The sequence below is a fragment of the Curtobacterium sp. S6 genome, from assembly GCF_000710345.2.
GTDB lineage: Bacteria > Actinomycetota > Actinomycetes > Actinomycetales > Micrococcaceae > Rothia.
In genome coordinates this window covers 1,372,878-1,488,220 of the sequence record NZ_JHEL01000015.1, presented here as the reverse complement: position 1 = coordinate 1,488,220, position 115,343 = coordinate 1,372,878, and the positions used below count along the sequence as shown (strand labels likewise).

The 115,343-nt window shown below is 64.8% G+C and carries 98 protein-coding genes and 1 pseudogene (2 of these 99 cut by a window edge); 56 read left to right on the top strand and 43 right to left on the bottom strand.

Features of this window, described 5'->3' with window-relative positions; genetic code table 11:
• On the top strand, positions 1–590 hold the 3' portion of the coding sequence (locus tag CURSPS6_RS08980) for an aldo/keto reductase (RefSeq protein ID WP_030015658.1). 406 nt of this gene lie to the left of the window's left edge; only the last 590 of its 996 coding nucleotides appear in the window; its start codon lies off the left edge, out of view; the stop codon is at positions 588–590.
• Positions 591–620: 30 nt separating this feature from the next.
• On the opposite strand, the gene CURSPS6_RS12545 is transcribed toward CURSPS6_RS08980, so the two are convergent.
• The 4 genes from CURSPS6_RS12545 to CURSPS6_RS08955 all read right to left on the bottom strand — a co-directional run bounded on the left by CURSPS6_RS12545 (position 621) and on the right by CURSPS6_RS08955 (position 3,772).
• The gene (locus CURSPS6_RS12545) at positions 621–1,469 is read right to left on the bottom strand and encodes a hypothetical protein (protein WP_152978098.1); all 849 of its coding nucleotides are present in this window, start codon (positions 1,467–1,469) and stop codon (positions 621–623) included.
• Positions 1,470–1,716: 247 nt separating this feature from the next.
• Positions 1,717–1,926, bottom strand: coding sequence for a hypothetical protein (locus CURSPS6_RS12540; RefSeq protein WP_152978097.1), 210 nt, complete (start codon positions 1,924–1,926; stop codon positions 1,717–1,719).
• Positions 1,927–2,106: 180 nt separating this feature from the next.
• Entirely contained in the window at positions 2,107–2,535 is a 429-nt protein-coding gene (locus tag CURSPS6_RS08960; protein ID WP_035810374.1) for a hypothetical protein, read from the bottom strand.
• Positions 2,536–2,758: 223 nt separating this feature from the next.
• Positions 2,759–3,772, bottom strand: a complete 1,014-nt coding sequence (locus CURSPS6_RS08955) for a sugar phosphate isomerase/epimerase family protein (protein WP_030015652.1) — start codon at positions 3,770–3,772, stop codon at positions 2,759–2,761.
• Between the two features lie 245 nt (positions 3,773–4,017).
• Between CURSPS6_RS08955 and iolC the strand changes: the two genes are divergently transcribed.
• From iolC to CURSPS6_RS08915, 8 genes are all read left to right on the top strand, one after another.
• Entirely contained in the window at positions 4,018–4,992 is a 975-nt protein-coding gene (gene iolC / locus CURSPS6_RS08950) for a 5-dehydro-2-deoxygluconokinase (protein WP_030015651.1), read from the top strand.
• Positions 4,989–5,939, top strand: coding sequence for a deoxyribose-phosphate aldolase (locus tag CURSPS6_RS08945; RefSeq protein WP_235503712.1), 951 nt, complete (start codon positions 4,989–4,991; stop codon positions 5,937–5,939). Before iolC ends, CURSPS6_RS08945 begins: the two co-directional genes overlap by 4 nt.
• 36 nt (positions 5,940–5,975) lie before the next feature.
• Positions 5,976–7,892: a 3D-(3,5/4)-trihydroxycyclohexane-1,2-dione acylhydrolase (decyclizing) gene (gene iolD / locus CURSPS6_RS08940; RefSeq protein WP_030015648.1), complete on the top strand. Its 1,917-nt coding sequence runs from the start codon at positions 5,976–5,978 to the stop codon at positions 7,890–7,892.
• Between the two features lie 63 nt (positions 7,893–7,955).
• The gene (locus tag CURSPS6_RS08935) at positions 7,956–9,461 is read left to right on the top strand and encodes a CoA-acylating methylmalonate-semialdehyde dehydrogenase (RefSeq protein WP_030015647.1); all 1,506 of its coding nucleotides are present in this window, start codon (positions 7,956–7,958) and stop codon (positions 9,459–9,461) included.
• Positions 9,462–9,602: 141 nt separating this feature from the next.
• A complete protein-coding gene (locus CURSPS6_RS08930; protein WP_030015646.1) occupies positions 9,603–10,529 on the top strand; it encodes a sugar phosphate isomerase/epimerase family protein in 927 nt (308 codons plus the stop codon).
• A gap of 45 nt (positions 10,530–10,574) precedes the next feature.
• Positions 10,575–11,552 carry a Gfo/Idh/MocA family protein gene (locus tag CURSPS6_RS08925; protein WP_030015644.1) on the top strand — a complete coding sequence of 326 codons (978 nt, stop codon included), beginning with the start codon at positions 10,575–10,577 and terminating at the stop codon, positions 11,550–11,552.
• Between the two features lie 202 nt (positions 11,553–11,754).
• Positions 11,755–12,633, top strand: coding sequence for a sugar phosphate isomerase/epimerase family protein (locus CURSPS6_RS08920; protein ID WP_030015643.1), 879 nt, complete (start codon positions 11,755–11,757; stop codon positions 12,631–12,633).
• A 78-nt stretch (positions 12,634–12,711) separates the two neighbouring features.
• Positions 12,712–14,157 (top strand): sugar porter family MFS transporter, encoded by a 1,446-nt coding sequence (locus tag CURSPS6_RS08915; RefSeq protein WP_030015642.1) that lies wholly within the window; start codon positions 12,712–12,714, stop codon positions 14,155–14,157.
• Positions 14,158–14,242: 85 nt separating this feature from the next.
• Here the strand turns inward: CURSPS6_RS08915 and CURSPS6_RS08910 are convergent, their stop codons facing one another.
• Positions 14,243–16,207: an ABC transporter ATP-binding protein gene (locus CURSPS6_RS08910; RefSeq protein WP_035810371.1), complete on the bottom strand. Its 1,965-nt coding sequence runs from the start codon at positions 16,205–16,207 to the stop codon at positions 14,243–14,245.
• On the bottom strand, positions 16,204–17,961 hold the full coding sequence (locus tag CURSPS6_RS08905; protein WP_030015639.1) for an ABC transporter ATP-binding protein: 1,758 nt from the start codon (positions 17,959–17,961) through the stop codon (positions 16,204–16,206). The genes CURSPS6_RS08910 and CURSPS6_RS08905 overlap by 4 nt, the downstream gene beginning before the upstream one ends.
• 187 nt (positions 17,962–18,148) lie before the next feature.
• Between CURSPS6_RS08905 and CURSPS6_RS08900 the strand changes: the two genes are divergently transcribed.
• Complete coding sequence (locus CURSPS6_RS08900; RefSeq protein WP_030015638.1) at positions 18,149–19,279, top strand: zinc-binding dehydrogenase; 1,131 nt, start codon at positions 18,149–18,151, stop codon at positions 19,277–19,279.
• Positions 19,280–19,818: 539 nt separating this feature from the next.
• On the opposite strand, the gene CURSPS6_RS08895 is transcribed toward CURSPS6_RS08900, so the two are convergent.
• A complete protein-coding gene (locus CURSPS6_RS08895) occupies positions 19,819–20,718 on the bottom strand; it encodes a LysR family transcriptional regulator (RefSeq protein ID WP_051687779.1) in 900 nt (299 codons plus the stop codon).
• 150 nt (positions 20,719–20,868) lie between these two features.
• Between CURSPS6_RS08895 and CURSPS6_RS08890 the strand changes: the two genes are divergently transcribed.
• Genes CURSPS6_RS08890 through ald form a run of 8 tightly spaced genes read left to right on the top strand, consistent with a single transcriptional unit; the run spans position 20,869 to position 30,791 of the window.
• Positions 20,869–22,089: a M24 family metallopeptidase gene (locus tag CURSPS6_RS08890; protein ID WP_235503711.1), complete on the top strand. Its 1,221-nt coding sequence runs from the start codon at positions 20,869–20,871 to the stop codon at positions 22,087–22,089.
• Positions 22,086–23,318: a PLP-dependent aminotransferase family protein gene (locus CURSPS6_RS08885; protein WP_030015634.1), complete on the top strand. Its 1,233-nt coding sequence runs from the start codon at positions 22,086–22,088 to the stop codon at positions 23,316–23,318. The genes CURSPS6_RS08890 and CURSPS6_RS08885 overlap by 4 nt, the downstream gene beginning before the upstream one ends.
• Positions 23,315–24,550 carry a M20 family metallopeptidase gene (locus CURSPS6_RS08880; protein WP_035810370.1) on the top strand — a complete coding sequence of 412 codons (1,236 nt, stop codon included), beginning with the start codon at positions 23,315–23,317 and terminating at the stop codon, positions 24,548–24,550. The genes CURSPS6_RS08885 and CURSPS6_RS08880 overlap by 4 nt, the downstream gene beginning before the upstream one ends.
• A 48-nt stretch (positions 24,551–24,598) precedes the next feature.
• On the top strand, positions 24,599–26,080 hold the full coding sequence (locus CURSPS6_RS08875) for an MFS transporter (RefSeq protein ID WP_152978096.1): 1,482 nt from the start codon (positions 24,599–24,601) through the stop codon (positions 26,078–26,080).
• Positions 26,077–26,832 (top strand): SDR family NAD(P)-dependent oxidoreductase, encoded by a 756-nt coding sequence (locus CURSPS6_RS08870; protein WP_030015630.1) that lies wholly within the window; start codon positions 26,077–26,079, stop codon positions 26,830–26,832. Before CURSPS6_RS08875 ends, CURSPS6_RS08870 begins: the two co-directional genes overlap by 4 nt.
• A gap of 29 nt (positions 26,833–26,861) precedes the next feature.
• A complete protein-coding gene (locus CURSPS6_RS08865) occupies positions 26,862–28,160 on the top strand; it encodes an aspartate aminotransferase family protein (RefSeq protein WP_082470390.1) in 1,299 nt (432 codons plus the stop codon).
• Entirely contained in the window at positions 28,157–29,638 is a 1,482-nt protein-coding gene (locus tag CURSPS6_RS08860) for an NAD-dependent succinate-semialdehyde dehydrogenase (RefSeq protein ID WP_030015627.1), read from the top strand. Before CURSPS6_RS08865 ends, CURSPS6_RS08860 begins: the two co-directional genes overlap by 4 nt.
• 34 nt (positions 29,639–29,672) lie before the next feature.
• Positions 29,673–30,791 (top strand): alanine dehydrogenase, encoded by a 1,119-nt coding sequence (gene ald / locus CURSPS6_RS08855; RefSeq protein ID WP_030015626.1) that lies wholly within the window; start codon positions 29,673–29,675, stop codon positions 30,789–30,791.
• Positions 30,792–30,858: 67 nt separating this feature from the next.
• Here ald and CURSPS6_RS08850 read toward each other — a convergent pair whose 3' ends face one another.
• Both CURSPS6_RS08850 and CURSPS6_RS08845 read right to left on the bottom strand, forming a co-directional pair.
• Positions 30,859–31,911 carry a Gfo/Idh/MocA family oxidoreductase gene (locus tag CURSPS6_RS08850; protein ID WP_082470275.1) on the bottom strand — a complete coding sequence of 351 codons (1,053 nt, stop codon included), beginning with the start codon at positions 31,909–31,911 and terminating at the stop codon, positions 30,859–30,861.
• Position 31,912: 1 nt separating this feature from the next.
• The gene (locus CURSPS6_RS08845; RefSeq protein WP_030015624.1) at positions 31,913–33,121 is read right to left on the bottom strand and encodes a Gfo/Idh/MocA family protein; all 1,209 of its coding nucleotides are present in this window, start codon (positions 33,119–33,121) and stop codon (positions 31,913–31,915) included.
• A 278-nt stretch (positions 33,122–33,399) separates the two neighbouring features.
• Between CURSPS6_RS08845 and CURSPS6_RS08840 the strand changes: the two genes are divergently transcribed.
• Positions 33,400–33,924 (top strand): DUF2087 domain-containing protein, encoded by a 525-nt coding sequence (locus CURSPS6_RS08840; protein WP_051687778.1) that lies wholly within the window; start codon positions 33,400–33,402, stop codon positions 33,922–33,924.
• A gap of 25 nt (positions 33,925–33,949) precedes the next feature.
• On the opposite strand, the gene CURSPS6_RS08835 is transcribed toward CURSPS6_RS08840, so the two are convergent.
• Positions 33,950–34,801 carry a siderophore-interacting protein gene (locus CURSPS6_RS08835; RefSeq protein ID WP_030015622.1) on the bottom strand — a complete coding sequence of 284 codons (852 nt, stop codon included), beginning with the start codon at positions 34,799–34,801 and terminating at the stop codon, positions 33,950–33,952.
• A gap of 289 nt (positions 34,802–35,090) precedes the next feature.
• Here CURSPS6_RS08835 and CURSPS6_RS08830 point away from each other — a divergent pair, with 289 nt between their 5' ends.
• A complete protein-coding gene (locus tag CURSPS6_RS08830; protein WP_152978095.1) occupies positions 35,091–36,263 on the top strand; it encodes a hypothetical protein in 1,173 nt (390 codons plus the stop codon).
• Positions 36,264–36,429: 166 nt separating this feature from the next.
• Positions 36,430–36,675, top strand: coding sequence for a DUF2087 domain-containing protein (locus CURSPS6_RS08825; RefSeq protein ID WP_030015619.1), 246 nt, complete (start codon positions 36,430–36,432; stop codon positions 36,673–36,675).
• An 89-nt stretch (positions 36,676–36,764) separates the two neighbouring features.
• On the opposite strand, the gene CURSPS6_RS12370 is transcribed toward CURSPS6_RS08825, so the two are convergent.
• From CURSPS6_RS12370 to CURSPS6_RS08795, 7 genes are all read right to left on the bottom strand, one after another.
• The gene (locus CURSPS6_RS12370) at positions 36,765–37,388 is read right to left on the bottom strand and encodes a DJ-1/PfpI family protein (protein ID WP_152978094.1); all 624 of its coding nucleotides are present in this window, start codon (positions 37,386–37,388) and stop codon (positions 36,765–36,767) included.
• Positions 37,389–37,459: 71 nt separating this feature from the next.
• Positions 37,460–38,083 carry a 3-hexulose-6-phosphate synthase gene (gene hxlA / locus CURSPS6_RS08820; protein ID WP_030015618.1) on the bottom strand — a complete coding sequence of 208 codons (624 nt, stop codon included), beginning with the start codon at positions 38,081–38,083 and terminating at the stop codon, positions 37,460–37,462.
• Positions 38,084–38,136: 53 nt separating this feature from the next.
• Entirely contained in the window at positions 38,137–38,715 is a 579-nt protein-coding gene (hxlB, locus tag CURSPS6_RS08815; protein WP_030015616.1) for a 6-phospho-3-hexuloisomerase, read from the bottom strand.
• A gap of 45 nt (positions 38,716–38,760) precedes the next feature.
• On the bottom strand, positions 38,761–39,513 hold the full coding sequence (locus CURSPS6_RS08810) for an SDR family NAD(P)-dependent oxidoreductase (RefSeq protein ID WP_051687776.1): 753 nt from the start codon (positions 39,511–39,513) through the stop codon (positions 38,761–38,763).
• 48 nt (positions 39,514–39,561) lie between these two features.
• A complete protein-coding gene (locus CURSPS6_RS08805) occupies positions 39,562–40,866 on the bottom strand; it encodes a flavin-containing monooxygenase (RefSeq protein WP_035810367.1) in 1,305 nt (434 codons plus the stop codon).
• Positions 40,867–40,911: 45 nt separating this feature from the next.
• Positions 40,912–41,613, bottom strand: coding sequence for an SDR family NAD(P)-dependent oxidoreductase (locus CURSPS6_RS08800; protein WP_030015612.1), 702 nt, complete (start codon positions 41,611–41,613; stop codon positions 40,912–40,914).
• Positions 41,610–43,547: an APC family permease gene (locus tag CURSPS6_RS08795; RefSeq protein ID WP_051687775.1), complete on the bottom strand. Its 1,938-nt coding sequence runs from the start codon at positions 43,545–43,547 to the stop codon at positions 41,610–41,612. Before CURSPS6_RS08795 ends, CURSPS6_RS08800 begins: the two co-directional genes overlap by 4 nt.
• A 156-nt stretch (positions 43,548–43,703) precedes the next feature.
• Here CURSPS6_RS08795 and CURSPS6_RS08790 point away from each other — a divergent pair, with 156 nt between their 5' ends.
• From CURSPS6_RS08790 to CURSPS6_RS08745, 10 genes are all read left to right on the top strand, one after another.
• Positions 43,704–44,663 carry a LysR family transcriptional regulator gene (locus CURSPS6_RS08790; RefSeq protein ID WP_051687774.1) on the top strand — a complete coding sequence of 320 codons (960 nt, stop codon included), beginning with the start codon at positions 43,704–43,706 and terminating at the stop codon, positions 44,661–44,663.
• A gap of 350 nt (positions 44,664–45,013) precedes the next feature.
• Positions 45,014–45,202 carry a hypothetical protein gene (locus tag CURSPS6_RS08785; RefSeq protein WP_030015608.1) on the top strand — a complete coding sequence of 63 codons (189 nt, stop codon included), beginning with the start codon at positions 45,014–45,016 and terminating at the stop codon, positions 45,200–45,202.
• A 196-nt stretch (positions 45,203–45,398) separates the two neighbouring features.
• A complete protein-coding gene (locus CURSPS6_RS08780) occupies positions 45,399–46,130 on the top strand; it encodes a GntR family transcriptional regulator (RefSeq protein ID WP_030015607.1) in 732 nt (243 codons plus the stop codon).
• A 148-nt stretch (positions 46,131–46,278) separates the two neighbouring features.
• Entirely contained in the window at positions 46,279–47,475 is a 1,197-nt protein-coding gene (locus CURSPS6_RS08775) for an NAD(P)/FAD-dependent oxidoreductase (RefSeq protein WP_030015606.1), read from the top strand.
• A gap of 36 nt (positions 47,476–47,511) precedes the next feature.
• On the top strand, positions 47,512–48,915 hold the full coding sequence (locus tag CURSPS6_RS08770) for an MBL fold metallo-hydrolase (RefSeq protein ID WP_030015604.1): 1,404 nt from the start codon (positions 47,512–47,514) through the stop codon (positions 48,913–48,915).
• Positions 48,912–49,664 carry a sulfite exporter TauE/SafE family protein gene (locus CURSPS6_RS08765; protein WP_030015603.1) on the top strand — a complete coding sequence of 251 codons (753 nt, stop codon included), beginning with the start codon at positions 48,912–48,914 and terminating at the stop codon, positions 49,662–49,664. Before CURSPS6_RS08770 ends, CURSPS6_RS08765 begins: the two co-directional genes overlap by 4 nt.
• Positions 49,665–49,894: 230 nt before the next feature.
• Complete coding sequence (locus CURSPS6_RS08760) at positions 49,895–50,590, top strand: helix-turn-helix transcriptional regulator (protein ID WP_051687772.1); 696 nt, start codon at positions 49,895–49,897, stop codon at positions 50,588–50,590.
• Complete coding sequence (locus tag CURSPS6_RS08755; RefSeq protein WP_030015600.1) at positions 50,587–51,705, top strand: PLP-dependent cysteine synthase family protein; 1,119 nt, start codon at positions 50,587–50,589, stop codon at positions 51,703–51,705. The genes CURSPS6_RS08760 and CURSPS6_RS08755 overlap by 4 nt, the downstream gene beginning before the upstream one ends.
• A gap of 36 nt (positions 51,706–51,741) precedes the next feature.
• Positions 51,742–52,785, top strand: coding sequence for a LacI family DNA-binding transcriptional regulator (locus CURSPS6_RS08750; RefSeq protein ID WP_030015599.1), 1,044 nt, complete (start codon positions 51,742–51,744; stop codon positions 52,783–52,785).
• 155 nt (positions 52,786–52,940) lie between these two features.
• Positions 52,941–54,161: a Gfo/Idh/MocA family protein gene (locus tag CURSPS6_RS08745; protein WP_030015597.1), complete on the top strand. Its 1,221-nt coding sequence runs from the start codon at positions 52,941–52,943 to the stop codon at positions 54,159–54,161.
• Between the two features lie 69 nt (positions 54,162–54,230).
• On the opposite strand, the gene xdhC is transcribed toward CURSPS6_RS08745, so the two are convergent.
• The 3 genes from xdhC to CURSPS6_RS08730 are packed head-to-tail and all read right to left on the bottom strand — an operon-like array spanning position 54,231 to position 58,929.
• Positions 54,231–55,028, bottom strand: a complete 798-nt coding sequence (xdhC, locus tag CURSPS6_RS08740; protein WP_030015596.1) for a xanthine dehydrogenase accessory protein XdhC — start codon at positions 55,026–55,028, stop codon at positions 54,231–54,233.
• Positions 55,028–57,463, bottom strand: coding sequence for a xanthine dehydrogenase molybdopterin binding subunit (xdhB, locus tag CURSPS6_RS08735; RefSeq protein ID WP_082470267.1), 2,436 nt, complete (start codon positions 57,461–57,463; stop codon positions 55,028–55,030). The genes xdhC and xdhB overlap by 1 nt, the downstream gene beginning before the upstream one ends.
• The gene (locus CURSPS6_RS08730; RefSeq protein ID WP_030015594.1) at positions 57,460–58,929 is read right to left on the bottom strand and encodes a xanthine dehydrogenase small subunit; all 1,470 of its coding nucleotides are present in this window, start codon (positions 58,927–58,929) and stop codon (positions 57,460–57,462) included. The genes xdhB and CURSPS6_RS08730 overlap by 4 nt, the downstream gene beginning before the upstream one ends.
• A gap of 747 nt (positions 58,930–59,676) precedes the next feature.
• Here CURSPS6_RS08730 and guaD point away from each other — a divergent pair.
• Positions 59,677–61,005, top strand: coding sequence for a guanine deaminase (gene guaD, locus CURSPS6_RS08720; protein WP_200910880.1), 1,329 nt, complete (start codon positions 59,677–59,679; stop codon positions 61,003–61,005).
• Positions 61,006–61,159: 154 nt separating this feature from the next.
• On the top strand, positions 61,160–62,623 hold the full coding sequence (locus tag CURSPS6_RS08715) for an NCS2 family permease (protein WP_030015592.1): 1,464 nt from the start codon (positions 61,160–61,162) through the stop codon (positions 62,621–62,623).
• Between the two features lie 51 nt (positions 62,624–62,674).
• Here CURSPS6_RS08715 and CURSPS6_RS08710 read toward each other — a convergent pair whose 3' ends face one another.
• From CURSPS6_RS08710 to CURSPS6_RS08690, 5 genes are all read right to left on the bottom strand, one after another.
• On the bottom strand, positions 62,675–63,442 hold the full coding sequence (locus CURSPS6_RS08710; RefSeq protein ID WP_035810358.1) for a sulfite exporter TauE/SafE family protein: 768 nt from the start codon (positions 63,440–63,442) through the stop codon (positions 62,675–62,677).
• 3 nt (positions 63,443–63,445) lie between these two features.
• The gene (iolB, locus tag CURSPS6_RS08705) at positions 63,446–64,336 is read right to left on the bottom strand and encodes a 5-deoxy-glucuronate isomerase (protein ID WP_030015589.1); all 891 of its coding nucleotides are present in this window, start codon (positions 64,334–64,336) and stop codon (positions 63,446–63,448) included.
• 59 nt (positions 64,337–64,395) lie between these two features.
• Positions 64,396–65,133 (bottom strand): GntR family transcriptional regulator, encoded by a 738-nt coding sequence (locus CURSPS6_RS08700; protein WP_030015587.1) that lies wholly within the window; start codon positions 65,131–65,133, stop codon positions 64,396–64,398.
• Between the two features lie 111 nt (positions 65,134–65,244).
• Positions 65,245–65,874 carry an RES family NAD+ phosphorylase gene (locus CURSPS6_RS12365; RefSeq protein WP_160319784.1) on the bottom strand — a complete coding sequence of 210 codons (630 nt, stop codon included), beginning with the start codon at positions 65,872–65,874 and terminating at the stop codon, positions 65,245–65,247.
• A complete protein-coding gene (locus tag CURSPS6_RS08690) occupies positions 65,871–66,401 on the bottom strand; it encodes a hypothetical protein (protein ID WP_030015585.1) in 531 nt (176 codons plus the stop codon). Before CURSPS6_RS08690 ends, CURSPS6_RS12365 begins: the two co-directional genes overlap by 4 nt.
• A gap of 276 nt (positions 66,402–66,677) precedes the next feature.
• Between CURSPS6_RS08690 and CURSPS6_RS08685 the strand changes: the two genes are divergently transcribed.
• From CURSPS6_RS08685 to CURSPS6_RS08665, 5 genes are all read left to right on the top strand, one after another.
• Positions 66,678–68,126 carry a sugar porter family MFS transporter gene (locus CURSPS6_RS08685; protein WP_235503710.1) on the top strand — a complete coding sequence of 483 codons (1,449 nt, stop codon included), beginning with the start codon at positions 66,678–66,680 and terminating at the stop codon, positions 68,124–68,126.
• Positions 68,127–68,225: 99 nt separating this feature from the next.
• On the top strand, positions 68,226–68,777 hold the full coding sequence (locus tag CURSPS6_RS08680) for a pyrimidine dimer DNA glycosylase/endonuclease V (RefSeq protein WP_030015582.1): 552 nt from the start codon (positions 68,226–68,228) through the stop codon (positions 68,775–68,777).
• Positions 68,774–70,222 (top strand): TIGR01777 family oxidoreductase, encoded by a 1,449-nt coding sequence (locus CURSPS6_RS08675; protein ID WP_030015581.1) that lies wholly within the window; start codon positions 68,774–68,776, stop codon positions 70,220–70,222. The genes CURSPS6_RS08680 and CURSPS6_RS08675 overlap by 4 nt, the downstream gene beginning before the upstream one ends.
• The gene (rarD, locus tag CURSPS6_RS08670; protein ID WP_235503709.1) at positions 70,219–71,304 is read left to right on the top strand and encodes an EamA family transporter RarD; all 1,086 of its coding nucleotides are present in this window, start codon (positions 70,219–70,221) and stop codon (positions 71,302–71,304) included. Before CURSPS6_RS08675 ends, rarD begins: the two co-directional genes overlap by 4 nt.
• A gap of 247 nt (positions 71,305–71,551) precedes the next feature.
• The gene (locus tag CURSPS6_RS08665) at positions 71,552–72,775 is read left to right on the top strand and encodes an NRAMP family divalent metal transporter (protein ID WP_030015579.1); all 1,224 of its coding nucleotides are present in this window, start codon (positions 71,552–71,554) and stop codon (positions 72,773–72,775) included.
• A gap of 423 nt (positions 72,776–73,198) precedes the next feature.
• Here CURSPS6_RS08665 and CURSPS6_RS08660 read toward each other — a convergent pair whose 3' ends face one another.
• From CURSPS6_RS08660 to CURSPS6_RS08640, 5 genes are all read right to left on the bottom strand, one after another.
• Complete coding sequence (locus tag CURSPS6_RS08660) at positions 73,199–74,479, bottom strand: MFS transporter (protein ID WP_160319783.1); 1,281 nt, start codon at positions 74,477–74,479, stop codon at positions 73,199–73,201.
• A gap of 1,046 nt (positions 74,480–75,525) precedes the next feature.
• Positions 75,526–76,824, bottom strand: a complete 1,299-nt coding sequence (locus CURSPS6_RS08655) for an MFS transporter (RefSeq protein ID WP_160319782.1) — start codon at positions 76,822–76,824, stop codon at positions 75,526–75,528.
• A 197-nt stretch (positions 76,825–77,021) separates the two neighbouring features.
• Positions 77,022–78,830: a biotin carboxylase N-terminal domain-containing protein gene (locus CURSPS6_RS08650; RefSeq protein WP_030015575.1), complete on the bottom strand. Its 1,809-nt coding sequence runs from the start codon at positions 78,828–78,830 to the stop codon at positions 77,022–77,024.
• Positions 78,815–80,491, bottom strand: a complete 1,677-nt coding sequence (locus CURSPS6_RS08645; RefSeq protein ID WP_051687769.1) for a carboxyltransferase domain-containing protein — start codon at positions 80,489–80,491, stop codon at positions 78,815–78,817. The genes CURSPS6_RS08650 and CURSPS6_RS08645 overlap by 16 nt, the downstream gene beginning before the upstream one ends.
• Positions 80,492–80,618: 127 nt before the next feature.
• Positions 80,619–82,088, bottom strand: a complete 1,470-nt coding sequence (locus CURSPS6_RS08640; RefSeq protein WP_030015572.1) for a hypothetical protein — start codon at positions 82,086–82,088, stop codon at positions 80,619–80,621.
• A gap of 208 nt (positions 82,089–82,296) precedes the next feature.
• Here CURSPS6_RS08640 and CURSPS6_RS08635 point away from each other — a divergent pair, with 208 nt between their 5' ends.
• Both CURSPS6_RS08635 and CURSPS6_RS08630 read left to right on the top strand, forming a co-directional pair.
• Complete coding sequence (locus CURSPS6_RS08635; protein WP_051687768.1) at positions 82,297–83,451, top strand: CPBP family intramembrane glutamic endopeptidase; 1,155 nt, start codon at positions 82,297–82,299, stop codon at positions 83,449–83,451.
• Entirely contained in the window at positions 83,448–84,770 is a 1,323-nt protein-coding gene (locus CURSPS6_RS08630) for a M18 family aminopeptidase (RefSeq protein ID WP_030015570.1), read from the top strand. Before CURSPS6_RS08635 ends, CURSPS6_RS08630 begins: the two co-directional genes overlap by 4 nt.
• A 103-nt stretch (positions 84,771–84,873) precedes the next feature.
• On the opposite strand, the gene CURSPS6_RS08625 is transcribed toward CURSPS6_RS08630, so the two are convergent.
• On the bottom strand, positions 84,874–86,259 hold the full coding sequence (locus CURSPS6_RS08625; RefSeq protein WP_051687860.1) for a glyceraldehyde-3-phosphate dehydrogenase: 1,386 nt from the start codon (positions 86,257–86,259) through the stop codon (positions 84,874–84,876).
• A 292-nt stretch (positions 86,260–86,551) separates the two neighbouring features.
• Here CURSPS6_RS08625 and CURSPS6_RS08620 point away from each other — a divergent pair, with 292 nt between their 5' ends.
• From CURSPS6_RS08620 to CURSPS6_RS08590, 8 genes and pseudogenes are all read left to right on the top strand, one after another.
• Entirely contained in the window at positions 86,552–87,517 is a 966-nt protein-coding gene (locus tag CURSPS6_RS08620; RefSeq protein ID WP_030015567.1) for a carbohydrate kinase family protein, read from the top strand.
• Positions 87,504–88,031: a YbhB/YbcL family Raf kinase inhibitor-like protein gene (locus CURSPS6_RS08615; RefSeq protein WP_030015566.1), complete on the top strand. Its 528-nt coding sequence runs from the start codon at positions 87,504–87,506 to the stop codon at positions 88,029–88,031. The genes CURSPS6_RS08620 and CURSPS6_RS08615 overlap by 14 nt, the downstream gene beginning before the upstream one ends.
• The gene (locus CURSPS6_RS08610) at positions 88,028–88,831 is read left to right on the top strand and encodes an HAD family hydrolase (protein ID WP_030015565.1); all 804 of its coding nucleotides are present in this window, start codon (positions 88,028–88,030) and stop codon (positions 88,829–88,831) included. Before CURSPS6_RS08615 ends, CURSPS6_RS08610 begins: the two co-directional genes overlap by 4 nt.
• Entirely contained in the window at positions 88,824–89,654 is an 831-nt protein-coding gene (locus tag CURSPS6_RS08605; protein ID WP_235503708.1) for a glycerophosphodiester phosphodiesterase family protein, read from the top strand. The genes CURSPS6_RS08610 and CURSPS6_RS08605 overlap by 8 nt, the downstream gene beginning before the upstream one ends.
• A gap of 37 nt (positions 89,655–89,691) precedes the next feature.
• On the top strand, positions 89,692–90,135 hold the full coding sequence (locus tag CURSPS6_RS12960) for a DUF2809 domain-containing protein (RefSeq protein ID WP_082470259.1): 444 nt from the start codon (positions 89,692–89,694) through the stop codon (positions 90,133–90,135).
• Positions 90,090–90,536 (top strand): annotated as a pseudogene (locus CURSPS6_RS12955) (peptidoglycan-binding domain-containing protein); the annotation flags it as partial. The gene CURSPS6_RS12960 and the pseudogene CURSPS6_RS12955, both read left to right, overlap by 46 nt.
• 25 nt (positions 90,537–90,561) lie before the next feature.
• A complete protein-coding gene (locus tag CURSPS6_RS08595; protein ID WP_235503707.1) occupies positions 90,562–92,466 on the top strand; it encodes a glycoside hydrolase domain-containing protein in 1,905 nt (634 codons plus the stop codon).
• A gap of 1,446 nt (positions 92,467–93,912) precedes the next feature.
• Positions 93,913–94,548 carry a hypothetical protein gene (locus CURSPS6_RS08590; protein ID WP_152978093.1) on the top strand — a complete coding sequence of 212 codons (636 nt, stop codon included), beginning with the start codon at positions 93,913–93,915 and terminating at the stop codon, positions 94,546–94,548.
• A gap of 45 nt (positions 94,549–94,593) precedes the next feature.
• Here CURSPS6_RS08590 and CURSPS6_RS08585 read toward each other — a convergent pair whose 3' ends face one another.
• The 7 genes from CURSPS6_RS08585 to CURSPS6_RS08555 form a co-directional block, all read right to left on the bottom strand.
• Positions 94,594–95,958: a uracil-xanthine permease family protein gene (locus CURSPS6_RS08585; RefSeq protein WP_035810347.1), complete on the bottom strand. Its 1,365-nt coding sequence runs from the start codon at positions 95,956–95,958 to the stop codon at positions 94,594–94,596.
• Between the two features lie 75 nt (positions 95,959–96,033).
• Complete coding sequence (locus tag CURSPS6_RS08580) at positions 96,034–96,915, bottom strand: ABC transporter permease (protein WP_235503706.1); 882 nt, start codon at positions 96,913–96,915, stop codon at positions 96,034–96,036.
• Complete coding sequence (locus tag CURSPS6_RS08575) at positions 96,912–98,117, bottom strand: ABC transporter substrate-binding protein (protein WP_082470257.1); 1,206 nt, start codon at positions 98,115–98,117, stop codon at positions 96,912–96,914. The genes CURSPS6_RS08580 and CURSPS6_RS08575 overlap by 4 nt, the downstream gene beginning before the upstream one ends.
• Entirely contained in the window at positions 98,114–98,857 is a 744-nt protein-coding gene (locus CURSPS6_RS08570) for an ABC transporter ATP-binding protein (RefSeq protein WP_035810344.1), read from the bottom strand. Before CURSPS6_RS08570 ends, CURSPS6_RS08575 begins: the two co-directional genes overlap by 4 nt.
• Positions 98,858–98,862: 5 nt before the next feature.
• Positions 98,863–99,948 carry an acyl-CoA dehydrogenase family protein gene (locus CURSPS6_RS08565; protein ID WP_235503705.1) on the bottom strand — a complete coding sequence of 362 codons (1,086 nt, stop codon included), beginning with the start codon at positions 99,946–99,948 and terminating at the stop codon, positions 98,863–98,865.
• Between the two features lie 206 nt (positions 99,949–100,154).
• Complete coding sequence (locus CURSPS6_RS08560) at positions 100,155–100,691, bottom strand: DUF4242 domain-containing protein (RefSeq protein ID WP_030015555.1); 537 nt, start codon at positions 100,689–100,691, stop codon at positions 100,155–100,157.
• Between the two features lie 257 nt (positions 100,692–100,948).
• Complete coding sequence (locus CURSPS6_RS08555; RefSeq protein WP_030015554.1) at positions 100,949–102,424, bottom strand: peptide MFS transporter; 1,476 nt, start codon at positions 102,422–102,424, stop codon at positions 100,949–100,951.
• Positions 102,425–102,616: 192 nt separating this feature from the next.
• Between CURSPS6_RS08555 and CURSPS6_RS08550 the strand changes: the two genes are divergently transcribed.
• On the top strand, positions 102,617–104,350 hold the full coding sequence (locus CURSPS6_RS08550) for an ATP-binding protein (RefSeq protein ID WP_160319781.1): 1,734 nt from the start codon (positions 102,617–102,619) through the stop codon (positions 104,348–104,350).
• A 28-nt stretch (positions 104,351–104,378) separates the two neighbouring features.
• Here CURSPS6_RS08550 and pgm read toward each other — a convergent pair whose 3' ends face one another.
• On the bottom strand, positions 104,379–106,013 hold the full coding sequence (gene pgm / locus CURSPS6_RS08545; protein WP_030015551.1) for a phosphoglucomutase (alpha-D-glucose-1,6-bisphosphate-dependent): 1,635 nt from the start codon (positions 106,011–106,013) through the stop codon (positions 104,379–104,381).
• Between the two features lie 155 nt (positions 106,014–106,168).
• On the bottom strand, positions 106,169–107,191 hold the full coding sequence (gene hutG / locus CURSPS6_RS08540) for a formimidoylglutamase (RefSeq protein WP_152978092.1): 1,023 nt from the start codon (positions 107,189–107,191) through the stop codon (positions 106,169–106,171).
• Positions 107,192–107,425: 234 nt separating this feature from the next.
• Between hutG and CURSPS6_RS08535 the strand changes: the two genes are divergently transcribed.
• From CURSPS6_RS08535 to CURSPS6_RS08525, 3 genes are all read left to right on the top strand, one after another.
• Complete coding sequence (locus CURSPS6_RS08535) at positions 107,426–107,755, top strand: rhodanese-like domain-containing protein (protein ID WP_030015547.1); 330 nt, start codon at positions 107,426–107,428, stop codon at positions 107,753–107,755.
• Positions 107,756–107,769: 14 nt separating this feature from the next.
• Positions 107,770–108,690 (top strand): prephenate dehydratase, encoded by a 921-nt coding sequence (gene pheA, locus CURSPS6_RS08530; RefSeq protein WP_030015546.1) that lies wholly within the window; start codon positions 107,770–107,772, stop codon positions 108,688–108,690.
• A gap of 107 nt (positions 108,691–108,797) precedes the next feature.
• Entirely contained in the window at positions 108,798–109,094 is a 297-nt protein-coding gene (locus tag CURSPS6_RS08525) for a hypothetical protein (RefSeq protein ID WP_152978091.1), read from the top strand.
• Positions 109,095–109,111: 17 nt separating this feature from the next.
• Here CURSPS6_RS08525 and CURSPS6_RS08520 read toward each other — a convergent pair whose 3' ends face one another.
• Together CURSPS6_RS08520 and CURSPS6_RS08515 are read right to left on the bottom strand one after the other, a co-directional pair.
• Positions 109,112–110,263, bottom strand: coding sequence for a diacylglycerol/lipid kinase family protein (locus CURSPS6_RS08520; protein WP_051687763.1), 1,152 nt, complete (start codon positions 110,261–110,263; stop codon positions 109,112–109,114).
• Positions 110,264–110,272: 9 nt separating this feature from the next.
• The gene (locus CURSPS6_RS08515) at positions 110,273–110,902 is read right to left on the bottom strand and encodes a GNAT family N-acetyltransferase (RefSeq protein WP_051687762.1); all 630 of its coding nucleotides are present in this window, start codon (positions 110,900–110,902) and stop codon (positions 110,273–110,275) included.
• A gap of 131 nt (positions 110,903–111,033) precedes the next feature.
• On the opposite strand from CURSPS6_RS08515, the gene serS reads away from it, so the two are divergent.
• The 4 genes from serS to CURSPS6_RS08495 all read left to right on the top strand — a co-directional run bounded on the left by serS (position 111,034) and on the right by CURSPS6_RS08495 (position 115,083).
• Positions 111,034–112,341, top strand: coding sequence for a serine--tRNA ligase (gene serS, locus CURSPS6_RS08510; protein WP_030015540.1), 1,308 nt, complete (start codon positions 111,034–111,036; stop codon positions 112,339–112,341).
• Between the two features lie 158 nt (positions 112,342–112,499).
• Entirely contained in the window at positions 112,500–113,348 is an 849-nt protein-coding gene (locus CURSPS6_RS08505; RefSeq protein ID WP_235503704.1) for an HAD family hydrolase, read from the top strand.
• 64 nt (positions 113,349–113,412) lie between these two features.
• Positions 113,413–114,213 (top strand): carbon-nitrogen hydrolase family protein, encoded by an 801-nt coding sequence (locus CURSPS6_RS08500; protein WP_030015537.1) that lies wholly within the window; start codon positions 113,413–113,415, stop codon positions 114,211–114,213.
• A 150-nt stretch (positions 114,214–114,363) separates the two neighbouring features.
• Positions 114,364–115,083, top strand: coding sequence for a hypothetical protein (locus CURSPS6_RS08495; RefSeq protein WP_030015536.1), 720 nt, complete (start codon positions 114,364–114,366; stop codon positions 115,081–115,083).
• A 99-nt stretch (positions 115,084–115,182) separates the two neighbouring features.
• On the opposite strand, the gene CURSPS6_RS08490 is transcribed toward CURSPS6_RS08495, so the two are convergent.
• Positions 115,183–115,343, bottom strand: partial view of a BCCT family transporter gene (locus CURSPS6_RS08490; protein WP_082470380.1) — the end only. The gene runs 1,579 nt beyond the window's last position; the window shows 161 of its 1,740 coding nt (coding positions 1,580–1,740); its start codon lies beyond the right edge, outside the window — the gene reads right to left on this strand; it ends in the stop codon at positions 115,183–115,185.

Here is a 115,343-nt window from a genome sequence, read left to right as displayed (position 1 = left end):
CCCCCGACGGAGTGACGCCGGCCGAGGAGACCTTGGCGGCCCTTGACGACGCCGTGAAGGCGGGCAAGGTTCGCTACATCGGCACGTCTAACCACTCCGGGTGGCAGATCGCGGATGCGGATCACCTGGCCCGATCCGGCGGTCGCACCCGATACGTCGCGGCGGAGAACCACTACAACCTGTTGGACCGCCGGGCCGAGCTCGAGGTCATCCCCGCGGCGCAGCGCTTCGGCGTCGGTATCCTGCCGTACTTTCCGCTCGCGAATGGCCTGCTCACGGGCAAGTACCGCAACGGTACGGCCCCGGATGGCTCACGCCTGTCCCACTCCAAGTCGGAGCTCCTGGAGAGCACCGACTGGGATCAAATCGAACGGTTCGTCGCCTTCGCGGCAGAACGCGACCTCACCCCGATCCAGGTGGCTTTCTCCTGGTTGGCCTCGCGTCCGCAGGTTGCCTCGGTCATCGCCGGCGCGACCACGCCGGATCAGGTGCGTAGTAACGCGGTCGCGGCCTCGTGGGTTCCGTCCGAGGATGACCTCGCGGAACTCGACCGCATCTTCCCGGCACCGGAGAAGATCGCGTTGTTCTAGGCCGTGGGTGGTGGGAGGAGATTCTCGTGTCTACTGGATTTCGGCCTTGAACGCGGCAAACACGGGGACGGTCGTACTACCGCCGATTTGAGTATCGTAGGTTTCGCTTCCTCCCACCATGACCCACAGCTTGACGTTGTCGTCTTGGACCAGCGGCTCAAGGGTAGGGCACTTGTCCTTACCGTCATCGCTTGAATCGAAGACTATGGAATTCGTCTCGTAGTAATACGTCTGGGGCTGATAGGTGGCCCCGATGTTGACGCGCATAGCGCATGGGCCCGTGGCTGAATCCAGCTGAGTAACGCTACCGTTGATGATGATTTTCTCGCCGACGTGAGTTTTTGGACTTTTGGCGATGAGTGCCAACTCGCGATCGTCTACCTCATGGAATGTACTGAGGTCCGCTTGCTTAGGTACGGGTGTCGCCGTTGCAGACGGAGAGACTGTCGGGGTGGAGGTCGGGGCAGACGAAGATGACTCAGCCGATGCAGATGACGAATACGATGAGGCCGAGGCGGTGGAGGGATCCGTTGTGGTGCTTGAGGAAGCATCGACTACGGAACGAACTAAGAATCCTCCGGTCACAAGGAGAGAGATCAAGGCAGCTACGGAAGCGACGCAAATGCCTGTAATGGACAGTGCTTTGAGCTGGCCCCGACCGAGGGCGATGCATGCGAAGGCCACGCCCGCGATGGCGAGAATAAGGCCCAGGAAGGGAATCCAGAAAAGAAGTAGTCCGAGCGATGCCAAGACGATGCCGACAATGGCGAGCACGTTTGAGTTCTTTGGGCCCTGCGGCTGCCCATAATAGGGGTTATTGGAGTAGTACGAAGACTGCTGCGAGTAACCCTGGCGAGGGTCTTGCGGATACATGCTCATCCGAACAACTTTCAGAACGGGAGCCACCCGAAAGGGGCTCTGACCTGAGATATCACCTCGACACCCCGGATTAGGAGTATATATCCAGGAAGTAGAAAGGTAATAGCCAGGTTATGAGATGTTGCTCTCTGGGAAGTTTCGGATATCAGAGTCTTTGTGTGCTCATGGGGTGACGTCAAGGCTCTTCCGAAGTCGAAAGTGCAGGGAGCGGTACGCCTTGGGGGTTATCGCCGATGGGATGTGCGGCTTAGGTGTATGTGGTGCCGACGCTAATGATCAGGGCGACCGACCAAAAGAGCCCGAGTAGCGCGCCCACCCCGCCAACGCAGATGCCCGCGATGGACAGGCCTTTAATCTCGTGCCGGGCTAAGGCGATGGAGGAGAGCACGACGCCCGCGGCCGCAAGGATGAAGTCGAATACCGGAATCCGCCACACCACGAGACCGAGTACGGCCAAGATGAACCCCAGAAGGCATAGGACATTATTGCTCTGGCGTTCCTGTGGAGGGCTTTGGTGTGGGTCGTTGGGGTGATACGGGGGCTGTTGATACGGCTGGCCTTGTTGCCAGCGCGGCGGTCCCTGGTGGGGGTCGTGGGGGTGCATGCTCTTCCGACTACCTTCCGCGTGGGAGCCGATTTAGATCGACGGGGCCTGCTCCGAAACTACCGAAGAAGAGACCGAAGCTGCGGCGTTGTATGACGTTGTCGACGAGTTGTGGCTCGCGACGCTGGCGATATAGAGGATGGTCCAGAGAATCGCGATGATAACCGCAACGCCGCCGACGCCCGCAATGGACAGCCCCTTCAGCTCGCGCCGGCTCAGGGCGATGCCCGAGAGCACCACTCCCGCGATGGCCATGAGGGCCCCAAAGAAGGGGATCCACCAGAAGACGATGCCGAGTATGGCGAAGATAAAGCCCAGAATGGACATGATGTTGTTCTTCTGGGGCGCAGGTGGCTGACCGTAGTACTGGTTGTTCGGGTAGTACGGCGACTGTTGATACGGCTGACCCTGGTATTGCTGGTATGACGGTCCCTGGTTGGGGTCCTGCGGGTACATGCTCATCCGGACAACTTTCACAACGAATGCACCGCGGGGTGCTCTTTGACTAGGTGTAACGCCCCTGAGGGCTTGCCCCGAGTATATGTCCAGGCACCGGCAAGGAAATACTCAGTGGCAATATCTTGCGCAAGATCTCGCCGCCGCGGTGAATCGTCGGGAAGGGGTGCCACCCGTCGCATTGGCGCATGGGGCGGCACCCCTTCCCCGGTGCGAAAGGCCGGTTGACCTACCGGACCCCCGCCTGCCGCGCGGCGTCGAAGAGTGTCGAGGTTGCGTACTCCAGCCCTTCGATCGGCCCCATCGAGGTGTCCTCGTGTTCGATGTTGACGCTGATGTCTTCGCCGGTCTGTTGCTCGACCTCGGCCAGCGCCCGCAGGAATTCGGCCCAGTACTCGGCGTCGTGGCCAATTCCGACGGCCACGAAGTCCCACGCGGAGTCCGTGGGCCAGGCGTTGACGTATTCGTCGCCGCCCATGTTGGTCCTCTGCTCATCTTCGCCCATCCGGCGGAACCGCTCGTCGAGCACGCCGTAGATTTCCGCGTTCTCGCGATTGATGCGCACGTCCTTCGCGGCGGCGTGGAACACGAGGGGGCCCAGCCACCGAACGCAGGCGATGGGATCCATCTGCTGCCAGAAGAGGTGCGAGGCATCTAGTTCGACGCCGACGTTCGTGGCCCCGATGCGTTCCACCAGGCGGCGGGCGGTCGGCGGATTGAAGACCAGGTTCTGTGGGTGCAGCTCCAGGGCGACCTTGACGTCGTGTTCCCTGGCCAACTGGTCGATCTCGGACCAAAATTCTGAGGCCTGGTCCCACTGCCATTCCAAAGAGTCGAGGGCGTGGGATCCCCACGTGTTGACGTTCCACGCGGGGTAGCGGCCCTGCGGGTCCGTGCCGGGCAGACCCGACATCGTCACCACGCGCTTCTGGCCGAGGGCCGCGGCGGCACGAATCGACTTGCGGATATCTTCCGCATCCTCGGGGCCGATGGCCGGATCCGGATTCAACGGATTCCCGTTGCAATTCAGCCCCAGAATGTCGAGGCCGTGGTCGGCGAAGCGGCGGCGATATGCGGTGGCGGCGGCATCGCTGGCAAGGATGTCGTCGATCGGGAGGTGCGTGGGCGGCAAGAAGCCGCCGGAGTTGACCTCGACGCCGTCGAGGCCCAGGCGGGAGACCTCCGCGAGGGCGTCGTCGAGGGGCAGGTGGTGCAAGATCGCGTTGTAAACGCCCAGCTTCATGGTGGACTCCTTGTGCTCTGGCTGATGGGAGGCGAGACCCTCTCGGCGGTCGAAAGGTATCCCCGGTCACAACAGGCTACCGACCAAAACATACTTTGTCAGTACAAAACATTGACAGGACAAAGTGTGGTGATGCACTCTTGGATACGTAAGACGGAACACACTGACGGCGAGTCCTACCCGGTAGAGAGGTGGGGCGCCGACGCTGTGACCGACCAGGAGCCACGGGAAGGACCGGCCAGCCAATGAGCTATGACCTGCTCACCATGGGAAGAATCAGCGTGGATATCTACCCCAACGACATCGGTGTCGGCCTGGAAGAGGTGACTTCCTTCGGCAAGTACTTGGGCGGGTCGCCTTCAAACGTCGCGGTGGCCGCCGCAAAGCACGGCAGAAAGTCCGCAGTCATCACCCGCACCGGCGATGACCCGTTCGGCGAGTACCTCCACCGAGAATTGAAGCGTTACGGCGTCGACGACGCCCATGTCAGCCCGGTAGCAGGCCTGCAGACCCCGGCGACCTTTTGCGCCATCATGCCCCCCGAAGACTTTCCCCTCTACTTCTACGGTCGATTCCCCACCGCGCCGGATCTCAACATCGAACCGGACGAGGTCGACACCCAGGCGGTCAAGGAAGCGACCGTCTTCTGGTCCACGGTGACGGGGCTCTGCCAGGATCCGAGTCGAACGGCCCAGCTGAAGGCTCACGAGGCACGCCCCCGCGAGGAGCTCGGCGAGGGTCAGCACACCATCTTGGACCTCGACTACCGGCCCATGTTCTGGGACTCCATCGAGGACGCGACCGCCCAGGTCACCGAGAACCTCAAGCACGTCACCATCGCGATCGGAAATCGCGAGGAGTGCGCCGTCGCGGTTGGCGACGGCTCACCGGAGGAGCAGGCGGATCGCCTGCTTGAGGCCGGCGTCAAGATCGCGGTCGTCAAGATGGGCTCGCAGGGCGTCATGGCCAAGACAGCGAACGAAACCGTGATCTCCGAACCCGTGGCCGTGGAGACCTTGAACGGCCTCGGAGCCGGCGACTCCTTCGGCGGCGCGTTCTGCCACGGGATCCTCTCTGGCTGGTCACTCCAGCACGTTCTCGACTTCGCCAACGCGGCCGGCGCGATCGTTGCCTCGCGCATCGCCTGCTCGGAAGACATGCCGACCACGGACGAGGTGCTCGGCCTTCTCAACGAACGCGGAAGGGGCTTCGACGCATGAGCAACCACCCAGCACAGGAGGGCAGCCTGCCCTCATTCGACCAGCCGGAGATCGGCTCGGGCGATCCCCGGCGTTACGAGCAGCTGACGCAGCTCCGCTTGGAAGACCCGGGTGCCGTCCAGCGCGCGGCCAACGCCCGCACCCGCCACCCCGGGGTGGTCTACGGACGGCAGAATTTCATCCTCGCCGCCGATCACCCGGCCCGAGGAGCGCTTAAGGTCAGGGGCGACGGCCAGGCCATGGCCGACCGGAAGGACCTGCTCGACCGGTTGCGCGTGGCCCTCCAGAATCCCGCGGTGGACGGCGTCTTGGCCTCGCCGGACGTCTTGGACGACCTCCTGTTGCTCGGCGCGCTGGACGGGAAGCTCGTGTTCGGTTCGATGAACCGCGGTGGGCTCTCCGGCCTGGTCAACGAGATCGACGACCGCTTCACGGCCCACAACGCCGAGGCGTTGCGTGCGGTGGGCGCGGACGGCGGCAAAATGCTGACCCGCATCCACTACGGGGACGAGAACACCACCGCGACCCTCGAAGCCACCGCCCGTGCTGTCGACGAGCTTGCCGCACGCGGCCTCTACGCGATGGTCGAGCCGTTCATCTCGACCACCCGCAACGGCACGATCGTCAACGATCTGAGCACCGATGCCGTGGTCAAGTCCGTCGGTATCGCCTCATCCCTGGGCGCCTCGAGCGCGTACACCTGGATGAAACTGCCCGTGGTGCCCCAAATGGAACGCGTCATTGCGGCGACCACCCTGCCCACCGTGCTGTTGGGAGGGGACCCCACCGCCGCGCCGGACGAGATCTTCTCGACGTGGCGGGATGCTTTGGCCCTTCCCGGGGTCCAGGGGCTCACCGTGGGGCGGACCCTGCTGTATCCCGAGGACGGCGACGTCGCCGGAGCCGTCGAAACCGCAGCATCGCTGCTGCGCGACGGCAGCAACTAACGAGGATCGAAAGAGGTTTTCATGACTACTCAGACCATGACCGTGGGACAGGCCCTCGTGAAGTTCCTGTCCCGGCAGTACACCGTCGATCGCGTTGGTTCGGAGGAATACCGGGAGCGGACGATTCCGGGGATGTTCGGCATCTTTGGGCACGGCAACGTCGCCGGCGTGGGCCAGGCCTTGCGTCAATTCCAAGGGCAGGACCCCAGCGTCATGCCGTACTTCCAGGGTCGCAACGAGCAGGCCATGGTGCATCAGGCCACCGGATATGCCCGCCACGTGCGTCGGCGGGCCACCTACGCCTCCACGACGTCGATCGGCCCGGGATCGACCAACCTGGTCACCGGCGCCGCCCTGGCGACCACCAACAGGCTTCCGGTTCTGCTGTTCCCCTCGGATGTCTTTGCGACGCGGGCGACCGACCCGGTCTTGCAACAGCTCGAACGCCCCGATTCGGGGGACATCACCGTCAACGACACGTTGCGTCCGGTCTCCCGATATTTCGATCGGGTATGGAGGCCGGAACAGCTCTATTCCTCGTTGCTCAACGGCATGCGTGTCCTCACCGACCCCGTGGAGACCGGCGCCGTGACCATCGCCCTCCCGCAGGACGTCCAGGCGGAGCGCATCGACGTTCCCGAAGAGTTCTTCGTCGAGAGGGAATGGCGTATCCGCCGGCCCGAGGCCGAGGAGGAGGACGTCCGCGCGGCGATGGAGGCCATCCGTTCCGCTGAGAAGCCGGTGATCATCGCCGGTGGCGGCGTGCACTACGCCTTCGCGACCGACGAGCTGCGAAAGTTTGCCGAAGCCACCGGCATTCCGGTGGCGTACACGCAGGCGGCCGTGGGCGTCATGGATTGGGATCACCCGCTGTGCCTCGGAGCGGTCGGCTCGACCGGTTCGACCGCATCCAATGCGATGGTCGCGGAGGCGGACCTGATCATCGGCATCGGCACGCGCTACGAGGACTTCACGACGGCCTCGCGCACGGCCTTCCAAAACCCCGACGTTTCCTTCGTCAACATCAACGTGGCTTCCTTCGACGCCTATAAGAATGGCACCCAGATCCCCGTGGTGGCGGACGCCCGCAAGGCCCTCGTGGCCATGAACCGGGCTGTCTCCGGGATCCAGGTCTCGGAGGCGGTCTCGGAGAAGGTCGCCGCGGAGAAGCGGCGGTGGGACGGCATCGCGGACGCCGCCTTCGCCGAGCGCTACCGCCCGGTGATGTCCCAGAACGAGATCATCGGCCGGGTCAACGGCGTCATGGACGACCGCGACGTCGTGATCTGCGCGGCCGGTTCGTTGCCCGGGGACCTCCACAAGCTGTGGCGGGTCAAGGACGAGTACGGCTACCACGTCGAGTACGCGTTCTCCTGCATGGGCTACGAAATCGCCGGAGGTTTGGGCGTCAAGCGCGCGAGCCTGCACCAGAAGGACGACCGCGACGTCGTCGTGATGGTCGGTGACGGCTCCTACCTGATGATGCACACCGAACTGGTCACGGCGGTGGCCGAGGGCATCAAGCTCATCGTGGTGTTGATCCAGAATCACGGTTACGCCTCGATCGGCGCGCTCTCGGAGTCGCTGGGCTCGCAGCGCTTCGGAACCAAATATCGGTATCACGACGACCAGACACAGTCCTTCGATTCCGGCGAGACCCTGCCCATCGACCTGGCGACCAATGCCGAGTCCCTCGGCGTCTCCGTGATTCGCGTGGCCCCCGGCGACTCGGTCGGGGAGGACCTCGAGGAAGCCGTCCGAAAGGCCAAGGCCGCCCCGGAGGGCTCTGGCCCCATCCTGATTCACGTGGATTCCGATCCCCTGATCGACGCGCCGGACTCGGAATCGTGGTGGGACGTTCCCGTCGCCTCCATCTCGGAGCTTTCGTCCACTCAGGAGGCCTACGCCGTGTACGAGGACAAGAAATCCACACAGAAGCCCCTTCTGGGATAAACGCAGACTGTTCACCAACCAGCCGGCGCAAGACTTGCGTCAGGACACCGTGAGGAGAAGAAATTGACCACAGATATCAAGCACTTCATCAATGGCCAGGAAGTCGACGGCTCGGGCGCACGTCGCCAGGACGTCTTCAACCCCGCGACGGGGCAGGCCACGGGAAGCCTGCACCTGGGGGACCAGTCCGACCTGGAGGCCGCGGTCAGCACCGCCAAGAAGGCCAGCGAAGCATGGGCTGACCTGTCCATCGCCAAGAAGACGGCCATCCTCTTCAAATTCCGAGAGCTCGTGCACGCCCACACGGACGAGCTGGCCCGGATCATCACAGCGGAGCACGGCAAGGTTCTCTCGGACGCCGCCGGCGAGGTCGCCCGCGGCCTCGAGGTCATCGAATTCGCGTGCGGCATTTCGGAGCACCTCAAGGGCGAGTACTCGGACCAGGTATCCACCGGCTTTGACGTTTTCTCCTTCCGCCAGCCGCTGGGTGTCGTCGCGGGTATTACCCCCTTCAACTTCCCGGTGATGGTCCCGCTGTGGATGTCTCCGGTGGCGATCGCGACCGGCAACGCCTTCATCCTCAAGCCCTCCGAGCGGGACCCCTCCGCTTCGTTGCTGCTCGCCAAGCTGTGGAAGGAAGCCGGCCTTCCCGACGGCGTCTTCAACGTGTTGCACGGCGACAAAGAGATGGTGGACGGACTGCTCACGCACCCCGACGTCGACGGCATCTCCTTCGTCGGCTCCACCCCGATCGCCAAGTACGTCTACGAAACCGGCACCCAGAACGGCAAGCGGGTCCAGGCTCTTGGCGGCGCCAAGAACCACGCCGTGATCATGCCCGACGCCGACATGAGCCTCGCGGCCGAGCACCTCAACGCCGCGGCCTTCGGTTCGGCCGGTGAACGTTGCATGGCCATTTCGGTGGCCGTCGCCGTGGGCGACGCCGCCGACGAGGTCGTTTCTCGCGTCAAAGACCTGGCCGCGGGCATCAAGGTCACCGAGGGTACCGACCCCGACGCCGATATGGGTCCGGTCATCACCCCGGCCGCCAAGGAGCGGATCACCCGGATCGTGGGCGAGGCCCAGGAGTCGGGCGCGGCCGTGGTTCTCGACGGGCGAGACCTCATCGTCAAGGACCACGAGGAGGGCTTCTTCGTGGGGCCGACCATTCTCGACAAGGTCAACCGCGAGATGAGCGCCTACGACGAGGAGATCTTCGGGCCGGTCCTCGTGGTGATTCGGGCCGAGTCCCTCGAGGAAGCCATCGACATCATCAACGCCAACCCGTACGGAAACGGAACCGCGGTGTTCACCTCCAACGGTGCCGTTGCGCGGACCTTCCAGCGCAAGGTCCAGGTCGGCATGATCGGCATCAACGTACCGTTGCCGGTCCCGGTGGCCTGGCACTCCTTCGGCGGTTGGAAGAACTCCCTGTTCGGGGACCTCCACATTTATGGGCCGGACGGAGTCAAGTTCTACACCCGCGGCAAGGTCGTGACCCAGCGGTGGCCCGAGCCGAAGTCGCTGTCCGGGGCGTCCTTCGCGTTCCCGTCGAGTTCCGACAGCTAGTCGAGAATCCGGGAATCACTTCCCGCACTCGCGGCCGGACAGGGCCGCACCACGGTGCTCGGGCGTCAGCGCGCCGACGCCCGAGCACCACGCACACAGCACTTTGTACCGAGACTTTCAACGGTGAAAGCGAGAGCACCAATGGCAGAGAACACGTCCGACCGCAACCTCATCATCGGCACCGCCCCCGATTCCTGGGGTGTCTGGTTCCCCGACGACGAGCGCCAGACCCCCTGGCAGCGATTCCTCGATGAGGTGGCCGAGGCCGGCTACCGGTGGATCGAGCTGGGCCCTTACGGGTATCTTCCGGCCGATCCGCAGACCCTTGCCCGTGAGCTGAAGGAGCGCGATCTGAAGATCAGCGCCGGTACCGTCTTCACGGCCTTCCACCGCGGAGCCGATCAGTGGGAGGAAGCGTGGAAGCCTGCCCGCCAGGTTGCCGAACTCACCGCCGAGATGGGGGCGCACCACGTCGTCGTGATTCCGGCACTGTGGCGTGACGACAAGACCGGAGAGGCCCTGGAGGACCGCACCCTCACGGACTGGCAGTGGGAGGCCCTCGGTAAGGGCCACGACAAGCTGGGGGAGCGGCTGCAACGCGAATTCGGGTTGTACCAGCAGTTCCATTCCCACGCGGATTCCCACGTGGAGACCATGGAACAGATCGAGAAGTTCCTAGCCATGACGGATCCCAAGCTCGTGACCCTCTGCTTGGATACCGGGCACGCCGAATATGGCGGCGCCTCATCGGTCGAACTGATCGAGAAATACCCCGAGCGGATCGGATATCTCCACCTCAAGCAGGTGCATCCGGACATCTTGGCCACGGTGCGTGCCGAGGACAAGACGTTCAAGGACGCGACGGCGGCCGGTGTGATGTGCGAGCCCCCGCAGGGATTGCCCGACCTCCGGGCCGTAATCGAGGCGGCCGAACGGCTGGAACGTCCCCTGTTCGGAATCGTCGAGCAAGACATGTATCCCGTGGAGAGCTTCGATGTCCCGCTGCCGATCGCCTCCCGAACCTGCAAGTATCTCCTCAGCTGCGGCGCTCGCACCACGGTCGCCTGAGCTTGATCGACCGTCAGCACCGCTGTACCGAAAGGACATCTCACCATGACTGAACAATTGCGCGTCGCCGTCGTCGGAGCCGGCCGCATGGGCTCCGACCACATCACACGCCTGCGTGACCGCATGAAGAACGTGCGCGTCACCGCCGTGATCGACATCGACGAGGCCAAAGCCCAAGCGGCGATCGAGGGGATCGACGGGGCCCAGGTGTTCACCGATTTCACCGAGGCCCTCGAGTCCGGAGAGGTCGACGCCGTGATGGTGGCGACTCCCGGATTCCTCCACGAACAGGTTCTGCTGCCGGCCCTGACCAAGGGCTTCAAGGTCTTCTGCGAGAAGCCTCTCACGCCGGACTCCGAGTCGGCGTGGCGCATCGTGGAGGCCGAGGAAAGCATCGGCCGCAAGCTCGTCCAGGTCGGGTTCATGCGGCGCTTCGACGAGGGGTATCGCCGGATCCGCGCGGCCGTGCGTTCCGGTGAACACGGCGAGCTGTTGGCCCTGGACTGCGAGCACATCAATCCCGAGGTCCCCGATTCCTATACCGGACGCAACCTCATCGACGACACCGTGGTGCACGAATTCGACATCGTGAGGTACCTGACCGGCGAGGAGGTGTCCACGGTCCAGGTGCGTACCGGGAAGAACTCCTCGGCCGCCAAGGAAGGTTTGGTGGATCCGGCCCAGATCCTCATGGACACCGACGGAGGGGTGCGGGTCTCCGTGAACACGCACGTGACTTCCGGCTATGGATACGCGGTGTCCACGCGGGCCTCGTTTGAGACCAGACATCTCGAAGAGGGCGTCGACCAGGTGACCCCGGGCTTCGAGGAACGGTTCGTCGACGCGTACGACACCGAGATCCAGGAATGGATCGACGACTGCCTCGCGGGCGAACTCAACGGTCCCGACGCCTGGGACGGCTACGCGGCCGCCGCGTGCTGCGAAGCCGGACTGCGGGCGATCGCCGAGCCGGGAACCTCCGTGAGGGTCGAACTCAACGAGAAGCCGGAGCTGTACCGCTGAGTCGCGGAGCCGTCACGACTCAAAAAAATCTCAACTACCTATAGGCACGACCCCAATTTGTGCATATGATAGGACAAATTGGAAAAGCCCCTGAATCGGGGCCTGTGCGGGAGACCGGCAGGCCCCATTTTCAGACCATATTTCCATTGCGATGCAAATCACATCGACCGAATTGCACGTAACGATCGAGCAAGGAGATCCCGTGAAATACGCCCTCGACCCCACCCCTTTCCATTCCACCCACTCGCTCCTCGAGTTCCCGGGCGTGGTCAAGGACCTGGGCTACGACTATCTCCAGATGACGCCACACCCGGATTTCATCCCGTTCTTTCGCCATCCCAAGGCGGACGACGATCTGGTGGCTCAGCTGAGCAAGGCCTGCCGCGATGCCGGGGTCGAGATCGCCTCGATCCTGCCGGTGATGCGCTGGTCCTCTCCGGATCCCGACGCGCGTGAAGCCGCCGTGCGGCACTGGAAGCGCATCATCCAGATCGCCGTGGATCTGGGAGTTCGGCAGCTCAACACCGAGTTCTCGGGCCGACCCGAGCTCGCCGAAGAATCCGAACGGGCGTTCTACCGTTCGATGGAAGAACTGCTGCCGCTCATCGAGCGCGAGGACCTGCACGTCGCCATCGACCCCCACCCCGACGATTTCGTCGAACGCGGGCTGGACGCCTGGCGGGTGATTCGCGGGGTCAACTCCAAGAACCTCGGGATGGTCTACGTGGCGTGCCATTCCTTCCACATGGAGGACGAGCCGCTCGAGATCATGCGCGCCGCCGGCGATCGCATCCGCGTCGCTCACGTGGCCGACACCATGGATCACCACCGCTCCAACGGTCTCCGGTACATCACCAACCCGCCCGGCAACCCAGCCCGCGTGCATCAGCACCTGAAGGTCGGTGACGGCGACGTCAATTGGGATGAATTCTTCGGCGGACTGAACGAGATCGGATTCTTGGATTCGCCGGATACCGTCATGGTCTCAAGCGTCTTCGCCGAGAACGAGGACGCCGCCGACGTCTCCCGCTATCAACTGGACGCCATGAAACAGCGCGTCGAAGCGGCCCGTCAGAGCTAAAACTTGCCCCTACCCACCACCTGATAGTTCATTGTGCGCGGGGCCTGCCGCCCCTCGCCTGTTGATAAAGGAGTCATCATGAGCGCCGTCACCCCGGAGAGGTCTTCGTCTCCTCTCCCGCCCTTAACCGACGGGCCACATAAGAAGAGATTGGGCGTCGTCGCCCTGGTCGCAACCTTCGGCGGCCTGCTGTTCGGTTACGACACCGGCGTGATCAACGGCGCCCTGGAACCGATGAGCGCAACCCTCGGCCTGACCGCCGATACGCAGGGTCTCGTTACGAGTACCCTGCTGGTCGGCGCCGCGATCGGCGCGGTGAGCATCGGTAAGCTCTCGGACGCGTGGGGACGTCGCAAGACGATCCTATTGCTGGCGGTGTTGTTCTTCCTCGGCACGCTGGTCTGCGTCTTCGCACCCGAGCTCATCACCCTGCTCGTCGGTCGCTTCCTCTTGGGTCTCGCCGTCGGTGGCGCGTCGGCCGTGGTGCCGGTGTTCCTCGCGGAGCTCGCACCGTACGAGATCCGCGGCTCGCTCTCGGGCCGCAACGAGATGATGATCGTGATCGGTCAGCTGGCGGCCTTCGTGGTCAACGCGATCCTCGGCAACACCCTCGGGCACATGGACCACGTCTGGCGCATCATGCTCGCGGTCTGTGCGATCCCGGCCATCTTCCTGTTCTTCGGAATGTTGCGGATGCCCGAATCGCCGCGCTGGTTGATCTCTAAGGGGCGTCAGGACGAGGCCCTTGCCGTGCTCAAGACGATCCGTTCCGAGGAGCGCGCGGTCGCCGAGATCGACGACGTCGAGCGCATCAACGCTCTCGAAGAGAAGAAGCACGAGGCCGGTCTGAAAGCGGTCTTCAAGAATAAGTGGTTGCTGCGGATTCTCCTGGTCGGCGTCGCGGTCGCGGTCTTCCAGCAGTTCACCGGGATCAACTCGATCATGTACTACGGATCGATCGTCCTGGAGGAGTCGGGATTCGCTTCGAACGCGGCCCTGATCGCCAATATCGCTCCGGGCGTGATCGCCGTGATCGGTGCCTTCATCGCCCTGTGGATGATGGAGAAGATCAACCGACGCACCACCGTGATCACCGGCTACTCGCTCGTGACCATCTTCCACGTGCTGATCGGCATCGCTTCCTTCACGGTCCCCGAGGACAGCGCGGCGCGGCCGTTCATCATCCTGATCCTGGTGGTCGGGTTCGTGGGATCCATGCAGACCTTCCTCAACGTCGCCACCTGGGTCCTTCTCTCGGAGATTTTCCCGCTGCACATGCGCGCCGTCGGCATGGGGTTCACCGTGTTCTGCCTGTGGATCGCCAACGCCTTTGTCAGCTACTTCTTCCCCGTGGCCCTGAACGCGGTGGGTCTGACCGGCTCCTTCTTCGGATTCGCCGTGATCAACGCGATCGCCGTCCTGGTGATGTACAAGTTCCTCCCCGAGACGCGCGGTCGCACGCTCGAATCGGTGGAAGAAGACGTCACCACCGGTGCGATCTTCCAGGTGCACCGGAAGAAGTAAGCACCGAGTCCCACCGGGCCGCCCGCGGGGCGTGAGTGCGGTGGAGGTCGCCGAGGCCGCTCGCTACCCAGCGAGCGGCCTCGGCCTATTCTGCGCCCGGACCCGGGGAGTTTTGGTCGGCGGGCTCGACGTCCGTGTCGGTAGCGGCCATCGCGAACTGGGTCTCGTACAGCTCGTAGTACGGGCCGCCGCGGGCCATGAGGGACGCGTGATCGCCCTGCTCGACGATCCGGCCGTCCTCCATGACCAGGATGGTGTCGGCGTCGCGAATGGTCGAGAGGCGGTGCGCAATCACGAACGACGTCCGGGAAGCCCGCAGCACCGACATGGCTTTCTGCACCAACACCTCGGTGCGGGTGTCCACGGAGGAGGTCGCCTCGTCCAGGATCAACACGGACGGGTCGGCGATGAAAGCGCGGGCGATGGTGATCAGCTGGCGCTCGCCCGCCGAGACCGTGCCACCCTCCTGGTCGATCACGGTGTCGTACCCCTCCGGGAGGGCGTGGACGAAGCGATCGACGTAGGTCGCCTTGGCGGCGTCGATCACCTCGTCGTCGGTCGCGTCGAGCCGACCGTAGCGGATGTTCTCCCGGATGGTCCCCTGGAACAGCACGGCATCCTGAAGGACCATGCCGGTCGCGGCGCGTAGCCGGTGGCGGTTCATCCGCCGAATGTCCATGCCGTCGAGGGTGATGGAGCCGGAGCCGATCTCGTAGAACCGCATGATGAGATTGACCAGCGTGGTCTTGCCGGCGCCCGTGGGGCCAACGATCGCGATGGTCTGCCCGGGGTCCGCGACCAGGCTCAAATCCTGGATCAGGGGCGAGTCGTGGACGTAGGAGAAATTCACGTGGGAGAACTCAATGCGACCGAGGGCGCGGCGTCCCGCCGACGGTTCGGCGTGCTCCGTGGCGGAATCGGGCTCCTGTTCGTCCTCGTCGAGCAACTCGTAGACGCGCTCGGCGCTGGCCACGCCCGACTGCAACATGTTGGCCATGCCGGCGATCTCCCCGAGGGGCTGATTGAACTCGCGCGAATATTGGATGAATGCCGTCGCCCCACCCAGACTCAGCTGTCCGCTGGCCACCTTGAGGCCACCCAGGACCGCGATGCCCACGTACCCGAGGTACGAGATGAACTGCATGATCGGCATCATCGTTCCCGAGAGGAATTGGGCGCGGAAAGACGCCTGGTACACGCGCTCGTTGTGTTCGCGGAAGGTCCGCCCCATTTCCTCCGACCGGCCGTAGACGGTCACGAGGTCGTGGCCGGTAAAAGACTCCTCGATGTGGCCGTTCAATTCGCCGGTGGACTTCCACTGGGCGGCGAAGAGCTTCTGGCTGCGCTTGCCGATCACGCCGACCACGACCGCCGAAATGGGGATGGCCACGAGGGCGACCAACGCCAGTTGCCAGGACAGGGCGAACATCATCACGGCCACACCGACCACCGTCAACGCCGAGGCGATCAGCGAGGCCAGGGCCTGCTGTAGTGCCTGCTGGACGTTGTCGACGTCGTTGGTCGTCCGGGAGAGCATGTCGCCGCGCTTGTGGGTATCGAAGTAGCTCAGCGGCAGGTCGTTGAGCTTCGCCTCGACGCGGCGGCGCATGTCGTAGACCACGTGCATCACGATGTCGTTGAGCATGCGGCCCTGTATCCAGAGGAAAACGCCCGAGAGCACGTACATGCCCAGCACCAGAGCGAGGCTTCCGCCCAGGTCGACGAAGTCGATGCCCTGACCGGGGACGAAGTTGACCCCGGTCAGCATGTCGGCCATGCGGTTCTCACCCTTGGCCCTCATGCCGGCGATCACCGCCTCGGGATCCGCGCCGGCGGGCATCTGAGAACCGATGACCCCGCCGAAGATGATGTCCATGCCGTGCCCCAGGATCCGCGGCGCGATGACGTTGAGGATCACCGAGGCGATCAACAGAATCGTCATGATGGTCATCTGCCAGGGGTGACGCCCGAGCTCGCGGGTGAGGCGGAAAGCGGTGGGCCAGAACGCCTTCGCCGAGCTGGGCTCGGACTCCAAGGGGACTTCGCTCATGACGCCTCCTCGGCCGAAAGCTGTGATTCCACGATTTCTTGGTAGGTCTCGGAGCTGGCGAGCAGTTCCCGGTGGGTTCCCCGGGCGACGATCCGGCCGGCGTCGAGCACCAGGATTTGGTCGGCACCGGTGATGGTCGAGACGCGTTGGGCCACGATGATCACGGTGGCATCGCGGGTGACCGGGGTCAGGGCGTCGCGCAGGCGGGCGTCGGTCGCGACGTCGAGGGCGGAAAAGGAATCGTCGAAAAGGTACACCGCCGGTCGGGAGACCACCGCCCGGGCGATGCAGAGCCGTTGCCGCTGGCCGCCGGAGACGTTCGTGCCTCCCTGAGAGATGCCGGATTCCAGATCAGTCGCGTGGTCTGGGCCCTCTCCCGTGCTGCGATGGCGGACGAAATCCTCCGCCTGGGAAATCCGCAATGCCTCCCACATCTCTTCGTCGGTGGCCTCGGACCGGCCGAAACGGAGGTTGGTGGCGACCGTTCCCGAGAACAGATACGGCTTCTGCGGCACGATGGCGACGCGATCCGTGATCTCGGCGGGGGCGAGCCGCCGCACGTCCACGCCGTCGAGGAGGACCTGACCGTGCGTCGCGTCGTGTAGGCGCGGAATCAGGTGAAGCGCGGTGGTCTTCCCGGCTCCGGTGGACCCGATGATCGCCGTCGTGGTCCCTGGCTCGGCGCGGAAGGACAGCCCGGTCAACACCGGATCCTCGGCACCGGGGTAGTGAAACTCGACGTCGCGGAATTCCACGATGCCGCGGCGGGCCTCCGGGGTCACGAGGTGCTCGGCGGGCCCGACGGCCGGAACCGTCTCGATGATCTGCCCGATGCGGCGCCCGCAGATGATGGCGCGCGGAAACATCATCGCCATGAAGGACCCCATCATCACGGCCAAGAGAATCTGCATGAGGTACTGGAGAAAGGCCGTCAGCGAGCCGACCTCCATCTGGCCGGCATCGACCCGGTGGCCTCCGAACCAGAGGACCGCGACCTCCGCGCCGTGCAGGATGATCGTCAAGATGGGTCCCATCAGCACGAAGATCCGGCCGATCTTGACCGAGATGCCGGTGATGCTGTGGTTCGCGTCGTCGAAGCGTTGGGTCTCGTGGGGCTCGCGCACAAAGGCCCGGATCACGCGGATTCCCATGATCTGCTCGCGGAGCACGCCGTTGATGGCGTCGACCTTGTCCTGCATGACGGTAAATAAGGGAATGAGCCAGCGCACGAGGATGGCCATGATGCCGACCACGAGCGGAGCGGCGACCACGACCAACCACGACAGGCCGACGTCCTCCTGGAGGGCCATGACGATCCCGCCGATGACCATGAGCGGCAACGTGACCATGAAGTTCATGATCATCACGAACAGCATTTGAACCTGTTGGACGTCGTTGGTTCCGCGAGTGATGAGGGTTGGCGGCCCATACTCGGAAATTTCTTGGGCGCCGAAGCGGTCCACGGAGGCGTAAACGGCCCCTCGAAGGTCGCGCCCGAGGGCCATCGCCGCCTGAGAACCGAAATACACCGCGATGACGGCGGAGACGATCTGGGCCAGGGCCACGAGAAGCATGACGCCGCCGGTGCGCCAGATGAAATCGGTGTCGCCGGTGGCCACGCCCTCGTCGATGATGCGCGCGTTGAGGCTCGGCAAGTACAGGATCGCCAGCACGGAGATGAGCTGGAGGACCACGACCGCGATGATGTGGCCGCGATACGGCTTGGTGTATCGGCGAAGCAGTGTGAAAAGCATGGGCCACCCTGGGTCCTGAGCTAGATGATCGTGTTCGGGATGAGAACACAGCGTGCTACCCAGAAGACCAGGATTAGCGGGCCAGGTCAACAGCTGGTTTGTCGATCATGGGGCCGTCGTGGGGTGGGCGCCATGAGCGAATGGCGCAACAGTTGATTTCAATAGCTTCACGATGAAGTATCGAACTATGACCCACGCCACCATTCCAGAGACCATGCGAGCGGCCGTGTGGAGCGGCGACTCGCCCCGGCTGACCGTCGAGACCATCCCCGTTCCCACGCCGAAGGCCGAGGAGGCCCTCGTGAAGATCGTTTCGTGCGGCGTGTGCCATACGGACCTCCACGTTCTCAAAGGCGATGTGGCCTTCCCTGGGCCGGGCGTCGTCGGGCACGAGATCAGCGGCGAGGTCGTGCGGATCGGCCAGGGTACTGCGAACGCCGGCGAGATCGGTGTGGGCACCCCGGTGGTCGGAGCCTTCATCATGCCCTGCACCGAGTGTGAACAGTGCCAAGCCGGCAGGGATGACCTGTGCGAAAAATTCTTCGGGGAAAACCGCTTGAAGGGCAACCTGTTCGACGGGACCTCCCGACTCGCCCGTGCCGACGGGCAGCGGCTGTCCATGTATTCGATGGCAGGCATGGCCGACTACGCCGTGGTGCCCCTTTCGGCCCTCACCGCCCGGCCGTCCGGAATTCCCGCGGAGGAGAGCGCGATCCTCGGCTGCGCGGCCTTCACCGCTTATGGCGCGGTGCGGAAGGCCGAGGTGGCCGAGGGGGAGACGGTCGCGGTCTTCGCGGTAGGGGGAGTGGGGGCCAGCCTGATTCAGATCGCGAAACACCGTGGGGCGGGGAAAATCATCGCGGTCGACGTGGCTGACGAGAAGCTCGACGCCGCCCGCGCGCTTGGAGCAGACGAGGTTGTCAATTCGGCCCAACGGGACCCGCGCGAGGCCATCCTGGAGATGACCGACGGTAAGGGTGTGCATGTCGCCTTCGAGGCCCTCGGCCTTCCGCAGACCTTCACCCAGGCCGCGTCGTGTTTGCGCGAAGGCGGGCGGATGGTCGCGATCGGCATCGCACCGACGGGGGTTGTGGGCGAGGTCGAGATCAGCCCGCTCGTGCGTCGGGGACAGACCGTGACGGGCTCCTTCGGGGCCGTGACCCGCAAGGACCTCCCCGAGGTCGTGGAGCTGGCCGCGGAGGGCGGCTACCTCCTGAAAGAGGCCGTGACGAGGAGGTATTCGCTCGACGACGTCGATGCGGCGTACCAGGCGCTGGACCGGGGTGAGATCACCGGCCGGGCCATCGTCGTGATGTGAGCCTCGGATGGCCTAAGGTCCCACGGTGATTGCCCGGCCGTGGTAGATGATCCCCTACATGCTGTCCTCGCTGAGTCGGTTATGATAGTAGTAATCGACCCCCTCCTAAGCCTCTCCTCAGGAAGCTCAAATGGGAGGGGTCTATGCCATTCCGAGAGCATCGGGGTGGCTAAAGCGGGGTTCGCCTACCGAGTACGGTCTCTGGTCTGTCTCCGGAATCGATGCGCTCATCTCCAGCGGCTGTGGCATCATTCGGTGCTGGATGCAGGACCGACGCCCAATAAAGTCCGGCATCGTGCTAAATGGCTGGTGGGGCAGTTCGGACCACGATCGGTCGTCGACGTCATTGCATCCATGGACGATAGCTCAGTACGAAGTGAAATCAGCGATCCTGTGCTGCCTCTGATGGCAGAAAAGTATCAGCGAGATGCGAGATTTTGGCAGGGGACGGTGAGGCCGCAGAGCCCCCCGGGACCACGAAGTCTGAACGCCTCGGAAGTAACAGTGAGCGAACTAGACGAGCCACCTGCTTGGGTCCGTCATTCGGCCGTCGCGGCGATCGTGTGGTCGAGCAGGGCCGCGATCGCGGGCCGGAGATGGCCGCCGCGGCGGGTCACCGCGTAGACGTCGCGGTACAGCTGCGAGGCGACGTCGTCGGCCCACTCGATGCGGTGCTTCGGCCGGTCCAGAGGGTTGACGCCGTTGTCGAAGACCATGTCCGGCAGAAAGGCGGCGGCCATCCCGGCCTGGACCAAATCGTGGTGAAACCGCAGGTCGGATGACTCGTAGGAGATCTTCGGCTCGAATCCCGCCCTCCGGCAGATGCCCTTGGCCCATTCGGAGGCCATGGTTCCGGAGGTCTCGAAGACCCACGGCACTTCTCCGAGTTCGCGCGGATCGGTGATCTCCCACGGCGCGTACGCGACCATGGGCTCCCGAAACAGGTGCACCGAATTCCGCTCGGTGTCCACGGGTTGGGGCCTGCCGGAAAACTCGTCCGTGATGGCGACGTCGGTGCGCCGGCCCAGCAGGCTGGTGATCGCGGCGTCGGGTTCCAGCAGGGTGAATTCGACCGTCACTTCCGGATGCGAGGTTTTCATGCGCCGGAGGATGTCGGCGAAGTAGGACACGGCGAAGGACCCGAAGGAGCACAGGCGCACGGTGCCGTGGACCTGGACCCGGGCCGAATCGATCTCCGCCTCGGCGATCTCGAGGATCTCGATCACCTGATCCGCGCGCCGCGCGAGCCGCTTTCCCATGGGCGTCAGCAGGATGCGGCGGCCCACCCTTTCGGTGAGCGTCATGCCGACGTCTTTCTCCAGCTGGGACAGGTGCTGGGAGATCGCGGCCGGGCTGACGTCGTGTGCGCGCGCGACCGCGGCGAGGCTGCCCCGGGAATCCAATTCGCGGAGCAGGACGAGGCGATGGACGTTGAGCACGGGGATCCTTATCGACGACGCTGAAGAACTTAAGTACAACTTAATCCATCCAGCAAGTTCGCCCGCCTGTTTCCGCTTCCGGGACGCGAATAGCATCGATATTCACAGCGAATGAGATGTAGCCCACAGTGGCTTCGCGAAGGAGGGGAATTGTCCAGGCAAAATATTGACGGCACGCGAGAGGCCCCGTTCTCCGTCTCGGAATACGAGGCACGCCGGGCCGCGGTCCGCTCGCTGGCCACGGAGCGCGGATTCGACGCGCTGATCATCGCCGACCCGGCCAACATCTTTTATCTGACCGGTTACGACGCCTGGTCCTTCTACATGCCGCAGATCCTGTTCCTGCCCGTGGACGGCCAGCTGTACTTCATCTCCCGGGAGATGGATGCCCACGGCGCCCACCGGACGATCACCGCGGTCTCCCGTGACCAGATCCTGGCCTATCCGGAAAGCTACGTGGACCAAGCCGATGCGCATCCCGGCGACTGGATGGCCGAGACCCTTCGGGAGCTCGGCTACGGAGGCCCCATGCGCGTGGGCTACGAGGCGGATACCGCCTTTTTCACCGTCCGAACCTTCACCTCGCTGGCCGCGGGGTTGCCGGAATGGGAGCTCCGGGATTCCCAACACCTCGTCGGCAGGGTCCGCCTGGTCAAGTCCGACGCCGAGATCGACTACATGCGCAAGGCCGGCCGGGTCTGCGAAGGGGCCATGGAAGCGGCTTTCGACGGGTTCACCCTGGGCCGCCCGCAGAACGAGGTCGCCGCCGATGTCATGGCGGCCCAGGCCCGAGGAACCGATGGGATCGACGGGGATTACGCCTCGATCGTTCCGCTCTTCCCGATGGGCGCCGGCGCCGATACCCCGCATCTGACATGGGCTGACGTCCCGACGCCGGGCGATGTTCCGATCTCCGTGGAGCTTGCCGGCGCGCATCGCCGGTACCACGCGCCCCTCGCCCGGACCGCGATCATCGGCACCCCGGCGCCCGCCCTGGATCGCCTGGCGGGCGTGGCGGTCGAGGCCCTGGAGGCCGCCCTGGAGACCCTGCGCGACGGCGTGACGAGCAGCCAGGTCGCCACCGCCTTCAGCGATGTTCTGGCGCGCAACGGATACAGCAAGAACTCCCGGCTCGGGTACTCGATCGGCGTCGGATACCCGCCCGACTGGGGAGAACGGACCGTCAGCATCCGCGCCGGTGACGACACCGTGCTCCACAGCAACATGACTTTTCACCTGATCGCCGGCATGTGGCTGAGCGGAATGGGCTTTGAGGTTTCCGAGTCCATCCGCGTCACCGACACCGGCCACGAAACCTTCAGTTCGGTCCCGCGCGGGCTGATTTCCCTCGATTCACGGAGGCACTCATGATCACCCCGACGATTTCCACGACCAGGCTGGCCGACCGCGCCTCGGAGCTGAAGGGCTCCGTGATCGACGCGTCGACCGCGTTGCTGGCAAGCCAGACCCACGACATCGTGCGCTTCGCGATGGGCGCCCCGAACGACGAGCTGATTCCCACCGAAGACTTCGGACGCCTCCTCGGAGCCCCCACGGAAGGGCGTTTTGGCTACGGCGCGAGCGAGGGCGAGGACGCCCTCATCGAGCAGATCATCCGCCACCAGGCCGAACGCGGGATCCAGACGACCCCCGACCGCATCGTGGTGACCACCGGTGGAATGCAAGGGCTCGACATCTCCTTCAAAATGATCGTGGATCCCGGTGACACCGTGATCGTCGAGTGCCCGACTTACACCAACGGCATCGGTACCGCGCTGAGCTACCAGGCGAACATCCTGGAAGCCCCGATGGACGAGAACGGGTTGGTCGTCGAGGCGCTGCCGGATCTCGTCGCCGCCTCGGGACGCACGCCCAAGGCGATCTACACCATCCCGAATTTCCAGAATCCGAGCGGAACGACGCTGTCCCGCGAGCGGCGCGAGCGCCTCCTGGAGCTGGCCGAGCAATGGGACGCCTACATCATCGACGACGACCCCTACGGTCTGCTGCGATTCGAAGGCGAGGACATCCCGGGATTCCTGGCCCTCAGCCCCGGAAACCCGCGGGTCATCCAGGTGCGCACCTTCTCCAAGATCCTGGCCCCGGGCCTCCGCGTCGGATGGATGGACCTGGACCCCCACCTCCGCGAGATTGCCGTCAACGCCAAGCCCGCGATGGATACCTGCACCAGCGTTCCGATGCAGACGATGATCGCCGACTATCTGGCCGAGGGCGGCCTGGACGGGCACCTGAACCGGTTGCGATCGATCTACCGGGAACGCAAGGAAGCGATGGTCCACGCCCTCGAGGAAAGATTCGGCCAGAACGTGACCACGACCAACCCCGACGGCGGCTTCTTCCTGTGGGTCGACCTCACCGGTCGCTACGCGGACGTGGACGCCGAAGACCTCTTCCCGCTCGCCCTCCGACACGGGGTGGCCTACATTCCGGGCCCGGCCTTCACGGATTCCGCGACCCAGCGCCACGCGCTGCGCCTGTGCTTCGCAACCTCCTCGCCGGAGCGCATCCGCGAGGGCGTCGAACGCCTGGGCACGGCCCTCGACGAATACGTGGAAACCCGGGCGGGGGTCTCGTCATGACGCAGACGCGATCGGAGAACGCCGCCGCGACCGCCACCGAACGGGAGGTCCTGGACGGTATCCGGGTGGAGAAGATCGTCGCGCTCGCCGACGAGCTCATCCGCTCCCGCGGGGAGAATCCCGGAGAGACCGAGGACGCCACGGTGTTCTCGCTGTCGGCCGCGTTGGCGGCCATCGGGGCCCGAGTCGAGCTCGACGAGGTCGTCCCGGGCCGGTCCAATCTCATCGCCCACCTCGGCGGGGACGGGGCCGGGACGGGCGGCATCTTGTTCTTGGGGCACAGTGACGTCGTCCCCGCGGGCTCCGGGTGGACCGGGGACCCGTACGAGCCGCGCCACGTGGACGGTCGGCTCATCGGACGGGGCGCCGTGGACATGAAGGGCGGCCTGGCCGCGGTGATCGTAGCGATGTCCTCCGTGAACTGGGTGTGCCCGGAGCTGCCGATGACCCTCCTCGTGACCGTCGACGAGGAGCGCGATGCCGCGGGCGCCCGCCGGTACGTCGCGACCCAGCCCGAGGGCCGGTACCTGGGGTGCGTCGCGGCGGAGCCGACCGGGATGGACATCATCACGGCCTGCCGCGGGGCCACCAATTTCCGGCTCGAGGTCACCGGGGCCAGCGCCCACGCGGGCAACCCGGACGACGGCGCGAGCGCGATCCTCGCGGCGGGCGAGGTCCTGCGGGCGATCGAGCGGGACGACGTCCTGCTCCGCGAAACCCCCGACCCCCTGCTGGGGCGGGCGAGCTGGAACGTCGGGACCGTCGCCGGCGGTCACGGAACGTCGATCGTGGCGGACCGGTGCGAGCTGGCGGTGGATCGACGGACGCTTCCGGGCGAAGAGCCCGAGGTCATCCTGTCCCGCCTTTTGGCCAGCGCGAGCGAGGCCGTGACCGCCGCCGGCCGGCCCGGGACGGACCGCATCTCGCTCACGGGCGCCGTCGAGATGGTGATGCCCGGTTTCAAGACCGACGCCGAGGACCCCTTTGTGCTCAGGTGCCAGGATGCCGTGCGTCGGGCCGGCGGCAGCGGGCGAACCGGGGCATGGAGCGCGGCCTGCGAGGGCGGATTCATGTCCCAAGCCCATGCGATTCCCACGGTGGTTCTGGGCCCCGGGGACGTCAACACGCAGGCGCACCAGCCCGACGAACAGGTCGAGATCGACGAGTTGCTCTTGGCCGCCAGAACATACGCCGTACTTGCCCTTCGTTGCTCGGAACAACCGGGCGGCTAAATCCCCTATCACCGGGTGGCCCCACCACCCCGCACCTCTGGAGGACACATGTCCAACGTTGCAGTGTATGAACCCCCTCCCATCACCTCAGAGATCGACATGACGGTCGCCGAGAAGAAGACCGCGCGGAAGTCCGTGGCCGGGTCGGCGATCGGTAACGCGATCGAGTGGTTCGACTATGGCATCTACGGATACCTGCTCGTCTACATCTCCGACCTGTTCTTCACCTTCGACGACGGCAACGCGGCCCTGGCGCGCGTCATGGCCCTCGGAACCTTCGCGGTCTCCTTCCTGGTGCGGCCGCTCGGCGGATTCATCTTCGGCCCCCTCGGGGATCGCTTCGGTCGCCAAAAAGTCCTGGTCCTCACGATCATCCTGATCAGCGGTTCCACGGCGTGCATCGGCCTGTTGCCGACGTACGGTTCGATCGGCTTCATGGCGCCCGTTCTGTTGATCGCCCTGCGCGCGATCCAGGGCTTCTCCGCCGGCGGCGAGTACGCCGGGGCGGCCGTGTTCATGGCCGAGCACGCCCCGGATAATCGCCGCGGGATCTACGGTTGCTTTCTGGAGTTCGGGACGCTCGTGGGCTTCAGTGGCGCGGCGATCCTGTGCACCAGCCTGACCCTCGTGGTCGGCGAGGACGGCATGACGGCCGGTTGGTGGAGGCTTCCGTTCCTGCTGACCGCGTTGATGGGCGTCCTGGCCCTGTGGATGCGGCGTCACCTCCACGACCCCGAGGCGTTCACCGAGGACGTCGAGGAGGCCGTGGAGCACCCCTCGGCCCTGAAGGCCCTGGGCAACCTGCTGAAGAGTTACCCCACGCAGATCCTCAAGCTCATCGGGTTCGTGACGCTGCTGAACGTCGCCTTCTACCTGGTGCTGACCTACATGCCCAGCTACCTTTCGGCGACCCTCGGTCACAGCACCGCGCAGGCGAACTTCTCGCTGGTGCTCATCCAGCTGGTGATGATCGCGGTGATCGTTCCGTTCGGCGCGCTGAGCGACAAGATCGGGCGTCGGCCCCTGCTGATCACGGCGTCGATCGGGTTCATCGTGCTCTCGGTCCCGGCGATGATGCTGATTCAGCTCGGAACCTTCTGGTCCCAGCTCCTCGGCATCGGGATCCTGGGACTCTTCCTCGTCATGCTGATCTCCACGATCTCCGCGACGTTGCCCGCGCTGTTCCCCACGCGGGTCCGGTACTCGGGATTCGCGATCGGTTACAACATCTCCACGGCGCTGTTCGGCGGAACCGCGGGCATGTTCAACGAAATGCTCATCAACAAGACCGGCAACGTGCTCATGCCGGGCTGGTACCTGGCCATCGCCGGGGTCATCGGCCTGATATCGGTGCTGACCTTCCGCGAGACCGCCGGTCGCTCGCTGCGCGGCAACGTGGTTCCCGGCAGCGACGACGACCTGCGGATCGCTCGCGGCGAAGAACTCATCGGAACCAAAACCGGTTCGGTTCCCACCGTCGGGGCGGGAACCTCGACGAACACCACCATCGGAAAGGACGGCTCATCGTGACGAATCAACCCCGTGTGGCCCTCGTGACCGGGGCGAATTCCGGCATCGGAATCGAGATCGCCCGGCGCCTCATCGAGGACGGCTTTCGCGTGATCGTCAGCGGTCGCAACAACGAACGCGGCCAGGAGGTGGCCGATCGACTCGGCCCGGAGGCCTCCTGGGTTCGGGCGGACCTCTCGGACTCCTCGGCGGTGCAACTGCTGATCGACGAGGCCGTCCGCATCGGCGGGCGCCTCGACGTGCTGGTCAATAACGCGGGCGTGGACCTGGTCGGCCCCATTCTGGACGTTCCCGAGGAAGAGATCCGCGAGAACTTCGCGACGAACACCTTCGGCACGATCTTCGCGTTGCAGGCCGCGGGTCGCGTGATGCGCGACCAGGGGCAGGGCGGGGCCATCATCAACATCACCTCGCGCCTGGCGATGATCGGGGTGCCGACCATGAGCCTCTACAGCGCGGGCAAGGGCGCGGTCCAGGCCCTGACCACGGCGGCCGCCGTCGAGCTGGCCCCGCTGAACATCCGGGTCAACGCGGTGGCCCCGGGGATGGCCAAGACGCCGCTGTATGACACGTGGGTCTCCGAGCAGGAGGATCCCGAGGCCACCGAGCGCGAGGTCGCCAGCAAGATCCCTCTCGGGCGGATCGCGCTCCCGTCCGACGTCGCCGCGGCCGTCTCGTATCTGGCCAGCCCGGGCGCCGAGTACATCACCGGGACCACCATCCCGGTCGAGGGCGGATACCTCTCCCAGTGACCACCGCGAACACAGAAAAGGATCAGATCATGACTACCACCGTAGGAACCACCACCGACCCGACGACGCCCGTCGCTCAAGGATCCGCGCTGTGGCCCGCCCAGGCGCGCGCCTCGCAGGTCTTCGGGCGTCAGCTCGTGATCTCACGCGCCGAGGGCTCGTTCATCGAGACCGAAGACGGCCGTCGGCTCTTCGACGGAACCGCCGGCCTGTGGCACGCGAATATCGGTCATTCGCGGCCGGAACTCGCGCGGGCCGCGTACGAGCAGATGATGAACCTCGAGACCTACCACACGTTCGCGCGCTTCACGAACGATCGGGCCGCCGAGCTGGCGGAGATGCTGGCCGAGGTCTCACCGATCCCGGACCCCAAGCTGATCCTCAACAGCGGCGGCTCGGACGCGATCGACGTCGCGTGCAAGCTCGCGCGTCGTCACTGGCAGCGCGAGGGACGCGAGTCCAAGCAGATCATCCTGAGCCGCGAGTTCGCCTATCACGGCCTGCACGCCTACGGCACGAGCATCGCGGGCCTCGAATTCAACCGGGAGGGATACGGCACCGAGTCGCTCGTCCCCGAGACCGCGCGGGTTTCCTTCAACGATCCCGAGCAGGTGCGTCGCGCCGTCGCCGAGATCGGTGCGGAGAACATCGCGGCGATCGTCACGGAGCCCGTTCAGGGCACGGGCGGGGTCAACCCGCCGACCGAGGGCTACCTGGAGACCATCCAGGAGCTGTGCCGCGAGAACGATATTCTGCTGATTCTCGACGAGGTCATCACCGGCTTTGGCCGGCTCGGAACGATGTTCGCGACCGAACGCTACGGCCTGCAACCGGACCTGGTGACCTTCGCCAAGGGCGTGACCTCGGGGTACGCGCCGCTGGGCGGCATCTTTGTGAGCCGAAGGATCTGGGAGCCGTTCTTCGCCGATACCGACGACGCCCCGATCTTCCGCCACGGTTCGACCTACGCCGGGCACGCGACCGCGGCGGCCGTGGCGGTCGAGCACCTGAAGATCCTACGCGACGAAAAGCTCGTGGACCGCGTGCGCGAGTTGGAACCGACCTTCGTGAAGGACCTCGAGGACCTCGCCCGGAATAATCCGGAGGTCACCGAGGTCCGGTACGCCGGGCTGCTCGGCGGGGTGACCCTGCGCGAGGGGGTGGCCGTCGAGAAGGTGTGCGACCGCATGATCGACAAGGGTTTCATCTCCCGCCCGCTACGCGGAAACACGCTCCAGGTGAGCCCGCCGTTCATCGTGACCGAGCAGGAACTGACCGACTTCTTAGCCGCGATGAGCGAGGCCATCACCGAGGAGGCCGCGGCATGAGCCCGAACCAGACGAGCCCCACGCGCGTCGTGCTCACCGCCGGCGACGCCGAGCTGAGCCGCGCGGACGAGGCGATCGGGCGGCTGGGCATGCCCGCACGGGGCATCGAGGTCACGGACCCCGGGACGGAAGAGGTCATCGCCCGCGTCCCCGACGCGAGCCGAGAGGACATCACGGCGAGCATGGAATCGGCCGACCGGGCGGGAACCGCCTGGGCGCGCACCACCCCGCGGGAACGCTCGAACGTGCTGCACCGCTGGTGGGAACTCCTCGTGGAGCACGCCGAGGAACTGGCCCTCGTGATCACCCGCGAAATGGGCAAAACCTTGGCCGAGGCCAAGGGCGAGGTCAAGTACGGCAGCGACTTCGTGCGGTGGTACGCCGAGGAAGCCGTGCGCGCGGGAGGCAATTTCCAGGAGGCCCCGGACGGTGGATCGCGGATCCTGACCCGGCGAAGCCCGGTGGGCCTCGCGGTCTTGATTACCCCCTGGAACTTCCCGCTCGCCATGGCAACCCGGAAGATCGCCCCGGCCCTCGCGGCGGGATGCTCCGCGGTCCTCAAACCCGCGACGGCCACCCCGTTGACGGCCTATTACGCGGTTCAGCTCGCCCGTCAGGCCGGCGTTCCCGAGGATCTGGTCCAGGTCCTCACCACGTCGAGCTCCCGTGTGATGAGCGAGACCGCGCTCCGGGACCCGCACGCCCGGAAGGTCTCCTTCACCGGCTCCACGGAGGTCGGCCGGACCCTGTTGGGTCTCGCCTCGGAGCGGGTCCTGCGCACCTCGATGGAGCTGGGAGGCAACGCACCGGCGTTGGTCTTCGACGACGCCGACCTGGACCGGGCCGTCGAGGGCGTCATGGCCGCCAAGCTCCGCAACGGCGGCCAGTCCTGCATCGCGGCGAACCGCATCTACGTGCAGGACGGGATCGCCGACGCATTCGTCGAGGCCCTCGGGGAGAAGTTTGCGGGCGTGCGCCTCGGCCACGGCCTGGCCGCCGACGCCCAGCTGGGGCCTCTGATCAACGCCCAGGCCGTGAGCGACATGGAACGCCTCGTTGAGGGCGCGGTCACGGAGGGCGCCGAGTTGAGGGTCGGCGGCCGCACCGCGGGGGAGTCCGGAAACTACTTCGAGGCGACGGTGCTCGACCGGGTTCCGGCCGAGGCTGACATCGCCCGATCCGAAATCTTCGGACCGATCGCGGCGATCCAGCGGTTCTCGACCGAAGAGGAAGCGATCCGACGCGCCAACGACACCGAATTCGGCCTGGCCGGGTACGTCTTCACCGAAAGCCTGGACCGTGCCTTCCGGGTCGCCGACGCGATCCAGTGCGGGCTCGTCGGGATCAACCAGGGGGTTCCGTCCAACGCGGCCGCGCCCTTTGGCGGGGTCAAACAGTCGGGGGTGGGGCGCGAAGGTGGCGCCGAGGGCCTCGAGGAATATCAGAACATCCGCTTCTACAACATCGCGTCCCGCTAGGACGCACCCACAGCCGTTTCAAGGAGGAAACACGATGCGTATTTCGGTAGTTCGGGAAATCAAGCCGCAGGAAGAACGGGTCGGGCTGACCCCGGCCAACGTCGCGGAGCTGGTCCGGGCGGGGCACACGGTGCTCGTCGAGGCCGGCGCGGGAACGGCCGCGGGATTCGAGGACGAGTCCTACACCCAGGCCGGCGCCGAGCTGACGGATCAGGATCAGGCGTGGGCGCGTGCGGAACTGCTCATTAAGGTCAAGGAGCCCGTGGCGGCCGAGTATCGCTACCTGCGCCGCGATCTGGTGCTGTTCACGTACCTCCACCTCGCGGCCGACCGGCCGTTGACCGAGGCCCTTCTGGAAGCGGGCACGCTGGCCATCGCCTACGAGACCGTGCAGGACGAGACGGGTCTTCCGCTGCTGACACCGATGAGCGAGATCGCCGGGCGGCTGGCCATCCACGCGGCGGCCCGCCACCTGACCCGTGACGGTCAGGGCCCGGGGCGGCTGCTCGGCGGCGCGCCGGGGGTGGCCCCGGGGCGCGTGGTGATCATCGGTGGCGGCGCCGTGGGCGCCAACGCGGCCCTGCTCGCGATCGGTTTGCAGGCCGAGGTCACGGTCCTGGACATGTCGCCGCGCCGCGTCCGCGAGCTGGAGACCCTCCTGGACCGTCGCGCCCGCGTGCTGATGTCCAACCCGGTGGTGGTCGAGGAAGAGTTGGCGCACGCCGACGTCGTGATTGGGGCGGTTTTGGTGCCGGGCCGGGCCGCGCCGAAGGTCGTGCGGCACGAGCACCTGCAACTGTTGCGCAAGGATGCGCTGCTGATCGACGTCGCGATCGATCAGGGCGGCGCCTTCGAGACCTCGCACCCCACGACCTATGCCGAGCCGATTTTCGAGGTGGACGGCATTCGGCACTACTGCGTGGCCAATATGCCGGGGACCGTCCCGCAGACCGCGACGTACGCCCTGACCAACGCCACGATGCCGTACATCAAGAAGATCGCCGCCCTCGGCGCCGATCACGCGATCGACGCTGACCTCGCGATCGCGAAGGGCGTCAACACGTCGGACGGACGCCTGCTCCAGCCGGGGGTCGCGGCGGCCTTCCCGGATCTGGCGGCCCGCGCGTCGGAGGGGGCCTGGTCCGTGGCTTGATTCGCAGGGCGCGAGACGCGCGGGCACGAGCCGAACCGGCCCGTGCCCGCGCGTTGTCGACGGTCGATTAGTCGCCGCGTAGCTCACGCAACGGCCGCACCGCCTCCGGGCGTCCGCTGGCGAGGGAACGCTGGGCGGCGTCGAGCAACTCCACGCCGGGCACTCCCGAGGACGGGGTGGAGGCGTTGGTGCCCTGCCCGTCGATCATCGCGACGAAATCCTGCATCTCCCGGACGAAGGCCGAGGCGAACCGGTCCTGGTAGTCCTCGAACGTCGATTCGGGGACGTGGATCCCGCCTTCCCCGTCGATGCGGCTGATCGCGACCCCGTCGGCGCCGCCCACGGAATACGTGCGTTCCGTCCCGTGGACGACCGTCCGAACATCCTGGCCCTCGGCGTGACCTCGCATGACCGATATGGTCGCGCTCAGCCCCGAGGCGAAGGTTAGGTGGGCGCTCGCGGTGTCCAGCTGATCGTGTTCGCGGTAGGACTCGTGCGCGGCGACGGACCCGACCGCGTACACGGTGCTCGCCTGCTCCCCGACGAGCCACGGCACCAGATCGAAGTCGTGGGCCATCATGTCCGCGAAGATTCCTCCGGACCCGCCCAGGGCTTCCGGGTCCGCGGCGGATTTGTCGTGGTCGAAGGAGAAGACTGCCCGCAGGCTCCCGGCGCGCCCCGCGTCGAGCAGGCCCTTGAGGGTCTGGAACTCGCGGCTGTGGCGGCGGTGGAAGCCCACCATGACCTTCTGGTCCGCGCCGGCGGCCTCGATGCCTTCCAACAGGTCGCCGTATTCGCGTGCGGTCAGGGCCAGGGGCTTCTCCACGAAGACCGGCAACCCCATCCGTACGGCGTGGGCGACCATCGCCGGGTGAGCCGATCCCGGGGTCGTGATCACCACGCCGTCGGCGGCCTCTAGCGCGTCATCCAACCGGGTCGTGATGCTCAGGTGGACGCCGGCGGCCTCCTGGCCGACGCGCTCGGTCACCGCCTCGGCGTGCTCGGCGACCCGCGCTGCGTCGCGCCCCACGAGCTCCACGTGGGTGACGCCCTCCGTGGTCATCAGATGGGCTGCGTGCATTTGGCCGATCGATCCGGCCCCCACTACGGCGATTCTCATATCAGCCGACCCTCACCTCGGCGCCACCCTGTTGGGCAGAGTCCGCGATGGCCTGAATGATCTTGAGGGTGTGCAGACCGTCCGCAAAGTTGCCGCACGGGGCCAAGTCGCTGGAGACCCCGGCAACCTGTTCGAGGAAGGAGCGCGCCTGAATCGCGAAGTTGTCGTTGTAATTCCAGCCGACGCCGGGGGCGTCCATGGCGGTGGAGTTCGCGTACAGCGGTGTCTCGGAATTGATCAGGACGCGACGCTGGCCTCGGGATTCGGGGGAGGCCTGGGCGTCGTCGTACATGTACTCGCCCGGCTTGGTGATGTCGAAGGAGGCCTGCGCGCGAGGCCCGACCACGTGGTAGGTCTGTGAATTCGGGGTTCCGAAGGCGACGCGGGAGATCGTGTAGGTGCCCACCGCGCCATTGGCGAAACTACACGTGAAGGTCAGGAAGTCCTCGTTCTCGACGGGCTCGACCTCGTCGGACACCTCGACGTGGCCGTGGCCGACCACCGCGCCCAGGGGCAGGTGGCGTTCCTTGTAGATGGTGTCCATGACGGCGCCGCGGACCGCCGTGACCGGACCGTTGAGGTATTCGCCGGTGTCCAGGACGTGGGAGCCCAGGTCTCCGAGGGCGCCCGAACCGGGCCCGCCCTTGTAGCGCCAGGACATCGGGGCCTTCTCGTCGCAGGAGTAGTCGCACAGATACGTGGAGATGAAGTTGGTGACCGGCCCGAATTCGCCGGAATCGACCTTTTCTTTGATCGCGTTGACGGCGGGCATCCGGCGCACCGTGTAACCGACCGACGTGATGAGCGGCCGGCCGTAGCGGTCGGTCTTCTGGCCGTATTCTTTCTCCAGCTGGACCATCGCCTCGGCGTCCTCGAGCGTCCCGGCCAGCGGCTTCTCGCAGAGTACGTGCTTGCCAGCTTCGAGGAGACCGCGGGCGATGCGCAGGTGCAGGGCGTTGCCGACGACGATGCTGACGGCGTCGATCTCGGGATCATTCGCCACATCGGTCCAGTCCCCGTAGACCTTTTCGAATCCGTAGCGTCGGGCGGTGTCTTGCCCGAGTTCCTGGTTCATGTCCGCGACCGCCGCGAGACGGATCGCGGGGAAATCTGAGTCGAAGACGGAACCCGCCTGACGGTATCCGTAGGCGTGGGCACGACCTGCCATGCCGGCACCGATGACTGCGACGGAGAGCGTCTGCTCGCTCATGTTTCCTCCTTGGATTAATGACCGTATGTCAGGACAATTATTCTGAGTTGCAGATCACAAGGTCAAGGGGTTTGGTGCAAAAGATGCCGAGGCATGTTTTTGCGCGCGGAGATGAGGGGGAGGTCGAGCGGGCTGCGCCTCGGAGCTGGATGGCCAGGTGGAGGGGGCGACGGACGGGCGCTCCTATTTTTGCGGCCGGTGCGCACTGGTCGTCACAGGAATGGGTGGGGTCGTGGGTGTCTCGATCCTTGGGCACGTATAGTCAAGAATTGAACAATATGCGCGCGCATGAGGAGGAGTTCGTGGCATTTGAAGGTCGTCTGGCCCTGATCGGACCCGAGGATTACCTGGAGTCTCTTCGCGAGAGGCTGGCGGACGAACACGTTGAGTTTGCCTGCACGTCGGGCGGCATCGAAGTCGACCAGCGTGTTTTAGAGCAGGTGAAAGCGAACCACGACCAGTTGGTCGCGAGGTTCTGGCGGGACGATCGGTTGGTGGCCTATCCGGCGAAACGATCGTTTCGGTACCACATCCTGCTTGACCTCGTCGGTCGGTTTAGCCCTGGGGTCGTCTATACCGAAGTGAAGGTCAACGAGATCTTGAAGCGGTGCTGGCACGATTTTGCCTATCTCCGCAGGGAACTGGTCGATTACGGGTATCTGAGGCGCAATAATCTCGGAGAGTATTGGCTCGTCGACGGGGAGGAATGCTTCACCATCCTCCATCGGGACGCTCCGCTGTGGGAGCACCTGTGGCTACCGGCCTACCTCAACGGAAGGAAGGGTTTTCCGGAGGCGCAGTAGCGGCCGGCCCTTCCTCCCCGGCGGATCAGTCCTCGATCTTCCCGATCGGCTCGCGCTTTTCGGCCTGGAACTTGTCCTCGGTGCGTCCATAGGCCCAATACCCGGAGATCGAGATGTTTTCCTTGGGAATGTGGCGTTCCTTGAGGAGGCGTCGCACCTGCTTGATGGCTTCACGTTCACCGTGGGCGAAGACGCTGATCGAGCACTCGGGCCAGGTGTGTTCGGCGAGCGAGGCGGCCAGTACGTTCGGGTCGCCGCCGACGCCCGGGTGGATGACCCAGTCGATCTCGAGGCCGTCGGGAGCATGGATCTCCTGACGGTCTTCCTCGTGCTCGAGGGTGATGACGGCCAGTCCCTGAGCAGATGCCGGGAGCGCCTCGATGGATGCGGCGATCGCGGGAAGCGCAGAGGCGTCGCCGGCGAAAAGGTGCCAGTCAACATCCTCATTCGGGCGATATTTGCCTCCGGGGCCCATTAGCAGCAACTTGTCCCCGGGGGAGGCCTGAGCCGCCCAGGGGGCGGCAAGCCCTTCGGTCCCGTGGGTCACAAAGTCGATGGTGAGCGTCTTCGCCTCGTGATCGACCTCGCGGACCGTGTACGTGCGGGTCACCGGGACATCCTCGGGAGAGAGGGTCTGTTTGAGTTCGCGCATGTCGAACGGTGCGACCAGATCCAGCTCGGGCTTAGCGAACACGAGCTTGACGTATTGGTCGGTGCACCCGTTGTCCTGGAAGGAGCTGAAGCCGTCGCCGCCGAGGGTCAACCGAACCATATTCGGGGTAAATTGGCGCCGTTCCAGCACCTCAAGGAGGGTTTGTGGTTTGGCTGGCCTTCCCTGAGGGCGGTTCTGAGCTTCGGGCGGTGGGTTACTGGTCATGGTGGTTCTCCTCGACGCGACTAAGTAAGTGTAACCTCACCCTATCGTCGCTGGGAGGCGACCTTCCAGCGTGCGACGCCGAACGGAAGGCGGCGTCGCAAAACCTCGAGTGCGTTTTCCAGGAAGTGCGCGTTATTTCTGCGGCCCAGGACGGGGCAGAACCGTTGACGAGGTCTGAATCACGCGCTAAAATTCGTGTCATCTTATTAAATATTGAACTAGAGGTATTTCTCAAGAGTGTGTTGCTTGTTGATGCTTGCTGGTGGAAACTTTTATAAATTCGGTTGCTATGGGTCGACTGTTTTGTAGAAGAAACCTCACGGTTATTTACCTGGTTTGCGTGGCGGCCGGTGTTTCTGCATTTTCGGCGACCGACAATCTGTATTGGGAATTTTCCGGGTTCTCCCTATGGGAAATATCTCTGATGTCTGCCTTTTTCAATGCTGGGGTGTCGCTCGCTGAGTTGCCGTTTGCGATTGCTTTCGATAACTATTCGAATAAGCTATCGCTGCAATTGGGGAGCTTGTTGCGGCTGGTTGCGTTCGCCATTTTCTTCTTGGATGGGAATATCTACTGGATTCTCGTGGGCCAGGCTCTCGCGGGCGTTGGATTTGCTGCGTCCAGTGGGGCCTCTGAAGCGCTGATGCTCAATGACATACCGCAGGGTGGAGAGGGAGAGAACAAGGCAATGTTGCTCGGGTATTCCCGGATAACCTTCATTACCTCGGTGTCGGCCTTGGTGGTCGGCATTATTGGTATTTTCTCATTTGCGCTCATGCCGTCCAGCATCTGGCTGCTAGCTATATCGTTCTTTGCGTGTTCCGTGGTCAGTCTCGCCTTTTTGGAAAATAAGAAGGTGTGTGAGACGAAAATACCGCTCAAGGAATTTATTTTTGGGCTGCGACGAATATTTAAGGTCAAATCGGTGTACCTTACACTGTTGGCAAATTCTGCCGCAGTTGCACCATTTATCCTATGGCAAATTAAGATCGGGTCGCAATCGCTGGGCTATCTCTATGCTGGTTTCATTGCTATGAAGTTTTTTGCAGCCTTGGCCGCCCAGTTTCTTAAAAATATCACGGTGTCGCCCGTGCGGTTGTATGCGATTTGCCTCTACAATGTCATATGTATCTATCTATTCGCACAGACAGATAATGTAATATTGTCCGTTATATTCTTCGGGCTCCATATATTTGGTCAGGTTCTGTTGACAATCATCTGTTATGGAAAATTGCATTCGGAAATCGATAATTCAATCAGGGCCTCGGCAACGTCGATCGTCTCGCTGATGGACTCTCTGGTTGTCGTCGCCGTTGCGCCTCTGGCGGGATACCTGGCAACGCATTATTCGACGGGAACGTCGATGCTTCTGTCGGTGGCGTTCTATGTTCTGTTTTCGTTGTGCGTGGTGTTTCTGAGGCAAGAGTTCACCGGGGATGGGAAGGAACCGATTCGGTCGTGAAAGGCCCTGAGCACTATATGACCCTGCTCCAGGGAAGCTGTCGGCAGAGGAAATTGAGTCCGTGCGCACCGAGGGAGGTATGCGGGCCGACGCAGTAGCGGTAGAGTGCGTGCGTCGTTCGCACAAGTGCTTGCACTCACGGTTCATAATGGAGGGTCGCTTGGTGATGTACCCATCCAAGAAGTTGCACCGCTATCACGAACTGCTTCACCTCGTAGGTCTGTTGAACTCGCGGGCGGTTTACCGCGAGCGAGAGGTTAATGAGATCTTCCGGAACGTATGGGATGACTTCGCGTATTTGCGACGGGAGCTGGTCGATCACGGATACCTGCGTCGCAATTCGCGCGGAGAATACTGGCTGGTGGATGGATCGGAGTGCTTCGAGATCCTTCATGCCGATGCTCCGCTGTGAGAATTCTTGTGGTCGCCGGTATATCTGGGGTCCGTCGGTTCGTGAGGTACAGGTACCACTACCTTCGCCAGCTTCGTTGTCTCCGAGGGTTACGGTAGGCCGTATGGCTCCGCGAAGGGGTCCCAAGTGCTGTCTCGATGAGGTTCGTATTCCACCAAACGCGCGGCCGCTTCCGCAGGTTCATCACCGAGAAGCTCGCGCATCAGTGCACACGTCATGTCTATGCCGGCGGCGATTCCTGAAGAAGTCCAACGATTGCGGTCATGTACCCAACGTGCCCTTGGGGCCCAAGTGACTTTATCGCCATGGGTTCTGGCCCAAGAAAAGGCGGCTTTATTGCTGGTTGCTCGGTACCCTTCGAGCAATCCGGATGCTGCCAACAGGGCCGAGCCCGTGCACACTGACGTGACGATCCGACTCTTCGCTCCGATGCGGGCGAGGCGTTCCAGAAATTGATGGTCATTCACCAGGGAACGCGTGCCGCTACCTCCCGGGACGAGGAGTACGTCAGGATCATCCACTTCCTCGTATCGGAGAGTGGATTCAACCCTGATTCCTTGGGAGCTGGCGACGAGGCCTGGCTGGTCCGAGAAGTATGAGATATCTATTCGCGAGGATTTGCTCAGAAGCTCTACCGGGCCAAAGACATCCAAGAGCTCGAATTCCTCGAATAGCAAGACGTAGACGGTGAAAGAATCATGCTCTATGGCCATGTCGCGATGCTACCGCAGGCCGTCGGGGGAGATACGAACCCGACGGCCCGCGGTTAAGGTAGTGGAGGAAATCAGGCGAACCGAGCCCTGATCTGCCGTGCCGCTTCGCCCGGGTCTTCGGCCCCGTAGATAGCGCTACCTGCTACGGCGACGCTCGCGCCCGAAGCCTCGACGTCCTGCACCGACTCGGCGTTGATGCCGCCCGCCACCGAGAAGCTCACCCCGGATCGCCGGCCTGCGTCGAGCAATGTGCGGAAGTCGTATCCTTCCTCTGCCTGCTCGTCCAGACCCGCGTGCATCTCGACAAAACTGGCGCCGAGGTCGGTGACTTCCCGTGCCCGAGCCGGCTTGTCCTCGCTGCCAATCAGATCCACAACCACGCCCTTGTTGTGGCGCCGGGCGGCCTGCACGGCCCCCGCGATAGTGCTGTTTCCGGCGACCCCGAGAACCGTCACCAGATCGGCTCCGGCTTTGAACGCCTCGTCGGCCTCGAGCTCCCCGGCGTCCATGGTTTTCAGATCGGCGAAGACGATCTTGTCGGGGTGGGCGTCCTTGATGGCGCGAATGGCCGAAAAGCCTTCGCTCTTAATGAGGGGCGTCCCGAGTTCGAGAATGTCGACGTGCGAGGCGGTCGCCTGCGACAGGCGCAGGGCATCCTCGGTGGTCAAGGTATCCATCGCGAATTGAAGCTGCATTATTGATTCCCTTCGGTATCTGAGTATTTTTCGCTGTTTACGGTGAGTGTGGTTTATTCGAGATTGGCGTGCCGCGGCCAGATCTCGTCGGCGGTCTTCCCGCTCTGTTGCCAGAGGGTGTGGAAAATGGCGTCCCCGACCAGCTGAATGGACTGCTCGAAAAGACTTCCGGCGTATTGACGCTCGTATCCGTTGGGCCGTTCTTGTTTGGTGGCGGCCGGTATCGGAATGGAAATGTCGGACAGCTCGGCAAGCGGGGATTTGCCATTCGTGGTCAGCGAGATGACCGAAGCCCCGGCGCCTCGTGCGCCCTCTGCGGACCGGACGACGCTTCCCGTCGTCCCGGAACCGCTGGCCACCACCAGGACGTCGCCGGGGAGAATCGCCGGCGTCGTCGGCGAACCGACCACGTGGCATTCGTGCCCCAGGTGCATCAAACGCATGGCGGTCATTTTCAGGGCCAAGCCCGAACGACCCGCGCCAAAGAAGAAGATTCTCCGGGACCTCGCGAGAACCTCCGCGGCCTCAGAAATCACGCCCGTTTGGCGTTGAATCAGGTCGTTGAGCAAATTCGCGGTGTCATTTTTGATCAGCGCCATGGAGCTTTCGACCACGGTGGATGCTGGTTGCACAGGTGACTCCTTTTGTACTGAGAAGGTCATGGGGGACAGGAAGGTCTAATGCGCCATATACCCCCCATCGACGAAGACTTCGGTTCCCGTCATGAACGAGGCCTTGGCGCTGGCCAGGAACTCAATGACGTGGGAGATCTCGGTGGGTTCGGCCCGCCGTCCCAACGGCGTCTCCGAGACGACGCCACCGGAAGGTTCGAGGGCATTCATCGGCGAACTCACCCCGCCCGGACACACCGCATTGACGCGTATTCCCCGGGGCGCAAGCTCCAGGGCGACGCACTTGGTGAAGCCGAGCAGACCGGCCTTGCTGGCCGCGTACGCCGAATACCCCAGAGCCCCACCGGCGCCGAAGATCGAGGAAATATTGATGATCGATCCCCGGCTCGAGGCCTCCAACAGAGGTATCGCCGCCCGGGCGCCCAACATGGCTCCGGTCAGGTTGATGGATATTAGTTGATTCCACGCGTCCAACGACTCCTCGTGGACGGGCGTCACGTGCATGACGCCTGCATTATTGATGAGCGTGCTGAGGCAACCGTGGGCCTGGTTGATCAGCTCCATGCACTGGCCCCAGTCCTCCTCGGACGTGACGTCGAGGTGTTGGTAGGCGACGTCGAGCCCTTCGGACTGCATGCCACGCACGCAGTCGCGGCCGGCGGAGTCCAAGACGTCACACGCATATACGGAGTAGCCGCTTTCGGCGAGCGTTCTAACGTGCGCGGCGCCTTGGCCGCGGGCGCCGCCGGTGACAAGAGCGACGGGCGGATAGCTGCGGTTTTCTTGATGCGGAGGCATGAAAGATTCTCCTGAGTCGTTAGGCTGCGGGCGTGAGAGGATGCGCGATCAAAGGACCGCGGATTCGGCGTCGTCGCGTCGTGGCAGGTTGTTCTGCTCGAAAGCATCGAGCAAGCGCTCGGTATCGTTCATCTGGTCGAGCCAGATGTCCCGGACAATGTCGATGCGGTCTTCCGGATCCTGGAGCCCTTGGAAATACCGAGCCAGCGATGCTGACGCGTTGGGCTGTGACTCGTGGATCCGAATCATTCGCGCCGCAACCTTCGCCTGGACGCCGTAGATCGGAATCTGCGGGCCCCGCGGGGCGATCAACCCGATGAAGTAGAGCTTTTCCAACCCCTCGGGGATGATCCCTCCCGCATACCGGATCGGTGCCCCGGAGCTACGACGCAGCAGGGATTCGTCCAAGAACGACACGCTGGCATGAAAACCCGTGGCCCACAGGAGGGTGTCGTACTCCTTGGAGGTTCCGTCCGTGAAGGACACGGTTTTGCCCTCGAAACCGGTGATTCCTGGGACAAGCGCGATGCGGCCGTGGTGGACCCAATACAGCAGCAGATCGTTGACCACGGTGCGTCCCTCGGCCAGGGTCCGGTGCTGCGGAACCGGCAAACCGGGATACTTCTCGTTGGATCCGAGGGACACTCGCGAGAGGAGCCGAGAGACGAAGTCCTGTTCCTCGGGGCTGAATTCCTTGAGGAATCCGACTTCTTGCCGGGGCACCCCGAAATACGTCTTGGGCTGGAAATACACCCCCTCGCGAATCACCACATCGGTGTCGAAACGGTGCTGGGCGGCGTCGACGGCGAGATCGCAGCCCGAATTTCCGGCGCCTACCACGAGCACCCGTGTACCTTCGATATCCGACGGGTTGTTGTACTCGCTCGAATGCAGCTGCTTTCCGGTGAATTCTCCGGGGACGTGAGGCACCTTGGGGTCGTGAAGGTGTCCGTTGGCCACGAGCACGCCGTCGTAAGTTCCGGATCCCGCTTCCGTGGTGACGGTCCACCCGGCCGAGCCGGCATCGCCGTCGCATTCGACCGGGGAGACCGACTGAACCGATGTGTTGAATCGGATATTTCGGTAGAGGTCGAATTCCCGGGCGTAAGACTCGATGTATTCGCGGACCTGATCACGGCGGGGGAAATGTGGATAGTCCTTCGGCATCGGGAAATCCTCAAAATGGGTCATATCCCGGGACGTGATGAGGTGGAGGGCTTCGTAATCGGTGTGCCAGTGGCCTCCGGCGCGGTCGGTCTTTTCGAAACAGTCGACCTCGTGGCCGGCGGATCGCAGCTGATAGATCGCGGAGAGACCGGCGGCTCCGGCTCCGATGACGCAGTAACGAGACATGATGAACCTCCTGAAGGTGACGGAAATGGAATGAAGGAGAGGGAGCTACCGCAGGACGTCGCCGCCGGAGAGAACCACGGTCTCTCCGGTCATGAACGACGCCTCAGGGGAAGCGAGGATGCTGACCCATCGGGCGATTTCGGCTGGATCCGCCACACGCCCGACGGGAATGCTGTGGGCCGCGGCCTCCATACGACCGGTGGTCCTATTTCCGGGGGTATTGACCCACCCCGGGGCAATCGCATTGACGCGAATTCCTCGGACGGCCAGTTCTAGGGCCAAGGACTTGGTGAGCATGACGACCGCGGCTTTGGAAGCTCCATAAAGTAGCTGCCCGGGGGAGACGGTGAAGGCGTCCACCGATGCGAAATTCACGATGGTCGAATCGCGATGCATGAGAGGCACGGCCTCCGCGGCCACGTTGAGGATCCCCAAAACGTTGACGTCGAAAATTTTTCGGTAGGTGTCCTCGGTGAATGTGCTCAGGGTTGTCGGCGGGTAAATCCCGGCCACGTTGGCGAGCAGCCCGATGGTTGAGTCGAATTCCTCGGCGGCTTCGCCGAGCGCGTCGTGGAGGACAGACCTGTCGGTGACATCGACGCATCGTGTCGTGACGGTGCGTCCCGAGCTTTCGATGGTTGCCTCCACCCGGTCGATGCCGACCACATCCCACCCATCCGCGAGAAGGTTCTCGGCGACGGATAGGCCCATTCCGCTGGCGGCTCCGGTGACGACGGCGATGCTCATGATTGGTGCTCCTTTTCGGCGGTGACGGGGGATTCGATGACCGTGGTCGGCGAGTTGTCTTCGGTGTCGTTGAGGACGATCGCGCCGGTGATTGTGTCTTCTTCGAGGTCGCGCATTTCGGGAACCGCAAACCCGGTGACCAGGGACCAGAAATACGCAATGAACCCGACGAGGAGGGCCGCGACGCTGTCCCAGGGGAACCCGAGGATCGGCTCGGGCAGCGGGCCGTATTCGCTCAGGGACGAAACCGCGAGTTCTCCGAGAAGTAAGAAGACCACCCAGTGACCGCCCCGCAGGTGTGGTCGCCCTTCCTCTCTGGTGATCAGGTGCATGACCGCCAGGAAGACGAAGCAGAGCAACGCGGATCCCACCAGATATTCGACGAGCTGCCCGTTGCTCTCGACGCGATAACCGTCGGGGGCTAAGACGAAGTGGCTTCGGGCGGCGACGACGACCCACGCGGTGAGGAACAGGGCCGCGAGGATCGCGGACGGTACCCGGCGCGTCCACCCGTTGGCGGTCGAGAAACAGACCGCATAGACGGCCATGGCGCCGAGAAGAATGGTGATGAGGTTCGCCAGGGTCACGAAACCGCACCAAAAAACGATGAGGGACCCGGACGCGAAACCGATGGGCGTGAAGATCTTGGCGGCCGGGAGCCGGAAGGGCCGATGCATGTTCGGGGCCGTTCTCCTCATGACCATCAGCGCCGCGGGGGCCGCCATGGTACTCAGGACGAGAGCGGAACTGATGAATCCCACGAGGCGATACCAGCTGGGTGCCGGAAGGAAGAAGAGCAGACCGATCGCGAAATTGACGAGGATTGCGATCGAGGGAACGCCGTAACGACTGATGTGGGTTAAGGCCTGGGGGAAGAACTTATTGACGGCCAAACCGTACGCCACGCGGGAACCGCTGCCGAGATACAGGTACCCGGCGGCTCCGGGGGAGATCACGGCGCCGAGCAACAGCAAGGTGACGAAGGCGCCCAGAAGTGCGATCCCGGACGCGTGCAGGGCGGAACCCAACGGCCCGTCGGCCCAGGAGCTGGACATCAGCCCGGACCAGTCGCCTGGAGAGACCCCGGCATCGGCCCAGTCGATCGCGCCGATGAACGCGATCTGAAGCCCAACATAGATGGCCAGGGGGAGGACGATGCAGCCGAGCGTTCCCAAGGGGATATTCCGGTGCGGCTTGCGGACCTCGCCGGCGAAGTCGATGACTCCTCGGAAACCCATCAATGCGAACGCGATCCCGGAGACCGCCACGGCCTGGAGCATGGACCCCGAGCCGTGATGCCCTCCATTGCCGTTGCCGAAAAACCCGTGATCCGTGAAATTCGACGCCTTGAAGACGATGAACAGCAACAGGAAAGTTGCGGCTGGGACGATGATCTTCCACCAGGTGATCCAGCGATTCGCCTCGCTGAGGAACTTCACGCCGAAGATGTTGACCGCCAGGAAGAACACCATGAGGGCAATCCCCAGGAGGATCCCGTTGGGCCAGGAGAGCATCGAGACACCCTGCTTGGTTTCCAGAAGATTCAACTGGGGAAACACGCCGCCGACGTAGGTGATGGCGGCGATCGCTTCGATGGGCGGTAGGGCGATATTGGCCAGCCAATAAGACAGCCCCATCAACCACCCTGTCATTCCTCCGTGGGAGAGGTAGGGGTACCTGACGATGGCCCCGCTAAAGGGTAAGGCGCTACCCACCTCCATCCAGGAGAGCGCGATCAGGAGAACAAGAAAACCGCCGATGATCCACGACATGGTTGCCGCGGGGCCGGCGACTCCTGCCGCGGACAGAACCGCGAAGAGCCAGCCGGAACCGATCTGCCCGCCGATGCCGATAAACATTGCGGACTGCAATGTCATCTTTCGCTGGAATTGGATGTCGGTCGCGTAGGTGACCGATTCAGCCTCCGCTGACATGATTCTCCTTCGATGGTTCCGACGTTTCCGGGAAATCCCCGTTCACCAAAGTATGTTGTGGATCACCCAGACTGTGTAGAGTGAAAACGCTTCATCTGATCAAGGAAAAGGCTTGAGCTAAGGCGTGGTGTGCAACATTGGAGGAGGGGTGGGTTCGTGAGTGAAGGGCCCACGATCAGGCAACTCAGGTATTTTCTTTCCGCCGTCGATCACGGGTCGTTGAGTGCGGCGGCTGACTATGAACGGGTCGCGCAGCCGAGCCTTTCGGAGCAGGTCAGGCGCCTGGAGCGGGAGCTGGGGTCCGCGTTGTTCATTCGCACCAACAGGGATCTCAGGTTGACGGATCTGGGCCGCGCGATGATCCCGATGGCTCGTGAGGCGGTGCGGGCCACAGATGCCGTGGCCGAATCGGCCTCGGCGATGACCACGCTGTCCGGTGGCAGGGTTTCCTTCGGAACGTTTAGCAGCGCGCATCGATATTTGCTGAACGACCTCATTACCGAGTTCAACACCCTCTATCCGCAGGTTCGAATTCGGAATGTGGGCCTTAATTCTTCTGAGGTGGTTCAGGCCGTCCGAACCGGTGAACTGGAAGCCGGGCTGGTGCAATTGCCCGTCGATACCCGAGGGGTGCATTTGAGCGAAACGGTGTTAACGGACACCGTCGTGTGTGTGAGCTCAGATGTGAGCCAACTCCGGACGCCGGTGACCATTGACGACCTCGCGAAGACGCGGTTGATCCTTTCGGAATCCAGGTGGGAGAAAGAGGATCCTCTTCGCCGAGAGGTGACCCGTCTCTTCACGGAAGCCGGTTTATCTCTGTCCCCACTCGTCGAGGTTGAATTTCAAGATGCTGCCCTCGCGTTGGCCCTCAACGGGGTGGGGGACACCCTCGTCTCCTACTTGGTGACCTGTTTTCACGAACAGTCCTACCGGATTAAATGGGCGCCGCTGGAGCCAGTGTTCAAGGAACGGTACGCCTTCGTCAGTTCTCAGGCGGGGAGCCTGTCGCCGGCGACTCGTCGGTTCTTGGCCTTGGCGAGAAAACACGCTCAGCGATTGCAGGTTGTGGCCGATCGGTGGGAAGAGGCCTATTACGGAACGAATTATCGATAAGCCGGCCGGCCGCCGCTGTCACCTCAGTCGTGGGACCCGCTGCGGGCACAAGGTTCAGGACCCCGGCCCCCAGGCCCCGACGGCGCGCGTGTCAACGGCACTGCTCCGAAAGATCCGTTATGTTTGTCACCTTCCAGGGATCAATCATTCTGGACAAAACTGTGGATCTCATACTTTCCGAATCAAATATATTTCCGCAGTCATAGTGGGAGGGATCGGTGAGCGGGTGGCCGTAAGAAGAGGTGAAGGGTCTATCTGGGGTGGGCTTCCGCCCGCGAAAGGCCGTGTGGCGGGCTTAAGGGGATGGTAATCTTATGCACTCCAAATTATGACCAAACAGGAGTTGTGACATGAAAAATCAAAGGCAAAACGCTGCGGTCTGGTTGATGGCCGGCATTGCTCTGCTGGTTTTGGCCGGTGTCGCGATCGTGTCCATCGGTTGGTTTGCGCCCTTTGTGTTATTGATTGCGAGCATGGGCTGCCTGGCGGTCGGCACCCGGGCCTACGCTAAGGGGCGCTCGACGCACCGCCGCGCATAGTGCGAATTCATGGGGGCGCCCGGGTCGGGGCTCCTGAAGTGCGCGCCACGCCGCGGGGCGGGGGCCTCCGCGGTGTGGGGCCACCGTGCCTGCGCGAGTGTGACGATTCGTCTCGAATCGGCGACGGCGGGTGGATCCTTGCGCTCGGCAGGGCTCTATGATGGCAGTCCATCCACTGTGAGAGAGGCCGTCTTTGGTGAAGAGCCCACACCGCGCCGCGGAAGCACCACTGTGGAAGCGTGTTCAGGTCAATCTGCTCGAACGCATCAACCGCGGGGACTTCACTCACGGAATGCCGGGGGAGCTGGCCCTGTCCGAGGAATATGGAGTGAGTCGCGCGACGATCCGCGCGGCCCTGACCCCCCTGCGGCGCGAAGGGTTGGTCTCTTCGAGCCGCGGGCGTCCGTCCACGGTGGGCGCTCGGCCCGAGATTAACACCGGCGCCGGCGCTAACGCGCATAGCCCGGCCTACAGTCTGTTCGCCGCGGTGCGCAGTAGTGGGCTTGAGCAGACCAACACCATCCGGGCCGCCAAGATCGTGACCGACCCCGAAGTCGCCGGGATTCTCCGGCTCGAGCCCGACGCCGAACTCGTGTACGTCTCGCGCATCCGCTACGGAGACGACCTGCCCATCGCCATGGACGACGCCTGGTTCCCGGCGGCCGCCCAGGGTGTGCTTGAGGCAGATCTGGAACGGCTGGCTCTCTACGATGCCTTGGATCGATACAGCCACGTCTCGGTGGATCGCGCCGAAGAAACCATTCGGGCCATCGCGATGGACGCCTCGCAGGCGGAGTCTCTCGGTAGTCGCGAAGGTGATCCGGCCTTTTACCTCGAGCGGCTCGGCTTCCACCACGAAGCGCCCTTGGAGTGGCGGCAGACGGTCGCGCGCGGCGATCGTTTCAGCGTGACCACCACCTATCCCTGATCTGCCGACGTTCTGATCGGCCCGTCGCTTCCCTCATTCGTCGCTCAATCCGTCACCCGCCCGGGGTTCACAACCTCGCTAAATGTACGTACATTTAACCGTGACATCAGCCGAAAACGGCAATTGACGAGGGCGAAGGGAAATTCTCATGAGCATCCACCACCGCATCGTGATCATCGGCGGGGGCAACGCGGGATTGAGCGTCGCCGCCCGATTGCGTCGTGCCGGCCAGGACGACGTCGCCGTGATCGACCCCAGCGAAACGCACTACTACCAACCGCTGTGGACCTTGGTCGGAGGAGGACAGGCCTCCGCCTCGACGACCGCTCGGCCCCAGGCGGACGTCATGCCTCAAGGCGTCGCGTGGATCAAAGACGCCGCCACCGAGGTGGACCCCGAGGGGCGCTGGGTCGGCCTGTCCGGCGGTGAGCGCGTCGGCTACGACTATCTGGTCGCGTGCCCCGGAATTCAGTTGGATTGGGGCGGGATCCCCGGCCTCGAGGAAGCGCTGAGCACTTCCCGGGTCTCGAGCAATTACTCGGTCGATCTGGCTCCCAAGACCTGGCGCATGATCCAGGACCTGCGCAGCGGGACCGCCGTGTTTACGATGCCGAGCAACCCCATCAAATGCGGCGGCGCCCCGCAGAAGATCGCGTATTTGGCGGCCGACTACTGGCGGCAACAGGGCGTTCTGGACGACATTCACATCGTTCTGGTGCTGCCGTCACCCAAGATGTTTGGCGTGGAGGTTTTCTCCCGCGAGCTGGATAAGGTGGCCCGACGCTACGGCATCGATGTGCGGCTGAGCTCCGAGATGACCTCGGTGGACTCCACGGCGCAGACGGTGACCATCGAACCGGTGAGCGGAGGTCCCGCCGAAACCCTTCGCTACGACTTCCTTCACGCCGTTCCGCCGCAGTCGGCCCCCGACTGGGTCAAGGACAGTCCTCTAGCCGACGCGGATAACCCGCTGGGCTACATCTCCGTGGATCCGCAGACGCTGCGTCACACGACCTACGAGAACGTCTTTGCCTTGGGCGACGCCTGCTCGGCGCCGAACTCCAAGACCGGGGCCGCGATCCGCAAACAGGCCCCCGTGGTGGTCTCGAATCTCCTGGCCGTCATGGACTCGCGGCCCTTGCCCGCTGACTACCACGGCTACGCGTCCTGCCCGTTGGTCACCTCGCGGTCCACCATGCTGCTGGCCGAGTTCGACTACGACATGGAACCGGCACCGAGCATCCCCTTCATCGATACCACCCGGGAGCGCAAGGACATGTGGTACCTCAAGCGTTACGGGTTGCCCTTCCTCTATTGGAATTTCATTCTCAAGGGTCGGGCCTGAGGCCCTCCCGCCGCGCACCAGCAAAGGAAAGAACTTATGCTTCTGGAACGCATTTACGATCACGATCTCTCTCAGGCCAGCTACTTTGTCGGTTGCCAAGCGTCCGGCACCGCGCTGGTCATCGACCCTCGCCGCGACGTCCGGGTCTATCGGGACCTTGCGGCGGCCAACGGCATGAGGATCGTGGCCGTCACCGAGACCCACATCCACGCGGACTATCTTTCCGGGACCCGCGAACTCGCCCGGGCAACCGGTGCGGAGACCTACCTTTCGGGAGAAGGCGGAGAAGACTGGACCTACGGTTTTGAGGGGACCCGGCTGCGCGACGGCGACGTCGTGCGGATCGGCAACCTCACGCTCACGGCCATTCACACCCCGGGGCACACGCCCGAGCACCTGAGCTTTCTGCTCACCGACGGGGCCTTCGCCTCGGAACCGGGGTACATGTTCACCGGCGACTTCGTCTTCGCCGGCGACCTGGGGCGGCCCGATCTCCTCGACGAGGTTGCGGGAGGCCAGAACACTCGCTACCTCGGGGCGGGGCAGCTATTCCGAAGCCTGCGGGAGAAATTCGTGACCCTGCCGGATTACGTGCAGGTCTTTCCCGCGCACGGCGCCGGAAGCCCGTGCGGCAAGGCCCTCGGCTCTGTCCCTTCCTCGACCGTCGGCTACGAACGTCGTTTCGCGTGGTGGGGCGAGTATCTGAAGAACGACGACGAGCAGGGTTTCATCGACGAACTCCTCGACGGTCAGCCCGACGCCCACGCGTACTTTTCCCGGATGAAGCGGGAGAACCGCGACGGTCCGGCGATCCTGGGCGATCGGCCGGCACCCGTCGAGTACGACGCTGGGGCCGTTCGCCGCGGTCTCGGTCAGGGCGAGTTAGTCCTCGTGGACACCCGGTCGGTCGATCAGGTGCACGAGGGAACCGTGCGTGGAGCGTTGAATATCCCGCTCTCTCCGAGTCCCGCGGTTCACGCCGCGTGGTCCATCGATCCCGCCGCCGACTCGCGGGACATCGTCGTCATGGTTCCGGGCCCGGAGGAGGCGCAGGTCATGGCGGACCACCTGGTCCGCGTGGGGGTGGATCGCGTCGTCGGCTACGTCACCGATGGGGAGGGGCTGCCGATCTGGAAGCCCGAGACGGTGCGTGCCGAGGACCTCTCGGGCTTTGACCACGACCTGCTCCTGGATGTGCGTAGCGCCTCGGAATTCGCCGCGGGAACGATCCCGGGTGCTCATCAGCTCAATGCCGGGCGCGTTCTGTGGCACCGCGACGAATTGCCGACCGACGGCACGATCGTCAGTTTCTGCCAGAGCGGTCTGCGCAATTCCGTGGCGGCCAACGCCCTGCGAGATGCCGGATACCGCGTGGTCGAACTCGAGGGAAGTTACAACGCCTGGGAGGCGTTGCGGGCAGAGAGCGCGAGCGGGCGGTGACGGCCGGGCTCCTGCTGTCCGTCGTCTTGACGGCGGTTGTCGGGCTGACCATCGGGCTGTTGGGCGGTGGCGGCGCGATCCTCTTGGTGCCCATCCTGGTGTACGTCGCCGGGTGGAACGCCGGCATGGCTGTGGCCGCATCGCTCGTCGTGGTCGGGGGGACCTCCTTGGTCAGCACGATGATGCACGCGCGTCACGGTCGTGTCCTCTGGGGGATCGGGTTGGGATTCGGCGTGAGCGCGATGGCGGGCTCCTTCGCCGGTGGCATGTTGGCCAACCTGATTCCCGCCCGTGCGCTGATGATCGCGTTCAGCCTCGTCATGCTGATCGCGGGGATAGCGATGCTCCGGCCCCGTCCCGACCGAGGCGACGCGACCCAGCGGGCGCGGTGGTGGTTCATCGCGCTTCTGGGGATCGTGATCGGATTCGTCTCCGGGCTTGTGGGGGCCGGTGGAGGCTTCCTGATCGTCCCCGCCCTGGCTTTGGTGGCCGGTCTGCCCATGGGCCTGGCTGTGGGAACCTCGCTGTTGATCATCACCCTGCAGTCGGCCTCGGGACTCATCGGGCATCTCATGAGCGTGCGGCTCGACTGGCCCGCGGTGCTGGCCATGATCGCGATGGCGATCCTGGGTTCGCTCGGCGGAGCCGCCCTCTCGGGGCGTATCGGGGAAACCGTATTGCGTCGCTGCTTCGGGGCCTTCGTCGTGGTGATCGCGGTGGGAACCGGGGCGGGACAGCTGGTGGCTTAGTCCCCCCGTCGAAAGCCCCTGGTACCTCGACAGGCCGGCTGCTGCGTGCTTCCGGGGCAAGCCGGCCCGCGTGGTACCGCAGGCCGGCGGGTTGTCCAGGAGCAGTGCGCGGCCTCGCGACGGTCGAGGGCGCGTAGCGTGGTGACGAAGACAACATGCTCTCATCAAAAATCTGTGTAAGAATTCAACCAAGTGTTGAAATTACACGTTGACTGGGAGAAAGGACGGCCGTGAGCGACGTCGAGAGCGGGCAGAATCGCGAGATCCTGGATCTTCTGGCGGGCATCAGTGGCCCCCTCGCCCAGGCCTTGGGGAAGGGGTGTGAGGTCGTGGTCCACGACCTCACCAACCTCGAGAACTCCGTCTACGCGATCGCCGGCGGGGTGACCGGGCGTTCCGTGGGGGCGCCGCCGACCGACCTGCTGCTACGGCACGTCGTGGACGGCGCCGCCGAGCACGCCATCGGGTACCGGACCGAGCTTCCCGGAGGGCGCTCGGGCCGGTCCAGCACGATCATCATCCGCAATCCCCGCACCGACGAGGCCGTCGCCGCGCTGTGCCTGAACATCGACATCACCAACCTCGAGCAGGCGCAGGGCCTGTTGCGGTCCCTGCTCGATACGGGCATCGACGGTGCGTCGTCCGAGCCTCACGCCGAGGCGCGCCCACCCCGCGAGGCATTCCCGCACACGGTCAACGAGCTCACCACGCACCTCGTGACCGAGGTGATCGAGGCCGCGGGCGTCCCGGTGCATCTCATGAAGAAGGCCCACAAGGTCGAGGTCGTCGCCGAGCTCGATCGCCGCGGCGTCTTTCAGGTCAAAGAGGCCGTCGAAGAGGTCGCCAATTCGCTTCAGGTCACCCGATTCACGATTTACAACTATCTCAACGAGTTGCACGCGCGCTCGCAGGAAGGACTGTCATGATCCCCCAGAATTCCGGTGCACATCCCGTCGAAGACGACATCAACCGCTACGACGCCGAGACCCGTCGCTGGTTGTCCGAGGCGATCAAGGCCGTGCAGGCCGACGCCCAGCGTTCGGCCGACACCCACATGATCCGGGTGCCCCTCCCGACGGAATGGGGCGTGGATCTTTACCTCAAGGACGAGTCCAGCCACCCGACCGGATCGCTCAAGCATCGCCTGGCCAGGTCCCTGTTTCTCCATGCCCTGTGCAATGGATGGATCCGTCCGGGAAAGCCGGTGGTCGAGGCCTCCAGCGGTTCCACCGCGGTGTCCGAGGCGTACTTCTCCCGACTGATCGGCGTCCCGTTCATCGCCGTGATGTCCAAGACCACGAGCTCCCGCAAGGTCGAGCTCATCGAGTCCTACGGTGGCCGGTGCCACTTCGTCGACAGCCCGGACCAGGTCTACGCCGTCGCCGCGCAGCTGGCCCGCGAGGCCGACGGCCACTACATGGACCAGTTCACCTACGCCGAGCGGGCCACCGACTGGCGCGGCAACAACAACATCGCCGAGTCGATCTTCCAGCAGCTCCGGCTCGAAAAGCACCCGGAGCCCGCCTGGATCGTCGCGACCGCCGGAACCGGCGGAACCTCGGCCACGCTCGCGCGATACGTCCGGTACACGGGACGCTCGACCGGCATCTGCGTGGCCGACCCGGATAACTCGGCATTCTTTGCCGGGTGGCGCGACGAGAACCCGGACTCGACCACCGACACCGGCTCTCGCATCGAAGGCATCGGCCGCCAGCGCATGGAGGCCAGCTTCATGCCCGCGAGCATCGACCGGATGATGCACGTTCCCGACGCCGCGAGCGTCGCGGCCATCCGCCTGCTCGAACGGCTCATCGGCCGGAAGGCCGGCGGGTCCACGGGCACCGGGCTGTGGGCCGCCCTGAAGATCGTCTCGGACATGGTCGCGGCCGGGGAGCGCGGCAGCGTCGTGTCCCTGATCTGCGACGGCGGCGACCGCTACCTGGACAAGTACTACGACAGCCAGTGGCTGGCCCAGGCCGGTTTCGATGTCGAGGTGCATGCCGCCCGGCTTGACGAATTCATGCGCACCGGGCGCCTGTAGGGCGGTTCGGCGCGGGCCTGTGCCACGATGTGAACCATGAAGAAATCTCCCGAAGGGTCTTCGCGGCCGACGATCCGTGACGTCGCGGCGCTCGCCGGGGTGTCGAAGTCGCTGGTCTCCCTGGCCTTTCAGGACGGTTCGCGGGTGAGCCCCGAACGCCGGGACCGCATCATGGATGCCGCCCAGCGGTTGGGGTACCGCCCGAATCTCCTGGCTCGGTATCTGGCGGCGGAGGGTTCCCCGTTTGTGGGAATCCTGGTCGCGGACCTCAAGAACCCGGTCCTGACGGATATCGCAGAGTCCGTGAGGTCCGCGTTGCATCGGCAAGGGCACTACGGGCTCGTGGCAGGCGCCACGGACGTCGTGGATCGCTACCGAGGCGAGGACTACGGGACCATCGACGAACGCATCCTGGACATGTTCCGGGACCTTCGGCCCCGCGGTCTCGTGATCGTGGGGACCGCCGTGGACGAGAAATCTCTGCCCCCTGGCATGCCGGTGGTGTGCGCGAGCTCCGCGGTCGACGACGGCGCGACCACCCCCACCGTTCGGGTCGACGACGACGCCGGCATCCGCCTGGCCGTGGATCACCTTCGCGGGCTGGGCCACCGGCGGATCGGTTTCATCGGCGGTGCGGGCGGCGCCGTGGCCCGGGATCGATGGGCGGCCTATCTGCGCTGCATGGACGAATCAGGGGGCGAGGCGCGCGTCGAACAGGCCGGATTCACCGAGGCCGAGGGACGCGAGGCCGCGACGAGGCTGCTCGGGGTCCGGGATCGGCCCACGGCCGTGGTCGCCATGAGCGACCTGGTCGCGCTGGGCGCCCTCTCGGCGGCGGACGCCCTCGGGCTGGATGTACCGGGCGACGTCGCCCTGACCGGTTTCGACAACACCTCCATCGCGGCGATGCGGCGCATCGGCCTGACGTCCGTGGATCCGATGAACGACCACATCGGCCGGCGCGCGGCCGCGGTGGTCGCGGCCATGATGGAGCAACCCGGCCACCGGCCCGCGGACGCGACCGTGGCCCCCGCCTTGGCGGTGCGCCATTCCACGCAAGGGTCGGGCCGGGCGTCCTGAACGAGCGCGTGGTGCCGGGGCGAGGCCGAACCAATTCCTCCGACCTGCCACGAAGGCCCATTAAGTCTTGACATTAAAACAAGCTGAACCATAGTGTTTCAGGAAAATGGACCGGTCCAAAACTGGCGGTCGCAGCGTCTCAACGAGGAGAAATCATGGCAGATCAGCGCACCATCGGTGTGGGACTCATCAGCGTCGGGTGGATGGACAAGGTGCATTCCCGCGCCTACGCGAATCTCCCGGTCTTCTATCCCGAGCTGGGCATCAAGCCCCGCCTGGTCGCCGCCGCGGATACCGCGGAGGATCGCGTGGAGTACGCCGTCAACGTCCTGGGCTTCGAAACGGGGACCACCGACTACCACGAGGTCTTGAGCAATCCCGAGGTCGACGTCGTCTCGATCTGTGCCCCGAATTTCCTGCACGCCCAGATCGCCCGCGACGCCGCCGCCGCTGGCAAGGCGTTTTGGTTGGAAAAGCCGGCCGGTCGGTCGGCGGAAGAAACGCAGACCATCGCCGACGCCGCCGAGAAAGCCGGTGTGATCAGCGCCATCGGGTTCAACTACCGCAACGCTCCGGCGGTCGAATATGCCCGCAAGCTCGTCGCCGAGGGCAAGCTCGGGCGCATCACCAACGTTCGCGGCGCGTTCTTCGCGGACTATTCCGCGGACCCGCGCGGCGCCCTGTCCTGGAGATTCCGCCGGGACCTGGCCGGCTCGGGGGTCTTGGGGGACCTGATGGGCCACCTGATCGATCTGACGCACTATGTGGTCGGCCCCATCGGCGAGGTCACGGCGGCGACCTCCACGGTGTATACGGAACGGCCCGAGATGCCGATGGGCAGCGGAACCCACTTCGCGATCGTCGAGGACGGCGAGATGAAACCCGTGGAGAACGAGGACTACGCCGCGATGCTGGTTCGCTACGAGCAGCCCGCCGACGCCGCGGGCTCGCCCATCATCGGCTCGCTCGAGGCCTCCCGCGTGGCCAACGGTCCGCGCGCCGAATACGGCCTGGAGGTCTACGGCACGGAAGGGTCCCTGCGGTGGGACTTCGGCCGCATGAACGAATTGCAGCTGGCCCTGAACACCTCGTCGCACGTGGGATACACGACCATCATGGCCGGCGCGGACTTCGGAGACTTCTCGGTGTTCCAACCGGGCGCAGGAACACCCATGGGATACGACGACCTCAAGACCATCGAGGCGAAGAAGTTCCTGATGGCCTACCTCGGTGAGGATTCCCAACACGCCAGTATCCGCGACGGCCTCTTGGCGAATCGCGTGGTCTCGGCGGCCGAAGCCTCGGCGGAAAGCCGGGGCTGGGAACGGGTCTCCCCGGTCCCGGGCACCAGCGCCCAGGCGGGCTCGGCGCGCTGACCCGGCCGCGCGATCGCCCGGTGGGTCTTCGTGGGCCCGCCGGGGCGGGACCCGCCGGTCGGTGCGGCGTCAGGCCACGTCGAGCTCTTCCACCAGCGCCGCCGCGACGCTGATCGCGATGACCGCCGGGGACTTGCCCGTGATGCCGGGTATCCCGATGGGGCACGAGATCCGGTCGATGGCGACCTGGTCGTGGCCGAGGTCGCCGAGCTTCTTGCGAAAACGCGCCCACTTGGCGGAGGACCCGATCAGACCCACCATCCCCAGATCGTCGCGCCGCAGGGCCGTATCGCACATGATGAGGTCCTCGGAATGATCATGGGACATGATCAGCACGTGGCTGCCGGCCGGCAGGTCGTTGAGCGCGGCCTCCGGGGCCGGGGCGTGAATCACGCGCAGGGTGGCCGCGCCGTCCAGCTCGCCGACGGCGCGGGCGTCCGCCGTGGCCCCCGGTCGGCTGTCCACGAGGTGGAGGGCAACGGGCAGCCGGGAGAGCGAGCGCACGATCTCCAATCCCACGTGCCCGGCGCCGAAGATCGCCACGACCGGCGGGGCGGCGATCGGTTCGAGCAGAACCGTCACCTTCCCGCCACAGCACTGCTGACCGTAGCGGGTCGCGGCGTGCTCGTTGAGCGAGACCTCCTCGACCACGGGATCGGTCACGCGATCGGCGATCATCTGCCGGGCCCGATCCGTCAGGGTCGCCTCGAGGTTGCCGCCGCCGATCGTGTCCCACGCGTCCTCGGCCGTGACGACCATCTTGGCACCGGCACCGCGAGGCGAGTGGCCCCGCACGGAGGTCAGCGTCACCAGGACTCCAGCGGCGCCCTGATCGTGCAACCGCTGGAGCCCCGTCAACCACTGCATCAGACCGACTCGGCTTTTCGCGTGGGGCGTTCCGCGGCGTCGGCGGCCGGCACTGGGGTGGCCGTGGCCGCCGCGCGCTGGGGTCCGGCGTCGTCGGCCTCCCAGGAACGCTCGGCCTCCTGGATGGCCCAGTACACGGCCTCGGGGGTCGACGGGCAGCCGAGGTCGACCTCAACGCCTTCCGGACCGAAGGCCTCGACCGCGGTCCTCAGCGCCTCCCGGACGCTCATCGCGAGCATCAGTGGGGGCTCGCCGACGGCCTTGGACCCGTAGACGACGCCGCTCTCGGTGGCACGTTCGTACAGGTGCACGTTGAACTCGCCGGGCAGCTCGGAGAAGCTGGGCAACTTATACGTGCTCGCCGCCTGCGTGGCGAGCCGACCGCGTCGCTCCCCGTCGGAGGTGTCCCAGCGCAATTCTTCGAGGGTCAGCCATCCGGTACCTTGCACAAAGCCGCCCTCGATCTGGCCGACGTCCACGAGCGGGGAGAGGGAGTCTCCGACGTCGTGGACGATGTCCGTGCGCAAGACCCGGTACGCCCCCGTGAACGCGTCGACCTCGACCTCGGTCGCCGCGGCGCCGTACGCGAAGTACTTGAACGGGGAACCGTGCATGGTCGAGGAGTCCCAGTGGATTCCCTCGGTGCGGTAGTAACCGGCGGCGAAGAGCTGGACCCTCTGCATATAGGCATCCGAGACGACCTGCTCGAAGGGGACCGGGTCTTTGCCGAGAGCGGCGACGCCGTCGCCGTCGAACCGGACGTCGTGCGGGTTGGCCCCGAAGGTTCCGGCCGCGACTTGGGCGAGACGCTCGCGAATTTGCTCGCAGGCGTTCTTGACCGCACCGCCGTTGAGGTCGGCGCCCGAACTCGCCGCGGTCGCGGAGGTGTTCGGCACCTTATCCGTGCGGGTCGGGGCCAGGCGCACCCGATCGAGCCGAACACCGAGCGTGGTCGCCGCGACCTGCCGCATCTTGGTGTGCAGGCCCTGCCCCATCTCGGTTCCGCCGTGATTGATCAGGATCGAGCCGTCCTTGTAGACGTGCACCAGCGCCCCGGCCTGGTTGAAGGCCGCGAAGTTGAAGGAGATGCCGAACTTGACCGGGGTCATCGCCAGGGAACGTTTGGTGTGCGTGTGCCCGGCGTTGAACTCGGCGATCTCTGCCTTGCGGCGCACGACCTCGGCCCGCTCCGCGAGCGTCGACCAGATGTCGGGCATCCGCTCGGCGTGACGAACCGGCTGCCCGTACGGGGTCGTGTCGCCCGGCTGGTAGAAGTTGCGGCGTCGCAGCTCGCCCGCGTCGATGCCGAGCAGGGGAGCGCATCGGCCCAGTATATTTTCCAGAACCAGCATGCCCTGCGGCCCGCCGAATCCACGGAAGGCCGTCTGGGAGGTCTTATTCGTCTGGGCGATTCGCCCGTGAACCGTGACGTTGGGGATCATGTAGGCGTTGTCGATGTGGCACATCGCCCGGGAGAGCACCGGCTCCGAGAGGTCCATCGACCAGCCGCCGTCGCTCGTCAGCGTGGCCTCCAAGGCGGTGAGCTTGCCGGACTCGTCGAACCCGACCTCCCACTCGGCGTGGAAGGGGTGGCGTTTTCCGGTCATCGTGATGTCCTGGGTCCGCGTCAGGCGCAGGCTGACCGGCCGCCCGGTGCGCACCGCGGCCAAAGCGGCGACCGCGGCAAGACCGTGCGGTTGCATTTCCTTGCCGCCGAACGCGCCGCCCATGCGCAGAGACTGCACCGTGACCTCGTGGCTCGACAACCCCAGGACGTGGGCGACGATCTCTTGGGTCTCGGTCGGGTGCTGCGTCGAGGAATTCACCATGACTTGGCCGCCCTCGTCCACCCGGGCGAAGGAAGCATGGGTCTCGAGGTAGAAGTGCTCCTGACCGCCGAACTCGAAGCTCCCGCGGTATCGGTGCGCGGAGCCTTCCAGTGCGGGCGCGGAGTCCCCGCGTTCCATGAGGTGTTGCGGGCCCTGGAAGCTCTGCGCCTCGATCGCCTCCGTGAGGGTCACGATCGAGGAGAGCGGCTCGTAGTCGACCTCCACGGCCTCGGCGCCGATGCGGGCCGCCTCCGTGGATTCGCCGATCACCCAGCACACCGCATGGCCGAAGAACATGGCTTCGGAGGGGAACAACGGCTCGTCGTGCTTGACCCCGGCGTCGTTGAGTCCGGGGACGGCATCCGCGGTCAAGATGTCCACCACGCCGGGGACCTCCCACGCGGCGCCGAGGCGCATGTCGGTGATGCGGGCGTGCGCGTGGGGAGACTGCACCGGCCACGCGTGCAACGAGGCCTTGTCGCGGGTCGCGAGGTCGTGGGTGTACAGGGCCTCGCCGGTGACGTGCTGAGCCGCGGACTCGTGGGCGACGCGCGTTCCGACGCCGGCCGGATCCTGACTGGCGGGATCATGGATCAAGGCGGTCATGAGATCACTCCTGCAAATTCGGAGGGACGGTACTGGGCGAAGAAGCGCATCATGGACTGCTCGAGCATCGCCGAGCGGTAGCGCGAACTGGCCCGGTGGTCGTCCATCGGGGTGCTTTCGGCGGTCATCGCGGCGGAGGCCTCTCGGGCGGTCTCTTCCGTCCAGGGGCGGCCGAGCAACGTTTGCTCCGCGGCGAGGGCCCGGATTGGAGTGGCGGCGACGCCGCCCATCCCAATGCGGATCGAGGAGACCCGGCCGTCGTCGATGTGCATGGCAAAGGCCGTGGAGACCGACGAGATGTCGTCGAACCGTCGCTTGGCGACCTTATAAAAGGCCGTCGTTGAGGCGAGGGGCATCGGAATGCGGACGGCCCGAATCAGCTCACCCGGGCGGCGCACCGTCTGGCGGTAACCCGTGAAGTACTCCGAAATCGGGACCGTGCGCTCGCCCGCCGTGGAGTACAGCACCAAGGACGCGTCGAGGGCCAAGAGCACCGGGGCGGAGTCGCCGATGGGGGAGCCGGTGCCCAGGTTGCCGCCGAAGGTCGCACTGTTGCGGATCAGCCGCGAGGCGAATTGCGGAAAGAGCTGGCCCAGGAGGGGGATGCGGCCGTCCAGGCGCCGTTCGAGTTCGGACAGCGTCATGGCCGCGCCGAGTTCCGCGTGGTCTTCCTCGAAGCGGAAGGTTCGCAGGTCGTCGAGGTGGTCGACGGCCAGCACCGTCTCGGGCCGGGTGTGCCGAATGTTCGTCTCGACGCCGACGTCCGTGCCCCCGGCCAGGAGTACGGCGTCAGGCTGCTCGGCGTAGCGCTGCGCGAGTTCCGCGAGGCTGCTGGGGCGGATGAACGCCGAGGACTCTCCGCGCACCTCGGTGGGGCACGCCCGAGGGGCCGCGACGGACTGGCGCTCGAAGAGGGGGTCGTCGCCCTGGGGCGAACCGAGGGCATAAGCGGCGTCCTTGATGGGCCGGTATCCCGTGCAGCGGCAGAGATTGCCGCTGAGGGCGTGCAGATCGAAGCCGTTGGGGCCGGTTTCCTCGCCGACCTCCGCGGCCGAGACCGGCGTGCGCTCGGGGCGGTAATACTCGGCGGCCATCGAGCACACGAAACCGGGCGTGCAGAAGCCGCACTGGGAGCCACCGCGGTACGCCATTTCCTGCTGAACCGGGTGGAGGTCCTCGACGGACCCGGGCCCGGGGCTCGTCCCGAGGCCCTCGGAGGTCACGATCTCTTGGCCGTTGCAGGCGAGGGCGGGGGTGAGGCACGCGTTGATCGAGGTCCAGCGGGATCCGCCGGCGGCATCGGGGCGGGCGATCATGATGGCGCACGCGCCGCACTCGCCCTCGGCACAGCCTTCCTTGGCCCCGGTCAGGCCCGCGTCTCGGAGCCAGTCCAGCAGATTGAGGTGCACGGGAGGAGCGGCGCCCTCCCGTGACTGACCATTGACGGTGATGTGAAATGACCCCATCACGTCCTCCTTGATCGAGTCGTCGTGAGATTTCCGAGAACGACGCCCGCAGGATCTGACCCCAGGTGGATTTCGCCATTCTTCGCCGGAGGTGCTCCATCACACGGTGAGGTGTGCCGAGTAAATCCTTCCAAAATTTTGTATTGAGCACGATGCTAACACTTATCGTGGAATCGATTATCCGCATCGTGAAAGCCAGGGGCGATATCGAGGTGCGCGACGTGCGTTCACCCTTGATCTGCCGCGGTAGGGCCCGGAAAGTCATGATGTGATGTGGATTTCTTGTGAGCTGATCAGTGGGCGATGATGGTGATTCTCCTCCGAGGTGCTCGCGGTCACGATGGCGCTTATTGGTGTCGCGTCGACGGATTTCCCCCGAGCATGCCGCGTGCGGTGAGGCACGGGCAGATCTTTTCCCGCGGGGCTTGTCAAGATCTGAGTGAGTCAGGTTACACTGGGGTCCACAATGCGGATTTGCATTACCGCATTGCGGAATTATCCCTCGCACCACACATGGAGCGGAGAGGGCATGAGATCACCTCTCACCCCACCGCCGGAAGGTTCGCACGCGATGAGCAGCGACAAGATCCCCGAGCGATCGTCCCGTCGAACCCGCACGACCACGAGAGTGAGGGCCGCACGATGAACCGGCAGATCCCTGACCACGGTATCGGCGAGCCCCTCGTGGCGGATTCGCATCCCGCGTCGGCCTCACGGCCTGGACGCCAGACGAACGGAGAATCAGCGATGCTCAATACCCTAGAACGACGGCAGCCCCGCGCCTCGGACACCGTCACCTCGATGACCCGGATCATCACCGGACACGTGGTTACGCCTCTGGGCGGGGATTCGCGGGAGACCCTCGACCTCGAGCGCGGCGCGGTCGTGGTGCGCGACGGACAAATCCTTGCCGTGGGCGAGGCCCGCGACATGGTCTCCGAGCATCCTTCCGCATCCGTGGAATCCTACGGTGACCGGTTGATCGTGCCGGGATTCGTCGACTGCCACGCACACTATTCCCAGATGAACATGATCGCCTCGCCGGGTTTGCAGTTGCTGGAATGGCTCACGAACTTCACCTTCCCCGCGGAGGCGGAATTCGCCGACCCCGAACACTGCGCCTCGATGGCCGACTTCTTCACCAATCAGCTGATCGCCCACGGCGTCACCTCGGCGTGCGTCTACGCGACCGTCCACCCGGAGTCGGTGCGGGCGCTTTTCCGATCCGCTCGCGCCAAGAAACTTCGGATCATGACGGGCAAGGTCTGCATGGACCGCAACGCGCCGGAGTACCTGCTCGATACCCCGGAGCAGGCCTACGAACAGAGCCGGGAGCTGCTGGAGGAGTGGCACGGCGTCGATCGCCTCGAATACGCGATCACCCCGCGGTTTGCCCCCACCTCCTCGACGCGCCAGCTTGAGCTGCTGGGACAGCTGGCCCAGGAGCACCCGGAGGCGGTCATCCAGACGCACCTTTCCGAGAACCCCTCCGAGTGCGCGTGGGTCAAGGAGCTGTTCCCGGACGAATCGGACTACACGGCCGTCTACGAACGATTCGGCCTGGTCCGACGGCGGGCGGTCTTCGGCCACGCGACCCATGTTTCGGAGGATGAGCTCCGGCGCTTGGGCTCGGCCCGCGCCTCCCTGGCGCACTGCCCGACCTCCAATCTGTTCCTCGGCTCTGGACTCTTTACCCTCAAGAAGAACGGGCAGACCCCCGGGCTGCGGATCGGTCTCGGATCCGACGTCGGCGCAGGCACCAGCCTGTCGCCCCTGGCCTCGCTCAACGAGGCCTATAAGGTCAGCCGTTCCGTCGGCGGGCCGCTCGACTCCTTCGAGGCGTTGCGGTTGGCGACCCTGGACGGCGCCGAGGCGCTGGGCACCGACTCCTCCGTCGGGAGCCTGGAACCGGGCAAGGACGCGGATCTGGTGGTCCTGGACCCTGAGACCAACGCGGTGCTCCGGCGACGCGCGGCCCACGCCCAGACCACCTCCGAACTGCTGTTCGCGATGATGATGCTCGGTGACGATCGAACGGTGCACAGCGTCTACGTTGCCGGATCGAAATCGAGATGATGCTCCCCGGGTCCGGCAGCCTCCGGTTGCCCCGCCCGCGACGAACGGTGTTTTCCGCCTGAGGAAAGGCATCGAGGAATCCCCTTCACACCCGCCAGTCCCCACAACAATCTCCATTTCGGTTCCAGAAATGGCAGGGAAACAGAGGCACACCATGGCTGTAGACCAGATGACCGACGAAGAGCGGCCGACGAGGCGTCGCTCCGCGCTGGACCGCTTCTTCGAGATCACCTCCCGCGGCTCCACGATCAAACAAGAACTCCGCGGTGGGCTCGTCGCGTTCGTGGCCATGGCCTACATCGTGGTCCTGAACCCGCTGATCCTCGGCGCGGCCCAAGACGTCGATGGGAATAGTCTTAACTTCGCCCAGCTGACCGCCGTGACGGGGCTCGTGGCCGGAGGCGTGACGGTGCTCTTCGGCGTCGTCGCCCGCCTTCCGTTTGCGCTGGCCGCCGGCCTGGGGATGAACAGCTTCCTCGCGGTGTCGGTGGTGCAGGACGTTTCCTGGCCCGAAGCGATGGGGCTGGTCATCATCAACGGCATCATCATCGTGTTTCTCGGGGCCACCGGCATCCGAACCGCGATCTTCCACGCGGTGCCGGCCCAACTCAAAACGGCCATCACCGTGGGCATCGGCTTGTTCATCGCGTTCATCGGATTCGTGAACTCGGGATTCGTCACCAGGACCCCGGATGGTCCGCCGGTCCAGCTGGGCCAGGGCGGTTCGATCACCGCGTTGCCCACCGTGATCTTCATCTTCGCGCTGTTGCTGATCGGTGTGCTCGTGACCCGCAGGGTTCCCGGCGGAATCCTGATCGGCATGATCGTCGCGACCGTGGTCTCGATCATCGTGCAGGCCTTCGCGCACCTCGGGACCGTGGGCGACCCCAAAAACCCCGATCCCCAGGGATGGAACCTGAGTGCCCCCGAACTTCCGAGCCACGTGGTGGCCATGCCGGACTTCGGGCTCGTGGGCGCGTTCGACCTCTTCGGTTCCTTCGAGCGGATCGGCGCGCTGTCGGTGATCATGCTGGTGTTCACCTTGCTGTTCACCAACTTCTTCGACGCCATGGGAACCATGACGGGGCTCGCCGGGAACGCCGGGCTCGCCAAGGCGGACGGGACCTTCCCCCGAATTCGGCAGGCGTTCATCGTCGAGGGCATCGGCGCCGTCGCCGGCGGTGGCGCTTCGGCCTCGTCGAACACCGTGTTCGTGGACTCGGCCGCCGGCGTCGCCGAGGGGGCCCGCACCGGCCTGGCCGCGTGCGTGACCGGGGTGCTGTTCCTGGTCTCGATGTTCTTCACCCCGTTGATCGAGGTGATCCCCATGGAGGCCGGGGCCGCCGCGCTGGTGGTCGTGGGTTCCATGATGGTCGTGCAGATCCAGGAGATCGAGATGAAGGACTTCCGCGTTTCCTTGCCGGTGTTCCTGACGATCGTCTCGATGCCCCTGACCTATTCGATCGCCAACGGCATCGGCGTCGGGTTCATCTCCTGGGCCGTGATCCACGTGCTCACGGGTCGGGGCCGCCAGGTGCACTGGTTGATGTGGGTGGTCTCCGCCGGATTCCTGCTCTATTTCACCCGCGACGCGATCACCTCGGCCCTCGGCGCCTGAGGGTTGTCCCCGCCGCCTGACCGCTGATCTGACGCTCGGAGCTTCCGGGCGTCAGATCAGCAGGTAGAGGGCGCCGAGCACCGTCACGACGATCACGGCGACGTCGAAGACGCTCTGCCGGATGCGGCGGGCCGCCCACCGGCCCGCGAAGGCGCCGGCGACCACGGCCGGGACGAGCACCGCGTCCACGAGCAGCGATGGTGGTGTCACGAGCCCCAGGCCGATGGACACCGGGAGCTTGATGACGTTCATCGTCGCGAAGAACCAGGCGGCCGTCCCCAGAAATGCGTGCACCGGGAACCGGGCGGCCAGGAAGTACATCGACATGACCGGCCCGCCGGCATTCGCGACCATGGTCGTGAACCCGCCGAGGGACCCGTAGCCCGCGGTCGCGAACCGCGAGGCCTGCTCGTGGTGAGGTCGTTCGGAGGGACCGGGGGCGGTGGCGCGCCGGCGGCGCTGCCACAGGGTCAGGCCCATGAGCATGAGCAACAGGATGCCGATGACGCGACGCACCACGCCGTCGCCGGCGAAGGCCAGAAACAGGCCCCCGACGGCCAGGCCCACCAGAACGGCCGGGATCATCCGGATGAGGGTGGGCCAGTGCGCGCTACGGCGGTAGGTCCACAGGGCGAAGGCGTCCCCGACCATCAGCAAAATCAACAGCGCGCCGGTGGACGGCTTGGCGGGCAGGATCGCGGCGAAGAGGGCGACCGAGAGCGTGTTGATCCCGGGCAGGGCCGTTTTGGAGAAGCCCACCAGGGCCGCAGCAACCGCCAATCCCGTCCAGGCGAGCCAGCTCAGTTCGGAGAATGCCAAGGATCAGCGGCCAAACGGCAGGCGCGCGTCGATCTCCTGAGCGTCCCACTGCTGGCGAACCCACCCGTGATGCGGGTCGTCGCTGATGAGCCAGCTCCGGACGGGACCCGGGCCGGCCATGACATTGAGGTAGTACATGTCGTAGCCGGGAGGGGCCATGGCCGGACCGTGCCAGCCGTAGGGGACCAGCACGACGTCGCCCGTGCGGACCTCGGTGTTGACGTCGATCGGGCGCTCGTCGGAGGCGTAGACACGCTGGTACCCGATGGCGTCGGTGGCTTCGGCCGGGGCGTCCGGCGTGACGCGCGTTTCGAAGTAGTAGATCTCCTCGAGCCGGGTTTCCTGGCCTTCCTTCTCTTCGTCGTGCTTATGCGGCGGGTAGGAGGACCAGTTTCCGGCGGGGGTGAGCACCTCGCAGACGATGAACCGATCCGCCTCGAGCGCGGCGGGCGTGCCGAAATTGCGGACTTCGCGGGAGCAATTGCCCGCTCCGCGGAGTTCGAGGGGCGCCTCCTGCTTGGTGATCAGGCGGGTCGGGTAGGACTCGCGGGCGGGGGCGGAGGCCACGGCCAACCGGACTCCCGCGTCGCCGGAGATCTCGACCGCCTTCTCGACCCCCGTGTAGAGCACGTCGGTGGGTCCGGCGAAGACGGACTCGCGTCCCGAGAGGCGGTAGGTCTGGCCGTCGACCACGGCGGTCACGTCCCCGGACAGCGGGATGATGATGCGTTCTTCGGCCACGGCGTCCAGCGTGAGCGGACGGTCGGACAGCGTCGCGGTCTTCAGGCCGGTGTGTTCCCACCCGTCGACCGTGGTCGCGGAGTCGTAGGCGCCCAGGGAGAGATCCCACGGACCGTCGCTGGCGCTTCCGGCGGGGTATACCCAATTCGTCATGTTCGCATGTCCTTTCGTGATGCCGTGTATCGGGGGTTGCGGGGTTCGGCCCGCTCCGCTTAGGCGGAGAGGGTGACTTCGAAAGAGTAGGAATCGGCGCGGTAGACGTGCCGACCGGTCTCGGCGCGGCGCCCGACGTCGTCGGTCGCGGTGCGGGACATCGTGACCAAGGCGGATCCGGGAGTGGTGTGCAGCAGCTTGGCCTGATCGTTCGTCGCGACGGCCGCGCCGATTTTCTGCTGGGCGAGCCGGAAGTTGATGCCCTGCTGACGCAGGATCGTGTAGAGCCCGTGCTCTTCGAGGGCCTCGCGGCTCAGGTCGGCGATGTCCAGGGGGACCCAGTTCTCCATGACCGCCAGCGGGGTGCCGTTGCGGCTGCGGACTCGTCGGAAGTGATAGACCGTGGTACCGGGCGCGACCTTGAGCCGCTCGGCGACGTCCTCGGGGGCGGGGGACTGCTCGAAATCCAGCACCTCGGTGGTGGGTTGGGCCCGGTCCTGGCTGAGGTCCTCGTACAGCGAGGTCAGCCCCACCGAACGGCGGACCTCCGAGGCAACCACCTGGGTCCCGACGCCGCGCTTGCGCACCAGCAACCCGGAACGCACGAGCTCGTCCATGGCCTTGCGCACCGTGGGACGGGACAGGTGGAGATCCTTGGCCAGGGACAGCTCGTTGTCGAGCATGGTCCCGGGCGGGAGGTCGCCTTCCGAGATCGCCGTTTCGATGCCGTGCACAAGCTGGTGATACAGGGGGACCGGGGATGATCGGTCGATCGTGACGTTGAGGGATGTGGCCATGGGGTTCTCCAACGGTGGTTACTGAGAGATTGTCTCTTTGTAAGGACAATATGAGTTAACCGTAACATGTGGCGCCCGCCACGTGTCGAGAGGCCGCTCCTCGGCGCGTGGTCAGGGGTCGATGTTCAGGTCACGGTCTTTGGGTAGCGGGTCCACGGCCAGCCCCAGCTCTTCGGTGAGGATTCTCGTGAGCTCGCGCGCGGCCTCGGGAGTGTCCCCGACGGGGTGTTCGCCGGCCGGACCGAACAGGTAGAGGCAGGCATTGTGAGAGCCTGCGGCGAACCTGGATCTGGACGTCAAGCCGCCGAAACCGGCTTGGCGGAAAGCTTCAGCCCAGGCTCGGGTGAGTTTATAGGCATCGTGCATCGGCGCGGTGATATCGGCCAGGACGATTCCGAATTGTGGTGCGGTTTGGGCCGTGAGGTCAGCGACGACCGCCGGATTGAGGGCCAGCGGGGTGACCCTCATGTCCGCGACGTCGACGGCCGGTATGGCCCGGGATCCGACCAATCGGGGGCCTAGTGCTTCTCGGGCGGCCGTGGACGGGCTTTGGGCGAGATTGAGTGTCCCGTGAGGGGCATGGAGGTTGAAGCGTCCAGGGGTCGACGAGAACCACCACGGGCTGTGGTGAGAGCGGTGGACTCGCCACCACGTCGTGGCAGCCGTGATCTTCCGGGCCGGGAAGTCGACGTATAGCTCAGGGGCCCCTGGTGGTTTCAGGGTGCTGAGGTGACGGTTCACCGCGTGTGATCCCGCCACCGAGCGGCCTGATCGTCGGCTTCCGCGATGAGCCGCGACCGTTCCGTCGTGGTCCCGGAGTCAATGATCTCCAGAGGTGTTGCACTGTGGCCGGTAGCCGGAGAGGATGCGGTCAGCCAATAGGTCACCGTCCACGGGTCTATGCCCGCACCCAGCAGGGTCTTGATGATCCGTCGGAACAACGCGCTCGGACCCTGGGGCTCGGTGAATTGGAAAGCGGGGAACAGGTAGGTTCCGTCCGCGGTCCTGACCCGGAGCAGGGAGTCACGCTCGACGCGGGCGTTGAGTGCTTGGCGGCTGATGCCCAGCAGATCGCGAACCCGGGCGGTGGTATAGAAAGTTCCGACGCGGTGGCTGAGTCGCAAGCTGGTGCGTGCGGCCTCGGTGGCGGAGTGGACCACGCGGCGGATGTCTTCGGTGGAGGCGGCGACCAGTTGCCCTGAATCTTCGAGTTCGTGGGTGAACTTGTCGAAGAGTTCGAGCATGTCCTCCCGGGTTGTGGCGGCCATGGTTCCATCCTTCCTTGAGCGGTGCCTCCAGCATACGAAAACCGTCAATGGGTGACAACGTCTATTAGCCACGTCGTCAATCTCTGTCAATATTTAAGGGATCGGTGCGCGCGGATGCTCCGCGTGGTTCCCGGGCCCGGGTGCACCCAGAATCGCGGCCGCCGGGTTCTCGCGAGGGGCGCGCGTCACATGGGGCCCCGAGGATGCGGTTCGGCCACTACATTGTGAAGGTATGTAGTGACACATCTCGCACCACAGAAGAGGAGGGCCGTCATCGTGCCCCGCACGCCCAAGCCGCTGCCGCATCACTTTACGGAAACCACGCCGCAACCGATCCAGGAGACCAAGCTGACCGGGAAGATGAGGGTCGCCGCCTTCGTCCTGACCATCGGGGGGCTCCTCTTCGGCTACGACACGGGCGTCATCAACGGCGCGTTGCCCTCGATGGCCGTCGACTTCGACATGCCCACCAAGTACGAGGGCTTCGTGACCTCGGCCCTCCAATTTGGTGCGATCTTTGGCGCGATCTTCGGTGGCCGGTTCTCGGATCGCTACGGCCGACACCGGACCGTTCTCATCGTCGCGATGCTCTTCACGGTGGCCGCGGTCGGCTCCGTGCTGTCGCCCACCTGGTGGGTGCTCTCGCTCTTCCGCATCGTCCTGGGCCTCGCGGTCGGCGGCGCCTCGGTGACCGTCCCGGTGTACCTGGCCGAACTCGCCCCGACCCATCTCAGGGGGCGCGTGATCTCGCAGAACGAGTTCATGGTGGTCCTGGGGCAGCTTCTGGCCTTCGGCTTCAACGCGGGAATCGCGGGAGTGGCCGGCTCCGATCAGGCCGGAACCTGGCGGTGGATGCTCGCAATCTGCATCATCCCCGCGATCGTCTTGTGGGCCGGCATGATCGCCGTCCCCGAGTCCCCGCGCTGGCTTGCCCGCGGCGGGCGCATCGACGAGATGCTCTCGGTGCTTCGACAGGTGCGCGAGCACACCTTCACCCAGGCCGAGGTGGATGAGGTGCGCACGATGGCCGAACGCGACGAGCAGGCGGCCTCCGGGACCCTCAAGGACATCTTCGGTACCACCTGGATCCGCCGCATCCTGTTCATCGGCATCGGTATGGCGATCATCAACCAGATCTCCGGTATTAACGTGGTGCAGTACTACGGGGTGACGATCCTGACCGACGCGGGCTTCGTGGGCAATACGGCCTTCGTCGTGAATCTGCTGATCGGCCTGGCCGGGGTGATCGGCGTGGGCGTGGCCCTCGCGATCGTCCCGCACGTCCGACGGAAAATGATGCTCAGCGTCGGGCTCACGGGGACCATCGTGATGCTGTCCATCCTCGCGCTCTCCTCGATGCTCATCGACAACGACGTCGCCGCCAAGCGCTGGATCGTCCTGGCCTCGATCGTGATCTTCGTGGGCATCTCGCAGTGCGCGATCGGCACCATGACCTGGTTGTACATGTCCGAGATCTACCCCCTGCCGGTGCGCGGCATCGCGATGGGCGTCAGCACGGGCGTTCAGTGGAGCGTGAATTTCCTGGTCGCGCTGTTCTTCCCGTTGCTGTCCGCGGCGATCGGCTTCGGCGCGACCATCGGGATCTTCGTGGTCCTCCAGATCATCGCCCTGACATGGGTCCGGATCAAGGTCCCCGAGACCAAGGACAAGTCCCTCGAGATGATCGAGGAGGAGTTCCGCGGCCGCGTCCCGGCGGCCTCCTGACCTGCGGCAAGGCGATGCCCGGTGTGGCGCGGACGAGTAGTGTGGAGCACGCAACTCGGTACGCCGATCCGGGATCTGACGGAGTAAGAGAGGACGCCTGTGAGACTGTGGTCCTTGCACCCGACCTACCTGGACGCTAAGGGGCTCGTGGCGCTCTGGCGCGAGGCGCTGCTCGCCCAAAAGGTCTTGGCCGGTGCCACGCTGGGATACCGAAGGCATCCTCAATTGACGCGGTTCTCGGAGACGGAGCGTCCCCTCGACGCGATAGCCGCTTACCTGCGCGGGGTGCATCGGGAATCGACCGAGAGGGGCTACCGGTTCGACGCCGAGCGCATCGTTCGCGGACCCTTGCTGGCCGGTGAAGCCGAGGCGATGCAGCCCGGTCCCGACGCCGAGCCCGTGCTGATGCCGGACCCGGCCTCCGTGTCCGGCACCGAGGCGGGCACCGCCGGGCTTCCGCTTCTGCCCGTGCCCGACGGTCAGCTTCGTTACGAGGCCGAACTGCTCATTTTCAAGCTGCGCCTGCGTTCGCCCGGGCTCGTGGACCGACTCGAATCGGATCTACGCAATAACCGCTTGCTCACCCATCCGCTGTTTACCCCCGTTCCCGGGCCGATCGCGCCGTGGGAAAGGGTCAGGGAGGATCTATGACCACGTACAGACACCGCGCCCTGCTGGACCACTCGCGGTCCGAGGTGGCGAGCTGGTACGCACGACCCGGCGCCGTCGTGCGGCTCAGCCCTCCCTGGTCCACGCGGGTGATCAGCGGGCCGTCCGACGGGCTCGAGGTGGGCTCCCGCACCGAACTGCGTATGGGGCCGCAGTGGGCGGACGGCCTGCTGCCGGGCGCGCTTCCCGTACGGCCCGGGGCCCGCTGGCTGGCGGAGCACACGGACTTCCGGCCGGGGGAGAGCTTCACCGACGTCATGGTTCGAGGGCCGTTGCGCTCCTGGAAGCATCGCCACGACTTCCTCGACGCCGGGACCGACGGCGCGGAGGTCGCCGACACCGTGGACTATGAGCTGCCCTCGGCCCTGCGGGGCCGCTTCCTTCGGGGCGAGGACCGCCTGGAGGCCGAGCTCGACCGGGTGTTTGCCTACCGGACCGATCAAACTCGCGCGGATCTGGATTTCGCCGCGTCGTTGCGTCGGGTTCCAGGGGCGCCCTCCGGGCCCTTGAAGATCGCGGTGGCCGGTTCGTCGGGCCTGGTGGGGACGCAACTGACGGCCCTCCTGCGCGGGGCCGGCCATCAGGTCTTTCGCTTGGAGCGCCGTACCGGATACAGCGGAGAGCTCGGGGCGGGACGGATCGCCTGGGATCCCACGCAACACCGGCTCGACCCGGCCAAGCTCATCGGCATCGACGCGGTCATCAACCTCGCCGGAGAACCGATTTTTGGGGCCTTCACCGCGAAGCACCGCAGGGCCCTGCTCGAGTCGCGGCTCAACGCGACCGAGACCATCGTCGAGGCGATGCGCGAGGCGGCCGACCGCGGTGGCCCGGGCGCCCTGATCAACGCATCCGCCAGCGGCTACTACGGCCACGACGCCGGCGAGGTCGACGAGGATTCGGCCCCCGGTGAGGATTTCTTGGCCGGCCTGTGCTTCGAGTGGGAAAAGGCGGCGTTGCGCGCGGAGGAGTTTGGCACGCGCGTCGTGACCGTGCGAACCGGCCTGGTCCTGAGCGCCGCCGGTGGGCTCCTCGCGGCGCAACTGCCCCTGTATTTTGGCGGCGCCGGCGGCCCCCTGGGCGGTGGGAACCAGTGGCAACCGTGGATTTCGGTCGACGACATGGCCCAGATATATGCCCTTGCGGCGATATCTCCGCGACTGTCCGGACCCGTCAACGCCGCGGCCCCGAACCCCGTGCGCCAGCGAGACTTTGCCCGGTCGCTGGGCGAGGTCGTGCACCGGCCCAGCCGCCTGCCCACGCCTCGTCAGGCTCCCCGGCTTCTGTTGGGCCGCCAGGCCACGGAAGAGCTCGCGTTGAGCTCGGCGGCCATGGTGCCGCGCGTCTTAACCGATGCCGGATACGTTTTTCGATTCCCGGAGCTCGACGGCGCGCTCCGCCACACGTTAGGAAGGACGGTCGCATGACCAAGACCCCCGGATCCGCTTCGTTCATGGGGGATCACGCGGAAGGCGCGGAGGGTGCGGGGGCCGCATCGTCCTCCGCCGCGTCCGAGCCCGCGGCCGTCACCGGCGCACTGCCCGAGGTCATTGCCCCGGACGAACCGACGCGAGCTGTCCGCCCGGGAGGATCGCTCAGAACGGGCTTCATCCTCGCGTTCATTTCCTATGGGCTCTGGGGTTTCCTGCCGCTCTACTTTGCGGCGATCACGCCCACCGGTGCCTTCGAGATCCTGGGCTGGAGGATCATCTTCTCGTTGGTTCTCTGCCTGATCCTGGTGACGGTGACGCGCACCTGGAAGCGGATCCTCGCGACGTTCACCAATCGTCGGGTCGTGCTGACCCTGGGGTTGGCCGGCGGAATCGTGTCGATCAACTGGTTGGTGTACATCATCGCGACCACCACCGGACACGTCCTGGAGGCCTCCCTGGGGTACTTCATCAACCCGGTCGCGACGATCGTTTTGGGCGTTCTGGTCTTCCACGAGAAGCTACGCAAGCTGCAATGGCTGGCCGTGGGCGTGAGCCTGATCGCGATCATCTTCTTGTCGGTCGAGTACGGCTCGGTCCCGTGGATCTCGTTGATCATCGCGGGCACCTTCGCCCTCTACGGCCTGGTGAAGAAGAACGTGGGTGGACGCGTCGACTCGCTGACCGGACTCACCTTCGAGACGGCGTGGCTGTTCATCCCGGCGATCATCGTGCAGGTCTTGGTTCAGGTGATCGGTGGTGGGTTGGCCTTCGGTCACATTGGTGGCCTCAAGACGGCGTTGCTGGTCGGCACCGGCGTGATCACGCTGGTGCCCTTGCTGACCTTCGCCGGCGCCGCGTCTCGTCTGCCGCTGTCCTATGTCGGGATGGTGCAGTACTTCAACCCGATCATGCAGTTCCTGGTCGGGTTCCTGTTGCTCGGGGAGCACATGTCGACCGGCCGCTGGATCGGGTTCGGCATCGTCTGGGTCGCGATCCTGATCCTCATCGTGGACGCCGTCCGCGCGGCCCGTTCCTACCGTTTGGCGTTGCGTGCTTCCCGTCGGGCGGCCGGATAGCCGCCGGTCGCGGCGTCGTGCGCCGTCCCGCGCGGGCGACGCCGTTGTCCGCCGGCCCCTGCCCGGCCCGCGGTGTGCTCTGCGGCACTAACTCTCTGGTACGATTTCGTGCCTGGTGTACTCGCACCCTCGTCGCTACTCGCCCTGAGAGGCCCACATGACACAGCACAACGATTCCCTGGAAAACCCCAGGGTGCCCTGGAGCGACGCGGCCTCCGAGGCCGACGGCTCGCGGCCGCAGACCGCGATGGGTGACGTCGTCACCAAGCAGAAGTTGCCCAAGGTCGAGTCGAAACGATCGATCCTGCTGGGCGCGCTTTTCCTCATGGCCACCTCGGCCATTGGCCCGGGATTCATCACCCAGACCGCCACGTTTACCGTGCAGATGGGTGCGGCCTTCGCCTTCGCGATCTTCTTGTCGATCGTCGTCGACGTCGCGGTCCAGCTGAACGTGTGGCGCGTGATCGGCATCAGTGGCCTGCGCGCCGGGGAGCTCGGCAATAAGATCCTGCCCGGCGTCGGCGTGGTGTTGGGCATCTTTGTGGTGTTCGGTGGATTCGTCTTCAACGTCGGCAACGTGGCCGGCGGAGGCCTGGGAATCAACGCCATGACCGGTCTGGACGCCAAATGGGGCGGGATCCTGACCTCCGTGCTGGCGATCTTGGTCTTCCTGTCCAAGAAGGCCGGCGTGGCCCTGGACAAGATCGTGGTGGTTCTCGGTGTCCTCATGATCCTGATTACCGGGTACGTCGCGGTGGTCTCCGGGCCTCCGGTGATGGACGCCTTCCGCCAGACCGTCCTCCCCGACAACGTGGACATGGTGGTCGTGACCACGCTCATCGGCGGAACCGTCGGCGGGTACATCACCTACGCCGGCGCGCACCGCATGATCGACGCGGGCGTCTCCGGGGTCGACGACGTCAAGTCCATTTCCGGGGCCTCGATCACCTCGATCGTGGTGACCGGCGTGATGCGGTACCTGTTGTTCCTGGCGATCCTGGGCGTCGTCGCCGGGGGTGTGGCCCTGACGAGCTCGAACCTGGCCGCGGAGGCGTTCCAGCACGCGGCGGGAGACATCGGCTTGCGACTGTTCGGCGTGATCCTGTGGGCCGCGTCGATCTCCTCGGTGATCGGTGCCGCGTATACCTCGGTCTCGTTCATGACCACCCGCAACACCAAAACCTGGATCCGCAATCTGCTGACGATCATCATGATCGTGCTGTCGACCATCGTGTTCATGGGCCTGGGCAAGCCCCCGGCGACGCTGCTGGTCATCGCGGGAACCATCAACGGCCTGATCCTGCCGTTGGGCTTCACCGTGATTCTGATCGTCGCGATTTTCCGCCGGGATCTTCTGCAGGGGTACAAGTACCCGAAGTGGCTGATTGTCGCCGGCGTCTTCGTCTGGTTGCTGACGCTGTACTTCGGGGTGAATGCGATTCAGGGCCTCGCGAAGCTCTGGAACGGCTAATCGACGTCCCAAGACAGCCGTTGCGAGCTGCTTCACGTCAGGGGTTGTGGTGAAGAGTAACTACACATTGGTCGGTTTCATCGTGGGCCTTGCGGTCTCCGCCGCGTTGTTGATTCTTCTCATGCCGGCCGTGTTCGATGGTTCATCACCCGTGCAATCGTGGTTGCTGTGGGTTCTCGGGGGGATCGCGGTGGCTTCGGCCACCGGCCTGGTCCGGGTGCGCCGATCCCGAGGATCATAGCGACCCACCCGTGGGCGACAAAGCGTCGGTAGATCCTTGGCGGATCTGCCGACGCTTTGCGTTGTGATCGATGAAATCCCGCGGACGCGGATTAGCCCGCGCCCGTTAGCTCGCCGGCTCGATCCGGCCCAGCGACTGCCCGGTTGTCCGAGCGTGGACTGCAGGCGCATTCGTCATCCTGGTCAGGGGCGATGGTCTGGTGCAGTGATGTCTTGTAGACGGGGTAGTTCCCGAACCGGCGAGGCTGTTAGCACCCACGCCGCGGACGTGGCGACACCGATGGCGGCCACTGCAAGGACAGGCCCTGTGGGCAGGTAGAGCGCCAAGACGCCGGCCAGTGCGGCCCCTGCCGGGTCGATGCCCCAAGTAAGGATCCGGCTAGCTGAGGAAAAGCTACCGAGGTTTCGCTCGGGGACCAGAACCTGTTTGAGGGTTTCCGTACCCGTCATGTTGACCATGACGCAGGCTGCCCAAAAGCCGAGGGAGAGGCCGAGGAGCGCGACGTTGAGAAGGGGTTCCCGAGGCGCGACGAAGAGCATGCCTAAACCTGCGAGAGCAGGCAGGGTAAATGTAGTCGTGAGAACGGTGATCGGCCGGAACAGGCTCCACAATCTCGGTGCGACGCTCGTCGCAAGGAGCCCAATGGTGCCCCCGAGGGTACCCGCGGCCCCAATCTCTACCGGAGACATAGCTCCGGACCGGAGAGCGTGCGTGACGTATACGGCTTGGATCGCGGACGTGAAGAGGTTGAAATGGGCGATGGATAGGTTAACCGGCCACATGACGCGGTGACGGTAAAGCTGTTGGAACCCGACGCCGAGGGAACGGACGTACCCAACCACGGTGATCCGTTCGATGGGGGTGGGCGCCGGCTCACGAATACGCCACACCGCTATGGCGGAGGCAACGTAGGTGAAGGCGTCAGCAATAAATAGAGCGACGGGTGAGAGGACTTGAAGAATGATTCCTGCCGCCGCGCCTGCGCCAATATCTCCGGCCGAGCGAATGCCCGCGACCCAGGTATTCGCGGCGGAGAGCTTCGAACGGTGGACGATACCGGGCAATAGAGCCGAGAAGGCGCTGTCGTAGAGGCCGGTCATCCCGGAGACGAGGGCTACTGCGATAAGCAGAACATAAAGGGACAGGTTTTGCGTCATCAGCAACAGCGCCACACCCGTAAGTACGAGTGAGCGTATCAGGGACAGGGTGGACATGAACCAGGTCCGTCGGCCTCTGTCGGTCCACGGCCCGAGCAAGCCCAGAAAAACCAATGTGCCTACACCGGCTGCGGTATTGATCCAGGCCACCTCTGTTGCAGAAGCATGGAGGTATTCCAATGCCACGATGGGCGTGGCGAATAAGGTTAACTGGCTTCCGAAGAACGAGACGGTCTCGCTACACCATAGTCGCGTAAAGTCGCGGTCCCATAGCACCGCAGTTCGTCGGGGATTACCGTCGCTCACGCTGTTACCTCTGACTCCGCGTCCGATAATAATTTTCTAAGGATAAATAGTGAAGAGTTCGTTGATGTTTTAATTTCCGAATCTGCATCACGAGAAAAAGAGGCCTCGGTGAATAACTGTCGTACAACGACAGTAAAAACTTTGGTGGACACATAAGGTTACCCATGTTTGCTCAATGTTCTAAAGTCCAGCCAGCCAGTACGAGGTAGCTCGATGGGTATGTTGGAACGGAAGCGTGGCCGTACTCGCCCAATAACCAGTCTCCGAAGAGTTTGGTCAAGCCATTGTGTCTGTGCGCCAAATGCTGCATCTGTCTGACTTTTGATGAGGATGGTGAGATCGCTGTAGGCGATAGAACACCCCGATAGGTGACTGTGTCGCTTAAGCCATTTAATTCATGGTTCGTTTCGGATGGCCAACAATGAAGTAGATCCGCTACCTGTGCTAATTGGGAATATGGTGCCGTTATGGCGAGATTAGACTTCTCTGAGGTGAGGGCGAATGGTCCATGGCTAGTGATTGCCCGCGCCGGATTGAGCGAAAGTGTCATGTCTTCCTTCCAATGGATCGTGTGCTTCATTGCGCACTGTCAACCAGAGGATGGCGATCTCGGGGCCAGACCGCCAAAGGAGATAATACAGATCTGAATTAAACTCCACAAGAGGGGCGCTGTTGGCCTTTCTCTGCGTGGACTGTCTTCGTTGGGTCGCCGTGGGCGTGCTGGAGCATCTCTGTGCTGTCGACATCCCCGAGTCAATGGGTCACGTCGGGGCTGCGGGTGACAATACGGCGATGGAGAGAGTTTTCGGCCACGTTACGTAGGAGGGGTCTGGGCCGTCGCGGATGGCCCAATTGGGGTGGGGGTAGTTTATGGCCGTGACCATAACCTCGGTAGGGCGGATGTGGCATCCGTACCGGGGATGGATCCGGTTATGTTGGTTGACGCTGGTGGAGCCGGAAGCAGTTGCCGAGTCGCCTGCAGTCACAGCGTGGTACATCGAGTATCACGTGTCCTTGTCTCAACCCACTGGCGGAGCATCTCAGGGCTAGCTAGTGGGTTCGTTTGCCTTGATCCGAAGCAGGAAAGGGCCGAGAATAAGCAACACTGCCAATTCTCCGACAGCAGATACCCAGATCGCCGTCGTTGTGGACGTCGCCTCTGCAAGACCCGAGACGAGCAGTGCACCCAGCGGCAGGCTGCTCATGATGGCGACACGAGCGCTCGCGTTCACCCGGCCGAGAAGCGCGAGCGGGGTGAGGCGCTGGCGTAGCGTCACCAGGGAGATGTTCATGACGGGAGAGCCGTAGCCAACGAATAATTGGCCGACGGTGAGACACACCATCGGACGGTTGGAGAAGACGGCAAGAGCCACCAGTACGGTTCCGAGTCCCGTGCTCAAGAGACCAACGGCAACGCAGGTTCCTTCATGGAAAAAATTGGCCCAGCAACGAAACGTAAGAGCGCCGACCAAAGCGCCTATGCCCGCGACCGCGACGGTTATTCCGAAAACCGAAGAATCGAGCCCAAGGGAGCGCGTGACAAACAGAACGAAAAGAGCGCTGACGCCTGCGGCAAAGATATTTACCATCGCCCCGGCGAGCACGACAAGACGAATCTGCGACGACTTCCATACGAGCGATAGGCCCGTACGCAGCTCCGTGATGAATGAGATTCGTTTGTGTCCGATCATCGAATCGGAGTTGACCGGCCGCACTCGGAATCGGGACGGCAAAACCAATAATGCTGAAAATGCGATAAGGAACGTGATTGACGTAATTGACACTACAAATTCGGGGCGGTAAATAGTCGCAAGAAGTCCGCCCATGAGTGGGCCGATGAGCTGAGCCGCTGAGCGAAAGAACTCTAGACCGCTGTTTGCCTTACCGAGCGCGTCGGCCGCGACCAACTCGGGGACATACGTCTGATATGCAATATCGAAAAATACATTGCATATACCAACACCAAAGGCCACGAGAAGTAGTGCACTCAAATTCAGTGTGTTGCTCACTGCCAGTATCGGAATCACAGAAATTAACGCTGCTCGGACAATGTTGCAGATTGCCATAATCAGCCAGCGACTGGATCTATCGATTATCGTACCTGCAAAAAGTCCGAAGATTACAATAGGAAACCATGAAATTGCGCTAAGTATACCGAGAATTAATTCGTCCGCATGTAACGCCAGAACGGCGATCAAGGGAATCATCACCGTCGATATCTGGGCACCGAGGAGAGATAAGGACTCTCCTGCTAAGACGACCTTAAATTGTGTAGGAAGCCCGTCGCGTTTCTCACGGGCTGATGAAGGATCTGGGCCCGAAGTCTGCCCTACCGAAGCGCCCATCCCTGCCTCCCTCATCCTCCGTGTCCTGACGAACTCTCTGGCTAGCCGATCATGTGCATCCGCCCGGATGGCTGGGGACGCGTAGGCCCAGCGCGTCTCACGTGCGGTCGCAGTGCGATACCTCGAACGTCACGAATTCTTGCATCAACCCCGTTGTGATCGGTGAAAGCCCGCGGACGTGGATTAGCCCGCGCCCGTTAGCTCGCCGGCTCGATCCGGCCCAGCGACTGCCCGGCGGTGAGCTTCTGGCCTGGCTCGACGTCGCCCCGGCGCAGCACTCCGGCAGCGTCGGCCTCCAGGGGCATTTCGGTCTTCATGGCCTCCAACACGGCCACGACCTCGCCCTGCTCCACGTCCGCGCCGTCCTCGGTGACCCAACGGACGAGCGAGCCGTTCAACGGTGCCGTGAGCTGGACCTCGCCCGATGACTCCTCAGTCGAACCCTGCGACGCCGCAGCCTCACCGGAGAACGCCACGCCGCCGAGACCGCGAGCCAGGCCCGCACCGATGGCGGCCAACGCGTCGGCAGGGAAACGCACCTTGGTCAGGCGTCCCTCGACCTCGACCCCGGCCGTCACGGAACCTTCCGCCTCGCCTCCGGGCTCGCCGAAGAGCGTGCGGTCCGCGTATTCGGGGGCGCGATAACCGCCGTCGGCCTCTAAAGAAGGCGTCAGAACATCTTCGATCCACGTGGTGTACACGCGGAAGGGATCTCCCGTGAAGTCTGGGTTCTCCAGGACGGCGCGGTGGAACGGCAGGGTGGTGGCGACGCCGGTCAGGGTCATTTCCGCCAGAGCCCGGCGCGCGCGCCGCAGGGCGGCCTCGCGGGTCGGCCCGGTCACGATGAGCTTGGCGAGCAGGGAATCGAAGTCACCGGCCACCGGGGAACCCGCGACCACGCCCGCATCCCACCGGATGCCGGGCCCGCTCGGCACCGTCAGCGTCTTCACGGACCCACCGGCGGGCAGGAAACCACGCCCCGGATCCTCGGCGTTGATGCGGAATTCGATCGAGTGTCCATGTGGACGAAGCGGGCTTTCCAGCGGGAGTTTCTCACCGGCGGCGACGTCGAGCTGAAGGCCCACGAGGTCCACACCGAAGGTTTCCTCCGTGACGGGGTGCTCGACCTGGATGCGGGTGTTGACCTCCAGGAAGGAGATCAGGCCGTCCGATCCCACCAGGAACTCGACGGTCCCGGCGTTGACGTACCCGGCCTCCCGGAAGATCGCGCCCGAGGCTTCCTCGATGTGGCGGAGCTGGTCATCGGTCAGAAACGGAGCGGGGGATTCCTCGACGAGCTTCTGATTGCGGCGCTGCAAAGAGCAATCGCGCGTGCCGATCACCGCGACACCGCCGTGCGAGTCCGCGATGACCTGAGCCTCCACGTGGCGCGGGCGCTCGAGGAAGCGCTCGACGAAGCACTCGCTGCGACCGAAGGCCCCCTTGGCTTCACGGGCGGCGGCCTCGAAGGCGGACTCGACCTCGTCGAGGTCCCGAACCACGCGCATTCCGCGCCCGCCTCCGCCGTGGGCGGCCTTGATGATGATCGGCAGGCCGTGCTCCTCGGCGAAGTCCCGGGCCTGGCCGGCGTCTTCCAGAGGGCCATCCGTGCCGGGCGCGAGCGGGGCACCGGCGGCCGTAGCGATGGCGCGGGCCTGAATCTTGTCGCCCAAGGCCTCGATGGTCTCCGGCGACGGGCCGATCCACGTCAGGCCGGCCTCGGTCACTGCCCTGGCGAAATCCGCCGACTCCGCCAGGAACCCGTACCCGGGGTGCACGTCCGTCGCACCGGAGCGTCGGGCGATCTCCAGGAGCTTGTCGATGTTCAGGTAAGTCTCCGCGGGGGAGTTGCCTTCCAGGGCGTATGCCTCGTCGGCGAGGTGCACGTGGAGGGAATCGACGTCGGAATCGGCGTAGACGGCGACGGTGCCGATTCCACGTTCCGCGCAGGCGTGGATCACGCGGACGGCGATCTCCGAACGGTTGGCGATCAGGACTTTGCGCATGTGGTGTTCTCCGTGGTGGTCGTGTGTTGTCCGGCGGGGGACTCTGGGCTGTCGAGGAGCAGGCGGATCGCGGTCCCCGGTGGCGCCTGGGCCAGCAGGCGCAGATGCTCGGGTTCCACGACGCCGATCACGGGATATCCGCCGGTGACGGGATGATCGGCCATGAAAATCACCGGGTTTCCGTTGGGCGGAACCTGGATCGACCCGGCGACGATGCCCTCGCTGGGTAACTCCCGGTCCTGGGCCTCTTGGGTCCGGATGAGGGGCGATTCCTCCTCGGAATCGTCCCGCGGCGCGAGCCGGACGCCGACGCGGTTGCTCTCCTGGGTGACCTGCCAGGTGAAGCCTGCCATCGCGTCGAGGGATTCCGGGGTGAACCAGCCGGAACGTGGGCCGGGAGAAACCGGGATGTCGTTCACGGCCTCCGTCTCGGGCAGTGGCACGGACGGAAGCTCCGGCACCACGGCGTGGTGCGGTTGTGGTCCGAGGCGCACCGCGCTGCCGCGGGTCAACGAGGGCGGCCCGAGGCGGGCAAGGGTGTCCGTGGCCGCGCTGCCGAGCACCGGGGCCACCTCGAATCCGCCGCGCGCAGCCACGTACACCCGGAGACCCCGGGAGGTTGGGCCGATCGAGAGGCGTTCCCCGGCCAGCATCGCGAAGGGCCGGTCGTTCGGGATGCGGCGCGCGGTCTCGCCCGCGACGCTGACCTCGGCGCGGGCCCCGGTCACGGCGAGCACGGTGTCCTTCAGCGCGGTCAGGGCCAGACCGCCCGCGGTGTTCTCGAGGACGCTCGCGGCGGCCTCGTTGCCCACCAGACGATTGGCGGAGCGCGCGGCCTCCGGGTCGGCCCACCCGGACGGGCTGACGCCCCAGTCGATGTGGCCGCTTCGCCCCGCGTCCTGGACGATGGTCGAGAGGCCCGGAGCGTCGATGCGCAAGGCCGCGTCCTCGCCGGGTTCGGGCGGCGCGGCGGGTCGGGATTCTTGTAATTCCACGGTTTCGCGCGTGGGCGAGAAGCGGACGTGTGTCCCGGGCGTGATGATGGCGGGAACCTCGCGGTCGAGGTCCCAAACGGGGGTATCGGTGGTGCCGATCAGCTGCCAACCGCCGGGAGAATCGCTGGGGTAGACCGCCGAGAAGTCACCGGCCAAGGCCACGGACCCCGCCGGAACCTTGGTGCGAGGGCTCGCCCGCCGGGGAACGGTCAGCGACGCTTCGGGGCGGGCGTCCGCCGGCACGAGGTACGCGAACCCGGGGGAGAACCCGGAAAAAGCGGCCGTCCACTCCTGGTGGGCGTGCCGGTCGATGACCGCCTCGGGGGTAATGCCCAGATGCTCGGCGACGTCCTCGAGGTCTTCGCCCCGGTACAGGACGGGGATCTCCACGGTGCCGGATTCGGTCGCGGCGTCGGCCTCCCCGCGCAGCGTGCGAAGGGCCTCCGCGGCCTCATGGGCCGCCCGCCGCGTCAGGCGGGATCTGAAGCGGACCAGGACGGTCGTCGCGGCCGGGATGAGCTCGAGCTGGTTCGGCAGGGGCGCCTTGAGTAACGCCGCGTGCAAGGCCAGGACATCGCCGATGTCGGGGCATTGGACGAGCATCGCCGATCGTCCCACCGCATGTGTGGTTCTCTGACGGGCCGCACCGGCCGTGTCCTGGGTCATGAGGGTCTCTCCATTTGTCCCATCGTAGTGTCCCGCGCCGGTGGCGACGTGCACCCCAACGAGAACCGAGCGACCCGAAATTCTCGGATCGCTCGGTTCTCTGACTCTGCTCGGGAACTACCGAGGGTCAGTGATACTCGATCTTCCATGCGGTGTCGGCGTGGGTCGTGGAAACCTGGACCAAGACCGTTTGGTCGTCCTTGACCGCTTCCGGGAAGTCCAGGGTGGCCTTCTTGCCCTCTTCGACGTTCTCGTGGAACACGGAATCTCCCTTGAGGTTATAGGCCTCTACCTGGACGCTCTCGTCGCCGAGGTTCGTGAACGAGCCGGTCTTCTTCGGGCCTTGGTAGGCGAAGGCCACGGTTCCGGTGGATCCCAGGGTCTTATCGCCCTTCGACTGGACCGCGTTGGAGTCGTAGACCTTCATCTCCCATTTGCCGTCGCCTTCCACGGTGAGCGCCTTGGGGTTTCCGTAAATGCCCATCTGGTCCAACCAGCTGGAGCCGACGCTCGAATCGATGTCGTTGGCGTAGAGGCCACCGCGCTCACCCTTGTCGTCGACGCCCCAGATCGCGAAGTTGGATTCTCCCTCGTACCAGTAATCCACGTAGTAGATCTTGTCGTCGGCGAGCTTGTCGGTCTTGACGGTCTGATCCCCGGAGCCGGAGAACTCGACCACCGGGGTGGCGTCGTTGGCGGGGATGTTCTTTTGCTCGGGCTTGGTCCCGCTCGGGCCCTGACCGCTGGCCGAGGCCTGGGCCGAAGCGCTCTCAGAAGACCCTCCGGACGCGTCCGAATCGCTCGATGAGCTGGCCGCCGAAGAGTTCGACGCCGCCTGCGAGGTTTCCGAATCGTCCTTGTGTCCGCCGATGACCCCCGTCAGGGCCAGGACCAGCAGGACGATGAGGACCAGCAGCACGGCGCCGATGATCGACAGGATTCCGGCCGCACTCGTGAAGAAATTCTTTTTCTTCGGCGGCTGGTTCCATTGATTTCCCTGCTGACCATTCGGGGCGTATTGCCCGGCATACTGGTGGCCCTGCTGATTATTCTGGGGTGACTCACCCCACGCCTGCTGGGGATATTGCTGAGTTTCGGGGGATCCCGAATTCTCGGCGCCGCGCTGAAATTCATTTCCTGAGCCGGGCCTCGGGTCGTGGCCCTGACCGTGATTCGGGCCGGGGCCGGCCTGAGAGGAGCCGCCGCTCGCACCGGCGGCCGCGCCAGCGGCGCCCGCGTCGCCATGTTCACCCTCGGGGGAGACCCCCTCGGTCGATGAACCGGGGGCTGCCGATGCCCCGGCCCCCGACGCCGCGCTGGAACCTCCGCCCGTTGAGCGGTCGTCCCCGGTCGCCGGCTGGTCCTGGGCAAACGATTGCGAGCCTGCCTGGCCCGTGGGGGAAGAGCCGGGTTCCTCGGGCACCACCGAGGGGTCCTCGGGCCGATCCGAGGCGACGGGGTTGCCCTGCTGATCGACCCAGAACGGCCAACCCTGCGGAGCAGGGCCCCACTGCGGATCCGGGCGCCAGCCGCGGTCCGGCCTCCAGCCTTCGGGCGGTTTCGGCCAATTTGGCGGTGGATTAAAGCGGAGGCCCATGGGAATTCCTTCGTCAAGGTCTGTGGTTAACAATTTCTATATTGTCAGAATATTCTGCCTTGGTTCCCATAGTGCGCCAAGATATATCGGGGTATTTAGCAAGAATTCTCAATTCTGAGATGAACTGCGCCATCCCGGAGCGCCCCGCTGCCGGCCGGGTTTGGCCCCGCCTGGAACGGCGTCGGATCCAGCCCCTAAACTGAGGGTCATGGAAAATGACGCCGGCAGACCGAGACACCCCGATCCAGAATTTTCGACGGGTTTCTCCCGGTCCCCCCTCGCCGACCAAACACCGGCGGGAGGTCCACTCGGCGGCGACCGCGCGAGCCTCGAAGCCGCGCGGGCCTACCGCGAGGCCGGCGCTCCTCCCCTGAACCCCGTGCCGCTCGACGACCTGCCGTACCACCGGCTGTGGCGTTCCGACCCGACCCACCGCTGGTGGAAGCCCCTGGTCGAGCTCGCCATTTCGGGACCGTTGTATCTGGTCCTCGCCCTGCTGATCTCGATCCTCATGCTTGCTTCCTCGACGCTCACGGGCGGCCCGGCGGTGACGATCGGTCCGAACGGATACCCCGACGGAATGCTCGAGCATCCGTCGCGGTTCGCGTTGATGTTCCTGAGCATCGCGGTCATGGCCCCGTGCGTCCTTTTGGCCAGATTCTTCATGGGACCCCGGCCCCTGGGGCTGTTGTTCTCGGTGGTCGGCCGCGTGCGCTGGGGATGGTTGGGCCTGTGCTTCGTGGTGGGCCTGGTCGTGTTCGTCGTGGCGCAGGCCGTCGGGCTGGGCCTCGGCGGAGCGCTTCCGAGCCCGTCGGTCCACGGGGCGGTGACCTGGTGGCTTCTGATCGCCGCGATCATCCTGGTGCCCATCCAGTGCGTCGGCGAAGAAATGGCCTTTCGCGGTTACCTCATGCAGACCATCGGGCGTTGGCTCAAGCACCCGGCCTGGGCGATCCTGCTCCCGCTACCGTTCTTTGTCCTCAGCCACGGGTACGACCTCTGGGGGCTGATCAGCGTCGGCATCCTGGCGGCGATCGCGGGATTCCTGTGCATCGCCACCGGCGGCCTCGAAGCCTCGATCGGCCTGCACGTGAGCAATAACCTCACCACGATCCTGCTGGGCGTCTTCGGCATGGCGGACCCGTTCGGGGCCACGGATATCGGCCCGTCGGAGGCCGTGATGACGGTCGTCATCGACGGTCTGTACGCGATCATTGTGTTGTGGATGGCGCGACGCCGCCGCATCGAGACCAAACGTCCGGCCGCGGAAGCCGCCAAGGCATGGCCCGGCTGGGCCCTGCACAATGCGGAGGCCGCGCCGACACCCACCCATCACCCGTCCGCACCCCGGAGGCAGTCATGAATCAGGCCAGCCCGACCATTTCAGGCGATGAAGCACGCCGGAACGCCGAGGACCTCGGCGCCTTCGTGACGGCCTCGCCGTCGTCCTTCCACGCGGTCCGCGAGGCCGCCCGTCGGCTGGATGCGGCGGGATTCATCGAACAGCGCGAGACCGAGGGCTTCGACGGCTCGGCGGGCGGGCGGTACATCGTCCGCGACGGAGCGCTGATCGCGTGGTTCTCTCCCGAGGGCGCGAGGGCTCACGACGGTTTCAGCATCGTCGGCGCTCACACCGATTCCCCGTCCTTCAAGCTCAAGCCTCGGTCCTCCGTGGACCGTTTCGGCTGGCACCAGGCGGGGGTGGAAGTCTACGGAGGCGCGCTGCTGAACTCGTGGCTCGACCGTGAGCTGCGTTTCGCCGGACGGCTCACCGTCCGGGAGGAGGACGGCTCCGTGGGGGAGCGCCTGGTCTCCACGGGGCCGGTCGCGCGCATCCCGCAGCTGGCGATTCACCTCGACCGCAAGGTCAACGACGGCCTGACCTTGGACCGGCAACAGCACGTCCAGCCCATCTGGGGTTCCGGCTCCGAGCCCGGCGACGTGCTGGAATTTCTCGCCGCGCACGCGGATCGCCCGGTGCCTGCCGAAAAGGTCCTCGGGTACGACGTCGTGCTCGCCGACGCCCAGGAGCCGCGCCTCTTCGGGGCCTCCGCGGAGTTCCTCGCCTCGGGGCGCTTGGACAATCTGTCCTCGGTGCACGCGGGCGTGGAGGCATTGCGAGCGGCCGCTGCCGAGGACCGGGCGGGGTCGAGGACCCTGGTGCTGGCGGCCTTCGACCACGAGGAGATCGGCTCCACGTCCCGATCCGGCGCCGCGGGGCCCGTGCTCGAGGACGTCTTGGCGCGGATCTCGGCCTCTCGCGGAGGTACAGCGGAAGACTACCGCCGCGCCCTCGCGGGGTCGGTGTGCCTGTCCTCGGACGCCGGGCATCTGGTCCACCCCAATTACCCCGGACATCACGACCCGGCCAACCAGCCCGAGCCCGGCGCGGGGCCGTTGCTGAAGATCAACGCGAATCAGCGGTACGCGACCGACGCCGTCGGGGCGGGAATCTGGGCCCGGGCCTGCGAGCAGGGCGGCGCCAGTTACCAGGAGTTCGTCTCGAATAACAACGTTCCGTGCGGCTCGACGATCGGCCCGATCACCGCGACCCGCTTAGGGATCCGCACGATCGACGTCGGATTGGGCTTGCTGTCCATGCATTCGGCGCGCGAGATGTGCCACGTCGACGACGCCCTGAATCTGCGGCGCGCCCTGGAGGGCTTCTTCCGGATGGGATAGCTGGCGGGTCGCGAGCTCGGCGGGGGACAGACGGCTCGGCGCCGGCATCCACCAGAATGCCGGCGCCGAGCCGTATGTTTGGGACTCCGCGGATCAGCCCTGATCAGGCATCGTGCGGGAAGCTGGTCGGGTGAACCCCGGCCATTTCCTCCACCACGCGGATCACCTGGCAGGAGTATCCGAATTCGTTGTCGTACCAGACGTAGACGACCACCGAATTGCCGGTCACGATGGTGGCCAGCCCGTCGACGATCCCCGCGCGCCGGGAACCGACGAAGTCCGTCGAGACGACCTCGTGCGAATCCGTGTAGTCGATCTGCTTGCGCAGGGCCGAGTTCAGGGACATATCGCGCAGGTACGCGTTGAGGGTCTCCTTGGACTCGGGCGCCTTGCCGAGCTGGAGGTTCAGGATGGCCATCGATACGTCGGGGGTGGGGACGCGAATGGCGTTGCCGGTCAGCTTGCCTTCCATGTGGGGCAGTGCCTTGGCGACGGCCTTCGCGGCGCCGGTCTCGGTCAGGACCATGTTCAGCGCGGCCGAACGGCCGCGACGGTCGCCCTTGTGGAAATTGTCGATCAGGTTCTGGTCGTTCGTGAACGAGTGAACGGTCTCGACGTGCCCGTGGTTGACGCCGTATTCGTCGTCCAGCACCTTGAGCACCGGGGTGATCGCGTTGGTCGTGCAGGACGCCGCGGAGAGGATGCGGTCGTCCTTGGAGATGATGTCGTCGTTGACGCCGCAGACGATGTTCTTCAGGTTCCCCTTGCCGGGAGCCGTGAGCAGAACCTTGGACACGCCCTTGGACTTCAGGTGCTGGGAGAGCCCCTCTTCGTCGCGCCAACGCCCGGTGTTGTCGATGACCAGGGCGTCGTCGATGCCGTATTCCGTGTAGTCGACGGTCGAAGGATCCGAAGAATAGATGAACTGGATCGGCACGCCGTTGGCGTTGACGACGTTGGTTTCGGGGTCGACCTGGATCGTGCCTTGGAAGGCGCCGTGGACCGAGTCGCGACGCAGCAGCGAGGCGCGCTTGAAGAGGTCGTTCTCGCCGTTCTTACGGACCACCACGGCCCGCAGATTCAGCCCGGAACCCAGGCCGCGCTCGATCAGGATGCGAGCCAGGAGGCGCCCGATGCGGCCGAACCCGTAGAGCACGATGTCCTTGCTGGGGTGCTCCTCGGCGTCCTTCTGGTCGACGGCCTCGGCGAGCTGGCCGCGGAGCCAGCCGTTGAGGTCGGCCTCGTTGCCCTGGGTCTTGTGCAATTTATTCAGGCGGGCCAGGTCCACCGAGGCCGGACCGAGGTTCAGGGTTCCGAGCGCCTCGACGATCGGGAACGTCTCCTCGAGGCTGAGCTCCACGGTATCGATCTGGCGGGCCCACCGGTGGGCCTTGATGATGTCGGTCACCGACTGGTTGATCAGGCTCCGGCCGTGAATGTTCACGACCACCCGGTTCTCGCGGTGCAGCCGGCCGATGAGGGGGATCATCGCCTCGGCGAGCTCTTCGCGACGGGACCATTCGGTAGGGGTGACGGGACGGGCCACGGTACGACCTTCACTTTCTCACCCGGGGCTTCGCTGACCCGGGCATGATCTTGGGACGCTTCTTTGCGTGCTGAGCACCTCCCAGCGTAAAGGATGTCGCGGGCCCGGCGTTGCGAATTGTGGGAATCCGAGCCGTAAAGCAACGTGGCGCTCGACACATTCTCTCGAGGGGGTGGACGACGCCCGGGGCGACGTCGCTGGTTTCCTCCGGCGCTCGGGTCGATAGACTGGCGATATGTTGACCGTCATGGGCGAGGCCCTAGTAGACATCGTGACAAAAGATGGCGCGACTCCGCGGACGCATCCGGGAGGCAGCCCCCTCAACGTTGCCGTGGGATTGTCCCGCCTGGGGCACCCCACGCGGTTCATCGGGCGCTACGGCAACGACGAGCACGGCAGCGTGATCGACGAGCACCTCCGGGACTCCGGGGTCGAGCTGCCCGTGGGTCCGGACGACTCGCCCACCTCGGTCGCCGAGTCCGTCCTCGACGCCGACGGTGCCCCGACCTATCGCTTCCGCCTCGACTGGAATCTCGACGCCGCGAAGGAGCAGCTACCGGAGCTGGTGGCCGAGACTGACCTCCTGCACGTTGGCTCGATCGGGGCCATGCTCGAACCCGGCGCGTCGACCGTCCTCGACGCCGTCCGGCAGGCCGCCGACCACGCGCTGATCTCGTACGATCCCAATTGCCGACCGACGATCATTCCCGATGCCTGCGACGCGCGGACCTGGGCCGAGTCCGTCGTGGCCCTCACCGACGTGGTCAAGGCCTCCGATGAGGACCTGCTGTGGCTCTATCCGCACCGAACCGTCGAGGAATCCGCTCGGGCGTGGCTGGACCTCGGGGCGAGCCTTGTGGTCGTGACCCGCGGTCAGCTGGGCCCGTGGGGACTGACCCAGGCGACCGGCTCGGCCGGTGTGCGCGTCGCGCCGCCAGCGGTGACGGTGGCCGATACCGTGGGTGCGGGGGACGCACTGATGGCGGCCCTGCTCTCGGGTCTGGTGTCCCGGGGCATGAGCGGCGCCGACGCCGGCGGCCGGCTTCGGGGCCTGCACGAGGAAGAGCTACGCGAGGTGTTGCGGAGCGCGGCGGCCGCGGCGGCCATCACCGTCTCGCGGAACGGCGCTGACATGCCCACCCGCGAGGACCTGGAGACCTTTGAACAACAACACGAGGAGAAACCACATGCTGAATCGTGAACCCTATGCCGACCTTCCCGACCTGCCCGAATTCACGCTGACCTCAACGGACGTGACCGAAGGGCAGCCGCTGGCGATCGAGCAGGCATCCGGTGCCATGGGCATCGACGGTGGTCAGGATGTTGCCCCGCAGCTGTCCTGGTCCGGCGCTCCCGAAGGCACCAAGAGCTACGTCGTGACCTGCTACGACCCCGATGCGCCGACGCCCTCGGGATTCTGGCACCTGTGCGTGTCGAATATTCCGGCCTCGGTCACCGAGCTGTCCACCGGGTGGGCCTCGGAGGAGATCCAGGGTGCGATCAAACACCTCAACGACGGCGGAAACCGCGAGTTCACGGGTGCGGCGCCGCCTCCCGGGCATGGCGCGCACCGCTACATCTTCTGCGTGACCGCGGTGGACACCGAGCAACTGGACCTCGACGAGAGCGCCACCCCGGCCGTGGTCAACTTCAACCTGTTCTTCCACGGGATCGGCCGCGCCTTCCTCACGGGGACCTACGAGGTCGACGAGTGATCAAACTGATCGCCACGGACCTGGACGGAACCGTTCTCGGTCCCGATTTCAGGTTCCGCGATCGAACGCTCGAGGCGCTTCGGGCGGCTCGATCCGCCGGTTTGGAGATCGTATACGTGACCGGTCGTCCGCACCGGTGGATCGAACCCGTCCGCGAGCAACTCGAATATGACTCTGTGGCCATATGTTCTAACGGGGCGGTCATTTTCGACGTCGCGCGGGACGAGGTCGTCCATGCCGAAACCGTTGACCCCGGGGTCATCCTGGACCTTCGGGCGCGTCTGGGTGAGATGCTTCCGCACGCCTCGTATTCGGTCGAGACGCTCGCCGGTGCGTACTCGGAAGAGGGCTGGCCGGATACCAATCTCAAGGACGCCCACCGCAGGACCGTCGGACCCCTGCACCGGTCGTTGCCCGCGGATGCCCAGATCATTAAGTTCCTGGTCCGTGACGACTCGATGGTTCCGCGGGAGCTCTTTGAGCTGGTTCGTCACGTCGGGGATGAGTCCGTGTCCGTGACCCACGCGGTGGCCGACCTGCCCCTCGCGGAAGTTGGTCAACCCGGGTTGTCCAAGGGGAGAACCCTGGCTCGATGGTGCGAGGCCGAAGGGATCACCGCCGACGAGGTCCTGGCCTTCGGGGACATGCCTAATGACACGTCGATGTTGCAATGGGCCGGGCACGGATACGCGATGGCTTCCGGGTGGCCGGGCGTGATCGAAGAGGTCGGGCGCACGTGTCCCGGCTTCGACGACGACGGCGTCGCGCAGGTCATCGAAAGGGTGCTCGCTGGTGACTGAACCGGGTGTGACCTCCGGCGGTGGGCCCGCGCGTCCGGTCAGGATTTTGGCCCACCGAGGCCTTGCTCGCGACGGGGACGAGAACACCCTGGCCGCCTTTCGGGCGGCCCGCGAGGCCGGGGCCACCTGGATCGAAACCGACGTGAACACTACCGCCGACGGCGAGGTGCTGACACTGCACGACCCGGATCTGTCGCGGGTGGCCGGCGTGGCCGGCGTCGTCGGGCAGATGGATTCCGCCGATGTCGACGCGGTGCGCCTGCGCCACGGCGAGCGGATCCCGACGGTCGGGGCGGCCCTGCGTGAGTTTCCGGATGCCCGCTTCAACATCGATGTGAAGGACGAAGGATCGGTCGCCGCCTTGCCGCGCGAGATTCTGGCCGCGGGCGCGGCCGACCGGGTTCTCGTGACCTCGTTCTCCGAATCGAGGCGTCGACGTGCGTTGAGCAAGCTCCCACGGGGCGTCTCCTCCAGCGCTGGATACGGCGGGATCGCGGTCTTCAAGGCCTTGAGCCTGTGTATTCCCGCTCGGTTATGTTCGCTCGTCTGGCCCGTGATCGCACGGACGATCCGCCCTTGGATCGCGGAATTCGGGGCCATGCAGGTGCCGGAGGCGCATCGGGTCGGACCGGTGACGGTGCGGGTCGTGAGCCGTCGGTTCCTCGACGCGGCCCATCGATGCGGCCTCCGCGTGGACGTGTGGACCGTCGATGATCCGCGGGATATGTCACGGCTCGTGGACCTCGGTGTTGACGGGATCGTCACCAACCGAGCGGACGTGGCCGTCTCTGTGCTTCGGGACCGGGGGATAGCTCAGGGGTAGGTGCGGTTCCGGCGGGCGACGGTGTAATAACAACACCATGAACAAACGCTCAAAACCTCCTCTACCTCGCCGTGCCTCGGTCGCGAGTCATCTCTGGATCGGACTGTGCTTTCTCGTGGTTGGTGGCGCGGCATTCGGCTTGAGACGTCGTTTGCCGCTGCCTCCGCTCGCTGACTTGGATCTTCTCGACGCGGCCGGAACGATCTGCTGGGCCGCGGTCCTGACCGTATGCCTCGGCCTTCTCCTGCGCCGGACCCCACTCTGGAGCCCATGGACGTGGATCCTCGCCATACTGCTCAGTATGGCGGTAGAATCCTTCCAATCAACGCCGTATCCCGCCAGGATTCAGGCCGCGTTTCCGCCGGCGCATCTGCTGCTCGGATCGACCTTTTCGTGGATGGATATGGCCTTGTATCCGGTCGGGGTTGCTCTGGCATGGTCCCTCCTGAGAGCGTTCGGCCGGTCCACTTTCAGTCATTAAGCATCAGGACGGCTGACTCGATGGATCAGAAGGTCAAGGAGGCCCAGCAATGGGTCAACAGAACATATGGGACAGTTCCGGGGTATCAACCCTGCCCCGAGGATGGGGCCACCGGCTGGGCCACCATGTACTCGCTCATCATGGGGCTCCAGCACGAGCTGGGTATCAGGGGGCTGGTTGCGAACTACGGCCCCGGAACCACCGCCAGGGTTTCCGCATTGGGGCCGATCGGCCGGGGATGGAGCAAAAACAAGAACATCGTTCGCATCCTTCAACACGGTTTATTCTGCAAGGGCTATTGGGGCGCTTACCGCTTCGGTGAATTCAACGTCACCACGACTGCTGCCGTGAAACAGCTGCAAACGAACATGGGGATCCCAGCTACAGGCACCGTGGACGCCGAACTGTTCCGGTGCATTTTTGAATATGGATGCCTACGTGGTGGTCGCCGGCGGCACGGAGAAGATCCGCGGTATCCAGCAGTGGCTCAACGGGAGGTACTACGGCAAACCCGAATTCAGCATTGGCCCTGCCGATGGAATCTACTCTCGGGATGTCCAAAAGTTGTTGATGATCGCCCTGCAGTACGAACTGGGGATTGGCGAACCCAACGGGAATTTTGGGCCCGCTACGCGTTCCCTCTTGAAGCAGCATGAATTGTCAGTGGGCTCCTCGGGAATCTTTGTGGAGCTTTTCTCGGCTGCCTGCGTGTTCAACGAACCTGTTCCGGAGTCCGGCGGCGTGGTGCGGTCCAATCGCCGTGAACACTTTGATCCTGCCTTGGCGTATTTCGTCGGAGCTTTCCAGAAGTTCAGCCAGTTGCCGGTCACCGGACGGGCAGACTTCGCGACCTGGGCTCAGTTGCTGGTATCCATGGGTGACCCCGACCGTCCCACGGCGGGTTGTGACACCCGCTTCGAAATTACCGAGGCTCGAGCCGAGTGGCTGAAGAGCCACGGCTACGAGATTGTGGGTCGGTACCTCTATAACCCGGCTCCGGGCCCCGGGGAAGAGGACCTGGACAAAAACATCAAGCCCGGGGAATTGGAGCGAATCTTCAGGCATGGGCTGAGAGTCTTTCCCATATTCCAGGACAACGGACGACGCCGTGAGGACTTCACGTACGGGTCCGGTTTCCGGCACGGGCTTCTCGCGCACTCATTGGCTTCCGGGTTTGGTTTCAATCCGGGGACGGTCATCTACTTCGCCGTGGACGCCGACTTTACCCAGCAGGATATCGATGATGCGGTGATCCCCTACTTCCACGGGGTCGGTGCGGGGCTCGCTTCGAAGGGCAAGAAATATCTCCACGGTGTCTACGGCTCTCGGAACGTATGCACCAACGTCACGGAAAAGACCTTCGCTCGGTTCTCGTTCGTCGCAGGCATGTCCTGGGGGTTCTCAGGAAACCTGGGTTTCTCATTGCCTAAGAATTGGTCTGTTAATCAGATTAAGGAATTCCGCGTCTATCTAGGAGAAGAGACCTTCGACCTCGACAACGATGTGTGGCGCCTCGAGGGTGGAGACCCGGGGCAAACAAGCATCCATGCTCCATTCCATGGGATAGATGACTTCCTAGAAAGCATCGAGACTCTCTACGATCTTGCGGAAGACTATGGCCAGGTGGATCCAACCGTACTAGTTTGCAATTATTACCGGCAGGGTAAATATGATAACGCTCGTTGGGCTGCTTTGATCGGAGGGATCCACAAAGGTTTCATTAACTATGCAAATTCACATGGCGCCACTTTGGTGGGAGGCGCCGTGGATCCCGAGACTGGATATACCCTCGACACGCAACATCTCATGGCTACTTTGGAAGGTCATTACAAGAACCCGAAAACAAGGATTTGGATGACCGATGTCGGAGACATTGCAGGTTGGGGCGGGGATCTATTCACCTTTTACAACGACTGGCGAACAAGTGAGGAATTGTATTCGTCTGGGTATCAATACTGTAGAGATAACCTGGCTGTTCCGGGTAAGGTGACAACCTTTGGGTACTCAGATTTATTGGCTGATGCCGACGGCTACAATTTGGCGCAGGAACTGCGGAGAAATCGTATACCTGCGGACGTTTTTCAGACGGAATACCGCCGGGTGAGCGGATCCCCACGTATTCGGCGATTTTTCGAGTCTAGATTCCAGAGCGCAACAATGGCTAAAAAGACTGTCCATGATCTCATGGTGGGGAGTCTGAGTCCTGCTGTCATCGCCGCGCGTACTTTACTCACCGGAGCGACTATTCAGCCATCGATTTTACCGCCCAAAAAGTTGGACGAGTTTGAGCAGGGGTTTTGCGACGTCCTTTTGGAAAGGTTGGATGGATGATTGCAGATGAAATTCCCAAAATGATCAAGGGTGTATTATTAGTATTCTTTACGACATTTCTGTTTATCATTACAGCTATATTCTGGTGGGGAGCCGGATTTCACTATAGCTTCGACCCTGTCGATAGCTGCGGCGCAGCACAAGTTCCCTTCGACATAAACTTTCCCAGGTCGGAGGTGGACAGTCGTCTGTTTCCCATCTCTATGCACTGTAACGCAAGGGACGACATCGTCTCTAAAAAAGTTAATATAATATACTCAATTCTTATTGGTCTTACTGCGTTTTCGAGCCTATGGACTATTGTTTATGGAGTTCGTGCGTCGAGGGACTCGGAAAGTGGAAGGTGGAGGTCCAAGTGATCTCTAATTCTGCGGTGGTAGGTGCCTGTTCGAGGCTTCTAAGACCAGCACTTATCCCCTACGGGGAGATTGAATACCCACTCGTTGCTCACCAACTCATGAATATTCTGAAGGTACATTTGAGGAATCCGAAACCACGGCGTGGGTTACCTTCGTGGCAGATGTCGATGGGCTGGCTAACGGTACATTCGGCGGCGGGAAAATCAGGAAGGCGTTAGAGGTGTGAATGCATTTCTGGGCATTGTCGGCGCGGTCGTAGCCTGCCGTGAATGTGAGCAAGGATTTTCCGATACCTTAGTCAGCAGGTTGGAGTCAATCAGATGAGAAGACTGCCGAAGTGGAAGAAGGGCATCCTTCTGGTCTTTTTGACCGCATCGTTGATTTTTATTACCTATTACGGGTACATAGGTGCTGTAATTGGTTACAACTTCGACCCAAAGGATGGTTGTCGCTTCGCCGGCATGCACTATGATCGGCAATTTCCCCGCTATGAAGTGGACCATCAAATGTTCCCAATATCTGTGCATTGCAATGCTGAGGAGGATCTCGTCCCGCCGAGCGTGAACATAACTCTTGCAATCCTTGCTCTTCTATCATTTGCAGGAGCTTTGTGGACACCTATATACATAATTCGATCCCTAAAAGAATATTGTGCACGAACCGATTGGTGTAGCTGGAGCGTTGTTAAAGAGTTGTCTCCGTGGCGAAAAGCCATCTTGTTGGCGAGCTGCTCAACCGTTATGACTCTCATAACAGCATTCTACTACTTCATGGTTAAAAGGCACTACACGTCGAATATTGCGTATAGATGTCTGTTTGCCCGGGTGCGATATGACCGCAATTTCCCTAGCAAGGAAATGGATGGCTCTGTATTTCCAATCTCCGTACACTGTAACGCGCGGGACAACATAGTTGCGATGCCTTTTAATGTTATTTACGCATGCCTTATTTTGATTATAGCCGCGGGGCTTTTGGGTGCTCTCTTTTATCTCGCTCAGGGGTACCTCGTGCGCAGAAAGTTTTGATAAGGATCTTCCGGATCCCATTTATCTGTATTTCCTCATAAGATACGAAATAGGTGATATTCGTGATTCCCAATATGTCCCGTCGGACGTTGCTGTCCGTGGTGCCTGCGGCCCTGTCGGTGCCCTTGCTTCTCTCTTCGGTCGCCATGGCGCAATCCGTGCCGTCCCTGTCCAAAAGGTCCGGAAACTACTGGCCGGGAAGGATCTCGACCAACGGGTGGCCGATCATCGATTCGCCGCCCAGCGTTGCCGTGGAAGGCTCTAGCCACGAGATTCGGGTAGCGGAGGGGATGCCGGCCGCCCTCCTCACGTACGTGGCGCGCCGGTATCATTACGAGATCCATGAACTCGAGGCCGGTGATCTCGTCTCACATACCGCCGACCGGATGATCTCCGATTCATTCGAATCGAACTATCTCTCGGGCACGGCCATCTCGATCCGGGCCAAGCAACACCCCGTGGGGGCGCAGGACACCTACTTCGTCCGGGAATTACGCGTCATCGAAGATATCCTGCGCGAACTCGACGGGGCTGTGGTGTGGGGCGGTCACTTCACGAATCCTGCGCCGGCACATTTCGAGATCGCTCAATCCCCGGCGAGCCGCACGGTGGAGAAGGCCGCGATTGACGCGGCCGCGAAGACGTCGCCGTGGAAGGCCGGCAACATCGGACAGCCGACGCTTCCGACCGGCAACTAACCGGAGGCCAGCACCGGGCCCTGCGGTTTTCGGGAGAGTGCGTGGTCAGCCCATCGGTGACGGGTGCTCTGTCGCGTCGGGCTCCAGGGGGTCGGTGCCGACGGAGCGGCGTCGACGGGCGATGAACGCCATCAGGTGATACACCACCAGGGTTGCCCCCGTGCCGAGGGCGATCCCCGCGAACTGGAGGCCCGCGATGTCCCAGGTGTAGTCGGCGATGCCAACGATCAGGGCCACGGCGGCCGTCGTGAGGTTGACCTGGTTCGAGAAGTCCACGCGGTTCTGGACCCAGATCCTGACGCCCAACATGCCGATCATGCCGTACAGGACCGTCGCGGCCCCGCCGAGCACTCCAGCAGGCACGGTGGCCACCGCGGCGCCAAAGACCGGCATGACCGAGAGAAGGAGCGCGAAGAGGGCCGCAACCCAGTACGCCGCCGTCGAATACACCTTGGTCGCGGCCATGACGCCGATATTCTCGGCGTAGGTCGTGGTTCCCGAGCCGCCGCCGGCCCCGGCGATGGTGGTCGCCAGGCCGTCGGCCATGATCGCCCGGCCGGCGTAGCGGTCCAGATTATGTCCGGTCATCAGTGCCACGGACTTCACGTGCCCGATGTTCTCGGCCACCAGGACCAGCACCACCGGAATGAAGAGACCGGCCATCGCCAGGTGGAATTCGGGCGCGTGGAATTCCGGGAGTCCAAAGAGTCCCTCGCTCTGCCAGGCTTTGTCGATCGCGCTGAAGTCGACCTCGCCGCGAATGACGGCGGTGATGTACCCGATCGCGACACCCAACAGAATCGATAGGCGCCCGAGGATCCCGCGGAAGATCACGGAGATCAAGATGATCGAGCCCAGCGTCACCAGCGCCGTGACGGGCGCCTTCATGAAATTATCCTTGGCCGACGGCGCGAGGTTGAAGCCGATCAGCGCCACAATGGAGCCCGTGACCAGCGGCGGCATGAGCTTCTGCAACCAGTCGGTGCCGGCGACCTGCACGATCAGACCGATCACGAACAGAGCGAGGCCTGACATCACGATGCCGCCGAGCGCGCCTCCCGGTCCGTACTGATTCATGGCCGCGCCGATCGGGGCGATGAACGCAAAGGACGAGCCGAGATAGGAAGGCACCCGTCCCGCCGTCAGGAGCAGGAACAAGATGGTGCCGATTCCGGAGAAGAGCAGCGTCGTCGCCGGTGGGAAGCCCGTGATGAGCGGAACCAGGAAGGTCGAGCCAAACATGGCGACCACGTGTTGTGCCCCAATGCTGACGGTGCGTCCCCACGAGAGCCGCTCGTTCGGGGCCACCACGGAGCCTGGGGCGACGGACTTGCCATCCCCGTGCAGGGACCATCCGAACCCTGAGGCGCGGGATGTTCCGGATGACGGGGGCTGAGGTGCAGAGCTCACACGGACTCCTGGAAGGTGATGGCGGTCGAAACTCCGGCCCGCGATCGGTGGTCCTCCGCGCAGGCCTCGGCAAGTCTACCCTTGCCGCGCGGCGGGGGCTCGGCGTCGTCGTTCGCTCAGGAGGCGCTGAGCGGTGGCATCGAGCGCGATACCTAGGATCCCGATGACGAGAATCACGGCGAGCATCTCGTCGTAGGCGAGCCGGTCCCTCGCGTTGAGGATCTCGTAGCCCAGGCCGGAGGTGACCCCCAACATCTCGGCCGGAACGATGATGACCCAGGCGATGCCGAGGGCCGTGCGAACGCCGGTCAGGATGTGCGAGCGGGTGCTGGGCAGAATCACGTGGCGGAGCACCTCGAAGCGGGTGGCGCCGAGGACCCTGGCGACCTCGAGATGCCGGGGTTCGACCGCTCGCACCCCCGCAGAGGTGTTGATGACCACCGGCCACACCGCCGCGATCGCGACGAGGAAAACCACCGGCGCGTGCCCGACGCCGAACAGGGCCACCGCGATCGGGGCCCACGAGAGCGGGGAGACCATCCTCAAGAACTGGATCACCGGGGAAGACGCGCCCGCGAACCTCGGCCACGAGCCCACCGCGATCCCCAGGGGGATGCCGACCACGATCCCGATGCCCAGGCCCAGGACCAGGCGCAGCAGCGAGACCCCGATGTCGGCGAGGATCACGCCCCGCCCGAACAGGGACGCGAAGGCGCCGGGCATGCGCTCGGGCTCGAGCGCGGCCAAGAGGCGGTTCTGCGATCCCGCGGCGTGGGTGAAGATCCACCAGAAGACGATGGCGACGAGGACGCCGACGAGGCCGAGAAGCCACGGATTCGTTCCGGAACCACGCGGGCCCTTCGCGCGCCGCGATCCGGGGGCGGATGCGGCAGCGCTGGGCCGCGGCGTTGCGTCGGTCGAGGGCGCGTCGGCCTGCGTGTCTCGGGGTGTGCTCACGGGGCGATCTCCTCGGTTCTGTGGGTGGACGAGGCTCCAAAGGCGGACATGCCCCCGGACTTCTCGATGGCCCGGGTCACGAGCCGAGTGTCGATCAGCTCCCTCTGTGCCCGTTGCGGGTCGAGCCCGGAGAGGAAGTCGTCCGGGGCGTCGACCACGGTGTCCCGCATCGCGGTCAGGAGCTCGGCGGTGAAGCTCGCGTAGGGGTACGGGGCGAAATCGATGAGTTGGCCGCCCCACGTGGGATGGTGCACGGATCCGGGAAAGTCCGCGGCGTGGTCCGTGAGTGCCCGACGGATCGCGGGAAGCGGCTGCGGCAAAAAATTCTGGCTCAGGATGGTCGCGGATTCGGCACGATGCTCCCGGGTCCACGACTGGGCTTCGACCAGGCCGTCCATGAACGCCTGCGCGCGTTCCGGCTCACGGTCGACCAGAGACCCGCGCATCACCGTCACGCAGCAGGCGTGGTCCTTCCAGACGTCGCCCAGGTACCGCAGGGTCTTGCCGACCTTCTGCACGAAGGCACCGGCGTTGAAGGGATCCGCGACCACGAACCCGCTGATCACCCCGTTCGAGAGCGCGGGAATCATGTCGGACGGGGCCATGACCACGAGCTGCACCTCGCGGGAGCCGGGCGAGGGCGTCTTCCGGATGACCGGCGTGAGCCCCTCCTTTCTCAGCAACTTCTGCAACACCACGTTGTGAACCGACCACCAGGCGGGTATCGCCACCGTGGTTCCGGCGAGATCTGAGACCGCGTCGATCTCGGGCTTCACGGTCAGGGCCGAGCCGTTGACGTGGTTCCAGGCGGTGATGCGGGCGTCGGCGCCCAGGCCGTACTTCATGTGCAGGGCCATGGGCATCAACATGTGGATCGCGTCGACCTCGCCGACCACGAAGGCTTCCGACAGGGACGACCACGAGCGGAACAGGGTCGGCTTCTCGACCCGCGCACCGTGCTTCTCGAAGAGGCCGCGGGCGTGCCCGATGAGCAGCGGGGCGGCGTCCGTGATGGGCAGGTAACCGATGCGAAGCCTCGGGGAGGAGGAATCCGTGGATCCCAAACCGACGCCCGCGGCCCACGTTCCGGTGGCGGCCACCGCGAGCCCACCACCGACACCCAACGCGGTGCGACGGCTCGGCCCCTTCGGGGAGGCCCCGGGCGTTTCGTGCCGTGGGCCCGGCGCGGTTGCGGGAGTCATATCGAGTAGTCCCCGCGGGCCTGGCGATAGTAGCCGCGAATCGTGGTCGACAGCTCGTCCGTCTCGGTCGGGGTGGAGTAGCGGTCGACGGCCCATTCCCGGGAAAATCCGCGCGGACCGTCGAAGAAGCCGACGCGATCGGCCAAGGCCGTGGCCTCGTCAACGTCGTGGGTCACGGTGACGGCGGTCAGCTCGAGCCGTTCCATGAGATCGCGCAACCACTTCTGGAGGTCCTCGCGCGTGGCGGGGTCCAGCGCGGAGAGGGGCTCGTCCAGTAGGAGGACATCCGGGCCCAGGGCCAAAGCCCGTCCGACCGAGACCCGCTGGGCTTGGCCGCCCGAGAGCGAATCCGGATAAGCATCCTTCAGGTGTCGCAACCCCAGGGTTCCGAGCAGGCCATCGACCGTCTCGTCGTTGAGCCGTTCCCGGTTCTTGGCGAATCGGCCGGCGATCGCGATGTTCTCGGAAACGCTCAGCCACGGGTAGAGGGCGGGATCCTGGAACACCATGGCCAGCCGCTCGGGCGACCGTGACAGGGGCACGCCGTCCAGGAGGACATCGCCCGAGTCGAGGTCTTCCAGACCGGCGATGGACCGCAGCAGGGTGGACTTTCCCGATCCGGAGGGTCCCAGGATCACGTAGGACTCTCCCGGTTCCACGGTCAGGTCCACGTCGTCCAGGGCGGGCGAGGTGGTTCCGGGGTAGGTTTTGCGCGCTCGTTCGACCGTCAGCTGTGCCATGGCCCCTACGCGTTCCGGAGTTCGCTGCGGAGGTGGCCCTCCGTGGGGGACTGCACGGGAAGGAAGCTCGCCTCGCGGAAGCGGCGGGCCGTGGGGGAGTCCGCGACGTATCCGCGACCTCCCACAACCGTCAGCTCGAGGTGAGCGGCTGCCTGAGCCAGGTGCGCGGTATCCAGGCGCACCTGCAAAACATCGCGACGCCCGGCCGCGGCGGGGTCTGCGGCGAGGCGGGTCAGCTCGGCGGACAGCCGCTCGAACTCGCGCTCGCGGTCGTCGAAGTCCTCCGTGAATACCCCGTTGCTGGATCGCCGATACGGCCGAGCACTGGTGAGGGCCGCGGCGCTCAGCCCGAGGCAGAACGAGGCCTGCATCAGGAGGAAAGGCGCACTCACGGAGGCCAGGAAGCCGGGGACGTCGTCGGAGAGGACGTCCGTCGCGGGCACGTGGACGTCGGTGACCTTGGTGAATCCGGAGGCCGTGGCGTCCAGGGCGAGCAGATTTTTCATCGGCTTGACGTCGAGTCCCGAGGCGTCCGTGGGAACCGTGACGATCAGTTTATGGCCCGCTGTGGTGATCACCGGGAGCACCGCGATGCCTTCCGCGTAGAGGTTCGAGGCCCAGGGGATCACGCCGTTGAGAAGGTAGCCGTCGTCCGTCGGCTCGGCGGTCACGGCGATCTCGCCGACGCCAGCCGCGTCCTTGAAGGCCGCGGCCATCGCGGTGCTGCCGGTGACCGAGCCGTCGGCCAGGCCCTCCGGGAGGGGACGGCCGACGGCGTCGAAGAACGCGATCGTGGAGCGATGCGCCCACAGGGAGAATGCGGTGGACATGCACTCGGTGGCCAGATCGTAGATCACGGCGGCCTGCGGGAGCAGCGAGCCCTCGCGACCGCGGGTCAGCAGGCCGAGTTCTCCCAACCGGCGCAGGGTCTCGAAGGGTGAGGCATCATCCTCGTCGACGCGGGCCGCGGACTCCGCCGCGAGCCGCACCACGAGGTCCCTCTCGGGGTAGTCGGCCAGCGCCGGAACACCGGTCGCGGCCTCGGCGTCGTCGAATCGGCTCGACGGTTGGACGGGATGCGTGGCGGTCATGGGGCTCCTCGGGGTGGTTCGGAGGGATCGGTGAGGGCGTGCTGTGCGGGGGAGGGGACAACGGCGTCGGAGCCACTCACCGAGCGGAAACGGGCGCCGCGCGAAGGCCGCGGCCGTTCGACGGCCAGGCATTCGGCGCGACGCCCGTTCGGGCTCAGGGTGAGCCGAGGCGTGGAGAGCGACGGATCGTGGCCCGCCGCACCGGACTACGCGTCCAGCTTGTGCAGGCGATCGATCGGGGTCGACACGGCCTGGCGGGCGCGGGTGACCGCGTCCTCGTCCGGGGCGTCGTAGAAGCACAGGCACTTGACGGTGTCCTCGCGCACGTAGGTCCGGAGGAAGGAGACCTCGGGGACCTCGGCGTACTTGGGGGCGTTGGCCTTCTTACGGGCCAGGTACTGGTCCATCGAGATCTCGGCGGGGATGTCCCACTCGACCAGGTAGTCGGCGTTCTTCTTGAGCTTCTTGATGTCCTCAAGCTCCGCGCCGACCAAGCGCACGGGGTCGGGCCCGGTCACGGAGGCCTGCTCGGCCACGGCCGGCTCGACGGCGGAGGACACGGCCTCGGGGGAATCCGCCTCGACGATCACGAAGACCTGCGCGTGGTCCGCGGTGACCTGGGATTCGATGAACTCTGCGCCGGATCCCTGGTCGCCGAGCGCGCCGGAGATCTGCTCGATGATCTGGGAAGCGGCTTCCTTGGAGGGCTGCTTCGGGGCGACTTCGAGGAGAAACAGTGACATGGAAATCCTTTCGTTGGGGAACCGTCGCGTGGGTTACCGCGCGGTTCCGGCTCTTCCTGATGATCAACCTAGGACCGGCGGGAAGGGTTTCCAACCCCCGCGACACATAACTCAACGTTGCGTCGGGGCGGTGGCGAACTCGTGAGTACCGTCCAGGGCACGACAGGCGCCGGATACGCCGAACGGGCGGGACCCCGTGAGGGGATCCCGCCCGTTCGCTCTCCGGAAAGCTGCTCTCGCAACCTTGCGGTGTGGTTTTAGCGCAGGCCGCGCATCATCGTGAGGATCGGCTTGCGGAACAACCACAAGATGACACCGGCGATGATGCTGATCAGGCCCATCGTCATGAAGTACGGGACTTCGGCCGGCTCCGAGTAGTACTTGGCCAGGAAGCCGGACAGCGCCGTTCCCATGGCCACGGAGGTCCAATACCAAGCCATCATCTGCGACTTGTGGGCCTCCGGGGCGAAGCGGCTCGTGGCCGAGGTCCCCGTGGGCGAGAGCGTCAGCTCGGAGATCGTGCAGACGAAGAGGATCAGCACGAGCCACCAGAGGCTCACGATGTGATGCCCCGCGGGGAGCAGGAAGATCAGGAAGGCGATGCCGACGCCGATCATGCCCAGTGCGAACTTGGAAACGGTCGAGGGCTGGCGATTGCCCAGCTTGGTCCACATGGTCGCGAAGACCGTGCCCAGCAGGATGATGAACACGGGGTTGATCGATTGGAACAGACCCGGCTTGAAATCGAAGCCGAACAGGTGCCAATCGAGACGCGAGTCCGAGTAGACGGCCATCACGGTGAACTGCTGCTGGTACAGGGCCCAGAACACGGCGTTACCGATCCACAGCGGGATGAATGCGAGGACGCGCGAGTGCTCGTCGCTGCTCGTCTTCTTGCTGCTGACCAGGATGAACCCCAGGGCGATCGCGCCGATGAGTGTGACACCGATGACCCAGTTGGAGATGTTGGACGGGGTGATGAGCCCGACCGCGCTCAGGATCAGCACGATGGCGACGACGACCACGAGGCCGCCGACGAACATCGACTTCTGGCGCGCCGAGGCCGGGTTATTGACGTAGTGCACGGACGCCGGAAGGTTCTTGCGGGTCAACATGTACTGAACGAGGCCGAAGGCCATGCCGATCGCGGCGAGCAGGAATCCGAAGTGGAATCCGAGGGCGCCCCAACCGAAGTTGGTCAGCAGGGGGCCGACGAGGGCGCCGATGTTGACGCCCATGTAGAAGACCGTGAAGCCGGCCTCGCGGCGCATGTCCTTGGTGTCATACAGCGACGCCACCAGGACGGACGCGTTGGTCTTGAGGCAACCGGATCCGACGGCGATGAGGACCAGGCCGATGATCACGCCGGCGAAGTTGTGAATCGCCGAGAGGGCGATATGCCCGAACATGATGGCGATCGCCGAATAGAAAAGGGTCTTTTCCGGCCCGAAAATGCGGTCGCCGAGGTAACCGCCGACGATGGCCATGAGATAGACCATGCCACCGTAGGCACCGATGATTCCGGTCGCGGCTGCCTGGTCGAAGCCGAGGCCGCCGTCCGCGGCGGAATAGTACAGGTAGTACACCAGGATGCCTTGCATCCCGTAGAAGGAGAAGCGCTCCCACATCTCGACGGAAAAGAGATTGGCGAGCATGCGCGGATGGCCGAAGAAGGTCTTGCCACTCGGGTTACGAGGGTCTGCCTCCGTGCCTTCAGCGATGTGACTGGACATCGGATTGCACCGTTCGTTAATAGATGAGAATTATGACCGGTGGCAACTCTAGCCGTAATTTGTGACACGACGCATAATCGGCCGCCGCCCGCGAGGGGGTGCGCCGACGCCCGCACGGCTTTTCCGCCCCGGCATGCCGCCTCAATTGTTGCCTCATAGTCATCAGAAATTTGCGTGACGATGAAGGACTATGTGACTAGCATCATGACTATGAAGGGCACCAAACAGCTCATCAAGGAACTGAGGGCCGCGGGATCGGAGTCCACCGAGGTCGAGGTGAAGTCTGGGTTGCACGGCTTCCCCAAGTCGGCGCTGGAGACGATGAGCGCGTTCGCCAACGGTTCGGGCGGGACGATCCTCTTCGGCCTGACCGACAAAACCTTCCGCCCCGTCAAAGGCTTCGATGCTCAGCGCGTGCACGACGCCGTATCGAACGCGGTCCGCGCCAAATTGACCCCGCACCCGGCCGTGGAGTTATCGGTCGAGGAATTCGAGGGTAGCCGCGTGGTGCGGGCCGACGTCGAGGAAATGCCGTACTTCGACAAACCGTGTTTCGTCGGCAGCAAGGGTGCTTACGGAGGCTCCTACATCCGCATCGGGGAGGGCGACCACAAACTCTCCGAATACGAGGTGTCGCAGCTGAGGGATAACCGGGTTCAGCCCGGGTATGACCGGGAGCCCGTCGAGAACGGCAACCAGGAGACGCTGAACTCCCAGGCCGTGGAGAACCTCCTCGAAAAAGCACGGGTCCGGACCCCGTCGGCCTTTGCCGGAGTGGATACCCGGATCGCGCTCAAGAGGCTCAACGTCACCACGGAATCCACGCGCCGGGCCCGGCCCACCCTGGCCGGCCTGCTCGCCCTGGGGGTCTACCCCCAGGAATTCTTTCCGCAACTCAACGTGACCTTCGTGGCGGTTCCGGGCACCTCGCTCGGGGAAGTGGACGCGGGCGGCGTCGCGTTCACGGATAATCAGTCCTTCAACGGGCCGATCCCGTCGCTGATCACCGCCTCGGTCGACGCCGTCCGGCGCAATTCCAACCGCGCGGCGATCATCACCGGCGAGGGAAGGACCGATGTCTACGACTATCCCGACGTCGCCGTCCGCGAGGCTATTACCAACGCGTTGATGCACCGCGACTACAGCTCTTATGCGCGCGGCATTCAGGTGCAGATGGAGATGTATACGGACCGCCTGGAGATCCGCAATCCCGGTGGGCTCTACGGGGGCGTGCGCGTCGAAGAGCTCGGCCGGGTCTTTACCTCGTCCTCCCGCAACGCGGCGCTGGCCAAGCTGTTGGAGGAGGTCGAGATGCCGCGGACGGGGTCCTCGGTGTGCGAGAACCGGGGCTCCGGAATCGCTCGCATGGCCTACGCGATGGAGAAGGCTGGCAAGGCCGCCCCGGAATTTCGGGTCACGCCGACGTCCGTGACGGTCATTCTCCGCCACGCGCCGGTCGGAGCCACGTGGGGCGCTCGCCGGGGGGATCGCGAGGACCCCGGCGATTCCGCGGCCGTTCCGGTTGCGCCCGCGATGATGCCGACGCCGAGCGGGGCGTTGGTTGCCGCCGGTGAGCCCGTCCAGGTCGGCACGGTTGCCTCCGCCGCCCGTCGAGGCGGTGCCCGGGGGTCAGACGCCCGGACCACCGGGCCTCGTGCGCCCGAGGAAGCCGCGGTCTCGTGGCGGGACTCTTCCCACGAACATGAACTCATCGAATTCATGAGCCGCTGGCGCGGTCCCGTGACGAGCCAGCGGGTCCAGGACGCGCTGTGCCTGTCGCAGTCGGCCACCAACCGGCTACTGCGCCGGATGATCGACGCCGGGCACGTGGTGCCGACCGCGCCGCCGAGGAGCCATCACCGGGCCTACCTGCTGGCGGACAACCTGGCCCGCGTGCGGGCCTCGCGCCGCGCCGCGACGTCGTGATCTGACGGGGCGACCGAGCCGCGCGGGGTCAGCCGAGCACGCCGTCCACGAGGGTCTTGGCCTCCTGCTGAACCTGAGCGAGGTGGTCCTCGCCGTGGAAGGATTCGGCGTAGATCTTGTAGACGTCCTCGGTGCCCGAGGGTCGGGCCGCGAACCACGCGTTATCGGTGACCACCTTGAGCCCGCCGATGGGTTCACCGTTGCCGGGGGCCTCGGTGAGCGTCGCGGTGATGGGGTCTCCCGCCAACTCGGTCGCGGTGACGTCGGAGGCGGCGAGCTTCTTGAGCTTGGCCTTCTGCTCGCGGTCGGCCGGGGCGTCGATGCGCGCGTAGCTGGGGGCCCCGAACTCCTGGGTCAGTTCCGCGTAGCGCTGCGAGGGGGTCTTGCCGGTGACCGCCGTGATCTCGGAGGCGAGCAGGGCCAGGATGATGCCGTCCTTATCGGTGGTCCACACGGAACCGTTCGTGCGCAGGAACGAGGCGCCGGCCGACTCCTCGCCGCCGAAGCCGAGGGAGCCGTCCATGAGGCCCGAGACAAAGTACTTGAACCCCACGGGAACCTCGACGAGCCTGCGCCCCAGAGAGCCCGCAACCTTGTCGATGATCGAGGACGAGACCAGCGTCTTGCCGATGCCGGTCTTGGGATTCCACCCGGAGCGGTTGCGGTACAGATAGTCGATGGCCACGGCCAGGAAGTGATTGGGATTCATCAGCCCGGCGTCGGGGGTGACGATGCCGTGCCGGTCCGAGTCGGCGTCGTTGCCGGTCGCGATGTCGTAACCGGTCCGCGCCGAGATGAGCGAGGCCATGGCGTTGGGGGAGGAGCAGTCCATGCGGATCTTCTCGTCCCAGTCCAGGGTCATGAAGCCCCACTGGGGGTCGACCTTGGGGTTGACCACGGTCATGTTCAGCCCGAATTTCTCGGCGATCGTGATCCAGTATTCGACCGAGGCGGAGCCCATCGGGTCGGCCCCGATGCGGAGGCCCGAATTGCGGATCGCCTCGAGATCGATGATCTCCGGCAACTCGGAGACGTACGAACCCATGTAGTCGAATCGCCCGGTGGTCTCGGCGGTCTTGGCCTTGGCCAGCTCGACGCGGCGCACCCCGCGCAGGCGATCGGTGAGCAGGGCGTTGGCGCGATCGGCGATCCACGAGGTGGCGTCCGAATCCGCCGGGCCGCCGTGCGGCGGGTTGTACTTGAAGCCGCCATCGGACGGGGGATTGTGGCTGGGGGTGATGACGATGCCGTCGGCCCGAGCCGCGGCGGGATCCGCGTTGTGCTTCAGGATCGCGTGCGAGAGGGCCGGGGTGGGCACGTAGCCCTTATTGGAATCCACCAGGACCGCGACGTTGTTCCCGGCGAGAACCTCGAGCGCGGTGTCCTGGGCCGGGCCGGACAGCGCGTGGGTGTCTCGTCCCATGTAGATCGGCCCCGTGTAGCCTGCGGCCGAACGGTATTCGACGATGGCCTGGGTGATCGCGGCGATGTGGGCCTCGTTGAAGGAGCCCTTGAACGAGCTCCCTCGGTGACCGGAGGTTCCGAAGACGACCCGCTGGTCCGGGTTCTCCGGATCCGGGGTCACGGAATAATACGCGTCGACCAGGGCATCGAGATCGACGAGGTCTTCTGCTTGGGCGGGAGTTCCTGCGCGGCTATCCATGCTTCTTAACCTAACTCGAAAAACCCGGGGGACGGCCATAGCGAGGGCCGTGCGTTTCCTACGAGTTCCTGGGTCGATGCGCGGTGAAGCGACCACGGACGAGCCCGCCCCGGCACCGCGAACGGTACCGGGGCGGAGGGGCCGGCGGGCCAGGGCTAGAGGCCCCGGGAGTGCAGCGCCTTTTCGCGCTGGGCGAGGACGTCCAGCTCTTCCTGGCTTCCGGAGTCCGGCGACGGGCGTTTGAACGCTTCCCGGGTCGCGCGATCGATCAGGCGCGCCGCGGCTCGGGCGGTGCGGTCGTCGAGGTCGTAGTCCGGGTTGAGGCCGACGACGTCCATCATGAGCACCTTGCCGCTCTGGGCGACCTGGGTGACGACTTCTTCCGCCACGATCAGGGGCACCCCGAGGCTCGCGGGGACGCTCACGCCGGGGGCCTGATATCCCGGCAGGGCGTCGAGGTCCACGCTGAGATACACCAGGTCAAGATCGGCGATCTGCTCCGCCACGAAGGCGGCGACGTTCGCGGACTTGGTCTCGGAGCACTCGGCGTCCTTGAGATAAGAGACGTTCAGGTCCTTGGCGTGCTCAAATTGGGCGCGGACATTGTCGGCCTCGTTGATGCCGATCACGCTGTACCGGAAGTCCCGTCCGGTCTTCTTCTCGTCGGCGATGACCTGGCGGAGGCTCGTGACCCCGCTGGGCTGCGGGGTGTTGCGCACGGCAAAGTGAGCGTCGAGGGACACGACTCCCCAGGTCTTGACGGAGTCCAGCGCGCCCGATTTGGCGAGGCCGAGATACCCCGCGTACGTCGTCTCGTGGCCACCGCCGAGCAGGATGGTCATCCGATGATTGGGGATGATCTCGGCCAGACGCTTCCCGGCCTCGGCCTGGGCCTCTTCCATCTTGTGATCCTGGACGGTCACGTCGCCGTGGTCGTGCACGATCTGGCCGCCGTGGAAGGCCAACTGGGCGAGCGCGTGGCGCGCGCTTCGGGGGCCTTTGGCCGCGCCGGGGCGACCCTGATTGCGGATCGTGCCCTCGTGCGAGGCGAACCCGAAGATGGCGAGCCCCTTTTGCTCATGATCCTGCTGGACTTGTCCGGCATAGACCATATGGTGCCAACGCGTATGAACTGCTCCGGGACCCTCGTCGCGTCCCATCCATGGTGTGGTCTCCACAGTGTGTCCTTTTCTTGAAGTGCGGTCCTAGTGTCTTGTTGAACAGGTAACACCTCTGAGCGGACTGTAGCAAGATGACACGGCCCATTCCTTCGGATTTGGAGAAAATGGGAGCGCCGATTCGGATGCTGGGACGTTTTCCCGCGGCCTCGCCGGTCTCCGGCCCGCGCGGTAGGTTTAGGAGAAGAATCAGTAACGATGGCGGTCCGGCCGCTGAGACACACAGGAGGCACCATGGACGAGAACGTTCCCAACGTGAAGGTCGAGGACATCCCCGAGAACGCCAAGATTCTCGACGTGCGCGAGGACTACGAGTGGGAGGAGGGACATATCGAGGGTGCCCAGCACCTCCCGCTGGATCAGCTTCCCGCGCGCTACGGCGAGGTTCCCCTCGACGAAGACGTCTACGTGATCTGTCGTTCCGGCGGACGCTCCCTGCGGGCGACCGCATACCTGAACCAGTACGGCTTCGACGCCTTCAACGTCGTCGGCGGCATGGGCGCGTGGCAGGACGCCGAGAAGCCCATGGTCTCCGAAAACGGCCAGACCCCGCAGGTCCGGTAGGCCGGACCGCACGCATGAAATACACCTACCTGGGCCCGGAGGGCACCTTCTCCGAGGCCGCCCTCTTGTCCGTCTCGGATGCCGCTTACGCGGAGCGAATCCCCGCGCAGTCGGTCCCCTCGGCCTTGGCGAAGGTCCGCAGGGGTGAGGTCGACGCCGCGATGGTGCCGATCGAAAACTCGGTCGAGGGCGGCGTGACCGCGACCCTCGACTCGATCGCCTCCGGCGACGACCTCCGGATCATCGGAGAGGTCCTCGTGCCGATCCGTTTTATCCTCATTGGAGCACCCGGGGTGCGGTTGGACGAGGTCAGCGTGGTCTCGACGCATTCGCACGCCTGGGCCCAGGTCCGCGGGTGGATGGAAGAGACCCTCCCGGACGCCGAGTACGTGCCCGCGAGCTCGACCGCGGCCGCGGCCGTGGCCTTCCTGGACGGCGATCCGGGCTACGACGCCGCCGTGTGCTCGCCGATCGTGGCCGAGCAGCATCCCGAACTGAATCTTCTCGCGACGGACATCGGCGACAACGCCAACGCGATCACCCGATTCGTGCTGGTCACCTCGGCCCGCGAGGGACTGCCCACGCCCGAGCCGACCGGCGCCGACAAGACGACCGTGGTCATCCCCTTGCCTCAGGACCGCGCGGGCGCGCTCATGGATTTGCTCGAACAATTCGCCGCACGCGGGGTCAACCTCTCGCGCATCGAGTCCCGCCCCACGGGCGAGTCGCTCGGTTCGTACTTCTTCTCGATCGATGCCGAAGGGCACCTCGAGAACCAGCGGATGCGCAACGCCCTGCGCGGCCTGCACCGGGTTTCTCCGGGGGTCAAGTTCCTCGGGTCGTATCCCCGGGCTGACGGCAAGCGGCCCATACTGGATCCCCACCACTCGGACGAGGCGTTCTCCCAAGCCGACGAGTGGGTCGACAGCCTCTGACGGTGGCGCCCACGACGTCGCTACTCACCCGGGAAGTCGCCCTTCACCCGTCCCCCACGAGGGGATTCGTGTTGACCCGTCCCGGTCGATCCTGAACACTTAAGCCGATGAACGATATTGGAGGCGGAATGCGTGTTACCGGTTGGTTGCAGGCGGGCGTGATCATGCTCGTGCTGGGCATTCTCGTGGGCGGCTACGGCATCGGGATCTGGGCCCTTGCTTTGGGGCACGGAACGGATGCCGACAGCGGCGCCAAGATTGCGTCACCGATCATGATGCTCGCGGCGATTCCCCTGCTCGTTCTCGGTCTCGCGATGACGATCTCCGGGCTGGTGGGCGAGAAGCGCGCCCGCACGGAGTTCATCGAAAAGAAGCAACAGGAAGCGGACCGCACCGCGGCCTGACCCGCCGGCCTCGCGGACTAGCGGCGGGTGAGGCGGCGCCAATTCCACCGGTGGTGGGGTTCCATCGCGGACCTGCTGAGGTTCGCGAAGCTTCGGAACGGCGTCATGGCCTCCGGATAGGTGTTCACGCTCAGGACCCCGGGCTGGACCTCCGCAACGAGCCTTTCGGCGGTGCCGATGAGGTCGCCGTCGATCTCGACCGGTTGCGGGTGATGGCCGAAGTCCAGCACCACGCGGCTTCCGTGGAGGTGGTCGATCACGGGCAGTCCGTTGCGGTTGCGCATCACCACCTGCCGCGCGAGGGAAGCCCATCCGATCAGGTTGCGCGGCGTCAGCAGGATGACTTCGAGGAGGCCGTCGTCGGCGGTCGAGCGTGAGGCCAAGTGCAACCCGGCCGTGATTTCGCCGCAATTGGCCACGAGGACCGACTGGATGCGGCGCCGAATGGGTTCCTCGTCGTCGATCTGGATGGCCACGGGTCTCCGCGTCGAGACGAGATTTCGCATGCCGGCCTCGACATATGCGAGCCAGCCCCACCGGGATTTCAGGTCTTCCCGGGTATCCGTCATGATCTTCGCGTCGAAGCCGGCGCCGCCCATCACGAGGTAGGTCATCTGCTCGGCGGACATATCCGTGCGCCGCACATCGAGGTGAATCATGTCGATGCGCCGGGCCCGGCCATGGAGCGCGGTGTCGATCGCGGACAGCAGATCCGAGATCGGCAGCTCGAGGTTTCGGGCCAGGAGATTTCCGGTGCCGAGGGGCACGATGCCCATCCCCACCGAGGTTCCCTGAACCACCTCCGCGACCTGCCGGACGGTGCCGTCGCCCCCCATCGCGATCACCAAATCGCACCCGTCGGCCAGGGCCTGTTCGGCCATGCCGTGGCCCGGGTCCTCCGAGGTGGTCTCGTAAAACAGGGGGGTTGGCCAATCGACGCGGCGCGTGGCGTGCGTCAGGGCGTCGCAGGAGAAGTGTGCCAAGGATTTGACGGGGTTGTAGACCACGCCGACCTTGCGTGGCATGCCCGCCTCGAGCCGGGGTCGCCACGGCACGGCTTGGGTCAGAAGGGGCGGTCGTCCTCGCCAGGTCGTCACGACGCTGGCCGCGGCGGCCGCCGCGAGACTGATGAAGCTCGCGATGCCGACGGCTTTTCCGGAAAGTCGCATATTCCCAGGCTACCGGTCGATTCGTTGGTTGACGCGGTGGGCCAGATGATGGTCGATGGGGGCCCACTCGGCGCGAAGGATCGAGTAGGTGTAGGTGTCCCGCAGGGTTCCGTCGGGCATCAGGCGGTCGCGGCGCAGGACGCCGTCGAGGTGCGCGCCCAGGCGCTCGATGGCTCCGCGGGACTGGAAATTCAGGTGGTGCGTCTCGAAACGGACGGTCGCGCAGGCCAGGTCCTCGAAGGCGTGCCGCAGCAGCAGCCGCTTGGACTCGGGGTTCATGCCGGTGCCCTGGGTCGACGCGGCGTTCCAGGTGTACCCGATGAAGAGCTTGGGGATGCTTTGGTCGATGCCGTAGAACGTGGTCATGCCCGTGACCTTCCCGTCCGCGAGGCGTCGGGTCACGAAGGGGATCATGCGACCGGCGCGCTGTTCGGAGAGCCGGCGGTCGATCTCGGCCGCCATGTCATCGGGGTGGGGCACCGAGGTGTACCAGAGGTTCCAGAGCTCTCCGTCGCGGGAGGCCTCCTGGAGATCCGTGAGGTGTTCGGGCCCGAGCTGTTCGAGGCGCACCAGCCGACCGGTCAGCGTCGGCGCGTGGCGGAGGTCGGACTCGATGGACGGCACATCGTTCTGGTTCATGTTTTCAACCTTAACCGGGAGATACTCCGGCGCGAACCCACCCAGCCGTGGGCCTGCCTGACCTGCGCCCTGCCTGACCGGCGGGTGGTCATCTCGTAGGAACATCGTGGGCGGTGCGGTAAGTTAGGGGCGTGATCGACATTAATCTTCTGCGCGAAAATCCTGATCTGTTCCGGGCCTCTCAGCGGGCCCGCCGATCCGACGTCGAACTCGTCGACCAGATCCTCGAGGCCGACGCCAACCGGCGCCAGTCGGTCAGCGATTTTGAGGCACTACGGGCCGAGCAGAAGGCCTTCGGCAAGAAGGTTTCCCAGGCCAAGGGCGAGGAGAAGCAGGCCCTGCTCGCCGAGGTCAAGGAGCTGTCCCAGCGGGTCAAGGCCGCGGAAGCCGCCTCCAACGAGGCGCAGGCCGCCCAGGATGAGCTGCTGGCCCGCATGGAAAACCTCATCATCGACGGGGTGCCCACCGGCGGTGAAGACGACTACGTGACCATCAAGACCGTGGGCGAGCCGCGCGACTTCGCCGCGGAGGGCTTCGAGCCCCGCGATCACCTGGAGATCGGCGAGCTGGTCGACGGCATCGACATGGCGCGCGGCGCCAAGGTCTCCGGCGCGCGATTCTATTTCCTCAAGGGTGCGGTCGCGCGCCTCGAACAGGCCCTGCTGTGGATGGCCCTGGACCAGGCGACCCGAGCGGGCTTCACGATGCTGACCTCTCCGACCCTCGTCCGCCCCGAGACCATGGCCGGAACCGGCTTCAACGTCAAGCACGACGACGAAATCTACCGCCTCGAGCGCGACGACCTTTACTTGGTCGGCACCTCCGAGGTCGCGATCGCCGGTTATCACGCCGACGAGATCATCGACTTCGACAAGGGCCCCAAGAAGTACCTGGGCTGGTCCAGTTGCTATCGTCGCGAGGCGGGCTCGGCCGGTAAGGACACCCGCGGCATCATCCGCGTCCACCAGTTCAATAAGGCCGAGATGTTCGTCTACTGCCCGGTCGAAGAGGCCGAGGGCATGCACGAGAAAATGCTCGCGTGGGAAGAGGAGATGCTGGCCAAGTGCGAGCTCGCCTACCGCGTGATCGATACGGCCGCCGGTGACCTCGGCAGTTCGGCCGCCCGAAAATTCGACTGCGAAGCGTGGATCCCCACCCAGGGCACCTACCGCGAGCTGACCTCAACCTCGAACTGCACCACGTACCAGGCGCGCCGCCTGAACATCCGCGAGCGGAAGCCAGACATCGTCGACGCCCAAGGTAAGGCCAAGAAGGGCGGCACCCGCACCGTCGCCACGCTCAACGGCACCCTCGCGACCACGCGCTGGTTGGTCGCGATCTTGGAGACCCACCAGCAGGCGGACGGGTCGGTGCGTATCCCCGAGGCCCTGCGGCCCTACATGGGCGGGCTGGAGACCTTGGCGATCGCGGCCGACTAGCCGCCGCGCGATGCCTCCGCCCGCGTACCGCCGTTCGTCGGTTGAAGACGCGGGCGGATCATCGTTTAATGGTCATTCTTTACCGCCGGTTCATCGCGATGTCGCGGGGACGGTGGCCGCCCGTTATGACGGGCCTGTCGGATGAAAGCATGGAACTCATGACACAAGAAACGATTCACCCGCCGGTGCAGGGGCGCTGGCACAAAGAGGTAGGGGTGAAATACCTGGTGGCCCTGGACGTCGACGGAACTCTCGTCGACCACGACGGCCACATGAGCGAAGAGGTCAAGGCGGCCGTTCAGGCCGTCGCCCGGGAAGGCCACCACGTCGTGATCTCGACCGGTCGCTCGAAGGGCGCCACGCTTCCCATCGTGGAACTGACCGGAATCGAACGCGGTTATGCCGTGAGCTCGAATGGCGGCGTGACGGTGGAGATCGGCCCGGAGTACCGGGATGGATACCGCGTGGTCGATGCCGTCACCTTCAAGCCGGCCAAGGCGCTCGCGGCCCTCGGCGACCGCCTCCCCGGGGCCAAATTTGCCCTGGAGGCCGCGGACGGATCCTTCTACTCGACCGCGCAATTCCAGGACCGGAGCTTCGGGATGGAGGCCCAACAGGTCTCTTTCGAGGAGCTCCTGGATCTCGAGGCCGTCCGCGTGGTGGTCTTCTCGACCGAGATTGACCTGGAGACCTTCTCCGAGATCATCGACGAGGTCGGTCTGCACGGCGTGACCTACGCGGTGGGGTGGACGCCGTGGCTGGATATCGCCGCGAGCGGCGTCTCGAAGGCATCGGCCCTGGAACTGATCCGACGCCACCTGGGCGTGGATCCCGCCCACACCGTCGCGATGGGCGACGGACACAACGACGTCGAGATGTTGCAGTGGGCCGCCCGCGGCGTCGCCATGGGGCAGGCCCCGGAGGAGGTCATTTCCGTCGCGACCGAGGTCACCGAGTCGGTGTATGACGACGGCGCGGCGCGGATCCTCCGGACCATCGTCGACTGATCGCTTCCTCCCGGGCTGAGGCAGACCGTAAGCTCGGGGGACAACGTCTGACCGAGGAGGGTTCATGAAGGTCGCGATCGCGCAGATCAACAGCAGCCGGGTGGTTGCGGAGAATCTGGCCAAGGTCCAGGAGTATGTGGCGCGTTCCGCCGATATCGGTGCGGACCTCGTGGTATTTCCGGAAGCGACCATGACGGCCTTCGGCTCGGATTTGGCCGCCGCGGCCTCGGAGCACGCGGAGCACTGGAAGACCGAGATGCAATGGCTGGCGGCCGAACGCGATATCACCGTGGTCGTCGGCGAATTCGCGACGGCACCCGAGGGCAAGGTCCGCAACATCCTCGCCGTGTACACGCCGTCCGGTGAGCGGTTGGACTACGCCAAAATACACCTGTACGACGCCTTCGGGTTCACGGAGTCCGAGACGGTCGACCCGGGCCGAGACCTGGTCGTGGTCAACATCGCCGGCGTCAACGTCGGGCTGACCCTGTGCTACGACGTGCGTTTCCCCAAGCTTTTCGCGGAACTGTCGCGACGAGGCGCCGACGTCTGCCTCGTGAGCGCCTCGTGGGCCGGTGGCGAGGGCAAGGTCGAGCAGTGGGAGACCCTGGCCCGAGCGCGCGCCCTGGACAGCAACACGTTTGTGGTTGCGGTGGACCAGTCCGATCCGGCGATCTCGGGGGTTCCCGTCAAGGAGGGCGCCCCGACCGGCGTGGGGCACAGCCTGGTGTCGGATCCGTTCGGCCACGTCGTCCAGGCGTTCGGCGGCGGCGAGGAGCTGCGCGTCGTCGACATCGACCTCGACGTGGTGCGCACCGCCGAGAAGTCCATACCGGTCTTGGAGAACGCGAAGCTCGGATACTGATCCCCGGCAGCCGCGTGCTCGGGGACGACGCGTGGTGCACCAATATTTTTTTGCACTCATTTCGTGGATTTCGTTGACGAAACGCCAACTCCTTGAAATTCTCAAGAGACAGACTGTAATGCCTTGTGAGAGCGGTTCGAGGAGGACGCCATGGCGAAGCGCGCCGTGACGTGGGGGAGTGCCGCCGTGGTGGTCGCGGCCCTCTGTGGGTCGTTGTTGACGGGGTGCACGGAGGCCACGAGTGATTCGACCGTGGCGACCTCGCCGGGAGAGTCCAGCAGCGAAACAGCCTCGCCGTCGGGTTCGGCCGGGGGCTCGACCGGCGGCACCCCCTCGAGTTCGTCCCCCGGGAAATACCAACAGCTTCGGGTCATCGACGACCCCTGCCGCGACCGATGCGTCGAGGGCGGAACCGTCGAGGTGAAGCATCCCAAGTACGGCCCGATGACCGTGATTCCCTACTGGGATAAGCGAGAAGAGGGCGATGGGCCGCCGCGGGGTAAGGCTTCCTATGCGCTGTACCAGAACGGTCAGACCATCGGCTACGTCGAGGACGAGCAGCAGGACCTCATGTGGTTTGGCGTCAGGCCCGCCGAAAGCGCCGCGCCCGAGACCTGGAACCTCGAGAACGGCTCGAACGTGGACAAGTACGGCAACGTCTATCTGAGTTATGACGGCGGGGTCACCGTGCTGACGCCCACGGACCAGGGATACAACTCCTACGGATCCATGCCCAGCGGCGTTAACCCCTTCGAGGGGGCGGACCTGCAGATCTCGCCCGAAGGCGAGCCGACGATCACCGTGACCGACCAGGGCGAAAAGACCGTCATGCATTGGGACGGGAACCAGTTTGTGCCGGTGGTGGCGTAGCCGAGCGGTGCGGGCCGATGGACGCCACCGCTGGTCGATCCGTGCCCTGTCCGTTGCCAGGCAGGGCCCGCATCCTGGTGTGGATGCGGGCCCTGGGGGCTAGTTGCGACCGGTCGGCACATCGCTTGTCGGCGGATTGTCGAAGTCCAGCCTGATGACATCGTGGCGCATTCGCAGCGATTCCGGACGCACGTCCTCGACCCGAACGGGACGCGTGAAATCGAGGTCGTGGTCTTCCCCGAGGGCTTTCATCAGGCTGA

Excerpts from the sequence above, each read along its gene's own strand:
- CURSPS6_RS08635 (WP_051687768.1), top strand. The coding sequence starts at position 82,297 with ATGGAAAATGACGCCGGCAGACCGAGACACCCCGATCCAGAATTTTCG.
- rarD (WP_235503709.1), top strand. The coding sequence starts at position 70,219 with ATGACCAAGACCCCCGGATCCGCTTCGTTCATGGGGGATCACGCGGAA.
- CURSPS6_RS08650 (WP_030015575.1), bottom strand. The coding sequence starts at position 78,830 with ATGCGCAAAGTCCTGATCGCCAACCGTTCGGAGATCGCCGTCCGCGTG.
- CURSPS6_RS08665 (WP_030015579.1), top strand. The coding sequence starts at position 71,552 with ATGGGTGACGTCGTCACCAAGCAGAAGTTGCCCAAGGTCGAGTCGAAA.
- CURSPS6_RS08745 (WP_030015597.1), top strand. The coding sequence starts at position 52,941 with ATGGCAGATCAGCGCACCATCGGTGTGGGACTCATCAGCGTCGGGTGG.
- CURSPS6_RS08645 (WP_051687769.1), bottom strand. The coding sequence starts at position 80,491 with ATGACCCAGGACACGGCCGGTGCGGCCCGTCAGAGAACCACACATGCG.
- CURSPS6_RS08880 (WP_035810370.1), top strand. The coding sequence starts at position 23,315 with ATGACGCAGACGCGATCGGAGAACGCCGCCGCGACCGCCACCGAACGG.
- CURSPS6_RS08555 (WP_030015554.1), bottom strand. The coding sequence starts at position 102,424 with ATGTCCAGTCACATCGCTGAAGGCACGGAGGCAGACCCTCGTAACCCG.
- CURSPS6_RS12370 (WP_152978094.1), bottom strand. The coding sequence starts at position 37,388 with ATGGCCATAGAGCATGATTCTTTCACCGTCTACGTCTTGCTATTCGAG.
- CURSPS6_RS08565 (WP_235503705.1), bottom strand. The coding sequence starts at position 99,948 with ATGACCGCCACGCATCCCGTCCAACCGTCGAGCCGATTCGACGACGCC.
- CURSPS6_RS08655 (WP_160319782.1), bottom strand. The coding sequence starts at position 76,824 with ATGGGCGCTTCGGTAGGGCAGACTTCGGGCCCAGATCCTTCATCAGCC.
- guaD (WP_200910880.1), top strand. The coding sequence starts at position 59,677 with ATGCTCAATACCCTAGAACGACGGCAGCCCCGCGCCTCGGACACCGTC.
- CURSPS6_RS08755 (WP_030015600.1), top strand. The coding sequence starts at position 50,587 with ATGATCCCCCAGAATTCCGGTGCACATCCCGTCGAAGACGACATCAAC.
- CURSPS6_RS08715 (WP_030015592.1), top strand. The coding sequence starts at position 61,160 with ATGGCTGTAGACCAGATGACCGACGAAGAGCGGCCGACGAGGCGTCGC.
- CURSPS6_RS08640 (WP_030015572.1), bottom strand. The coding sequence starts at position 82,088 with ATGGGCCTCCGCTTTAATCCACCGCCAAATTGGCCGAAACCGCCCGAA.
- CURSPS6_RS08885 (WP_030015634.1), top strand. The coding sequence starts at position 22,086 with ATGATCACCCCGACGATTTCCACGACCAGGCTGGCCGACCGCGCCTCG.
- CURSPS6_RS08910 (WP_035810371.1), bottom strand. The coding sequence starts at position 16,207 with ATGAGCGAAGTCCCCTTGGAGTCCGAGCCCAGCTCGGCGAAGGCGTTC.
- CURSPS6_RS08875 (WP_152978096.1), top strand. The coding sequence starts at position 24,599 with ATGTCCAACGTTGCAGTGTATGAACCCCCTCCCATCACCTCAGAGATC.
- CURSPS6_RS08575 (WP_082470257.1), bottom strand. The coding sequence starts at position 98,117 with ATGACTCCCGCAACCGCGCCGGGCCCACGGCACGAAACGCCCGGGGCC.
- pheA (WP_030015546.1), top strand. The coding sequence starts at position 107,770 with ATGAAATACACCTACCTGGGCCCGGAGGGCACCTTCTCCGAGGCCGCC.
- CURSPS6_RS08630 (WP_030015570.1), top strand. The coding sequence starts at position 83,448 with ATGAATCAGGCCAGCCCGACCATTTCAGGCGATGAAGCACGCCGGAAC.
- CURSPS6_RS08505 (WP_235503704.1), top strand. The coding sequence starts at position 112,500 with ATGACACAAGAAACGATTCACCCGCCGGTGCAGGGGCGCTGGCACAAA.
- CURSPS6_RS08840 (WP_051687778.1), top strand. The coding sequence starts at position 33,400 with ATGCGCGCGCATGAGGAGGAGTTCGTGGCATTTGAAGGTCGTCTGGCC.
- CURSPS6_RS08625 (WP_051687860.1), bottom strand. The coding sequence starts at position 86,259 with ATGATCCCCCTCATCGGCCGGCTGCACCGCGAGAACCGGGTGGTCGTG.
- CURSPS6_RS08930 (WP_030015646.1), top strand. The coding sequence starts at position 9,603 with ATGGCAGAGAACACGTCCGACCGCAACCTCATCATCGGCACCGCCCCC.
- CURSPS6_RS08900 (WP_030015638.1), top strand. The coding sequence starts at position 18,149 with ATGACCCACGCCACCATTCCAGAGACCATGCGAGCGGCCGTGTGGAGC.
- CURSPS6_RS08785 (WP_030015608.1), top strand. The coding sequence starts at position 45,014 with ATGAAAAATCAAAGGCAAAACGCTGCGGTCTGGTTGATGGCCGGCATT.
- iolD (WP_030015648.1), top strand. The coding sequence starts at position 5,976 with ATGACCGTGGGACAGGCCCTCGTGAAGTTCCTGTCCCGGCAGTACACC.
- CURSPS6_RS08850 (WP_082470275.1), bottom strand. The coding sequence starts at position 31,911 with ATGAGAATCGCCGTAGTGGGGGCCGGATCGATCGGCCAAATGCACGCA.
- CURSPS6_RS08750 (WP_030015599.1), top strand. The coding sequence starts at position 51,742 with ATGAAGAAATCTCCCGAAGGGTCTTCGCGGCCGACGATCCGTGACGTC.
- CURSPS6_RS08805 (WP_035810367.1), bottom strand. The coding sequence starts at position 40,866 with ATGTCTCGTTACTGCGTCATCGGAGCCGGAGCCGCCGGTCTCTCCGCG.
- CURSPS6_RS08835 (WP_030015622.1), bottom strand. The coding sequence starts at position 34,801 with ATGACCAGTAACCCACCGCCCGAAGCTCAGAACCGCCCTCAGGGAAGG.
- CURSPS6_RS08865 (WP_082470390.1), top strand. The coding sequence starts at position 26,862 with ATGACTACCACCGTAGGAACCACCACCGACCCGACGACGCCCGTCGCT.
- CURSPS6_RS08945 (WP_235503712.1), top strand. The coding sequence starts at position 4,989 with ATGAGCAACCACCCAGCACAGGAGGGCAGCCTGCCCTCATTCGACCAG.
- CURSPS6_RS08915 (WP_030015642.1), top strand. The coding sequence starts at position 12,712 with ATGAGCGCCGTCACCCCGGAGAGGTCTTCGTCTCCTCTCCCGCCCTTA.
- CURSPS6_RS08560 (WP_030015555.1), bottom strand. The coding sequence starts at position 100,691 with ATGTCACTGTTTCTCCTCGAAGTCGCCCCGAAGCAGCCCTCCAAGGAA.
- CURSPS6_RS08810 (WP_051687776.1), bottom strand. The coding sequence starts at position 39,513 with ATGCCTCCGCATCAAGAAAACCGCAGCTATCCGCCCGTCGCTCTTGTC.
- CURSPS6_RS12545 (WP_152978098.1), bottom strand. The coding sequence starts at position 1,469 with ATGAGCATGTATCCGCAAGACCCTCGCCAGGGTTACTCGCAGCAGTCT.
- CURSPS6_RS08700 (WP_030015587.1), bottom strand. The coding sequence starts at position 65,133 with ATGGCCACATCCCTCAACGTCACGATCGACCGATCATCCCCGGTCCCC.
- CURSPS6_RS12960 (WP_082470259.1), top strand. The coding sequence starts at position 89,692 with ATGAACAAACGCTCAAAACCTCCTCTACCTCGCCGTGCCTCGGTCGCG.
- CURSPS6_RS08525 (WP_152978091.1), top strand. The coding sequence starts at position 108,798 with ATGAACGATATTGGAGGCGGAATGCGTGTTACCGGTTGGTTGCAGGCG.
- CURSPS6_RS08860 (WP_030015627.1), top strand. The coding sequence starts at position 28,157 with ATGAGCCCGAACCAGACGAGCCCCACGCGCGTCGTGCTCACCGCCGGC.
- CURSPS6_RS08535 (WP_030015547.1), top strand. The coding sequence starts at position 107,426 with ATGGACGAGAACGTTCCCAACGTGAAGGTCGAGGACATCCCCGAGAAC.
- CURSPS6_RS08730 (WP_030015594.1), bottom strand. The coding sequence starts at position 58,929 with ATGGGGTCATTTCACATCACCGTCAATGGTCAGTCACGGGAGGGCGCC.
- CURSPS6_RS08775 (WP_030015606.1), top strand. The coding sequence starts at position 46,279 with ATGAGCATCCACCACCGCATCGTGATCATCGGCGGGGGCAACGCGGGA.
- xdhC (WP_030015596.1), bottom strand. The coding sequence starts at position 55,028 with ATGCAGTGGTTGACGGGGCTCCAGCGGTTGCACGATCAGGGCGCCGCT.
- CURSPS6_RS08830 (WP_152978095.1), top strand. The coding sequence starts at position 35,091 with ATGGGTCGACTGTTTTGTAGAAGAAACCTCACGGTTATTTACCTGGTT.
- CURSPS6_RS08690 (WP_030015585.1), bottom strand. The coding sequence starts at position 66,401 with ATGGCCGCCACAACCCGGGAGGACATGCTCGAACTCTTCGACAAGTTC.
- CURSPS6_RS08955 (WP_030015652.1), bottom strand. The coding sequence starts at position 3,772 with ATGAAGCTGGGCGTTTACAACGCGATCTTGCACCACCTGCCCCTCGAC.
- CURSPS6_RS08800 (WP_030015612.1), bottom strand. The coding sequence starts at position 41,613 with ATGAGCATCGCCGTCGTCACCGGAGCCGCCAGCGGAATGGGCCTATCC.
- CURSPS6_RS08825 (WP_030015619.1), top strand. The coding sequence starts at position 36,430 with ATGTACCCATCCAAGAAGTTGCACCGCTATCACGAACTGCTTCACCTC.
- xdhB (WP_082470267.1), bottom strand. The coding sequence starts at position 57,463 with ATGACCGCCTTGATCCATGATCCCGCCAGTCAGGATCCGGCCGGCGTC.
- pgm (WP_030015551.1), bottom strand. The coding sequence starts at position 106,013 with ATGGATAGCCGCGCAGGAACTCCCGCCCAAGCAGAAGACCTCGTCGAT.
- CURSPS6_RS08515 (WP_051687762.1), bottom strand. The coding sequence starts at position 110,902 with ATGAACCAGAACGATGTGCCGTCCATCGAGTCCGACCTCCGCCACGCG.
- hxlA (WP_030015618.1), bottom strand. The coding sequence starts at position 38,083 with ATGCAGCTTCAATTCGCGATGGATACCTTGACCACCGAGGATGCCCTG.
- CURSPS6_RS08615 (WP_030015566.1), top strand. The coding sequence starts at position 87,504 with ATGCTGAATCGTGAACCCTATGCCGACCTTCCCGACCTGCCCGAATTC.
- CURSPS6_RS08960 (WP_035810374.1), bottom strand. The coding sequence starts at position 2,535 with ATGAGCATGTACCCGCAGGACCCCAACCAGGGACCGTCATACCAGCAA.
- ald (WP_030015626.1), top strand. The coding sequence starts at position 29,673 with ATGCGTATTTCGGTAGTTCGGGAAATCAAGCCGCAGGAAGAACGGGTC.
- CURSPS6_RS08845 (WP_030015624.1), bottom strand. The coding sequence starts at position 33,121 with ATGAGCGAGCAGACGCTCTCCGTCGCAGTCATCGGTGCCGGCATGGCA.
- CURSPS6_RS08770 (WP_030015604.1), top strand. The coding sequence starts at position 47,512 with ATGCTTCTGGAACGCATTTACGATCACGATCTCTCTCAGGCCAGCTAC.
- CURSPS6_RS08905 (WP_030015639.1), bottom strand. The coding sequence starts at position 17,961 with ATGCTTTTCACACTGCTTCGCCGATACACCAAGCCGTATCGCGGCCAC.
- CURSPS6_RS08595 (WP_235503707.1), top strand. The coding sequence starts at position 90,562 with ATGGATGCCTACGTGGTGGTCGCCGGCGGCACGGAGAAGATCCGCGGT.
- CURSPS6_RS08520 (WP_051687763.1), bottom strand. The coding sequence starts at position 110,263 with ATGCGACTTTCCGGAAAAGCCGTCGGCATCGCGAGCTTCATCAGTCTC.
- CURSPS6_RS08620 (WP_030015567.1), top strand. The coding sequence starts at position 86,552 with ATGTTGACCGTCATGGGCGAGGCCCTAGTAGACATCGTGACAAAAGAT.
- CURSPS6_RS08570 (WP_035810344.1), bottom strand. The coding sequence starts at position 98,857 with ATGGCACAGCTGACGGTCGAACGAGCGCGCAAAACCTACCCCGGAACC.
- CURSPS6_RS08500 (WP_030015537.1), top strand. The coding sequence starts at position 113,413 with ATGAAGGTCGCGATCGCGCAGATCAACAGCAGCCGGGTGGTTGCGGAG.
- CURSPS6_RS08925 (WP_030015644.1), top strand. The coding sequence starts at position 10,575 with ATGACTGAACAATTGCGCGTCGCCGTCGTCGGAGCCGGCCGCATGGGC.
- CURSPS6_RS08795 (WP_051687775.1), bottom strand. The coding sequence starts at position 43,547 with ATGTCAGCGGAGGCTGAATCGGTCACCTACGCGACCGACATCCAATTC.
- CURSPS6_RS08495 (WP_030015536.1), top strand. The coding sequence starts at position 114,364 with ATGGCGAAGCGCGCCGTGACGTGGGGGAGTGCCGCCGTGGTGGTCGCG.
- iolC (WP_030015651.1), top strand. The coding sequence starts at position 4,018 with ATGAGCTATGACCTGCTCACCATGGGAAGAATCAGCGTGGATATCTAC.
- CURSPS6_RS08675 (WP_030015581.1), top strand. The coding sequence starts at position 68,774 with ATGACCACGTACAGACACCGCGCCCTGCTGGACCACTCGCGGTCCGAG.
- iolB (WP_030015589.1), bottom strand. The coding sequence starts at position 64,336 with ATGACGAATTGGGTATACCCCGCCGGAAGCGCCAGCGACGGTCCGTGG.